Origin of the sequence: Hansschlegelia sp. KR7-227, from assembly GCF_049446035.1 — a bacterium.
In the GTDB taxonomy this organism is placed as follows: domain Bacteria; phylum Pseudomonadota; class Alphaproteobacteria; order Rhizobiales; family Methylopilaceae; genus Methylopila.
Genome location: NZ_JBMSEA010000001.1, coordinates 2024924 through 2137058, shown reverse-complemented (window position 1 = coordinate 2137058; position 112135 = coordinate 2024924). Strand labels below are relative to the sequence as shown.

101 protein-coding genes (2 of these 101 cut by a window edge) are annotated in these 112135 nt (G+C 69.7%); 58 read left to right on the top strand and 43 right to left on the bottom strand.

The features are described from left to right. Positions 1 to 1352: the 3' portion of an AMP-binding protein gene (locus ACO2RJ_RS10005; protein WP_423267856.1), read on the top strand. Its footprint begins 262 nt before the window's first position; 1352 of the gene's 1614 nt are visible here — the last part of the coding sequence; the start codon falls outside the window, past its left edge; it ends in the stop codon at positions 1350 to 1352. 143 nt (positions 1353 to 1495) lie between these two features. After that, positions 1496 to 1777 (top strand): GIY-YIG nuclease family protein, encoded by a 282-nt coding sequence (locus ACO2RJ_RS10000; RefSeq protein WP_423267855.1) that lies wholly within the window; start codon positions 1496 to 1498, stop codon positions 1775 to 1777. Between the two features lie 162 nt (positions 1778 to 1939). Here ACO2RJ_RS10000 and ACO2RJ_RS09995 read toward each other — a convergent pair whose 3' ends face one another. Together ACO2RJ_RS09995 and ACO2RJ_RS09990 are read right to left on the bottom strand one after the other, a co-directional pair. Then, positions 1940 to 2890 carry a cupin-like domain-containing protein gene (locus tag ACO2RJ_RS09995; RefSeq protein ID WP_423267854.1) on the bottom strand — a complete coding sequence of 317 codons (951 nt, stop codon included), beginning with the start codon at positions 2888 to 2890 and terminating at the stop codon, positions 1940 to 1942. Positions 2891 to 2892: 2 nt separating this feature from the next. Next, on the bottom strand, positions 2893 to 5517 hold the full coding sequence (locus ACO2RJ_RS09990) for a GNAT family N-acetyltransferase (protein WP_423267853.1): 2625 nt from the start codon (positions 5515 to 5517) through the stop codon (positions 2893 to 2895). Between the two features lie 209 nt (positions 5518 to 5726). Here ACO2RJ_RS09990 and ACO2RJ_RS09985 point away from each other — a divergent pair, with 209 nt between their 5' ends. Next, entirely contained in the window at positions 5727 to 7286 is a 1560-nt protein-coding gene (locus tag ACO2RJ_RS09985) for an alkaline phosphatase D family protein (RefSeq protein WP_423267852.1), read from the top strand. A 14-nt stretch (positions 7287 to 7300) separates the two neighbouring features. On the opposite strand, the gene ACO2RJ_RS09980 is transcribed toward ACO2RJ_RS09985, so the two are convergent. The 5 genes from ACO2RJ_RS09980 to ACO2RJ_RS09960 form a co-directional block, all read right to left on the bottom strand. Next, a complete protein-coding gene (locus ACO2RJ_RS09980) occupies positions 7301 to 7849 on the bottom strand; it encodes a DUF924 family protein (protein WP_423267851.1) in 549 nt (182 codons plus the stop codon). After that, the gene (locus ACO2RJ_RS09975) at positions 7846 to 9654 is read right to left on the bottom strand and encodes a long-chain-acyl-CoA synthetase (RefSeq protein ID WP_423267850.1); all 1809 of its coding nucleotides are present in this window, start codon (positions 9652 to 9654) and stop codon (positions 7846 to 7848) included. Before ACO2RJ_RS09975 ends, ACO2RJ_RS09980 begins: the two co-directional genes overlap by 4 nt. Positions 9655 to 9794: 140 nt before the next feature. Beyond that, positions 9795 to 10835 (bottom strand): CobW family GTP-binding protein, encoded by a 1041-nt coding sequence (locus tag ACO2RJ_RS09970; RefSeq protein WP_423267849.1) that lies wholly within the window; start codon positions 10833 to 10835, stop codon positions 9795 to 9797. Between the two features lie 106 nt (positions 10836 to 10941). Then, positions 10942 to 12255 (bottom strand): D-alanyl-D-alanine carboxypeptidase family protein, encoded by a 1314-nt coding sequence (locus ACO2RJ_RS09965; protein ID WP_423267848.1) that lies wholly within the window; start codon positions 12253 to 12255, stop codon positions 10942 to 10944. A 124-nt stretch (positions 12256 to 12379) separates the two neighbouring features. Then, positions 12380 to 14188: a glucan ABC transporter ATP-binding protein/ permease gene (locus tag ACO2RJ_RS09960; protein ID WP_423267847.1), complete on the bottom strand. Its 1809-nt coding sequence runs from the start codon at positions 14186 to 14188 to the stop codon at positions 12380 to 12382. Between the two features lie 216 nt (positions 14189 to 14404). On the opposite strand from ACO2RJ_RS09960, the gene ACO2RJ_RS09955 reads away from it, so the two are divergent. The 5 genes from ACO2RJ_RS09955 (at position 14405) to ACO2RJ_RS09935 (ending at position 21294) form a co-directional block, all read left to right on the top strand. After that, positions 14405 to 18175, top strand: a complete 3771-nt coding sequence (locus ACO2RJ_RS09955; protein WP_423267846.1) for a hypothetical protein — start codon at positions 14405 to 14407, stop codon at positions 18173 to 18175. 112 nt (positions 18176 to 18287) lie between these two features. Beyond that, complete coding sequence (locus ACO2RJ_RS09950; RefSeq protein WP_423267845.1) at positions 18288 to 19208, top strand: sulfite exporter TauE/SafE family protein; 921 nt, start codon at positions 18288 to 18290, stop codon at positions 19206 to 19208. Then, the gene (locus ACO2RJ_RS09945) at positions 19205 to 19984 is read left to right on the top strand and encodes a TIGR02186 family protein (protein WP_423267844.1); all 780 of its coding nucleotides are present in this window, start codon (positions 19205 to 19207) and stop codon (positions 19982 to 19984) included. The genes ACO2RJ_RS09950 and ACO2RJ_RS09945 overlap by 4 nt, the downstream gene beginning before the upstream one ends. Before the next feature lie 20 nt (positions 19985 to 20004). Beyond that, positions 20005 to 20484: a DUF3429 domain-containing protein gene (locus tag ACO2RJ_RS09940; RefSeq protein WP_423267843.1), complete on the top strand. Its 480-nt coding sequence runs from the start codon at positions 20005 to 20007 to the stop codon at positions 20482 to 20484. 57 nt (positions 20485 to 20541) lie between these two features. After that, on the top strand, positions 20542 to 21294 hold the full coding sequence (locus ACO2RJ_RS09935; protein ID WP_423267842.1) for a hypothetical protein: 753 nt from the start codon (positions 20542 to 20544) through the stop codon (positions 21292 to 21294). A 191-nt stretch (positions 21295 to 21485) separates the two neighbouring features. Here the strand turns inward: ACO2RJ_RS09935 and pdeM are convergent, their stop codons facing one another. Together pdeM and ACO2RJ_RS09925 are read right to left on the bottom strand one after the other, a co-directional pair. Next, entirely contained in the window at positions 21486 to 22202 is a 717-nt protein-coding gene (gene pdeM / locus ACO2RJ_RS09930) for a ligase-associated DNA damage response endonuclease PdeM (RefSeq protein ID WP_423267841.1), read from the bottom strand. 291 nt (positions 22203 to 22493) lie between these two features. After that, positions 22494 to 24965: a ligase-associated DNA damage response DEXH box helicase gene (locus ACO2RJ_RS09925; protein ID WP_423268951.1), complete on the bottom strand. Its 2472-nt coding sequence runs from the start codon at positions 24963 to 24965 to the stop codon at positions 22494 to 22496. 199 nt (positions 24966 to 25164) lie between these two features. Between ACO2RJ_RS09925 and hrcA the strand changes: the two genes are divergently transcribed. Together hrcA and ACO2RJ_RS09915 are read left to right on the top strand one after the other, a co-directional pair. After that, entirely contained in the window at positions 25165 to 26256 is a 1092-nt protein-coding gene (gene hrcA, locus ACO2RJ_RS09920) for a heat-inducible transcriptional repressor HrcA (protein ID WP_423267840.1), read from the top strand. A gap of 112 nt (positions 26257 to 26368) precedes the next feature. After that, positions 26369 to 27595 (top strand): GGDEF domain-containing protein, encoded by a 1227-nt coding sequence (locus ACO2RJ_RS09915; RefSeq protein WP_423267839.1) that lies wholly within the window; start codon positions 26369 to 26371, stop codon positions 27593 to 27595. A 15-nt stretch (positions 27596 to 27610) separates the two neighbouring features. Here ACO2RJ_RS09915 and ACO2RJ_RS09910 read toward each other — a convergent pair whose 3' ends face one another. Continuing rightward, a complete protein-coding gene (locus ACO2RJ_RS09910; RefSeq protein ID WP_423267838.1) occupies positions 27611 to 28444 on the bottom strand; it encodes a uracil-DNA glycosylase in 834 nt (277 codons plus the stop codon). A 294-nt stretch (positions 28445 to 28738) separates the two neighbouring features. On the opposite strand from ACO2RJ_RS09910, the gene aqpZ reads away from it, so the two are divergent. The 5 genes from aqpZ to ACO2RJ_RS09885 all read left to right on the top strand — a co-directional run bounded on the left by aqpZ (position 28739) and on the right by ACO2RJ_RS09885 (position 34681). Beyond that, a complete protein-coding gene (aqpZ, locus tag ACO2RJ_RS09905; RefSeq protein WP_423267837.1) occupies positions 28739 to 29479 on the top strand; it encodes an aquaporin Z in 741 nt (246 codons plus the stop codon). Between the two features lie 252 nt (positions 29480 to 29731). Then, entirely contained in the window at positions 29732 to 31351 is a 1620-nt protein-coding gene (locus ACO2RJ_RS09900) for an electron transfer flavoprotein-ubiquinone oxidoreductase (RefSeq protein WP_423268950.1), read from the top strand. A gap of 242 nt (positions 31352 to 31593) precedes the next feature. Next, a complete protein-coding gene (locus tag ACO2RJ_RS09895; protein WP_423267836.1) occupies positions 31594 to 32184 on the top strand; it encodes a hypothetical protein in 591 nt (196 codons plus the stop codon). A gap of 173 nt (positions 32185 to 32357) precedes the next feature. Further along, on the top strand, positions 32358 to 33176 hold the full coding sequence (locus ACO2RJ_RS09890) for a phosphoribosyltransferase-like protein (RefSeq protein ID WP_423267835.1): 819 nt from the start codon (positions 32358 to 32360) through the stop codon (positions 33174 to 33176). A gap of 389 nt (positions 33177 to 33565) precedes the next feature. Next, positions 33566 to 34681 carry a reverse transcriptase family protein gene (locus tag ACO2RJ_RS09885; protein WP_423267834.1) on the top strand — a complete coding sequence of 372 codons (1116 nt, stop codon included), beginning with the start codon at positions 33566 to 33568 and terminating at the stop codon, positions 34679 to 34681. 1084 nt (positions 34682 to 35765) lie between these two features. On the opposite strand, the gene ACO2RJ_RS09880 is transcribed toward ACO2RJ_RS09885, so the two are convergent. From ACO2RJ_RS09880 to ACO2RJ_RS09870, 3 genes are all read right to left on the bottom strand, one after another. After that, positions 35766 to 36386, bottom strand: coding sequence for a hypothetical protein (locus tag ACO2RJ_RS09880; RefSeq protein WP_423267833.1), 621 nt, complete (start codon positions 36384 to 36386; stop codon positions 35766 to 35768). 38 nt (positions 36387 to 36424) lie between these two features. Then, on the bottom strand, positions 36425 to 36793 hold the full coding sequence (locus ACO2RJ_RS09875) for a hypothetical protein (protein ID WP_423267832.1): 369 nt from the start codon (positions 36791 to 36793) through the stop codon (positions 36425 to 36427). A gap of 119 nt (positions 36794 to 36912) precedes the next feature. Then, positions 36913 to 37074, bottom strand: a complete 162-nt coding sequence (locus ACO2RJ_RS09870; RefSeq protein WP_423267831.1) for a hypothetical protein — start codon at positions 37072 to 37074, stop codon at positions 36913 to 36915. Positions 37075 to 37398: 324 nt separating this feature from the next. On the opposite strand from ACO2RJ_RS09870, the gene ACO2RJ_RS09865 reads away from it, so the two are divergent. Both ACO2RJ_RS09865 and ACO2RJ_RS09860 read left to right on the top strand, forming a co-directional pair. Next, a complete protein-coding gene (locus ACO2RJ_RS09865) occupies positions 37399 to 37899 on the top strand; it encodes a DUF3617 domain-containing protein (RefSeq protein ID WP_423267830.1) in 501 nt (166 codons plus the stop codon). A 157-nt stretch (positions 37900 to 38056) separates the two neighbouring features. Then, on the top strand, positions 38057 to 38473 hold the full coding sequence (locus ACO2RJ_RS09860) for an FKBP-type peptidyl-prolyl cis-trans isomerase (RefSeq protein WP_423267829.1): 417 nt from the start codon (positions 38057 to 38059) through the stop codon (positions 38471 to 38473). A 9-nt stretch (positions 38474 to 38482) separates the two neighbouring features. Here ACO2RJ_RS09860 and ACO2RJ_RS09855 read toward each other — a convergent pair whose 3' ends face one another. The 3 genes from ACO2RJ_RS09855 to ACO2RJ_RS09845 form a co-directional block, all read right to left on the bottom strand. Then, the gene (locus ACO2RJ_RS09855) at positions 38483 to 38881 is read right to left on the bottom strand and encodes a hypothetical protein (RefSeq protein ID WP_423267828.1); all 399 of its coding nucleotides are present in this window, start codon (positions 38879 to 38881) and stop codon (positions 38483 to 38485) included. A 162-nt stretch (positions 38882 to 39043) separates the two neighbouring features. After that, entirely contained in the window at positions 39044 to 40756 is a 1713-nt protein-coding gene (locus ACO2RJ_RS09850; RefSeq protein ID WP_423267827.1) for a hypothetical protein, read from the bottom strand. A gap of 147 nt (positions 40757 to 40903) precedes the next feature. Continuing rightward, a complete protein-coding gene (locus tag ACO2RJ_RS09845) occupies positions 40904 to 41662 on the bottom strand; it encodes a 3-oxoacyl-ACP reductase family protein (protein ID WP_423267826.1) in 759 nt (252 codons plus the stop codon). 102 nt (positions 41663 to 41764) lie between these two features. Here ACO2RJ_RS09845 and ACO2RJ_RS09840 point away from each other — a divergent pair, with 102 nt between their 5' ends. From ACO2RJ_RS09840 to ACO2RJ_RS09820, 5 genes are all read left to right on the top strand, one after another. Beyond that, a complete protein-coding gene (locus ACO2RJ_RS09840; RefSeq protein WP_423267825.1) occupies positions 41765 to 42421 on the top strand; it encodes a TetR/AcrR family transcriptional regulator in 657 nt (218 codons plus the stop codon). 104 nt (positions 42422 to 42525) lie between these two features. Next, positions 42526 to 44601: a tetratricopeptide repeat protein gene (locus ACO2RJ_RS09835; RefSeq protein WP_423267824.1), complete on the top strand. Its 2076-nt coding sequence runs from the start codon at positions 42526 to 42528 to the stop codon at positions 44599 to 44601. Positions 44602 to 44734: 133 nt separating this feature from the next. Further along, positions 44735 to 45592: a 4-(cytidine 5'-diphospho)-2-C-methyl-D-erythritol kinase gene (locus ACO2RJ_RS09830; protein WP_423267823.1), complete on the top strand. Its 858-nt coding sequence runs from the start codon at positions 44735 to 44737 to the stop codon at positions 45590 to 45592. A gap of 12 nt (positions 45593 to 45604) precedes the next feature. Beyond that, positions 45605 to 45925: a YnfA family protein gene (locus ACO2RJ_RS09825; RefSeq protein ID WP_423267822.1), complete on the top strand. Its 321-nt coding sequence runs from the start codon at positions 45605 to 45607 to the stop codon at positions 45923 to 45925. A gap of 30 nt (positions 45926 to 45955) precedes the next feature. Beyond that, positions 45956 to 46087, top strand: coding sequence for a hypothetical protein (locus ACO2RJ_RS09820; RefSeq protein WP_423267821.1), 132 nt, complete (start codon positions 45956 to 45958; stop codon positions 46085 to 46087). A 628-nt stretch (positions 46088 to 46715) separates the two neighbouring features. On the opposite strand, the gene ACO2RJ_RS09815 is transcribed toward ACO2RJ_RS09820, so the two are convergent. After that, positions 46716 to 47738, bottom strand: coding sequence for a polyprenyl synthetase family protein (locus ACO2RJ_RS09815; RefSeq protein ID WP_423267820.1), 1023 nt, complete (start codon positions 47736 to 47738; stop codon positions 46716 to 46718). A 368-nt stretch (positions 47739 to 48106) separates the two neighbouring features. On the opposite strand from ACO2RJ_RS09815, the gene ACO2RJ_RS09810 reads away from it, so the two are divergent. Together ACO2RJ_RS09810 and ACO2RJ_RS09805 are read left to right on the top strand one after the other, a co-directional pair. Then, a complete protein-coding gene (locus ACO2RJ_RS09810; RefSeq protein ID WP_423267819.1) occupies positions 48107 to 48337 on the top strand; it encodes a DUF2007 domain-containing protein in 231 nt (76 codons plus the stop codon). Next, entirely contained in the window at positions 48334 to 49083 is a 750-nt protein-coding gene (locus ACO2RJ_RS09805; RefSeq protein WP_423267818.1) for a tRNA1(Val) (adenine(37)-N6)-methyltransferase, read from the top strand. Before ACO2RJ_RS09810 ends, ACO2RJ_RS09805 begins: the two co-directional genes overlap by 4 nt. 99 nt (positions 49084 to 49182) lie before the next feature. Here the strand turns inward: ACO2RJ_RS09805 and ACO2RJ_RS09800 are convergent, their stop codons facing one another. After that, positions 49183 to 49500 (bottom strand): hypothetical protein, encoded by a 318-nt coding sequence (locus ACO2RJ_RS09800; protein ID WP_423267817.1) that lies wholly within the window; start codon positions 49498 to 49500, stop codon positions 49183 to 49185. Positions 49501 to 49713: 213 nt separating this feature from the next. On the opposite strand from ACO2RJ_RS09800, the gene ACO2RJ_RS09795 reads away from it, so the two are divergent. The 5 genes from ACO2RJ_RS09795 (at position 49714) to glyS (ending at position 55096) form a co-directional block, all read left to right on the top strand. Next, positions 49714 to 50571: a S49 family peptidase gene (locus tag ACO2RJ_RS09795; RefSeq protein ID WP_423267816.1), complete on the top strand. Its 858-nt coding sequence runs from the start codon at positions 49714 to 49716 to the stop codon at positions 50569 to 50571. 100 nt (positions 50572 to 50671) lie between these two features. Continuing rightward, on the top strand, positions 50672 to 50857 hold the full coding sequence (locus ACO2RJ_RS09790) for a hypothetical protein (protein WP_423267815.1): 186 nt from the start codon (positions 50672 to 50674) through the stop codon (positions 50855 to 50857). Between the two features lie 89 nt (positions 50858 to 50946). Beyond that, a complete protein-coding gene (locus ACO2RJ_RS09785) occupies positions 50947 to 51891 on the top strand; it encodes a glycine--tRNA ligase subunit alpha (RefSeq protein WP_423267814.1) in 945 nt (314 codons plus the stop codon). Between the two features lie 290 nt (positions 51892 to 52181). Further along, positions 52182 to 52586 (top strand): endonuclease domain-containing protein, encoded by a 405-nt coding sequence (locus ACO2RJ_RS09780; RefSeq protein WP_423267813.1) that lies wholly within the window; start codon positions 52182 to 52184, stop codon positions 52584 to 52586. Between the two features lie 8 nt (positions 52587 to 52594). Then, positions 52595 to 55096, top strand: coding sequence for a glycine--tRNA ligase subunit beta (glyS, locus tag ACO2RJ_RS09775; protein ID WP_423267812.1), 2502 nt, complete (start codon positions 52595 to 52597; stop codon positions 55094 to 55096). Between the two features lie 158 nt (positions 55097 to 55254). Here glyS and ACO2RJ_RS09770 read toward each other — a convergent pair whose 3' ends face one another. The 4 genes from ACO2RJ_RS09770 to ACO2RJ_RS09755 all read right to left on the bottom strand — a co-directional run bounded on the left by ACO2RJ_RS09770 (position 55255) and on the right by ACO2RJ_RS09755 (position 58713). Beyond that, positions 55255 to 55521: a hypothetical protein gene (locus tag ACO2RJ_RS09770; RefSeq protein WP_423267811.1), complete on the bottom strand. Its 267-nt coding sequence runs from the start codon at positions 55519 to 55521 to the stop codon at positions 55255 to 55257. Positions 55522 to 55750: 229 nt separating this feature from the next. Continuing rightward, the gene (locus tag ACO2RJ_RS09765) at positions 55751 to 57601 is read right to left on the bottom strand and encodes an ABC transporter ATP-binding protein (RefSeq protein ID WP_423267810.1); all 1851 of its coding nucleotides are present in this window, start codon (positions 57599 to 57601) and stop codon (positions 55751 to 55753) included. A gap of 98 nt (positions 57602 to 57699) precedes the next feature. Beyond that, positions 57700 to 58116, bottom strand: a complete 417-nt coding sequence (gene dksA / locus ACO2RJ_RS09760; protein ID WP_423267809.1) for an RNA polymerase-binding protein DksA — start codon at positions 58114 to 58116, stop codon at positions 57700 to 57702. Positions 58117 to 58278: 162 nt separating this feature from the next. Next, a complete protein-coding gene (locus ACO2RJ_RS09755; protein WP_423267808.1) occupies positions 58279 to 58713 on the bottom strand; it encodes a flagellar assembly protein FliX in 435 nt (144 codons plus the stop codon). Between the two features lie 210 nt (positions 58714 to 58923). Here ACO2RJ_RS09755 and ACO2RJ_RS09750 point away from each other — a divergent pair, with 210 nt between their 5' ends. The 4 genes from ACO2RJ_RS09750 to ACO2RJ_RS09735 all read left to right on the top strand — a co-directional run bounded on the left by ACO2RJ_RS09750 (position 58924) and on the right by ACO2RJ_RS09735 (position 61458). Continuing rightward, positions 58924 to 60177, top strand: coding sequence for a flagellar basal body P-ring protein FlgI (locus tag ACO2RJ_RS09750; protein WP_423267807.1), 1254 nt, complete (start codon positions 58924 to 58926; stop codon positions 60175 to 60177). After that, positions 60177 to 60494, top strand: coding sequence for a rod-binding protein (locus ACO2RJ_RS09745; RefSeq protein ID WP_423267806.1), 318 nt, complete (start codon positions 60177 to 60179; stop codon positions 60492 to 60494). The genes ACO2RJ_RS09750 and ACO2RJ_RS09745 overlap by 1 nt, the downstream gene beginning before the upstream one ends. A gap of 5 nt (positions 60495 to 60499) precedes the next feature. Continuing rightward, positions 60500 to 60982: a hypothetical protein gene (locus ACO2RJ_RS09740; protein ID WP_423267805.1), complete on the top strand. Its 483-nt coding sequence runs from the start codon at positions 60500 to 60502 to the stop codon at positions 60980 to 60982. 125 nt (positions 60983 to 61107) lie between these two features. Continuing rightward, entirely contained in the window at positions 61108 to 61458 is a 351-nt protein-coding gene (locus ACO2RJ_RS09735; protein WP_423267804.1) for a hypothetical protein, read from the top strand. A 6-nt stretch (positions 61459 to 61464) separates the two neighbouring features. On the opposite strand, the gene ACO2RJ_RS09730 is transcribed toward ACO2RJ_RS09735, so the two are convergent. After that, positions 61465 to 61794 carry a flagellar biosynthesis regulator FlaF gene (locus ACO2RJ_RS09730; RefSeq protein WP_423267803.1) on the bottom strand — a complete coding sequence of 110 codons (330 nt, stop codon included), beginning with the start codon at positions 61792 to 61794 and terminating at the stop codon, positions 61465 to 61467. Continuing rightward, positions 61766 to 62200 (bottom strand): flagellar biosynthesis repressor FlbT, encoded by a 435-nt coding sequence (locus tag ACO2RJ_RS09725; RefSeq protein WP_423267802.1) that lies wholly within the window; start codon positions 62198 to 62200, stop codon positions 61766 to 61768. Before ACO2RJ_RS09725 ends, ACO2RJ_RS09730 begins: the two co-directional genes overlap by 29 nt. Before the next feature lie 127 nt (positions 62201 to 62327). Between ACO2RJ_RS09725 and ACO2RJ_RS09720 the strand changes: the two genes are divergently transcribed. Then, a complete protein-coding gene (locus ACO2RJ_RS09720; protein ID WP_423267801.1) occupies positions 62328 to 63554 on the top strand; it encodes an acyl-CoA dehydrogenase family protein in 1227 nt (408 codons plus the stop codon). A gap of 72 nt (positions 63555 to 63626) precedes the next feature. Here the strand turns inward: ACO2RJ_RS09720 and ACO2RJ_RS09715 are convergent, their stop codons facing one another. The 6 genes from ACO2RJ_RS09715 to ACO2RJ_RS09690 all read right to left on the bottom strand — a co-directional run bounded on the left by ACO2RJ_RS09715 (position 63627) and on the right by ACO2RJ_RS09690 (position 71667). Continuing rightward, complete coding sequence (locus tag ACO2RJ_RS09715; protein ID WP_423267800.1) at positions 63627 to 64820, bottom strand: hypothetical protein; 1194 nt, start codon at positions 64818 to 64820, stop codon at positions 63627 to 63629. 181 nt (positions 64821 to 65001) lie between these two features. After that, complete coding sequence (locus tag ACO2RJ_RS09710; RefSeq protein WP_423267799.1) at positions 65002 to 66099, bottom strand: flagellin hook IN motif-containing protein; 1098 nt, start codon at positions 66097 to 66099, stop codon at positions 65002 to 65004. A gap of 163 nt (positions 66100 to 66262) precedes the next feature. Next, positions 66263 to 66742: a DUF1772 domain-containing protein gene (locus ACO2RJ_RS09705; protein WP_423267798.1), complete on the bottom strand. Its 480-nt coding sequence runs from the start codon at positions 66740 to 66742 to the stop codon at positions 66263 to 66265. A gap of 79 nt (positions 66743 to 66821) precedes the next feature. Then, a complete protein-coding gene (locus tag ACO2RJ_RS09700; protein WP_423267797.1) occupies positions 66822 to 68378 on the bottom strand; it encodes a hypothetical protein in 1557 nt (518 codons plus the stop codon). Between the two features lie 11 nt (positions 68379 to 68389). Continuing rightward, positions 68390 to 70231, bottom strand: coding sequence for a flagellar hook-associated protein FlgK (gene flgK / locus ACO2RJ_RS09695; RefSeq protein ID WP_423267795.1), 1842 nt, complete (start codon positions 70229 to 70231; stop codon positions 68390 to 68392). 47 nt (positions 70232 to 70278) lie between these two features. Then, entirely contained in the window at positions 70279 to 71667 is a 1389-nt protein-coding gene (locus tag ACO2RJ_RS09690) for a flagellar hook protein FlgE (protein WP_423267794.1), read from the bottom strand. Positions 71668 to 72196: 529 nt separating this feature from the next. Here ACO2RJ_RS09690 and pip point away from each other — a divergent pair. Beyond that, positions 72197 to 73183 (top strand): prolyl aminopeptidase, encoded by a 987-nt coding sequence (pip, locus tag ACO2RJ_RS09685; RefSeq protein WP_423267792.1) that lies wholly within the window; start codon positions 72197 to 72199, stop codon positions 73181 to 73183. A gap of 80 nt (positions 73184 to 73263) precedes the next feature. Continuing rightward, positions 73264 to 74442, top strand: coding sequence for a PQQ-dependent sugar dehydrogenase (locus tag ACO2RJ_RS09680; protein ID WP_423267791.1), 1179 nt, complete (start codon positions 73264 to 73266; stop codon positions 74440 to 74442). 224 nt (positions 74443 to 74666) lie between these two features. On the opposite strand, the gene flgH is transcribed toward ACO2RJ_RS09680, so the two are convergent. Genes flgH through flgF form a run of 4 tightly spaced genes read right to left on the bottom strand, consistent with a single transcriptional unit; the run spans position 74667 to position 77957 of the window. Next, positions 74667 to 75419 carry a flagellar basal body L-ring protein FlgH gene (flgH, locus tag ACO2RJ_RS09675; RefSeq protein ID WP_423267790.1) on the bottom strand — a complete coding sequence of 251 codons (753 nt, stop codon included), beginning with the start codon at positions 75417 to 75419 and terminating at the stop codon, positions 74667 to 74669. A gap of 19 nt (positions 75420 to 75438) precedes the next feature. Continuing rightward, entirely contained in the window at positions 75439 to 76392 is a 954-nt protein-coding gene (gene flgA / locus ACO2RJ_RS09670; protein WP_423267789.1) for a flagellar basal body P-ring formation chaperone FlgA, read from the bottom strand. A 5-nt stretch (positions 76393 to 76397) separates the two neighbouring features. After that, positions 76398 to 77186: a flagellar basal-body rod protein FlgG gene (gene flgG, locus ACO2RJ_RS09665; protein WP_423267787.1), complete on the bottom strand. Its 789-nt coding sequence runs from the start codon at positions 77184 to 77186 to the stop codon at positions 76398 to 76400. A gap of 27 nt (positions 77187 to 77213) precedes the next feature. Next, on the bottom strand, positions 77214 to 77957 hold the full coding sequence (gene flgF, locus ACO2RJ_RS09660) for a flagellar basal-body rod protein FlgF (RefSeq protein ID WP_423267786.1): 744 nt from the start codon (positions 77955 to 77957) through the stop codon (positions 77214 to 77216). A gap of 319 nt (positions 77958 to 78276) precedes the next feature. Here flgF and ACO2RJ_RS09655 point away from each other — a divergent pair, with 319 nt between their 5' ends. The 6 genes from ACO2RJ_RS09655 (at position 78277) to ACO2RJ_RS09630 (ending at position 85240) form a co-directional block, all read left to right on the top strand. After that, positions 78277 to 78798, top strand: coding sequence for a flagellar basal body-associated FliL family protein (locus ACO2RJ_RS09655; protein WP_423267785.1), 522 nt, complete (start codon positions 78277 to 78279; stop codon positions 78796 to 78798). 23 nt (positions 78799 to 78821) lie between these two features. Then, positions 78822 to 79925 (top strand): flagellar motor switch protein FliM, encoded by a 1104-nt coding sequence (fliM, locus tag ACO2RJ_RS09650; RefSeq protein ID WP_423267784.1) that lies wholly within the window; start codon positions 78822 to 78824, stop codon positions 79923 to 79925. Continuing rightward, positions 79925 to 80497, top strand: coding sequence for a DUF6468 domain-containing protein (locus ACO2RJ_RS09645; protein ID WP_423267782.1), 573 nt, complete (start codon positions 79925 to 79927; stop codon positions 80495 to 80497). The genes fliM and ACO2RJ_RS09645 overlap by 1 nt, the downstream gene beginning before the upstream one ends. Further along, complete coding sequence (locus tag ACO2RJ_RS09640; RefSeq protein WP_423267780.1) at positions 80494 to 81258, top strand: MotE family protein; 765 nt, start codon at positions 80494 to 80496, stop codon at positions 81256 to 81258. Before ACO2RJ_RS09645 ends, ACO2RJ_RS09640 begins: the two co-directional genes overlap by 4 nt. Before the next feature lie 90 nt (positions 81259 to 81348). After that, complete coding sequence (locus tag ACO2RJ_RS09635) at positions 81349 to 81576, top strand: hypothetical protein (RefSeq protein WP_423267778.1); 228 nt, start codon at positions 81349 to 81351, stop codon at positions 81574 to 81576. A 265-nt stretch (positions 81577 to 81841) separates the two neighbouring features. After that, positions 81842 to 85240, top strand: coding sequence for a tetratricopeptide repeat protein (locus ACO2RJ_RS09630; protein ID WP_423267777.1), 3399 nt, complete (start codon positions 81842 to 81844; stop codon positions 85238 to 85240). Between the two features lie 103 nt (positions 85241 to 85343). Here the strand turns inward: ACO2RJ_RS09630 and ACO2RJ_RS09625 are convergent, their stop codons facing one another. From ACO2RJ_RS09625 to ACO2RJ_RS09615, 3 genes are all read right to left on the bottom strand, one after another. Further along, positions 85344 to 85658, bottom strand: a complete 315-nt coding sequence (locus tag ACO2RJ_RS09625) for a hypothetical protein (protein ID WP_423267775.1) — start codon at positions 85656 to 85658, stop codon at positions 85344 to 85346. 220 nt (positions 85659 to 85878) lie between these two features. Then, positions 85879 to 86691, bottom strand: coding sequence for a flagellar type III secretion system pore protein FliP (fliP, locus tag ACO2RJ_RS09620; RefSeq protein WP_423267774.1), 813 nt, complete (start codon positions 86689 to 86691; stop codon positions 85879 to 85881). Further along, positions 86669 to 88033 carry a flagellar biosynthetic protein FliO gene (locus ACO2RJ_RS09615; RefSeq protein WP_423267773.1) on the bottom strand — a complete coding sequence of 455 codons (1365 nt, stop codon included), beginning with the start codon at positions 88031 to 88033 and terminating at the stop codon, positions 86669 to 86671. Before ACO2RJ_RS09615 ends, fliP begins: the two co-directional genes overlap by 23 nt. Positions 88034 to 88316: 283 nt before the next feature. On the opposite strand from ACO2RJ_RS09615, the gene ACO2RJ_RS09610 reads away from it, so the two are divergent. The 10 genes from ACO2RJ_RS09610 to alaS all read left to right on the top strand — a co-directional run bounded on the left by ACO2RJ_RS09610 (position 88317) and on the right by alaS (position 99481). Beyond that, positions 88317 to 88694 (top strand): flagellar basal-body rod protein FlgB, encoded by a 378-nt coding sequence (locus ACO2RJ_RS09610; RefSeq protein WP_423268949.1) that lies wholly within the window; start codon positions 88317 to 88319, stop codon positions 88692 to 88694. Between the two features lie 13 nt (positions 88695 to 88707). After that, complete coding sequence (gene flgC / locus ACO2RJ_RS09605; RefSeq protein WP_423267772.1) at positions 88708 to 89118, top strand: flagellar basal body rod protein FlgC; 411 nt, start codon at positions 88708 to 88710, stop codon at positions 89116 to 89118. A 24-nt stretch (positions 89119 to 89142) separates the two neighbouring features. Continuing rightward, the gene (locus tag ACO2RJ_RS09600) at positions 89143 to 89448 is read left to right on the top strand and encodes a flagellar hook-basal body complex protein FliE (RefSeq protein ID WP_423267771.1); all 306 of its coding nucleotides are present in this window, start codon (positions 89143 to 89145) and stop codon (positions 89446 to 89448) included. 12 nt (positions 89449 to 89460) lie between these two features. After that, positions 89461 to 89727, top strand: coding sequence for a flagellar biosynthesis protein FliQ (fliQ, locus tag ACO2RJ_RS09595; protein WP_423267769.1), 267 nt, complete (start codon positions 89461 to 89463; stop codon positions 89725 to 89727). Positions 89728 to 89755: 28 nt separating this feature from the next. Next, positions 89756 to 90517 carry a flagellar biosynthetic protein FliR gene (fliR, locus tag ACO2RJ_RS09590; RefSeq protein ID WP_423267768.1) on the top strand — a complete coding sequence of 254 codons (762 nt, stop codon included), beginning with the start codon at positions 89756 to 89758 and terminating at the stop codon, positions 90515 to 90517. 1 nt (position 90518) lies between these two features. Beyond that, positions 90519 to 91586: a flagellar biosynthesis protein FlhB gene (flhB, locus tag ACO2RJ_RS09585; protein ID WP_423267767.1), complete on the top strand. Its 1068-nt coding sequence runs from the start codon at positions 90519 to 90521 to the stop codon at positions 91584 to 91586. A gap of 279 nt (positions 91587 to 91865) precedes the next feature. Beyond that, positions 91866 to 92633: a right-handed parallel beta-helix repeat-containing protein gene (locus ACO2RJ_RS09580; protein WP_423267766.1), complete on the top strand. Its 768-nt coding sequence runs from the start codon at positions 91866 to 91868 to the stop codon at positions 92631 to 92633. Positions 92634 to 92828: 195 nt separating this feature from the next. Then, a complete protein-coding gene (gene cckA, locus ACO2RJ_RS09575) occupies positions 92829 to 95402 on the top strand; it encodes a cell cycle histidine kinase CckA (RefSeq protein ID WP_423267765.1) in 2574 nt (857 codons plus the stop codon). A gap of 128 nt (positions 95403 to 95530) precedes the next feature. Beyond that, positions 95531 to 96610 (top strand): recombinase RecA, encoded by a 1080-nt coding sequence (gene recA, locus ACO2RJ_RS09570; RefSeq protein WP_423267764.1) that lies wholly within the window; start codon positions 95531 to 95533, stop codon positions 96608 to 96610. Between the two features lie 216 nt (positions 96611 to 96826). Next, positions 96827 to 99481, top strand: a complete 2655-nt coding sequence (gene alaS, locus ACO2RJ_RS09565) for an alanine--tRNA ligase (RefSeq protein ID WP_423267763.1) — start codon at positions 96827 to 96829, stop codon at positions 99479 to 99481. A gap of 198 nt (positions 99482 to 99679) precedes the next feature. Here alaS and ACO2RJ_RS09560 read toward each other — a convergent pair whose 3' ends face one another. Together ACO2RJ_RS09560 and ACO2RJ_RS09555 are read right to left on the bottom strand one after the other, a co-directional pair. After that, the gene (locus ACO2RJ_RS09560; protein WP_423267762.1) at positions 99680 to 99898 is read right to left on the bottom strand and encodes a hypothetical protein; all 219 of its coding nucleotides are present in this window, start codon (positions 99896 to 99898) and stop codon (positions 99680 to 99682) included. Between the two features lie 413 nt (positions 99899 to 100311). Next, the gene (locus ACO2RJ_RS09555; RefSeq protein WP_423267761.1) at positions 100312 to 101523 is read right to left on the bottom strand and encodes an NADP-dependent isocitrate dehydrogenase; all 1212 of its coding nucleotides are present in this window, start codon (positions 101521 to 101523) and stop codon (positions 100312 to 100314) included. A 239-nt stretch (positions 101524 to 101762) separates the two neighbouring features. Between ACO2RJ_RS09555 and ACO2RJ_RS09550 the strand changes: the two genes are divergently transcribed. Both ACO2RJ_RS09550 and ACO2RJ_RS09545 read left to right on the top strand, forming a co-directional pair. Next, a complete protein-coding gene (locus ACO2RJ_RS09550) occupies positions 101763 to 102962 on the top strand; it encodes an MFS transporter (protein ID WP_423267760.1) in 1200 nt (399 codons plus the stop codon). A gap of 70 nt (positions 102963 to 103032) precedes the next feature. Next, positions 103033 to 103863 carry an RNA methyltransferase gene (locus tag ACO2RJ_RS09545; RefSeq protein ID WP_423267759.1) on the top strand — a complete coding sequence of 277 codons (831 nt, stop codon included), beginning with the start codon at positions 103033 to 103035 and terminating at the stop codon, positions 103861 to 103863. Here the strand turns inward: ACO2RJ_RS09545 and ACO2RJ_RS09540 are convergent. Continuing rightward, complete coding sequence (locus tag ACO2RJ_RS09540) at positions 103860 to 104336, bottom strand: hypothetical protein (protein WP_423267758.1); 477 nt, start codon at positions 104334 to 104336, stop codon at positions 103860 to 103862. The genes ACO2RJ_RS09545 and ACO2RJ_RS09540 overlap by 4 nt on opposite strands. A gap of 169 nt (positions 104337 to 104505) precedes the next feature. Here ACO2RJ_RS09540 and purB point away from each other — a divergent pair, with 169 nt between their 5' ends. Next, on the top strand, positions 104506 to 105813 hold the full coding sequence (gene purB / locus ACO2RJ_RS09535) for an adenylosuccinate lyase (protein WP_423267757.1): 1308 nt from the start codon (positions 104506 to 104508) through the stop codon (positions 105811 to 105813). Between the two features lie 250 nt (positions 105814 to 106063). Here the strand turns inward: purB and ACO2RJ_RS09530 are convergent, their stop codons facing one another. The 3 genes from ACO2RJ_RS09530 to ACO2RJ_RS09520 form a co-directional block, all read right to left on the bottom strand. Further along, positions 106064 to 106852: an SH3 domain-containing protein gene (locus ACO2RJ_RS09530; RefSeq protein ID WP_423267756.1), complete on the bottom strand. Its 789-nt coding sequence runs from the start codon at positions 106850 to 106852 to the stop codon at positions 106064 to 106066. A 179-nt stretch (positions 106853 to 107031) separates the two neighbouring features. Then, positions 107032 to 107874, bottom strand: coding sequence for an HpcH/HpaI aldolase family protein (locus ACO2RJ_RS09525; RefSeq protein WP_423267755.1), 843 nt, complete (start codon positions 107872 to 107874; stop codon positions 107032 to 107034). After that, positions 107871 to 108194, bottom strand: coding sequence for a DUF1476 domain-containing protein (locus ACO2RJ_RS09520; protein ID WP_423267754.1), 324 nt, complete (start codon positions 108192 to 108194; stop codon positions 107871 to 107873). Before ACO2RJ_RS09520 ends, ACO2RJ_RS09525 begins: the two co-directional genes overlap by 4 nt. Positions 108195 to 108436: 242 nt before the next feature. Here ACO2RJ_RS09520 and ftsH point away from each other — a divergent pair, with 242 nt between their 5' ends. The 3 genes from ftsH to ACO2RJ_RS09505 form a co-directional block, all read left to right on the top strand. Continuing rightward, positions 108437 to 110350 carry an ATP-dependent zinc metalloprotease FtsH gene (gene ftsH, locus ACO2RJ_RS09515; RefSeq protein WP_423267753.1) on the top strand — a complete coding sequence of 638 codons (1914 nt, stop codon included), beginning with the start codon at positions 108437 to 108439 and terminating at the stop codon, positions 110348 to 110350. A gap of 204 nt (positions 110351 to 110554) precedes the next feature. Then, positions 110555 to 111901, top strand: coding sequence for a phosphoglucosamine mutase (gene glmM, locus ACO2RJ_RS09510; protein WP_423267752.1), 1347 nt, complete (start codon positions 110555 to 110557; stop codon positions 111899 to 111901). A 224-nt stretch (positions 111902 to 112125) separates the two neighbouring features. Next, a protein-coding gene (locus ACO2RJ_RS09505; RefSeq protein ID WP_423267751.1) for an outer membrane protein crosses the window boundary here: on the top strand, positions 112126 to 112135 show its start. It continues 746 nt past the right edge of the window; the window shows 10 of its 756 coding nt (coding positions 1-10); it begins with the start codon at positions 112126 to 112128; its stop codon lies off the right edge, out of view.

Here is a 112135-nt window from a genome sequence, read left to right as displayed (position 1 = left end):
TGCCGCAGGGCGTCGAGGCGATCGTCGCCCATCTCGCGGTCTCCCGCCTCGGCGGCGTCGCGATGCCGCTCGCGCTCGCCTTCGGGCCCGACGCCGTGGCCTTCCGGCTGCGCGATTCAGGCGCGACCGCAGCCGTCACCTCGGCGGCGGGGCTCACGACGATCCGGGCGATCGAGGCGCCGCTGCCCGCGCTCGCCGTGATCGTCTCGGCCGACGGCGCGGACGGCGACGCGCTCGGGCTCGGCGCCCTGATCGCCGAAGGCGGATCGGTCGCGGCCGCCGACACCGGCCCCGACGACCCCGCGCTGATGATCTACACCTCCGGCACGACAGGCCCGCCCAAGGGCGCGCTGCATGGCGGCCGCGTGCTGCTCGGGCATCTGCCGGGCTTTCGCCTCACCCATGACGGCTTTCCGAAGGACGGCGATCTCGCCTGGACGCCGGCGGACTGGGCCTGGGCCGGCGGCCTGCTCAATTTGATGATGCCGGCGCTGCACGAAGGCGTTCCGGTGGTCGCCCAGCCGACGACCAAGTTCCATCCCGACGTCGCCTTCGCCTTGCTGGAGGAGGCCGGAATCCGCAACGCCTTCATCCCGCCGACCGCGCTCCGGCTGATGGCGCAGGTCGAGCGCCCGCGCGAGACTTACGGCCTGAAGCTGCGAACGCTGGTCTCCGCCGGCGAGGCGCTCGGCGAAGGCCCCTACGCCTGGTGCCGCGACGCGCTCGGCGTTTCCGTCAACGAGGTCTACGGCCAGACCGAGTGCAATTACGTGCTGGCGTCCTTCGCGGCGCTCGGCGTGTCGAAGCCGGGCTTCACAGGCAAGCCGGTTCCGGGCCACGACGTCGCGCTGCTCGACGGCGAGGGGAGGCCGGTTCCGACAGGCGAGCCCGGGCAGATCTGCGTGAAGCGACCGGATCCCGTGATGTTCCTCGGCTACTGGAACCAGCCGGGGGCGACGGCGGCGAAGTTTCTCGGCGACTGGATGACGACCGGCGACCAGGCCGTGATGGACGAGGACGGTTACTTCCGCTTCCTCGGCCGCGACGACGACGTCATCACCTCGTCCGGCTATCGCATCGGGCCGAGCGACATCGAGGACTGCCTCGCCCGCCACCCCGCCGTCGCGCTCGCAGCCGCCGTCGGCAAGCCCGACCCGACGCGCACCGAGATAGTGAAGGCCTTCGTCCAGCTGAAGCCCGGCGTGTCGCGGAGCGAGGCGCTCGCCGACGAGCTCAAGCGCTTCGTGCGCGAGCGGCTCTCCGCCCACGAATACCCGCGCGAGATCGCCTTCGTCGACGAACTTCCGCTGACGACGACGGGCAAGCTCATCCGCCGGCTCCTGAGGGAGTAGCGCGGGCGGCGCCAGGGATGTCTATGTCCCGGCCTCGAGCCGGGACCCATTCAGCGCTGCGGCGTCAGAAGATAGCCGCCTGGCCGTCGCTGCAATTGGCGGGGACCGGCCGTGGCGAGCGCTCGAAGCGGGAGGTTGTCGCGATGTTCTTCGTCTACATTCTCGCGAGCAAACCTTTCGGGACGCTGTATGTCGGCGTCATGACGAACCTCGCGCGCCGGATGGAGCAGCATCTGTCAGGCTCTGTCCCGGGCTTCACGCGCGCCTATGACGTCAAGCGGCTCGTCTACTACGAGATCCACGACACCCTGCTCGCAGCCCGCGAGCGGGAGCGTCGGTTGAAGCGTTGGCGCAGAGACTGGAAGATCGCGTTGATCGAGGAGCGCAACCTCCGGTGGGATGATCTGACGCCGACCTTGATCTGACCCATGACGCCGTCGTCTTGGAGCGGCGCGCGGATGAAGTGAGCGCGGCGGCAGGCGCACCCTCTTGGCTTGCGAATAATCCTCAAACAGGGCGGCGAATGGGTCCCGGCTCAAGGCCGGGACATGACCGTCGCGGGACTCCCCTTATGTCTCAGGCGGCCCTCACGCCGCCTTCTTCTGCTCCGCGGCCTTCTGCGCCTCGTAATAGTAGTTCGCCTTCTTGCCGAACACGATCGAGCGCAGCAGGCGGCGCATGGTCTCGTTCCTGCGCAGCGGCTCGAGCGCCGAGCGGGCGGCGGTGTAGGCCGCGACCTTCAGGCCGTCGAGCGCGGGCTTCGCGCCCGGAGCGGCCTGCGGCAGGCCCTTCTCGCGCAGCCAGGCGTTCATGAAGATCAGCTTGTTGCGCCGGACGACCTCGGCCGAGCGCCAGGTGATCGCCATCGAGATCGAATAGCTGTCGCCGGTGCGCACCCAATGCGGGACCTGGTAGGGCACGAACACGCCTTCGCCGGGCTTCAGGTCGTAGACCTTGGCGCGCTCCTCGAATTTCGGCTCGTAGGGCAGGTTGCGGTGCTTCGACGGCGCGCTCTCCAGCATCTCCTCGGAGACCAGCGACCGGTCGTCATTGTCGAACAGATGGAAGAACTTCGGTCCGTGGATCTGGACGAAGAAATTGTCCTCGTTGTCGCAATGGAACGGCGTCACCGAATTCGCCGAGGACACGAAGATGTAGCCCTCGATGTCCCGGAAGCTCGCGCCGTCGAGGCTCTGATGGCCAAGCTGCTTGGCGATCGAGAGCAGCGCCTCCTCGATCAGGGCGCGGTAGGCGGGGACGGTTTCGACGCGCTTCAGCACCATCCAGGCGCCGGCGGTCTCGATCTTCGCGACGACCTCCTCGGGCGGCATGTCGACCAGCGGGGTGTCCTCCGCCTTCTGGTTCGGCTGCAGCTTGCCGGAATTGTACTCGAACCGGTCCTTCTCGAGCTCCTTGGTGAGCTCGATCAGCCGCGGCAGCTGCAGCAGCGGGTGGCCGACGAGATCGTGCTGGATGCGGAAATGGCGGTTCGGGTAGTTCGCGGACAGCTCCGCGGCGGAGGCGGACAGGGCGGTCATGGTCAGCGGTCCTTCAGACGGCGGTACAGGTCGCGGATCTTCATCCGGAGGCGGCGGCGCGCGCGGTCGGCGCCGGCGACGAGCGGCAGCAGCGGCGCGCGGCCGGGGCGGAGCGCGATCAGCCAATCGCCGAGCTGCAGCCTTTCGCGCCAGATGTGGTCGATCATCGGATGATCGGCGACCGCGGTCGAGTCGACCCAGTCGAGCGTCTCGTCCTCGATCAGGCGTTTCGTCAGCTCGATCGTGAGCTGAACGCCCGGCGAGCAGCGGGCGAAGCGCTCATCATAGGCGATCTTGTAGAACCAGGCCTGCATCCCCCCGGTGAGCACCAGGCCGGCGGCCACGAGATCGTCGCCGACGGCGAGCTCGAGGATCCGCGCCTCGCCCTTGGCGGAGCGGTCGGCGAACAGGCCGCGGATGAACTCGATCTGGTCGGGATGGCGCCGCATCGCGGATCCGCCTGCGCCCTTCCAGCCCTTGGCTTCGAGGTCGAGGAACCGCTCGAGCGCGGCCGCGACGTCCGCCGGCGAGCGGGCCTCGCGGAACGCGACCGGTCCGTCGTCGCCGAGCCGCCGGAGCTGGCGGCGGAGCTCCTTCAGCTTCTTCGACGACAGCGAGTCGGTGAGATAGCTTTCCGCGGAGGCGGTCGTCTTCAGCAGCGCCCGCCGGTGGCTGTCGACAATCAGGATCTTGCGGTCCGACCAGTGGGCGGCGGCCCGGATCGCGTCGGCGACCGCGCCCTTCTCCGGCAGGAAGCGGAACATGAAATAGCCGTCGCCCTGCGCCGCGAGGCCGTCGAGCAGCGCCTCCACGGCCTCCGTCGGGCGGTCGAGATCGATCAGCGGCAGGCCGAGCGGCCCGAAGAACGCCCATTCGGTGCTGGCTCGGCACCGCGTCAGCGGGAGGATCGAGCGCCGCACGACCGGCGCCGCCGCGATCAGGCGCGGGGCGCCCGCCGGCGCGGCTTCGTCCCACACCACCGCCATGCGGACGCGGCGGACCGCCGTCAGCCTGACGGCGGCGAGCGCGAAGTCGGCCTCGCCATAGAGGTTGCGTTCGAGCGCGCGGGCCGCGAGGGCTTCCCAGGCGGCGCGGCGTTCGGCGAGCTGGCCGATCGTCATAAGCTCGAACCGGGTGGTCGCGACGGACGCCGTGCGCGGCGGGGTCAGCTCCTCTTCCGCCATCGGCTGGACGAGCGAATCCGTGACGGCGTCGCCGGTCGGCGAGCGGTAGGCGGGGGCGGGGCCCGACCCCCAGGGCAGGGCCCCAAGACCCAGCCTCTGCCGGGTGATGACGAAGAGCAGCACCGACTCGACGATCAGCGTGACCGAGGTCGCGGCGGCTGCGCCCATCCCGCCGAAACGCGGCACCAGCAGGAAGCACAGCGCGACATTGAGCAGGAACGCCCCGCCATAGACGGCCGCGCAGATGTTCTGCTGGTCGAGCATGTTGAGCAGCCGCTCGAGCGGGCCGACGGTGGCGCGGGCGAGCAGCCCGATCGCGATCACGAACAGCAGCGGATAACCCGCGGTGAACGCTTCGCCGAACAGCCACAGCACGGGCCAGCCGACGGCGAGCAGGATCACGCAGCCGACGAGCGACGGCCAGAACGTCCAGCGCGCGGCGTCGCGCACCATTACCGACAGCCGGACATGATCGCCGGACGCGGCGTATTCCGTGAAGCGATGGGCGACCGCCGCCGACACCGAGAAGGACACGAAGGCGACCAGCGACATCACCTTGACCGCGGCGTAGTAGACGCCGACCTCGTGCGGCGGCCGGAAGGCCGACAGCACCAGCACGTCGGTGTAGGCGAGCAGCAGGTAGAAGCCCTCGACCATGAAGATCGGCAGCGACACCTTCATCCAGGTCGCGGGCGCGTAGGCCCGCGGACCCGGCGGCACGCGGGCCTTCAGGCGCCGCTCCAGCATGACGAGCTGCGCGATCGCGGTCGCCCAGGTCGCGACGATGGTCGCGGCCATGGCCGTCGTCGCGGTCGCGTCGAAATGCTGCCAGCTGAGGACGCCAAGCAGCGCGAGGATCAGCAGCGGCCGGACGAAATAGGCCGGCGCCAGCGCGACGTCGATCCAGTTGTGCGTGCGCGAGATGCCGTCCTGGACGTCGGTCAGGACGTACATCGGCACGCAGAACAGAGCGAGGTAGAGCGGGACCACGGCCCAGCTGTCGAGCCGATCGGCGAACAGCCAGATGCCGAGCAGGCCGACCGCGGTGATCGCGGTCGACGTCGCCATCGCCATCACCCGGCTGCCGATCAGGAAGCCGCGGAGCAGGCTGACCTCGCCGCTCTCGGCGTATTCGGGGATGAAGCGCTGCGGCGCCGAGGCGAGGCCGAGGCTGGTCATGCCGCCGAGCAGCAGCACCCAGGTCCAGACATAGACGTAGACGCCGTATTCGGTCTCGCCCATCCAGCGCGCGAGCAGGATCTGGGACGCGAAGGCGATACAGGCGTTGACGACGCGGATCAGGAACGCGCCGCCGGCGACCTTCTGGGCGACTGCGGTGTCGGAGCGGTCGGCGAGCAGCTTCCGAACCCGGCCCGCGATCGCGCTCACGGCGCCCGGCCCGCCGGCGTCGCTTCGTGCGTGATAGGGCGTGCTGACGTCCATCCCGGGATCCGGCTTTCCGCTCATTCTTCCGGACACTCGACTAGCAGGCCGCGCTTAAGGATGGGTTCGGGAAGAGCGTAAACGATCCCTCTCCGCAACCTGTGAATCAGCCGCGCGACGAGGCTCGGAGGAAGCGTCGTCGAACGATCAATCCGCTGTCATGAGGCGCATCTAGTCTCGAACCGTTCAAGGCTTCGAGGAGCGCCATCATGAGCGGCAGCGGCTTCCTGCATCGTCCCTCCCGTCGAACCATCCTGACGGGCGCAGCCGTCGCGGCCGGCGGGGCCGCCTTCCCGTCCCCCCTCCTGGCTCTCGGCCGGCGTCGCCCGGAGACGCCCTCGGGCGTGCAGAGCGGCGACGTGGGCGCCGACCGCGCGATCGTCTGGAGCCGCACGGACCGGCCGGCCCGGATGGTCGTCGAGTGGTCGACAACCGAAAGTTTCAAGAAAACGACGCGGATCGTCGGGCCGGACGCGCTCGGCGACGCCGACTTCACGGCGCGGGTCGATCTCCGCCGGCTGCCCGCGGGCGAGGACATCTTCTACCGCGTGTCGTTCCAGGATCTGAGGGACGTCGCGGCGGTGAGCGAGCCCGTCGTCGGCCGCTTCCGCACCGCGCCGGCGAAGCGGCGGGACGTCAGCTTCGTGTGGACCGGCGACACCGCGGGTCAGGGCTGGGGCATCAATCCCGACTTCGGCGGCATGAAGGGCTACGAGGCGATGCGCCGGACGAAGCCGGACTTCTTCATCCATTCCGGCGACACGGTCTACGCCGACGGCCCGCTCTCGGAGACCGTCGACCTCGGCGACGGGCGGGTCTGGAAGAACCTCGTCACGGAGGCTAAGTCGAAGGTCGCGGAGACCCTCCGCGAGTACCGCGGCCAGCACAGCTACAATCTGATGGACGAGAACATCCGCCGGATGAACGCCGAAGTGCCGATGTTCGCCCAGTGGGACGACCACGAGACGACCAACAACTGGTATCCGCAGGAAATCCTCGATCTGCCGGCCTACCGGGAGAAGAGCGTCGCGCTGCTCGCCGCGCGGGCGCGCCGCGCCTTCTTCGACTACATGCCGATCCGGATCGAGCAGCGCGACCCGCAGCGGATCTACCGGCAGGCGAGCTACGGCCCGCATCTCGACGTGTTCTTTCTCGACATGCGCAGCTACCGGGGGCCGAATTCGGCGAACCTTCAGACCACGCGGTCCGACGCCGCCGCCATCCTCGGGGCCGAGCAGGTGCGCTGGCTGAAGCGCAAGCTTCTGGACAGCCGCGCGACGTGGAAGGTGATCGCCTCCGACATGCCGATCGGGCTCGAGGTCCCGGACGGGACCAACTGGGAGGCGGTCGCGAATGGCGAGGACGGCCGGGCCAAGGGACGTGAGATCGAAATCGCCGACCTGCTCCGCTTCATCAAGCGGCGCGAGATCAAGAACACGGTCTGGATCACGGCCGACGTTCATTACGCCGCCGCCCATCGCTACCACCCGAACCGGGCGAAGTTCCAGGATTTCGATCCGTTCTGGGAGTTCGTGGCGGGACCGATCAATTCAGGCACGTTCGGCCCGAACGCGCTCGACATGACCTTCGGCCCGAAGGTCATGTTCCAGAAGGCCGCTCTTGCCGGGAAGCCCAACGCCTCTCCGCTCGACGGACTTCAGTTCTTCGGACATGTCGCGATCGAGGGGCGGACCGGCGTAATGACGGTCTCGCTGAAGGATCTCGACGGCGCCGACATCTACAAAGTCGATCTGAACCCGAAGGCCTGAGCCTCGGCCGCGATTCAGCCGGCGAAGCCGCCCTCGGCCAGAAACCGCTCCTCCTCCGGCAGGGAGGGGCGGCCGAGGATCGCGTTGCGGTGCGGGAAGCGGCCGAAACGCTCGACCACGTCCCGGTGGATCTCGGCGTAGCGCAGTCCCTCGGCGTCGCCGAGCGCCCGGAACAGCGCCACGCAGCGCCGCTGGCAGGCGAGATCCTCGGCGTGCTCGAACGGCAGATAGAAGAACGAGCGCATCGGCGCGGCGACCCGCGCGTCGTGGCCGAGCGCGATCGCCTCCTCCGCCGCGGTCAGGGCGAGCGCGTCGGTGGCGAAGGCCTGCGGGGTTCCGCGGAACAAGTTGCGCGGCGCCTGGTCGAGCAGGATGATGAGCGCCAGCGCGCCCTGCGGGCTCGTGATCCAGCCGTCGAGCGCGCCGGCCGCGGCGCGGTCGCGGAGGCGTCCGAGCCGGAGCCGCACCAGGGAATCGAACCGCGGATCGCTCGAAAACCAGCGATCGTATCCGGCGGCGCGCCAGAAGCCGACGACGCCCAGCGCTGCGGGCGGGACGCTCACAGCCGCAGGCGCTTCGCGACGACCGCCTCGTAGAGCTCGACGTCGAAAGGCGCGAAGCGACGGTCGATCGGGTGGTTCAGCAGGATCGGGTCGGGCACGACCGTGGGGTCGCAACCCTCCTTCACGAGCTCGATCTTGCGCTGCTTGAACGTGCCCGTGACCTCGAGCTCGCGGCCGAGCCGCAGGAACACCGGCCGCGCGAAATGCGGGAGCTGGCGTTCGAGGAAGGCGTAGAGCGCCTCGAGGTCGACGCCCTCGGATTCCGCCACCACCACGGCCATGCCGGCGCGACCGTCATAGCCGGGCACGGCGACGCCATAGACGGTCACCTCCTTGACCCCGGGAAACACCGAGATCGTCTCGGAGACCTCGGAGGTCGCGACGTTCTCGCCGCGCCAGCGGAAGGTGTCGCCGATGCGGTCGATGAAGAAGAAATAGCCCGAGGCGTCCTTCTTCATGAGATCGCCGGTCCGGAACCAGCGGTCGCCCTTCTCGAAGGCGTCGGTCAGGATCTTCTTCTTCGTCGCCTCCGGGTCGGCGTAGCCCTCGAAGCGGGCGGAGGGCTTCGAAGGGTCGTTCAGGATGCGGCCGACCACCTCGCCGACCTCGTCCGGCCCGCATTCGACGCACAGCCCGTCCGGCCCGCGCACCGGCTCGCCGGCCTCGACGTCGAAGCGCACGATCTTGGTCGGGAACTTGTGCTTCATGTACCAGGGGATGCGGCCGACCGCGCCGGGCGTGCCGTCGAAATTGAACAGCGCCACGTTGCCCTCGGTCGCGGCGTACCATTCGAGGATGGTCGGCACCTTGAAGCGCTCGGCGAAGATCGGCCAGACGTCGGGCCTCAGCCCGTTGCCGCAGACCAGCCGCAGCTTGTGGCGCTTCTCGGCCTCGCATTCCGGGGTGTGGATGAGGTAGCGGCAAAGCTCGCCGATATATTCCGCCAGCGTGCATTCGGAGGCGACGACGTCGTCCCAGAACCGGGTGGCGTGGAACCTCTCGCGGATCACGACCGAGGCGCCGCCGATCAGCGGCGAGCAGGCCGCGATCACGCCGCCGACGGTGTGATACATCGGCAGGCAGTCGTACATCCGGTCCGTCGGCCGGACGCCCATCGCGCCGTAGAAGCCGTGGCTGATCGCCATCAGCCGGTAGTGGTTGATGTTCGCGGCCTTGGGGTGTCCCGTGGTCCCGCTGGTGTAGATGAAGAGCGCCTTGTCGTCGATGTCGAGCGCCGGCAGCTCGTCCGGGGGCAGCGCGGCGCCGGACAGCTCCGCTACCGCCTCGTCGATCCGCGGCCAGTCGCTGAAGCCGGATTCGTGCAGCCAGACGACGGGCTCGGGATCGACCGCCACGAGATGCCCGGCGGAAAGGTAGGCGGCCTCCAGGTCGGCCGAGACCACGACGTGCTTCGGCTTCACGATCGAGACGCAATGGGCGAGCGGCGCGCCCGTCAGATTGGTGTTGAGCAGCGCGACCACGCCGCCGACCCGCGTGACGCCGATCCAGAGCGCGAGATAGTCCGGGCGGTTCGGCATCAGCAGGGCGACGACGTCGCCCTTGGCCACGCCATGGGCTCTGGCCCAGCGCGCATAGGCATTGGCGCGGGCCTCGAGCTCGGCGTAGCTGTAGGTCTCGCGATGGGAGATCAGAGCGACGCGGTCGCCGTGGGCGGCGGCGAGCTCGGACACGACGTGGGGAAAGACGCGGGAGCGGTTGCGGCCGATATGGGTCGTCGCCCTGAGCGCCCTGAGCGCTCCCGACAGACAGGCGATCTCTCGTCCAAGCCGAGACTTAGCGACCATGGCGTTCCCTCGTCGCGCCGGCTGTTCGATGCCGCTCTTCGGCGGACCGGGCGTCTTGTATATGCACGTCCATCAAGCCCGTCGGCCTTAGGGCTGTCCAGCGGACTCGGCCGGCGGAGCGGGCGAAAGCGGGCCGCACTTTAGGCGAACAGCCCGCCGCCCACACGCGCGCTGAGCGGGTTGTCGACCAGCGCCGCAGGGTCCGGCCGGTCGGGCGCGAGCGCGCCGGCGAAGGCCGCATACAGGGTCGCGAGCAGATCGGGCTCGAGGTTCTCGCCGATCGCGACCAGCCGCGTGCGTCGATCCCCGTCCGGCCAGGCGTCGAGAAAGCGCGGCGCGGCGAAGACATGGCGCACGCCCTGGACCACGAGCGGACGGTCCGGCTCCTCGGCGATCCTGACGAGGCCCTTCAGCCGCAGCAGCTTCGGCGCATGCGCCGAGCGCAGCAGGTCGACGAACATGTCATAGGCCGCGCGGGTCAGCGGCGCCTCGCTTGCGAGCGAGATCGCGCGGATCGCGCCGTGACCGCTTTCTCCGGCCGGGATGAGGTGGCGCTCGGCGAGCGGGGCCGGGGCGAGCAGCGTCTCCGCGTCCACGCCGGACGCAAGCTCCACCGGCGCGGCGGGGGCGAGGCGCGCGATCAGCGCGCGGGCCTCCGCGATCTCGGCGTCCGTCGCGACGTCGGTCTTCGACAGCGCGATCCGGTCGGCCATGGCGACCTGCCGGCGCGCCTCGTCATGGGCGGCGACGGTCGCAGGACCCTGGACGGCGTCGACCACCGCGATCACGCCGGACAGCTGATAGCGCATCGCGAGATAGGGGTGGAGCGACAGCGTCTGCAGCACGGGCACGGGATCGGCGAGCCCGCTGGTCTCGATCACCAGCCGTCGGAACGGCGGGATCCGACCGTTGTCGCGGGCGCGCAGCAGATCCTCGAGCGTCGCGATCAGGTCCCCGCGCAGCGAGCAGCAGAGACATCCGCCCGCGAGCGCGACGATCCCGTCCGCGACGTGCTCGACCAGCAGATGGTCGACGCCGATCTCGCCCGCCTCATTGACGACCACGGCCGCGTCGGCGAGCGCCGGGTCGCGCAGCAGCCGGTTGAGCAGCGTGGTCTTGCCGGCGCCGAGAAAGCCGGTGAGCATGAAGACGGGAATGGGGTCGGGTCGCCGGGACGTCATCGGACAGATGTGGCGCGTGCGGCGCGACGTTGCAAAGGCGCCAGCCTGCCGATCGGAGCGGGACGCCTTTGGCGCCGCGCGCCAGCCGCCCGCGCCTGTCGCCCCGTCAGTTCGGCCGCCCGTCCGCCGGGGCGGCGTTGCGATACATCGCGCCGGAGGCGGGGGCCCCGGCGGCGGAGGCGTTCAAGGCCGGCTTGAGGTCGATCTTGACGCGGCCCTCCTTGGTCTTCGACGCGGAGGACGCGGTGGCCTTGCCCTTTTTCTTGCTCTTCGCCGCCTTCAGCGACTTCACCTTCGCCGAGCCGGGCTTGACGGCCTTGCCCGCGAGCGGCGAGCCGGCGTTCGGCTTTTGGGCGAAGGCCGGCGCGTCCTCGTCGACGCCGCTCGGCTTCGCCGCGACCTTTTCGGCGCCCGGCGCCGCCGTGGCGTAGACCATCACCGGCGACACCGGAATCTTCGCCATCAGCGTCTCGCGCCAGGGATGCCCCTTCGGGTCCAGCTTGCGGGCCGCGCGCATCTTGGCGGTCGACTTGCCGCACATCGTCTCGCGCAGGTCGACGGGGAAGGCGGAATCGCCGCCGGGCAGGCTCGCCAGGGTGCCCCGCGCCATGGTGGCCGCGAAGCCGCGCTCGAAGGCGTCGATCGCGGTCTCGGAGCGCTCGATCGGCGTCGGCGAACCCAGCACCACGGCCACGAGATGGCGGCCGCCGCGCGTCGCCGTCGCCACGACGTTGAAGCCGGACGAGCAGACGTAGCCGGTCTTCATGCCGTCCGCGCCGGGGTAGCGGCCGATCAGGCCGTTATGGTTGCGCAGGACGCGGTCGCCGATCTTGATCGCTTCGAGGTTGAACAGGCCGGCATAGCCGGGGTGGTCGCGGTAGAGCGCCATCGCGAGCACAGCCATGTCGCGCGCGGTCGTGCGCTGCAGATCCGGGCCGGGCTTCACGGGCAGGCCGTTCGGGTTGACGAAGTTCGAATTGGTCATGCCGATCTGGCGCGCCGTGCGGTTCATGTCGGCGACGAAGCCGTCGACCGAACCGGACACGCCTTCGGCCAGCAGGAAGGCGATGTCGTTCGCCGACTGCACCATCAGCATCTTGAGCGCGTCGTCGACGGTCACCGTCTGGCCGACCTGGAAGCCCATCTTGCTGGGCGGCTCGGCTTGCGCGCGCTCGGAATAGATCAACGGCGTCTGCGGGGTGATCCGGCCGGCCTTGATCGCGTTGAGCACGACATAGGTCGTCATCAGCTTGGTCAGCGAGGCCGGGTACCAGGCCGCCGTGGCCTCGTTGGCCTCGAGCACGGCGCCGGTGTTGACGTCGGCGACGAGAAGGGGGTTCGCGCTCAGCGTCGAAGGCGCGAAGGCGCACAGCAGGGCGAAGGCGGACGCCGCGAGGCGGCGGCGGATCGACGTCGTCATGGGCGGACTCAAAACCTGTGCTTGCGGTCGGCGGCGCGGCGTCATGCGCCTCGGCGCGGCCGGCGACCTCCCGGACACCCTCTTGGACGCCCCATGCTTACCGGCAGACGGCGCAAAAATCCAATCACCCCGCCTCGATCCTGTCCGTGAGCGGCGCCCTCGCGGCGGGCTTCTCCCGCGCCAGCGCCTGGGCCGCGACCAGCCGCGCGAACGGACCGCCGGCGCCGGCGAGCGCGTCGAAGGATCCGCGCTCGACGATCCGTCCGTGGTCGAACACGAGCACCAGATCGGCGCTCCGGACGGTGGCGAGGCGGTGCGCGATGACGAGCGTGGCGCGCCCCGCCCGCGCCGTGTCGAGCGCCGCCTGAACGCGCGCCTCGGTGCCGGCGTCGAGCGCGCTGGTCGCCTCGTCGAGCACCAGAATCGGCGGATCCTTCAACAGCACGCGGGCGATCGCGAGCCGCTGGCGCTCGCCGCCGGAGAGCGAGGCTCCGCGTTCGCCGAGCACGGTCGCGAACCCCTCCGGCAGGCGGCGGACGACGTCGAGCGCCTCGGCTTTCGCGCAGGCCGCCTCGAGCTCGGCCTCGGTCGCATCGGGCTTGCCGACCCTGAGATTGTCGGCGATCGAGCGCGCAAACAGCATCGGCTCCTGAAATACCACGCCGACGTTCCGCCTCAAGCCGTCGAGGGTCATGTCGCGGATGTCGACGCCGTCGATCGTCACGCGGCCGGCCTGCGGGTCGAAGGAGCGGGTGAGCAGAGCGAGCGCAGTCGACTTGCCGGAGCCCGTCGCGCCGACCAGCGCGACCATCCGGCCGGGCCGGGCCTCGAAGGCGACGTCGACCAGCGTGGGACGCGCGGGCTCGTAGGCGAAGGAGACGTTTTCGAAGGCGATGCGTCCCTGGAGCCGGCCGGGGTCGCGGGCGTCGGCGCGTTCCGCGACCTCCGGCGCGACGTCGACGAGGTCGAGCAGCTCGCCGATGCGCGGGGCGTTGAGCAGGAAGGCGTTGATCAGGCCGACCGCCTCGCCGAGACGGCTGACCACCAGCGTCGCGAGCGCGGCGAAGGTGACGATGTCGCCGACGCTCGCCAGGCCCTGGGCGTTGAGAGCGGCGCCGGCCAGCACCACGCCGAGCACGGTCAGCGTGCCGGCGGCGGGCGTCGCGGCGGCGGCGTAGGCCCACCAGGACAGCACCGGCATCTGGGCGTCGAGCAGCCGCTGCATGACGGAGCGCACCGCCTCCATCTCGGCCTTCGCCCGCGCGAAGCTCTGCACCACCGCCACCTGGGCGACGGCGTCGGCGGCGTGCTGGATCACGTCGGAATGGTGGCTTTCGACGTTCTCCTGCTGGGTCTGGGTGGCGCGCAGCAGCAGCGCGATCCCGATGCCGAACACGATCACGAGCGCGATCAGGATCACGCCGAGCCAGAGATTGAGAGCGAGACTGGCGGGCAGCAGCGCCACCAGCCCGATCAGCGTGGCGCAGCCCGAGCGGAAGAACGACAGCCAGACGTCGGCGAGCGCGTTGGCGCCGACCGTCAGCGCCTTGACGATGCGTCCCGAATGGGTGCGGCGATGAAAGCTCAGCGGCAGCGTCAGCACATGGCCGAAGGCGCTCGTCATCACCGCGAGGCGGCGGCGATGCGACATCCGATCGGCGTGCAGGCCGACCAGCACCCGGCCGCCGATCGCCGCGAGCGCGATCGCGGCCCACAGCGCTGCGATCTGCGGGATGCCGGCCCCGCCGCGCGTCAGCGCGTCGACGATGCGGCCGAACAGCACCGGCTCCGCGAAGGCCGCGAAGGCGAGCCCCACATTGCCGGCGACGAGCCAGGCTGCGAGCCGCTTCTCGTCTCCGAGCAGGGCGATGGTGCGGGCGTAGGTGGCGAACACGCTGCGCGGGGCGGCGCCTCTGGACTGCCGGGCCGTCATGATCGGAGAGGCGGCGCCGCGCGCGGCTCGGCGCTGGGAAGGGGAGAGATCGGTAACCTCCGCTAAGAAATCGTTACGCCCGGACGCATTGGTTAACGGCTTGTTTACCCTGTCGGTCAACAGTCCCCCCTGGGCGAAGCGACGCGCGTGGCGTCGTCAACGGCTCGTAAAGCTTTCGTCCGGAGACGGGACGCAAAGCGCTCGGGGTGGGGGCAGATGAGCGTGAGCGATTCGAGGGGCCGCCGTGGCTATCCGTCTGCGCCGGACGAGAGCGGCGAGCATCGGCTGGCGGAGCTGGCGCAGCGCCTGACCGACGCCCGCCGGAGCGGAGACCCGGCCCCGGAGGAGCTCGAGCGGCTTGTCGCGATGCTCGCCGAGCGTGACATCGAGCCGGGCGATCGACTGACCCGCGCTCTCGAAGGCCTGGCCCGGTGGGCCGACACCGCGAAGACCCAGACGGCCGCCCCACGTGCGCCGTCCGCGCCCGCGCGGCCCGCGGCCGAAGCCTACGACAAGCCGCGCCGGGAGACGGCGTCGCAGCCGATCGCGTCGCTCCGTTCGGCGCTCGCCGAGATCGCCGCGCGCCAGAAGGCGCTCGACCTCGACGAGGAGGAGCCGATCGCGGGCCGTCGCCCCGCGACGCGGCCGGGCGACGAGGACCTCTCCCCGCGCCTCACGCCCCACGCGAAGTGGGAGCCCGCGCCGCGCAACTCCCAGCCGCAGACCCGCTGGGACGAGCCGACGATCCGCTCGAGCCCTGTGACCGAGACGCCGAAGCGGGCCGCCCCGGAGGCCCCCGCCGCCGACGCGGCCGCCATCCGCGCGCTGCGCGACGAGATCGACCGCCTCGCGCATGCGGTCGACGAACTGCCGACCCGCATCGAGATCGACGCGCTGGTGCGTGAGATGTCGACCTTGGCCGGCCGCCTGACCGACGCCCGTCCCGCCCGCCTCGACGCCGATTCGCTGCATGCGATCGACGCGCTGGTCGCCGGCGTCGAGCGCATGCGCGGCGACGCCGCGAGCCCGCAGATGGTGGCGCGCCTCGGCGAGGAGCTCGCCGCGATCGCCGACCGGATCGACGCGCTCGGACCGAGCAACGCGACGGCCGTCGACGCGCTCGCGCGCCAGGTCGACGAGGTCCGCTCCGAGCTCGACCAGTTCCCGCGCAGTTCCGCGGTCGATCGCCTCGCCGAGGAGATTCACGCCGTCATCGGCCGTCTCGACGCCCAGGAGCGCTCCGCGGCGCCCGTCCGCGAGGCGGTCGCCGGACTGTCCGGCCAGGTCGAGGCGCTGCACGGCAAGATCGCCTCGATCGCCGACGCCGCGCGCGTCCGCGGCGACGAGATCGGCCGCGTCAACGAAGCCTTCCTCGCCGAGCTCGAGAGCCTGCCGCGCGCGGAGGCGGTGCAGAGCCTCGGCCGCCAGATCGACGAACTGACGAAGGACATGAAGACGCGCTCGTCCCAGGCGCCGGCGCTGCGCGCGGTCGAAGGGCTGGCCGGCAAGGTCGACGCGCTCGAAGGCAAGCTCGACGCTATCGCCGAGGAGACCCGCGCCCGCGGCGCGGACGCCGAGCGCATGGCGGAAGGCCGCGACGGCGAGGTCGAACGCCTCGTCGAGGTCGTGCGCTCCGAGATCGCCGCCGTCGCCCGGCCCGACGCCTTCGACACGCTCGGCCGCCAGATCGAACAGCTCACGGCGAGCCTCTCCGCCCGCCGCTCCGAGCCCGTTCCGGCCTTCGCCGCCGTGCTGTCGGGCAAGCTCGACGCCATCGCCGCGACCGTCGCCGAACGACCGCAGGCGGCTTCCGTCCCGGCCGAGCTCGCCGCGAAGCTCGACGCGATCGCCGTCAGCGTCGCGCGCCGCGAGCCGGCCCCGGTGTTCCCTCCGGAGGCCTCCGCCAAGCTTGACGCCATCGCGGCGGCCACGCAGGCGCGCGCGGGCTCCTTGGAGCGGGTCGAGGCCGCCGTGGCCTCGATCGCCGAGCAGCTCGTGCAGATCAGGCCCGCCGGCGGATCGGACGACGGCGTCGCCGCGATCGAGGCGCAGGTCGCCCGGATCGTGGACGGGCTCGAGCACAATGACGGCCGTCTCGACGATTTGCACGAGGCCTTCACCGGTCTGGCGGCGCGGATCGAGCACAGCTGCGCCGATCTCGGCGTCCACGCCGCAAACAGCGCCTCGGACGCCGTGCGCGCGGCGATCGGCGACGTGGCCGGCGGCGGCGACGTCGCCCGCGAGATTTCGCAGGCGCTCCAGGATCTCCGCCGCTCCGCCTCGCAGAGCGAACGCCGCACCGCCGAGACGCTCGAGACCGTGCGCGACACGCTCGAGCGCCTGATGGAGCGCATGGAGGAGGGCGGCCTCGGCCGTTCCGGCGCTGCGTTCGAAACACTCGCCTCCTTCACGGCCGAGCGGCCGGGCGCCTCCGAGCCGGCGGCCGCCGACGCCACCGAAGCGGCGCGCGCCGCCGCTCGCCGGGCGATGACCGACGCCGGCGACGGTGAATTCGCTTCCCTGGCGCGCAAGACCCGCCCGGCGCCCGAGCCGGAGCCCTTCCGTCCAATCGCCGACCTCGCGCCCGATTTCCCGCTGGAGCCCGGCTCGCAGCCTAAGATCGCGCGCGAGGCCGCGCGGATCGAAGGACGGGACGCTCCGCGGATCGAGACGGGCGAGGGGCCGCGGGTCGAGATCGAACCGGACCTGCGCGCCTCCGGCCAGTCGACCGCCGCGTCCTTCATCGCCGCCGCGCGCCGCGCCGCGATCCAGCCGAGCCCCGAAGAGCCGGAGCTCGCGGAGCCCAAGACCCGCAAGGCGCGTCGCGCGGCCAGGTCGTCGGCGAAGCTCGGCGGCGCGCTCGCCATGCTGAAGGCGCGCAAGCGGCCGGTGCTGCTCGGCGTCGCCGCCACCCTGATCGTGCTCGCAGCCCTCTATGTCGCGAGCGGCATCACGCGCGCGCCGGCGCCGCGGCTGCAGGGCGAGCCCGTTCCCCGCGCCGAGGAGCCGGCTCCTTCCGCCGAAGCGCCTGCGGCGGAGCCCGCCCGTCCGGCCCAGCCCGGCCTGTCCGCCCCGGCCGAGCCCGCTCCGACCGAGCCCGCGCCGACCGAGCCGGCGCAGCCTCCCGTCGACGCCGCGCCGCCTCCCGCCGAGCCCGCGCCCAAGCCGCGCGCCGAGCTCGCGCCGCCGCGCGCGGCGGCGGCCGACCTCACCCCTTACGCCTTCGCCGGCGCCGAGACCGCGCCGATGGCGCTCGCTCCGGCCAAGCCCGCCGAGCCGCTCGTCACCGGTTCGGTGGCGCGCGGCGGGGACGCGCTGCCGGACTCGATTGGCGGCTCCACCCTCCGCCTCCGGGCCGCCCAGGGCGACCCCTCCGCGCAGCTCGAGATCGCCGATCGTCTGCTGAACGGGCGCGGCGCTCCGGCGGACCCGGCCGCCGCCGCCCGCTGGCTCGAGAAGGCGGCGGTCCAGGGCCTGGCCCCCGCCCAGCACCGGCTGGGCAGCCTGTACGAGAAGGGCGTCGGCGTGCCGCGCGACCTCTCGACCGCCCGCCGCTGGTACGAACAGGCCGCGGCCTCCGGCAATGTCCGCGCCATGCACAATCTCGGCGTGGTGCACGCCGAAGGCGGGCTGGGCAAGCCGGATCTCGTCGCCGCCGCGACCTGGTTCCGCATGGCGGCCGAGCGCGGTCTGGTCGACAGCCAGTTCAATCTCGCGGTGCTCTCGGCGCGCGGCGTGGCCGGCAAGCGCAATCTGACGGACGCCTACAAATGGTTCGCGCTCGCCGCGGCCCAGGGCGACCAGGACGCCGTCCGCAAGCGCGACGAGGTCGGCAAGGCGCTGGGCGCCCAGCTTCCGGCGGCGCAGGCCGCGGTCGACGGCTTCCGGGCGCGCGAGGTCGACGCCGCCGCGAATGAGGCGCCGACGCCTCCCGGCGGCTGGGACCATGTCGCCGCCAAGCGCAAGGACAAGCCGTCGCAGCGGTGATCCCCGACCGCTCCGCCGGGCATTGACAAGCCGGCCTGCGCCGGGCGTAACGCCTTGAGGCGCCCCCGTCTTCGGGGATCGCGCCGAGGCGTTGCGCCCCGCGGCGGTCCGAATGCAGATCTACCTTCCGATCGCCGAACTGCCGGTCAACGTCCTGCTGGTGATCGGCATGGCGCTCGCGGTCGGCTTCATCTCCGGCATGTTCGGCATCGGCGGCGGCTTCCTCATGACGCCGCTGCTGATCTTCATCGGCATCCCCACCGCCGTCGCCGTCGCCTCGGAGGCGCCGCAGATCGCCGCCTCCGCCTTTTCCGGCATGCTGGCCTATTGGCGGCGCGGCGCGATCGACGTGAAGCTCGGCCTCGTGCTGCTGGTCGGCGGCGTCGCCGGCTCCGGGCTCGGCGTCTGGTTCTTCAACGCCATGCGCGACGCCGGCCAGCTCGAGGCGATCATCGCGGTCGCTTACGTCGTCGTGCTGGGCGCGATCGGCGGGCTGATGCTGGTCGAGTCCGTCCGCACGGTCTCGCGCCGCGGAGCCCCGCCTCCGCCGCGGCGCCGGGAGGGCCGCTCGGTCGTGGACCGTCTGCCGCTGAAGATGCGGTTCCGCCGCTCGATGATCGTCGTCAGCGTCATCCCGCTGCTGGCGCTCGGCCTGTTCATCGGCTTTGTCGGCGCCGTGCTCGGCATCGGCGGCGGCTTCCTGTTGGTGCCGGTGCTGGTCTACGTCTTCCGCGTGCCGACGGCGGTCGTCGTCGGCACCTCGCTGTTCCAGATCCTCGTGACCATGATCGCGGCGACCTTCCTGCACGCGACGACCAACGCCTCGGTCGACGCGGCGCTGGCCGTCCTGCTGATGCTCGGCGGGTCGATCGGCGCGCAGTTCGGCGTGCGGGCCGGCCAGAAGATGCGCGGCGAGCATCTGCGCCTGCTGCTCGCGCTGCTGCTGCTCGCGGTCGGCGCCCGGTTCCTCGCCGATCTCACCGTCCGGCCGGCGGATCCCTTCTCGGTCGTCGCCGCGGAGCCCCGCTCGTGATCCGCGGGCTCGTTCCGGTCGCGCTCGCGCTCTTCGCGACGATGACGCCCGCCCGCGCCGCGTCGGAGCGCCTGCTGCTGACGCTCTCCTCCGACCGCGTCGTGATCGCGTCGAACTACGCCGGCGCCGACATCACGCTGTTCGGCGCCGTGCGGCCGGAGGGCGCGGCCGCGGCGCGTCCCGGACCCTACGACCTCATCGTCACCACGCGCGGTCCCCTCGAAACCCTGACCGTGCGCGAGAAGGGCCGCGTCGCGGGCCTCTGGTTGAACCGCGACAGCCGCTCGTTCCTCCACGCGCCGTCCTATCTCAGCGTGCTGTCGAACCGCCCGCTGGAGGCCGTCGCCGACGCCAGCCTTCGCGCCCGCGAAGAGCTCGGCCTGGCTGAGACGCTCGCCGCCCCCGGGCGCGGGTCGGCCGAGATGCCCGCAGCCGAAGCCGCGCGCTTCGCCGCCGCCCTGCGGCGCCTGCAGACCGCGCGCGCGCTGTGGCGCGAGGATCCCGAAGGCGTGAGCTTTCTCGACCCCGCTCTGTTCCGCGCGACGCTGCGGCTTCCGCCCGACACGCCTCTCGGCGACTACCAGGTCGAGGCGAGGCTGTTTTCGGCCGGCGAGCCGATCGCCCGCGAGACCATCGCCTTCCATGTCGTCAAGGCCGGCTTCGAGGCGCGCGTCGCCGAGCTCGCGGAGACCCGGCGCGTCGCCTACGCCGCGGCGACCGCGACGCTCGCGCTCCTGTTCGGCTGGCTCGCGAGCGTTATGTTCCGGCGCGACTGAGGTTGAGGCCGGGGCCCGCCATGACGCTCATCGCCTCCGAACCGATTGCCGATGACCGCGAGGCGCCGACGGTTCCGCTCGCGCTCGGGCTCGGCGGGCTCGCGCCGTTCATCGGCCTCGCCTTGGCGATCGCGCTGGGCTACCGCGATCTCCTCGGCGTCGACGCCGCCTTCGCCCTCGTCGCCTATGGCGCGACGATTCTGTCGTTTCTGGGCGGCGTGCATTGGGGGCTCGCGCTCAGGCATCCGTCGGCGGAGATGCGCGTCGCGCTCTACGTCGCCGCCGTGGTTCCGCCGCTGTGGGCCTGGGTCGGGCTGCTCGCGGGCGGCGCCCCGGGTCTCGGCCTGCTCGCCGCGGGCCTCGCCGCGCACGGCGTCGTCGACGCGACCCGGGCCAACCGCTTCGCCGCGCCGCGCTGGTACCCGCGGCTTCGGCTGCTGCTCGCCATGCTGTCGACGATCGCGGTGACCGCAGCCGCCGTCGTCGTCGCCCATGCATAAGAATGTCACGGTCTCTGATGCAGGGATGGGCATCGGATTGAAACGGCGTGCGCGCTGATGATAGTTTCGAAGCGATCGGTTCTCGCCCTGGGGGCTTCGGGTCTGTTGGTTGTCAGCGTTTTTCGTCCTCGGGCGCGGCTCGCGTGGACCGCGTTCGTCGCGGCGGCGCTCGCGATCTCGGTTCAGCCGGCCTTCGCCGCGGATCCCGCTCCTGCGGCCTCCGAGCGCGTGGAGGCGGCCTGGACCGATCCGCTGACCTTCACGTCGCCGTTCTCGTCCTGCAACATGAACTGCGCGGTCCACGTCTTCGCCGGCGCCTATATGAAGTCGTCGATGACCTCGATCTTCCTGAAGGGCCGCTCCCCCTCGAGCTACTCGGTGGGAGGCTCGACATTCGTGGGCGCCGACTTCTCCCGCGAGGTGGTCCGCTACGGCGATCTCTGGGCGTTCGAGACCGAGATCGGCATGGGCAAGCGCTTCGGCGGGCAGACCGAGGTCGAAGCCTGGGCCGCGCTCTACTGGCGCTGGAAGGAGTTCCCCTGGAACGACGTCGTCCGCACGTCGGTCGCCGTGTCGACGGGACTGAACTACGCCTCCGACGTCTCCCGCGTCGAGCGCGAGAAGTCGCCGGACCATCAGTCCAGGCTGCTGCACTATCTGTCCCCCGAAATCACCTTCGGGCCGCCCAGCAATCCCAATCTCGACCTTGTCGTCCGATTCCATCACCGCTCGGGCGGCGAGCTCGGCGTGTTCGACAACACGGCGGGCGGCTCGCAATACATCACCGCGGGCATGCGCTACCACTGGTGAGCGAGGCGCCGGCCGGCCTGGTCGGCCCGCGAATGCACGCGCGCTTCGCCGTCGTCCCGGGCCTGTCCCGGGACCCATAACCACGACGGCGCTCGACTGGGCTCGACGCGGCGGCAATGGATTCCGGGACAGGCCCGGAATGACGGCCTTGGGTGGCGCGGCCCAAGTGTGAGGCCGTCCGGTCTAAAAACTCAGTCCGGCCTGAGGCCCCAGCCGGCGACGGCGTAGACGCCGGTCTCGCCCAGCATCCAGGCGGTGAGGGAGCCAGCCGCGAACAGGCCGCCGAAAGCGGCGTCGCGCACGTTCAGCCCGCCGGCATAAGCCCCGAACGCCGGCAGCACCACGCGCGCGCCGTCGGTCGCGAAGCAGCGCCGCCGCAGGGCCCGGCCGCGCACGGCCACCTTGGCCACGGGGTGCAGATGGCCGGCGAGCTCTCCGGGGCTGGCGCCGGCCTTCGGCTCGTGACGCAGCGTCAGCGTCCCGATCCCGGTCTCCGCGCAGGCCTCGCCGCCGCAGCCGACCGGCGGCTCGGGATCGTGGTTGCCGGCGACCCAGATCCAGTCGCGGCCGGACTGCAGCGCGGCGAGCGTCTCGCGATCGCCGTCCGCGAGCCGCTGCGGCCCGCCGCGGTCGTGAAAACTGTCGCCGAGCGCGATCACGGCCCGGGGACGATAGGTCTCGACGAGGCGCGCGAGCCGGGCGAGCGTCGTCGCCGTGTCGTAGGGCGGCAGGAACTGCCCGCGCCGCGCGAAGGACGAGCCTTTCTCGAGATGCAGGTCCGCGACGATCAGCGCGGCCGAGCCGGGCTCGTAGAGCGCGCCGGACGGGTGAGCGATCAGCGCGACGCCGGCGACGTCGATCGTGGGCTCGAGCGCGTCTTGGCGGGGAAGGGCGGCGGACAGAATCATCCGGCGGAACGTAGCAGGAACCCGGCGAGCCGGTCCATGCCACGACGGCAGCGACTCGGACGAGCCGGCGTTTCCTCAGCGCTTCGTAGCGTCCGGAACGGCGGTGTGCTGCGCCATCCCCCAGCCCAGCGCGGCGGCGAAGATTCCGAACATGGCGAGCACCCCCGCCACCACGATCACGGTCTCCAACGGCATCTGCGTGTCTCCTCTTCGACGAGAGGAGTTTCGTCGGGTTTCGCGACGGCGCTTTGATCCCGATCAAGACGGCCGCGCGAAGCGTCGCCGCGGCCGTCAGACCGGCCCCATGGCTTCCGCCACCAGCGTCTCGGCCGCCTCGCGCAGCAGCACGTCCTGCGCCGCGCCGTAGACCGGCTCCCGGCCCACCTCGAGCAGGATCGGGACCGCGAGCGGCGAGACCCGGTCCAGGGCGCGATGGGTGATCTTCGCCTTGGTTCGGGCCAGAAACTCCGACACCCGTTCGAGATCGATCAGGCCGCGCGAGGCGTCGGCCCAGGCCGCCCGCAGCAGCACGTGGTTCGGCTCGTGGCGGCGCAGCACGTCGTAGATCAGGTCGGTCGACATCGAGATCTGTCGGCCCATCTTGCGCGGCGCGCCGACCACGTTGCGCTCGATCAGCCCGCCGATGATCGCGCAGCTGCGGAAGGTCCGCTTCATCAGCGCGCTCTCTGCCATCCAGGCCTCGAGGTCGTCGCCCAGCATGTCCTCGTCGAACAGCTGGTCGAGCGACAGCAGGCCGCCGTCGATCATCGCGGAGAGGTCGTTCAGCCCCCAGATCGCAAGCGCATGGTCGCTCGCGACGAAGCCGAGCGGCCGGGCGTGCGCCCTCTCCAGCCGGCGCGTCAGCAGCATGCCGAGCGTCTGGTGCGCGAGCCGGCCCTCGAACGGGTAGGCGACGAGAAAGTGCTTTCCCGCCCGCGGGAAGGTTTCGACCAGGAGCTTGTCGCGGTCAGGAACGAGCGAGCGCTCCGCCTGATAGGCCAGCCATTCGCGCACCTGATCGGGAAGCGCGCACCAGCTCGCGGGATCGTCCAGCATCGCCCGCACGCGCGCCGCGACGCCGGTCGTGAGCGGCATGCGCCCGCCGACATAGGTCGGCACCTTCGGGTTCTCGGAGGCGGACCGCGAGACATAGATCTCGTTCTCGATCAGCGCCTCGTATTTCAGCACCTCGCCGGCGAACATGAAGGTGTCGCCGGGCGACATGCCGGCGACGAAATACTCCTCGATTTCGCCGAGCGTGCGCCCGCCGTAACTCGCCTTGCCGACCGCGCCCCCGGCGGCGCGGCGCACCTTGCCGAGCCGGACCTTGTAGGAGACGGCCTCGATGATGGTGCCGACGTTCATCCGCCAGCTTTGCGCGACCCGCGGGTTCGAGACGCGCCAGAGTCCGTCGCCGGTCTTGCGGATCTTGGCGAAGCGCTCATAGGAGCGCAGCGCGTAGCCGCCGGTCGCGACGAAGGCGACGACGTCGGCGAAGGTCGCGCGGTCCAGGGCTGCGTAAGGAGCCGCGGAGGTCACTTCGGCGAACAGCGCGTCCTCGTCGAAGGGCCCGCCGCAGGCGACGCCGAGCACGTGCTGGGCGAGGACGTCGAGCGAACCCTCCTTCGTCGCCTCCGCGTCCTGCTCGCCGTCGAGCGCCGCCGCCCGGACCGCCTCGCATTCGATGACCTCGAAGCGGTTGGCGGGCACGAGGATCGACTTCGAGGGCTCGTCGAGCCGGTGGTTCGCGCGCCCCGTCCGCTGCAGCAGGCGCGAGGAGCCCTTCGGCGAGCCGATCTGGACGACGAGATCGACGTCGCCCCAGTCGATCCCGAGGTCGAGGGTGGAGGTGCAGACCACCGCCTTGAGGCGGCCCTCGCCCATCGCCGCCTCGACCTTGCGGCGCTGGCCGACGTCGAGCGAGCCGTGGTGGAGCGCGATCGGCAGCGTGTCTTCGTTCAGCCGCCACAGCTCCTGGAACACGACCTCGGCCTGCGCCCGCGTGTTGGCGAAGACGAGCGTCACGCCGTGCGCCTTGATCGCCTCGTAGACCTCCGCCAGCGCATGGCGCGCCACATGGCCGGACCAGGGAAGCCGCCCGTCGGTCGCGTGGATCGAAATGTCCGGCGCCGCGCCGCCGCCGATCCGCACGAGATCGGCGAGCGGGGGTCCCCGCCGCGGGTCGACCAGCCAGCGGCGCAGCTCGTCCGGCGCCCTCACCGTCGCCGAAAGGCCGACCGTGACGGCCTCGGGCGCCAGCGCCCGGACACGGGCGAGCGCCAGCGCGAGCTGGTCGCCGCGCTTGGTCGGCGCGAGCGCGTGCAATTCGTCGACGACGATGCGGCGCACCGTCTCGAACAGCCGCCCGGCGCCGGGATCGCCGATCAGCAGCGCCATCTGCTCGGGCGTGGTCAGCAGGATGTCCGGCGGCCGCTCCTTCTGCCGCTTGCGGCGCGAGGCCGGCGTGTCGCCGGTGCGGCCCTCGATGGTGACGGCGAGCCCCATCTCGGCGACCGGCCGGTCGAGATTGCGCGCGACGTCGACCGCGAGCGCCTTCAGCGGCGAGACGTAGAGCGTGTGGACGCCGTCATTGCCGGCGCGCGGCGCCTGCGCGAGCTCGACAAGGCTCGGCAGGAAGCCCGCGAGCGTCTTGCCCGCGCCGGTCGGCGCGATCAGCAGCGCGTCGCGGCCCGCGCGGGCGAGGCCCATCAGTTCGAGCTGGTGCGGGCGGGGGGTCCAGCCGCGGCCGGCGAACCACCGCATGAAGCGGTCGGGCAGCACGTTCGCGGCGGCGGGGATGGGGCCAGGGACGGTCACGTCCCTCAGATAAGCGCGGCGCGCGGCGCGGGGAGGGCGCCGCCGGCCGACGCGCCGCTTGATTGCGCGGCGCGAACCCGAAAGAGTGAGCCGTCGCGCCGACGTCATTGACCGGCTGTCGGCCCCCAAAGGATCTCGTCCTCCAATGTCGTTCGAACGACGCACGCTTCTGGAATCGACCGCCAGCCTCGCCCAGCTCGACCGCCGCTCGCGCGAGATCTTCCGCTCGATCGTCGACAGCTACCTCACGACCGGCGAGCCGCTCGGCTCGCGCAACATTTCGCGCCTGCTGACCGTCGCGCTGTCGCCGGCCTCGGTGCGCAACGTCATGGCGGACCTCGAGGCGGCGGGGCTGATCTACGCGCCCCATGTCAGCGCGGGGCGGCTTCCGACCGAGCTCGGGCTGCGGTTCTTCGTCGACGCCATGATGGAGATCGGCGACGTCAGCCCGGAGGATCGCGGCGCCATCGAGCGGCAGGTCAGCGCCGCGCGCCGCGACAACTCCTTCGAGGACGTGCTGACCGAGGCCTCGACGCTGCTCTCCGGCCTGTCCCGCGGTGCGGGCGTCGTGGTCGCCACCAAGCAGGATCCCGCGATCAAGCACATCGAGTTCGTCGCGCTCGAGCCGACGCGGGCGCTCGTCGTGCTGGTCGGCGAGGACGGCTCGGTGGAGAACCGGGTTCTCGACCTGCCCAAGGGATTGCCGAGCTCCGCGCTGGTCGAGGCCTCGAACTTCCTCAATGCGCGGATGCGCGGACGCACGCTCGGCGAGGCGCGGCTCGAGATCGAGTCGGCGCTGACGGCCGCGCAGTCCGAGCTCGACGAGCTCACGGCGCGCGTGGTCGCCGCCGGCCTCGCGAGCTGGGGCGGCGGGCCGGCCGGTTCGCTGCGCCAGCTGATCGTGCGGGGCCAGGCCAACCTGCTCGAAGACCTGAAGGCGATCGAGGACCTTGAGCGCGTGCGCCTGCTGCTCGAGGATCTCGAGGGCAAGAAGGAGGTGATCGACCTGCTCGGCCGCGCCGAGGAGGGCGACGGGGTGCGCATCTTCATCGGCTCGGAGAACAAGCTGTTCTCGCTCTCCGGCTCGTCGATGATCGCGGCCCCGTTCCGCGACGGCGACAAGAAGATCGTCGGCGTGCTCGGCGTCATCGGTCCGACCCGTCTGAACTACGCCCGCATCGTCCCGATGGTCGACTACACCGCGCGGGTCGTCGGCAGCCTGCTCAGCCAGGGATGAGCCCGCGGCGGCGCCGCTTTGGTAACCACGGCGACGGTCCAGTCGGCCGCGAGGCTTTATTTAAAAATTCGGGATTACTCTTCTATCGGTTCGTTCGCAGGAGGTTCCGGCGATGAGCGCATACGAGGCCACGGCTGACGAAGATGGACGGCTCGCCGCCCTGGCGCGCTACGACATCCTCGACACGCCTCCCGAGGAAGCGTTCGACCGCATCACGCGTCTCGCGCAGAAGATCTTCCACGCGCCGATCGCGACCGTGTCGCTGCTCGACGGCCATCGGCAGTGGTTCAAATCCGCCCAAGGCCTGACGGCCTCCGAGACGCCCCGCGACATGGCCTTCTGCAATGTGCCGATCCAGCGGCGTGCGCCGCTCGTGGTGCACGACGCCGCGGCCCATCCCGAGTTCCGCGACAACCCGATGGTGGTGGGCGAGCCCCACATCCGCTTCTACGCCGGCGCGCCGCTGAAATCGCCGGACGGGCATGTCGTCGGCACGCTCTGCGTGATGGACCGGGAGCCGCGGACCTTCGACGACGCCGATCTCGCCGTGCTGATCGACCTCGCGCACATCGTGACCGACGAACTCGAACTCCGGCTGCTCGCCAATGTCGACTCCCTCACCGGCGCGCTGTCGCGGATCGCGTTCCGCGAGGAGGCCGGCCGCGCCGTGGCGCTCGCGAAGCGTCACAAGCATCCGTTCAGTCTTGTCGTGCTCGATCTCGACCACTTCAAGCAGATCAATGACGAGCATGGCCACGCCTTCGGCGACACCGTGCTCGCCCGGATGGCCGCCGCCTGCCTGCGCGAGCTGCGCACGTCGGACGCGATCGGCCGCATCGGCGGCGAGGAGTTCGCGATCCTGCTGCCGCATGCCGGCGCCAAAGCCGCGCAGGACGTCGCCGAGCGCCTGCGCCGCGCGGTCGCGGCGGAGCATGTCGTGGCGCAGGGCGTCGTCATCCCCGTCACGGCGAGCCTCGGCCTCGCCAGCGTCACGCGCGTCACGACCGATTTCGACGGCCTGCTCGCTCATGCCGAGGCCGCGCTGTCCGAGGCCAAGGCTGCCGGGCGGAACCGCGTCGTCGCGTCGCGAGTCTCGAACGACGCCGTGGAGGCGGTCGGACAGCGCGTTTTCAAGGGCGGCCGCATCCTGTTCAACCATGGCATGTCGAGCCGCGACTGCACGATCCGCACCCAGTCCGACGTCGGCGCAGGCATCGACGTCGCCGACGCCAGCGGGTTGCCGGAGCGCTTCGATCTGCAGATCGGGGCGGATCGCACGCTGATCAGCTGCCGCATCCTGAAGCTCACCAGCCGGCGGGTCGAGGTGGCGTTCGAATAGGGAGGCCCGCGGCCGCTATTCCCCCTCGAGCGCCCGCTTGATCGCCTTGAGGTCGCGCCAGGCGAGCTTCTTCTGGGCGGGGCTCCTCAGAAGATAGGCCGGGTGCAGCGTCGCCATCGCCTTGATGCGGCGGCCGGTCTCGTAGTCGAGCCAACGGCCGCGCAGCTTCAGGATGCCGTCTTTCGCCCGGAACAGGCTCGACGCCGCGGCGCCGCCGAGCGCGACCAGAACGTCGGGGTCGCAGAGCTCGATCTGGCGGCGGATGAAGGGCAGGCAGGTCTCGGTCTCCTGCGGCGTCGGCGTGCGGTTGCCGGGCGGCCGCCACGGAATGACGTTCGCGATGTAGACCGCCGACCGGTCGAGCCCGATCGCCGCGAGCATCTGGTCGAGCAGTTGGCCGGAGCGGCCGACGAAGGGCAGGCCGGAGAGGTCCTCCTCCCGCCCCGGCGCCTCGCCGACCAGCATCAGCTTCGCGCCCGGCGCGCCATCGGAAAAGACGGTGCGGCTCGCGGTCGCCTTCAGCGCGCAGCCCTCGAAGCGTTCGAGGATCGCGCGCAGCTCGTCGAGCGAGGCGGCGGAGGCCGCGGCCTCGCGCGCGGCGGCGGCGGTCTGGTCCGGCGAGGCGAGCCGCGCGGCAGGGTCGCCGGCCAGGCGGACGACGCTCGGCGCGACGGCCGTCGCAAATCCCGCCGGCGGCTCCGGCGCGCGCGCGATCGCCGGCGCCGCGCGCGCGGCGCTCTGGGCGTAGCGGTCCTGCGGCGTCTCCTCGATCGCGACGTCGACGCCCATGGCGACGTACCATTCGAGCAGAGCTCGGGCGTCGTGAGGCGTGGGCGGGGGAGCGGACATCGGCCGATCTTAGCCGCCGCCGATCGCGCCGTCGCGCGGCTTCGCGTCGTCGACCGCGCGCTCCAGCCCGCCGACGGCCTCGGGCGCCTCGTCGCGGAAGGCGATCCCGGGGCCAAGCGAAGGTCGCCGCGGCGGGGCGCTCCAGTATTCGCCGGCTCCATGTCCGGCGTATGCGTGTGAATATCGGACAATTCGACCAAAATTGTCATGGACGGTCGAGCTGAACAGGGGTTCACTGCGCGCCAGCTGGATGTCGTCGTTCGATGCGTCTAGCCATATCAGGGGGGTATTCAGGTGAGCGACGATCTTGTCCGGCGGGTGGTCGCCGAGTTCTTCGGCACGTTCTGGCTGACCTTCGGCGGCTGCGGCGCCGCCGTGCTGTCGGCGGCGTTTCCCGAGCTCGGCATCGGCTTTCTCGGCGTGTCCTTCGCCTTCGGCCTCACGGTGCTGTCGATGGCCTACGCCGTCGGCCACATCTCGGGCGGCCATTTCAACCCGGCGGTGACGCTCGGCCTCTGGTCGGCGGGGCGCTGCGCGAACCACCATGTGCTGCCTTATATCGTCGCCCAGGTGGCCGGCGCGATCATCGGCGCGGGGGCGCTCTACCTCATCGCCTCCGGCAAGGCCGGCTGGGTTCCCGCGGGCTTCGCCTCCAACGGCTATGGCGAGCTCAGCCCCGGAAAATACGCGCTCGGCGCCGGCTTCCTCACCGAGCTGCTCGCGACCTTCTTCTTCCTGTTCATCATCATCGGCACGACGTCGAAGGGCGCCGCCAGCGGCTTCGCCGGCATCCCGATCGGGCTTGCGCTGACGCTGATCCACCTCATCACCATTCCGGTCACGAACACCTCGGTCAATCCGGCGCGCTCGACCGGCCCCGCTTTGTTCGCCGGCGGCGAATACATCCTGCAGCTCTGGATGTTCTGGCTGGCGCCGATCGCGGGCGCCATGGTCGCGGGCCTGCTGGCGCGCTGGCTCTACGAGCCCTCGGGCATCGACGACACCACGGTGGTCGAGCAGCGGCACGTCTCCTGAAGCCTCGGGGGACGCGCGGGGCGACGGCCGGGCCGCCGCCCCCCTTCCGACGGTCATCTCGCCGCGGACTTTCGTCGCCCTAGCCTAGTCGTGCTGCGGATGCGAACGGTTCCAGACGCAGGGCGAAGCGCGTTGGGAGCGAGAGGCATGGCGGACGAGCCGGACGGGACGGAGACCAAGGCGGCCGCAGAGGCGCATGCCGGCGAGACGCCGAACCCGGCGCCGGAAGCCGATCTGCCCGAGCGCGAGTCGATGGATTTCGACGTCGTCGTGGTCGGCGCCGGCCCCGCCGGGCTCGCCGCCGCGATCCGGCTGAAGCAGCTCGACGAGAGCCTCTCGGTCGTCGTGCTGGAGAAGGGCTCCGAGGTCGGCGCCCACATCCTGTCCGGCGCGGTGATCGACCCCAAAGGCCTCGACGCCCTGCTGCCGGAGTGGCGCGACGCCTCGGACTTCGCGAAGTCCGAGGTCGTGGAGGACGTGTTCCTCTATCTCACCGAAAAGGGCTCAATCCGCCTGCCGACCTTCGCCATGCCGAAGATCATGTCGAACCACGGCGCCTATGTCGTCTCGCTCGGCGACGTCTGCCGCTGGCTCGGCGCCCAGGCCGAGGCGCTCGGCGTCGAGATCTATCCGGGCTTCGCCGCGAACGAGCTGCTGTTCGAGGGCGACGCGGTCGTCGGCGTCGCGACCGGCGACATGGGCGTCGGCCGCGACGGCAAGCCCGGCCCGAACTACACCCGCGGCATGGAGCTGCGCGGCAAGTACACCGTGTTCGCCGAAGGCGCCCGCGGCCAGCTCTCCAAGCAGCTGATCGCCAAATACCGCCTCGACGAGGGCCGCGAGCCGCAGAAGTTCGGCCTCGGGCTGAAGGAGCTGTGGCGCGTCGCGCCGGAGAAGCACCGGCCTGGCCGGGTGCAGCACTCCTTCGGCTGGCCGCTCGACGACCGGACCGGCGGCGGCTCCTTCCTCTATCATTTCGGCGAGAACCTCGTCGCCGTCGGCTTCGTGCTGCACCTCAACTACGAGAACCCATTTCTGTCGCCCTTCGACGAGTTCCAGCGCTTCAAGCAGCACCCCGCCATCCGCCCGGTCTTCGAGGGCGGCAAGCGGCTGTCCTACGGCGCGCGGGCGATCACCGAGGGCGGCTGGCAGTCGGCGCCGAAGCTCGCCTTCCCCGGCGGGGCGCTGGTCGGCTGCGCCGCGGGTTTCATCAACGTGCCGCGCATCAAGGGCAGCCACAACGCGGTGCTGACCGGCATGCTCGCCGCCGAACATCTCGCCGACGCGCTTAAAAGCGGCCGCGCCCATGACGAGCTCGCCTCCTACGAGGCCGCCTGGCGCGACGGGCCGGTGGGCGCCGACCTCAAGCCGGTGCGCAACGTCAAGCCGCTCTGGACGAAATACGGCACCCGGCTCGGCGTCATGCTGGGCGGCGCGGAGATGTGGGCGAACCAGTTCGGCTTCTCGCTGTTCGGCACGCTCTCGCACGAGAAGCCCGACTGGAAGGCCACGAAGCCGGCGAAGGAATTCCAGAAGATCGCCTATCCCAAGCCGGACGGCGAGATCTCCTTCGACAAGCTCTCCTCGGTGTTTCTGTCCAACACCAATCACGAGGAGCACCAGCCCGTGCATCTCAAGGTGAAGGACATGGGGCTGCAGAAGTCGTCGGAGCACGACGTCTTCGGCGGCCTCAGCGCGCGCTACTGCCCGGCCGGCGTCTATGAGTGGCTGGAAGAGCCCGACGGCCCGAAATACCAGATCAACGCGCAGAACTGCGTGCACTGCAAGACATGCGACATCAAGGACCCCAACCAGAACATCGTCTGGGTCGCGCCCGAGGGCGGCGGCGGGCCGAACTATTCGGGGATGTGAGGGCGCGCTCCGGGCGCCGGCGACCCGAGCGGCGTAAATGATCGAAAGACGATAACGCCGCATCGCCAAATAGCTTGGCCCAAGACCGGCGGACGCTCGTTTCTCGTCGAAGACCACGTCTTGCGGTCATCGTCTGACAACTGTCCGTCGTCTTTCGTCCTGCTTGCGCTGGGGCGGGAGCCGCGCCTAGGCTGACGCCTTCGCCCGCGCGCTCACGACGCGGGGACGCCGGGGAGGGCGCCATGACGGGACGCGCATTGATCGGTCTCATCGCCGCAGCGGCGCTCGCCGTCGCAGCGACCCCCGCCTCGAGCGCGACGCGCTTCGGCTCGAAGCTGACGCCGACCACGCAGCCGGCCAACGCCGGGCGCGGGATCCTCTGCCGGCAGAACAGCCCCTCCACGATGTGCACGGCGGTGATGACGATCGCCCGCAACCGCCCGCCGAGCGCGACCCAGGCGCCAAAGGACGGGACGATCGCCAAGCTCCGGCTGATCGCCTGCTACCCCGGGACCTTCGTGCTGCAGATCGCCCGCCTCAACCGCGTGCTGAAGCGGGCGCGGGTGACGCGCACCGGCCCGCTCATCAACTATCGCGGCGACCGCAAGCATTGCACGGGCGAGACCTTCGAGATCGAGGAGTTCCGGGTCAACGTGCCGGTCAAGAAGGGCGACGCGCTGGCGGTGCTCGCGACCAAGATCGGCTTCCTCTACAGCGCCGGCGACAATGGCAGCCTCGCCTTCGACCCCCCGCTCGCCGACGGCCAGCCGGTGCGCGAAGCCTTCGACGAGGGCACGGGGATCATCCTGCTGGAGGCGGAGTATGACGATTGAGGGGGGCGATCGTCGGCGAGATGGTAGGGAGGGCAACCGAAATTGCGGCTAGAACACCAGGACGCCCAGAGCTGAATCCGCTGCAAACCAGGAGACATTACGGACTCCAATCAGAACATCGTCTCGGCCCCCCCCGAGGGAGGCGGCAGGCGGAACTATTCGGGGATGTTGGGATGGATGAAAATGCTCGATACCTGTCTATTCTTGAAATTGCATCCCTTAACAAATGGCCGCGTCAATTCAATGCTACCGGCAGCGATATTGTTGATGATATAATAAGGTTTATAAATGAGATTGAAAACGCCGAGCAAGCATCTTTGGCTATAGACATACTTAGACAGTATATAATAATAAAAGACTATCACGAGCATACAATTTCCATTGTAAAAAAAGTATACGCAAAATTTTCCAAACAACAGGAACGCCTTATTTTAGCGCCTGTGCACGATGAAAAATCTAGTCTCATCAAAAGCTCTCCAAGTTTTTGCTACGACGTCATGACTCAACTTAATCCGAGAGATTTTGGTTCAGTAGAGATATTTCTTCCGCCCTACGAACGGATGGGCTCACTTGTGGGGCAGAATATCCTTGTCTTCGACGATTTTGTCGGGAGCGGAAGTCAATTCCGCAAATTCAGCCGGCACATACAAGCCTCATTTGGCGCAGAAAAGGGCCGGATTTATCTTTTTTGCATCGCATCTATGCCGCATCGGCATCCGCGGATTTTACAAGAGTGCCAAGAAGTCGAGACCGAATTAAGCTCTATCCAGATTCTTAAATACCTTGCCAAGATTGATCCTAGTCGAGATGTCTATGGATTATACGATGCGTTGGAAAGCACACTATCAATCCGCCCCTTCTATAAGCGAGGTTATGGTAGAAGCGAGGCCGCGATTTCCATGAAGCGCACCCCGAACAATACGTTACCGATTTTCTGGTCAACAATTAGGAAAGGGGGTAAATCATGGCCAGCTCCATTTCCAAGATATTAGAGGACAGCCCAATTTGCCGACGAATAATCCAAAACATCCTTGAGGGGCGATCGGTTTCGAACCTTACTTCCGAGGGATACGTCAATTCTCAACTAGCCGAAGCCACCGGCTTGCTCTTCCGAACTGGCATCATCGCGCGCACGGGGGGGACTGTTGTCGTACATGCGGATGCACTTGCCGAAGTCCGGGCAGCCCTCCGACGGCGTTGGCGACCAATTCAACCATTGCCTGATGCCGAACTTGACAAAGAGGTACGGGATCGTCCCTATCAGGTTGGGTTCCGAAGCTTACTTGAGGTTCATTCGCGCATTAGTACCTCGCGGTAAATTCCGCGAGAAGTGGCGAGTCGCCGCTCAGGAGGGAACTGCCTTTTAGGCCCATCGGCATCAATGATTTTCCGCAGCAGCGGAAAAGTTGTCATTGATGCCGAAGCTCCCTTCGGTCGCATCATGCTTCGCATGAAGGATGTCAGTATGCGTGGAGCTTCGGAACCTTTTTCTTACGTACTACCTAGTTTCGATGATCTATTCGCGCAGATATACGTAGAAAGCGCCAACGAATTTATTGAAAATCTAACGTCGCGAAATTTGCCGGTACTGTTTGACGTTAGTCATCTAGCTCACGGCCTAGGCTATCACGAGTATACCCTTTATTCTATAACGAACGATCCCTCAAAATTCTACAGGAAGTTCCTGGTCGCTAAGAAAAATGGCGGCAAACGAAAGATTGTAGAGCCTCTCCCAACGCTTAAAGATATTCAGCGTAAATTGTTACGGCACATCTTCCAAAGAATCCCCACGTCGCGGGCCGCAAGAGCTTATAAGTATGGTTTTGGAGTCAAGGGGAACGCTCAGCTTCATCGTGCTCAGAAGTACATTGTGCGCCTAGATTTTAGCGATTTCTTTGGTTCGATTCGTCGTGCTGAAGTCCGCAATGTTATCTTTGAACTTGGGTATACAGCCAGACTGGCGTCCTTTATTAGCCGGTTGGTGACGTTCGACGGCTCGTTACCGCAGGGGGCACCCACAAGCCCTGCCATATCTAACATCGTTATGCGAGAGTTCGACAGAGTGGCGCTGGATTACTGCAAGGATAGAAACCTACGTTACTCGCGTTACGCGGACGACATCGTCATCTCAGGAGAGACACTTCACTTTGTAGAAACAGTTCGGTATTTTAGGTCTCTAGCGCGGCGCCACGGGCGTGTCCTTAATGAGGACAAGACGATCATTATGCCTCCTGGCCGGCGTAAGGTAGTCACAGGGTTGGTCGTTAATGAGTTTGTTAATGTTCCGCGATCTTACAAGCGACTAATAAGGCAGGAAATGTATTACATTAGAAGGTTTGGGCTGGATGCACACCTTCTGAATCGGAAAGAGGCACGCAGGAACTACCTAAATCATCTACTTGGAAAAGTAAATTATGTTCAATTTGTCAGGCCGTCCGATGAATTTCAGTCCTATGGAGAGCAAATAAAAGCATTAATTGCTCTCCGAGCTACGTAAGTTTCGCGCCTGAAATTGAAGCGGGTCTTGCCATCTTCGTAGTGCGCCTTCAGCGGGGCGGCCGGGCCGCTTATCTCCGCGTCAGCCTCGCGCGGCCGGCGCCGCGTCGCTTTGCCCGACGTGTTCCGGGCGTCCATCGTCTCCGGCGCAGGCGCGCCGGGATGGGTCATTGCGCCGAGCCCGGCGGTAACGGCCGAGGAGGCGGCACGGCGATCACGAGGGCTGGTCGGCGTGCTTCGAGACGGCCGCTGTGCGGCCTCCTCAGCATGAGGAAGGGCGGGGTTCGGCGAAAGGGGCTGGATTTCCCTGGAGACGGCATCCCCCTCCTCATGCTGAGGAGCCGGCCGGAGGCCGGCGTCTCGAAGCACGCGCGGCGATCCGGTCCCGGCTGATGTGAATATAATCCTTGACATCTTGCCTCCCCCATGCTCCACTTCTCCCACTCTTCCCCGTCAGGAAGGCGTGTCCGGACCGGCCGGCCATGCGGGGGAGGGCGGCGCCTGCGGCGGGCATGACCGGATGTGTCCGCCCCGGGGCGTCGGCTGCGGCGCAGGCTTAAGCTCGGCCGATCCCTCGCCGAGGGCGGATCAGGCTTGGTCTGTGACGAGGACCGCCCGCATTACGACGGGCGTCCCTTTTGTGGGATAGGTTCGCGTGGCGGCGCGGCGTCGCGACACCGGCTCCAAAGGCCGGAGGAGCGAAGCCCCGCCCGAGGCGAGACCCCTCTTGGGCTCGCCGGGATCAGCCATGAGCGCCCGAGAGTTCGTCCGCAGCCGGACGCGAAAACGCCGCGCGTGGAGCGCCGGGCGACCGGCTCAAAGTTACGCGTAAAAGGACGGTGGCCCGGCGCTCCCGCGCTTCCCCCGACCGAATGCGACAGCATTCGGTCGAGCGCGGCAGACCGAACGCGCAAGCGTTCGTGTCGACCACGACCCAGCTGTTTGACCATCGCCGGCCTGCGTTCGTCCGTGTCCGCGGCCGATGACGCGCGTCCAAGCCGAACCTCCCCGCGCGGCGCCGGCGGCGGCTCAGTCAGAGGCAATCCCCGTCTGGCGGACGGCCCGTCACTGCGCTGGCCCCCGCCTCACCCCTTCGCACGTCCCGCCATCATCCCCGCATAGACCACCGCGGCGCAGCCCACCGGGAACGCCGCCTCGTTGACAGCCGTGGCGGCGAGTTCGGCGGCCGGGGCGCCGCCCCAGCGCAGCGCGAGGGCGGCGGCTGCGAAGGTCAGGCCGATGCCGGCGCCAGTTCCCAGAAACGCGCTCAGCCGCGCGCCTCGCGCCGCGAGCGTCGCGAGCAGGAAGCCGAGCAGGCCGTATTCGACCGCCTTCAGCGCCGCGAGGCCGACCAGCGAGGCGGCGTCGGGCTTGGTCGCCGCGCCGATCGCCGCCGACACGATCTGGTTCGCGGCCTTCGAGGCCGCGACCGCGAGCGGGGCGAACAAAGCGGCGATCAGCCCGGAGAGGCCCGCGCGTATGCGAAACAGCGCCGTCCCGATCCCGGCGCCGAGACAGACGATCCCCGACCACGCCACCCCGCCTGCGAGGTCGGCCGCGAAGGCGATCCCCGGAAACGGCCCGCCGGCGGCGAGCTTCGCCGCCAGCACCGCGAACTGCACGGCGAAGCCGAGCGCGACCGCGAGCACGGCGAGCGTCGCGAGCGGCCGGAGCGGGGAGGGGTCGGGCGGAGCGGGGATCGTCATCGCGGGAGGCTCACCGGGAGCGGCCGGGCGCTCGTCTCCTAGCGCGAGCGGCACATGCCGGTCTTAGTCTTCTCCGTGTCGCCGTCGTCATAGTCGACGCGCAGGTTCTCGGCGCCGAGCGACACGATGCGGCCCTTGTACCAGGTCCCGCCGCCCTTCCAGTTGCATTCGACGCGCGAGCCGGCCCGCCAGCTGTACGGCCGGACGTCGCGCGCCGGCATGGTGTCGACGTCGCCGTCGTCGAAGCGGACCTTCACCCTGCCGTCCGAGGAGCTGGCGACCACGCCGGGATACCAGTGATCGCCGCCCTTCCAGCGGGCGAGCACCCATTCGCCGTCGTCATAGGCGAGGGCAGGCGTGGCGACGAGAAGCGCGGCGGCGATCAGTCCGAAGGCGCGGATACGCATGGGGGTCCCCGAGTCGGGCCGCCGAAATGGCGACCGCCCCGCCTAACCATGGCGCCGCACGCGCGGCGTCAAGAGGCTCTAACGGTCGGGGGCGTAATCGGGCGCCAGGGGAAGGCGCGTCAGGCCGATCGGTTGGCCGGGTCGCGCTGCTCGGCCTCATAAACGTCGTCGGTGGCCTTCTCCGACAGGCGCTTCTCCGCGCCGGTCATCGAGCGGTTGCGCATCATTCCGTAGAGGATTGCCGCGCCGAGCACCGCCACGCCCGCGACCGTCATCAGCATCCAGAGGTCTCCGCCGCCATTCGCCATGTCGAGCCGTCCTTCATGTCTGGGGCGCCGGGCGCCCGCGTTGCGATTGCGCGCGGTCGTCCGCGCTTCTGTCACGAAGACAAAGCCTGAGCGGCCTCGAAGTTCCCGGGCCGGGCCGCGGGCGATGGGCGCTGGCATGACGAACGCGGGGCGTTCCGCTAGAAGAGGCGGCGGCGGCGGGCGAGGCGATCACGGATTGATGACGGGACCGATCGCCGGACGGCCGCGTGTCCGGCGCGCCGAGACGCGCTAGATTGCCTGCGGGGTCCAGCCCGGGGCGCGTGGGGAGAGTTCGAGATGCGGAAGACGATCGGTGTCGGAGCCGCGCTCGGCGCAGCCCTTGCCCTCGGCCTCGCGGCCGGGCCGGCCGCGGCGGGCTCGCCGCCGAAGCGGGCGGACGGGCTGTGGGAGATCACCACCAGCACCAACGCCGGCAAGAGCAGCGCGCGCGAATGCATCGACCGCTCGACCGACCGGCTGGTCAAGCAGGCGCTGACCGGCCAGACCTGCCGCAACGACGATTTCAAGCAGACGCCGGAAGGCTACGCCGCCGGCGCGATCTGCCGGACCGGCGGCATGACGGTCGACGGCCGGGTGGTGGTCACGGGCGATTTCGAGACCTGGGCCCGGGCGGAGGCCACCACCGTGATGACCGGCCTCGCCGGCGAGGCCGGCCCGCGCACCTTCCGCACCACGATCGACGTCCGCAGGCTGGGCGACTGCGAGCCCGGCCAGGTCCCCGGCGACGTCGTGCTGCCGAACGGCAAGACCATCCACGTCGCGCCCGGCGGCAGATGAGCCGACGCGGCCGCCCCGGGTGAGCGGCGCCCGGTGGCTCGGCCGGTTCGTCGTCGATCGAAAGCGTCGGCCGGCCATGAGGGGCGTTCCCTTGCGCGAGAGCGCCTCGCGGCCGTCCGCACGACGAAAACCCCGTCAAGACCTTGAGGAGACGTCCATGATCCGCTACGCGCTCGCGTTCTGCCTGGCCTTCGGGCTCGGCCTTCCCGCAACAGCCGCGGAGACCAAGACGATGTCGAACGGACTGAAAATCGTGGAAAGCGCGCCCGGAGCGGGCGCCGAGGCCGTCGCCGGCCAGCAGGTGTCGGTGCATTACACCGGCTGGCTCGACCAGGGCGGCCAGAAGGGCGCGAAGTTCGACTCCTCCGTCGATCGCGGCCAGCCCTTCTCGTTCCGTCTGGGCGCCGGCCAGGTGATCCAGGGCTGGGACGAGGGCGTCGCCGGCATGAAGGTGGGCGCGAAGCGCACGCTGATCATCCCGGCCGAGCTCGGCTACGGCGCGCGCGGCGCGGGCGGCGTCATTCCGCCGAACGCCACGCTGATCTTTGACGTCGAGCTGCTCGGCGTGAAGTAAAACCCTGCCTCAGCGGTCGTCGAGGGCGCGGGCGCAGAGAATGTCGAGGACAGTGGCCGCGGCGACGACCGCGACCGCCACGGCTGCGGCCTTCCGTTTCGGATTGTCGCGGGCGAGAGCTGCCGGCGCGAGCGTCCACAGGTCCATAGCGTCGCCCGCGACGCGCGCCCAGATCCAGAGCGAGCGGCCGCGCCCCCGCCGCCAGCCGAACAGGCCGGCGCCGGTCGCCATCTCCCGCGCGCCGAGGCCTTTCAGGAAGGTGTGGTTCTCACGCAGGCCGAGCGAGCGCGCGAGCGCCCCGGGCCGCGCCAGCTCGAACGCCGCGAGCGCGAGCTGGGCGAAACCGAGCCCGGTCGCGTAGCGCTCCGCCTGAAACTTGGACGGCGTTCGAAGGGCTGGCAGACGCATCGACTGATCTCGCGAAAGTCGGGGACGGAACAGACGGTTTGGCGCGCCCGGCGCCGCCGTCCAGTCCGCCGATCGGCTGAGAGCGCTCGCGAATGCGTGAGGACGCGGCGCCCGCGCGCTCTCGCCCGGGCCCCCAGAAGGCGCGTCGGCGGGGGCCTGGCGCTATTGAGCCCCGGCCGGGGACGCCGCACCGGCCTGCGCGGTCCGGTTGTCGAGCGCCTGCATGAGCGTGCGGATGAAGTCGCGCGGCTCGAGGTCCATGGTGAGGACGCCGCCGGTGTTGACCGTCGTCTGGTCCTTCGGGACCGACAGAGCGGTCTCCCAGCCATAGGTGTCGATCAGCGGATAGATCGTGTAGCCGAGCAGCGGCACGCCGTCGGCGATCGCCTGCGCGCATTCGAGCAGCAGCTCCTCGTGCCAGCGCGCGCCGTAGCCATAGAACGGCGTGCCGGTCTCGCCGATCATCATCGGCAGGCCGTAGCGGGCGTAATAGTCGGCGATCAGCGGAGACAGGCCGGCGCGCTCCCCGCTGGCGACCTGGGCGGCGTAAAGCTGCGGCTCCGGGTTCAGCCAGGCGCCGCTCGCGCCTTGCGCCTCGTTATGCGCGTAGTAGTCGGCGGCGAACACCGTGTCCGTCTTCATCGTCACTGCGAACTCCGCCTTGAGCGCCAGATGCAGGTCGCGCAAGGCGCGGAGCTTGCCGACCAGCCTCGCGCGCGCCGCGCGACGCTCCTCCAGGCCGGGGGGGCGCAGCACATAGGTCTCGACCAGCCAGTCGAGCGAAGTGCGCAATGCGTCCGGCCGGCTGCGCGTCGCCTTGGCGAGTCGCGCGATCGAGGTCTCTTCGAGAGCGTCGAGATCGGCGCGCATCAGCCACTCCTGGCCGAGGATCAGGTCGCTCGGAAAGAACCGCGCGAAGCGGTTGAAGTCCGGCCGTCCCGGTTTGATCACCGCCGCCTCGGTGTGCATGTAGAACGGCCGGCCGCCGCTCGCGCGCCGTTCGCGCTCGATCGCGGCGCGCGCCTTGACCGCGGCGCTCGCGATCGCGATCGCCCGGTCGACATAGACCCGCTGGTGGCGCGGATCGCCCCAGCCGGGAAAGCCGCCGTTCCACATCTCGCTGTTGAAGCCGACCGTCGTCTCCGGCTCGTTGACAAGCGTGATCGCCTTGATCGCGCCGCCATAGCGGGCGTAGGCCGCGGCGGCGAAACGCGCGAAATAGTCCGGCCAGTCCGGATGCAGATAGTAGCTCGCCTCGGGAACCGTGCCGCCGTCCTGGTCGCGCACGCGGAACCGGTCCTCGATCCCGAAATGGTGCAGGTCCAGGCTGAGATTGAGTCCGGCCGCGGCGAGATCGGCGACGAAGCGGTCGTGGTCCGCCCAGCTGTCGGGGCGGTCGAGGTCGATCTCGTGGTTGGCGAGGCCGATGCGGACGTTGGCGATGCCGAGCGACTGGAGCGCCGCGATCGCCTTGGCGCGGCGATCGGCGTCGAACAGGCCCTGATCCCTGAGCGCGTTCCAGCGGTAGGTCTCGCCGCGGGTGAGGGGGTTCGCGGTTTCGATCCCGGTCCACAGCAGGTTCGCCGGCGCGTCGCCGCCGATGTTGGCTTCGTAGAGCGCGGCGGTCGCGGCGTTGCGGGCGGCGGCCTCCGACGACAGCGGCGCGACGGCGCGCGGGGAGGGGGCGACGGCTTCGGGCGTGATGAAGGCGCTCGTCCCCGAGCTGTCCGCGTCGCCGGAGGCGCGAACCTCATCCTGCTTTTGCAGGGCCCAGCCGCCCAGCCAGGACTCGCGCGCGTGGGCCGGATCCGAAAGAAGCGCGCCGAGGACGCACAGGCTGAAGAAAACACGTCGTCCGGTCGTCGCGCGCGCCAACGGCCCCCCTTCTCGCATGACGCGAGCTGAATCAATTCGCAGTTGCGAACGGAGGATGGCAGGCCGGACTCGCGGGGAAAAGCCGCGGGCCCGCTGATTCACGCGCTTGTGCGCCCCCTGCGTCAGGCTGTAGCAGGATGTGGACGATCAGGCGTTCACGCCGCCGTCGAGCGTGAAGCCCGCGCCGGTGACGTAGCGGCCCTCGGGCCCCGCCAGCCAGGCGACGGCCCCCGCGATGTCCTCCGGCGCGCCGTATTTCTTGATCGCCATGCCCGCCAGCATGCTCGGCGCCTGCGGCCCGTCCGACGGGTTCATGTCGGTGTCGACCGGGCCGGGATGCACGATGTTGACGTTGATCGAGCGCGGGCCGAGGTCGCGGGCGAGCCCCTTGGTGAAGCCGATCAGCGCCGACTTGCTCATGGCGTAGACGCTGATGCCGTCGAAGGTCACCCGCTCGGCGAGGCAGGAGCCGATCGAGATGATGCGGCCGCCGTCTGGAAGATGCGTCGCGGCCGCCTGGCTCGCGATCACCACCGCGCGCACGTTGACCGCGAGCGTGGCGTCGATGTCCTCCAGAGTCATCTCGGAGATGTGGCCGCCGCGGGCGATGCCGGCGTTGTTCACGAGAATGTCGAGACCGCCGAGCCGCTCGACCGTCTCCTCGACCGAAGCCTTCACCTGCGCGGCGTCGGCGGCGTCGGCGCGGATCGCGACGCCGACGCGCCCGAGGCCGCGGATTTGTTCGGCGACGGCCTCGGCCTTGTCCGGCGAGGCGCTGTAGGTGATCGCGACGTCGGCGCCGTCGCGGGCGAGGCGAAGCGCGATCGCGGCCCCGATGCCGCGGCTCGCGCCGGTGACGAGGGCCCTCTTGCCCAAGAGCGGAAGGCTTGCGTCAGTGCCCGACATGGTCAGGATCCTATTTATGTGTTGATCGGTATAGAAATCTCTGACGCCGTTGCTCCGACCGGTCAAGTGATTTATATGTCGATCGACACAGAAAGGATGGGCATGACCGGCAGGGGACGTCCGCGGGCGTTCGACCGCGACGAGGCGCTGCGGCGCGCGATGGAGCTGTTCTGGGCGCAGGGTTACGAGGCGGCGTCCATGACCGAGCTCACCCGCGCGATGGGCATCGCCTCGCCCAGCCTCTATGCGGCGTTCGGCTCGAAGGAGGCGCTGTTTCGCGAGGCGATCGAGCTCTACGGACGCACGGTCGGCGCGGAGATCGCGTCCGCCGTCGCGGCGGCGGGGAGCGCCCGGGGCGCCGTCGAGGCGTTTCTGACGGCGTCCGCGGAGGCGACGACCCGCCCGGGGCGGCCGCCCGGCTGCATGGTCGTGCTGGCTGCGGTCCAGGGGGGCGGCGGCCCGTCGGACGACACCTGCCGGGAGCTGCGGGCGACGCGCCAGGGCGTCGCCGCCGCGCTGGAACGGCGCCTGGCGGAGGGCGTCGCGACCGGCGAATTGCCGGCCTGCCTGAATTTGTCCGCGATCGCGTCGTTCTATGCGACGGTGCAGCAGGGCATGTCGATCCAGGCGCGCGACGGGGCCTCCCGCGCGACGCTGGACGCGGTCGCGGCGAGCGCCATGGCCGCCTGGGACGCGCTCGTCGCCCCCGGCGGACAGGCGGCGCCGATACGTCCTGCGGAGCCGGCCGCGGCGTCGTGAACCCGGCTGGGCTTGTGGCGTCGGCGCGCGGGGTTCATCTTGCCGCCCCGAGTCGACGCGTCCGCGCGAAGCACGGACGCGCGCGTCTGGAGGATTCGATCCACGTGACTGTCCTGATCCGGCGCCTCGCGCCCTTCGCCGTCTGCGCCGCGCTCGTCGTCGCGGCGCCGGCTGTCGCTCTGTCCGACCAGGACGCTGAATTCGCCTCGTCCCGGACCTCGCTCGCGGGCAATTATCTGGCCGGCCGGGTCGCCGGCTCGCAGCGCGACGCCGGGTCCGCCGCCGCTTACTTTCGCGCCGCCCTGCGCGACGATCCGCGCAACCCCGAACTGCTCGAGCGCACCTTCCTGCTGACGCTCGCCGAAGGCGACGGTGACGCCGCGATGCGGCTCGCCGAGCGCGTCGTCGCGACCGACCCGAGCAACCAGGTCGCCCGTCTCGCGCTCGCCGCGCGCGCCATCAAGACCCACAATTACGCCGCCGCCCGCCATCAGCTCGCGCGCGGCTCGAAGGGCCAGCTCGCGGAGCTCACCGTCCACCTGCTCGAGGGCTGGGCGTGGCTCGGCTCCGACCAGCCGGGCAAGGCGATCGCGAGCGTCGAGAAGCTGCAGGGCGCGGATTTCTTCGGCGCCTTCCGCGACTACCACGCCGCCCTGATCGCCGATCTCGGCGGCCGCAAGGAGGAGGCGGCCAAGCGCTTCGCCGCGGCGCTCTCCGGCGACAACGGCGCGCTGCGCATCGTGCTGAGCGCGGCCGCATTCAAATCGCGGACCGGCGACACGGCCGGCGCCCTCGCGGCGCTCGCGGGCTTCGAGAAGGCGGCGCCCCGCCACCCGCTGGTGCGCGAAGCCAGGCTTCAGATCGAGCAGGGCGGCCAGATGCGCCGCCCCGTGGCCGACGTCAGCGACGGCGCGGCGGAAGTGCTCTACGGCATCGGCGGCGCGCTCGCCCGGCAGGGCGGCGAGGACCTGTCGCTGGTCTATCTGCAGCTTGCTCTCTACATCGAGCCGGACCACCCGATGGCGCTGGTCACGCTCGCCGACCTCTACGACCAGCTGAACCAGCACAAGGACGCGATCGAGGCCTATGGCCGCGTGCCCGCGACCTCGGCGCTGAAGCGCAACGCCGAGATCCAGACCGCGATCGACCTCGACCGCATCGACAAGACCGAAGAGGCCAAGAAGCGGCTCTCCAAGCTGATCGAAAGCGATCCGACAGACCAGGAGGCGATCGTCGCGCTCGGCAACATCGAGCGCTCCCGCGAGCAGTTCGCCGAGGCCGCGGCGACCTATTCGCGCGCCATCGCGCTGGTCGAGGCCCCGCCGCCGGCCGAGCCCGCGCCGTCCGCCGCTCCGGCGCCCGCCGCGGGCGCGAACCTGCATGTCGTCAAGCCCGGCGACTCGCTGTCCTCGATCGCGCGGGCCGCGCTCGGCGATCCCAGGCGTTGGCCGGAGCTCGCCAGGCTCAGCGCGACGCCTGCGGCCGCCGAAGCGGGCGCTGTCCGCATTTCGCCGCGCCGCGCGCTGCAGATCGGCGACAAAGTCCTGCTGCCGGGCCCCGTCGGCGCCGCCGCGAACGAGCCGCCGGCGAACCCGCTCGCCGCGCCGGAGAAGCCGAGCGAGCCCGCCCCGGTCGGCGTCGCCTCCGCGCCGTCCGCCCCGGACCGCAGCGTCTGGTCGCTCTATTACGTCCGGGGCATCGCCTATGAGCGCTCCAAGCAATGGGACAAGGCCGAGGCGGACCTCAAGAAGGCGCTCGAGCTCTCGCCCGAGCAGCCGCTGGTGATGAACTATCTCGGCTATTCCTGGATCGATCAGGGGATCAATCTCGAGGAGGGCATGAAGCTGATCCGGCGCGCGGTCGAGCTTCGGCCCGACGACGGCTACATCGTCGACAGCCTGGGATGGGCGCATTACCGCCTCGGCAAGTTCGAGGACGCCGTCCGCGAGCTCGAGCGCGCCGTCGAGCTCCGCCCGCAGGACCCGGTGATGAACGACCATCTCGGCGACGCCTATTGGCGCGTCGGCCGCAAGATCGAGGCCGGCTTCCAGTGGAGCCACGCCCGCGACCTCAAGCCCGAGCCGGAGGATCTCAAGAAGATCGAGGCCAAGCTGAAGGACGGCCTGCCCGAGGAGCCGAAGACCAACGCGGCTGACGCGAGCGGCAAGGACGGGGGCTGAGGCGGGCCGGTCCTCGTCGTCCTCCGGCTCGACCGGAGGACCCATGTTCCAGCGTCGGACTCCACGCCCGGCATGGGTGGTCCGGTCAAGGCGGCCCCTTCTTGCAGGCGCGCGGGGATGATACGTCGCCGCGATGACGCTGCGCCAACGCGCCCCCGCCAAGGTCAACCTGACGCTCCGCGTGCTCGGCCGGCGCGCGGACGGTTATCATGAGCTCGACAGTCTTGTCGCCTTCGCGGGCTGCGCCGCCGACGCGGTCTCGCTTGCGCCCGGTCCGCGGCTCGAACTGGCGCGCGTCGACGGGCCCTTCGCGGACGCGGCGGGTCCGCAACGCGACAATCTCGTCCTGAAGGCGGCGCGCGCCGCCGCCGAGCGCATCGAAGGGCTGACGCTCGGCGCCTTCACGCTCACGAAACGCATCCCGGTCGCGGCCGGGCTCGGCGGAGGGTCCGCCGACGCCGGCGCGGCGCTCCGGCTGATCGCCGAGGCGAACGGCCTGGCGCCGGACGATCCGCGGCTCGCTGAAGCCGCTGCGGCGACCGGCTCGGACGTCCCGGCCTGCCTCGTCTCGCGGGCCTGTCTCATGACGGGGAGGGGGGAGGGGATCGCGCCGTTCGACCTGCCGCCGCTCGCCGCCGTGCTGGCCAATCCAATGAAGGGCCTGTCGACGGCGGCGGTGTTTCGGGCGCTGGGCCTTGCTCCGGACGCGACGTTTCACGCCGAAGCGTTTCCCGGCGGCGCGAATGGCGCCGGCGGCGGAGTGTTCGACGGCCGCAACGACCTCGAGCCGCCCGCCCGGGCGCTGATGCCCGAGATCGCGGAGGGGATCGCCGCGCTGGCCGCGGCGGAGGGCTGTCGGCTGGCGCGCATGTCGGGATCGGGCGCGACCGTCTTCGGCCTGTTCGACGGGCAGCGCCAGGCGCGCGCCGCCGCCCGTGCGCTGAAGCGCGCCTTGCCCGGCTGGTGGCTGCGCGCGACGATGCTGCGCTGAACCGGAAACCCGATGACCGCTCTCATCTATCTCGGCGCGGCGCTCGCCGAGATCGCCGGCTGCTTCGCCTTCTGGTCCGTGCTTCGCCAGGGCGCGTCGCCGCTCTGGCTCGCGGCCGGCGCGCTGAGCCTGCTCGCCTTCGCCTGGCTGCTCACGCTGGTCGAGGTCGAGGCGGCCGGCCGCGCCTACGCGGCCTATGGCGGCGTCTATGTCGCGGCGTCGCTCGGCTGGCTCTGGGCGGTCGAAGGCGTCCGGCCCGACCGCTGGGACGTCATGGGCTCCGCGATCTGCGTCGCCGGCGCCGCAATTGTGCTGTTCGGGCCGAGAGGTTGAGACGTTGCCGACCGCACATGGAGACGCCGCGTGACCCACGCCCCTGACCCTGAGCGCCGCGTCCGGCGCAGCCTCGTCGCGCGCGTCGCGCTCGGTCTCGCGATCGCGGCGATCGCCGCGAGCGTCGTGGGCTCCGTGCTGATCGTCCTGCGGTCGATGTAGTCGAGTGACGGCTTAAGAGCGGAGCCCCTGCGGTTGCTACATCTTGCATGTAGCGCCGCGTTCGCAGCTTGCCGAAGATCAGGACTCAGCGAAAAATCCCTTCACGCTCGTTGGGGGAGGATCCAATGACTTCGCTTGCAGACCTCAGGCCTTATGATAAGCCGAGACTAATTGATCTCGTCGCTGCTGCGGGGGTCGACGTAAGTGATTGGGCAAGGCGTCCAAATGGAGCACCTGCATCCTCCAATCCAAAATACTGCTACAATTGGTGCTTTAGAGGAAAAGAAAATCTCGTTGCTGCCCTTTGGCACGACACTATGATGCAGAACGGTACGATAATTACTTATGAAATAGATTTCAATTCTTACGGACATTCGGGAAGCGCTGGACAGCGCGCGATATGGCTAAAGCGATCTAAAGAATTAGAGGCCGAACTTCAAGTAAATTTCTTAGATCGAAAGCCCTTCAATGTGATCATATCTCACAGAAGTAAGCTCGTAGTGCCAGAAACTACCAAAGAGGCCTCAAACACAACTGCAAGGTCGCTTGATAAAGCCCTATGGCAGGTTGAATATTATGACGCGAAAACGAGAAAGTGTCGATTAGTCAGGCAGGAATCCAAATAAAGTCAGTGCGCCCGTGCCGTGACGAACCCCACCACGTCGAGCAGCGCGCCGGCCTCCGGCTTGTCGCGGAACAGGCCGAGCGCGTCGCGGGCGATGGCGCCGTAGTGGCGGGCGCGGGCGATCGTGTCGTCGATCGCGCCGTGCTTCACGAGCAGGCGGATCGCCTCGGCGAGATCGGACTCCTCGACCCGGCCGTCCTCGAGCGTGCGCTTCCAGAACGCGCGCTCCTCCGCCGAGCCGCGTCGATAGGCGAGCACCACGGGCAGCGTGATCTTGCCCTCGCGGAAGTCGTCGCCGACCTTCTTGCCGAGCTTGGCCTCGCGGCCGCCATAATCGAGCGCGTCGTCCACGAGCTGGAAGGCGACGCCGAGATTCATGCCGTAGGAGCGCGCGGCGGCCTGCTCCGCCTTCGGGCGGTTGGCGAGGACCGGCCCGACCTCGCAGGCGGCGGCGAACAGGGCGGCGGTCTTGCCGCGGACCACCGCGAGATACTCGTCCTCGGTCGTCGCGGTGTTCTTGGCGGCGGCGAGCTGCATCACCTCGCCCTCCGCGATCACGGCGGCGGCGTCGGCGAGGATGCGCAGCGCCTCGAGCGAGCCGACCTCGACCATCATCTTGAAGGCCTGGCCGAGCAGGAAGTCGCCGACCAGTACGCTCGCCTCGTTGCCCCAGAGCATGCGGGCGGCGAGCTTGCCGCGGCGCATCTCCGAACCGTCGACGACGTCGTCATGCAGCAGCGTCGCGGTGTGCATGAACTCGACGGCCGCCGCGAGCTTCACGTCGCCGTCGCCGGAGTAGCCGGACAGCGCCGCGGTCGCGAGCGTCAGCATAGGCCTAAGCCGCTTGCCGCCGGAGGAGATCAGATGGGTCGCGACTTCGGGGATCATCGCGACGTCGGAGCCGGTGCGCGACAGGATGAACGCGTTGACGCGCTCCATGCCGGGGGCGACGAGCTCGATCAGCGCCGCTATGCCCGCCGGCTCAGCCGCGCTTGCGCGCTCCTCAAGTGGTACGACGACGCCCAAACTCCGCTCCGCTGCCGGTCCGTCCGTTCAAGGCGCGGACCGTAGCCACCGGCTCAAAGGCGGGCAAGCCGGAAATCCCGCTCCCGCCTCAGCCGCCGATCAGCGCGGCGCGGGCGGCGAGCAGCTTCTCGGAGGCGAAGGCCAGCATGGCCAGGACGACGATCAGAGCGGTGAGTTCGGCTCGCATGGCGGTGTTCTCCAGTGGCGCGTCCCGGCGTCGAAGACCTTGATGACCGAGCGGTTCGGCCGAAGTGGGGCTCGATCGTGGCGCGCTCCGCCCCACTCGTGAATCGCCGTTAGGCGCGCGCCGTTTGCCCGGACGCGCCGCGCGCGCCATTGTCGTGCCCGGCTGAACCCATGAGGCGAGATTGCGCGAGATCGTGCGGACCAACGACGCTGTGCTGCTGTCCTTCGTGCGCGCGACGCTCGCGGACGAAGGCGTCGAGTTCCTGGTCGCCGACGGCAATATGAGCGTGCTGGAAGGCTCGCTCGGCGTGCTGTCGAGCCGGGTGCTGGTGGCGGAGGACGACGTCGCCCGCGCCCGCCGCGTGCTCACCGAGATCGGCCTCGCGCAAGAGCTCCGCCCGGACGTCCCGTGACGTCGGAGGCCGGCGATCTCACCGACGACTTGTTCCTCGGCGGCCGACTTCGGCTGCTGCAGCCACGCCGCGGCCATCGCGCGGGTGGCGACGCGGCTTTGCTCGCGGCGGCCGGCCGGTCGCGGCTCGACGACGGCGCGACGGCCGTCGATCTGGGCGCTGGAACCGGCGCGGTCGGGCTAGCGATCGCAGCCTTCGGAGCCGCCCGCGTGACGCTGGTCGAGATCGATCCCGCGCTCGCGGCGCTCGCCGAGGAGAACGCCCGACGCAACGGCCTCGCCGACCGGGTCGCCGTGTTCGCGGAGGACGTCGTCCGGTTAGCCGCGCCGGCGGAGTGCGCCGATCTCGTCGTCGCCAATCCGCCCTTCGACGCCGCCGGCCGCTTCCGCGTCTCCCCGGACGCCGGCAAGGCGCTCGCCCACAGCGCGCCCGAGGAGCTCCTCGAAGACTGGGCGAGGGCCGCCGCGCGGCTGCTGCGTCCGGGCGGATCGCTCGTTCTCATCCATCGGCCGGAGGCCCTGAATGCGCTGCTTCGCGCGACGGAGCGCCGGTTCGGGGCGGTGAGGCTGCGCGCGATCCACCCGCGCGCCGACGCTCCGGCCGCCCGCATTCTCCTCGCGGCGCGCAAGGGCGGGCGCGGATCGCTCGCGCTGCTGCCGCCGCTCGTGATGCACGACGCCGGCGGCGGTTTCACGCCCGAGGTCGAGGCCGCGCAGCGCGGCGAGGCGACGCTCGACATGGGCTGACGCCCCGGACGAAAAAAGGAGCGCCCCTTGCGAGGGCGCTCCTGCTTCGCGTTCGCTTGGGACAGAACGCGCGCTCGCTCGTTTGGGACAGGCGAGGGATCAGTAGTAGCGGCGGCCGCAGACCTCGCGGGTGCGCACGACGTAGCGGTAGCCGTTCCAGTAGCGCGTGGTCGTCACGCGGCAGCGCGGTCGGGCGTAATAGGGCCGCGGCGCGTAGTAGCTGCGGTAGCCGTAGCGCCGCGGGCGCCAGGGACGGTAATAACCGTGGCGGTAGCCGCGGTGATAGACGGGCGTGTAGCCATACCCGTAACCGGGGCCGACCCCGACGCCGATCGCGATGTCCGCCGATGCGGGCGCGGGGGCGAAGGCGAATCCTCCGGCGGCGAGGGCCGCGGCGACGATGAACTTGCGAACCATGCTCTCCTCCTCGAAGGGTCACGTAGGTTGAACCCGGCGGCTTCGCCGTGGGTTCCGACCCTGCCTCGCACCGTTGCGAAGCCATACGGGGCCCGACTGACGCGAACTCTGAGCCGCCGACGCTGAACCGGCGCTGAGAGCGGCGTTCATGACGCATTCATAAGCGTAAAGAGGGCGTTGCGCCGGCCGCCAGACGCACTATGTCAGAGCGCGATGAGCACCTACCTCGACACCCTCAAAGCCCTGCTTCCCGAGCGCTTTCGCGCCGACCGGCCGGTGGTTCCCGTGGTGCGCCTAAAAGGCGCGATCGGCATGGGCTCGCCGCTCCGGCCGTCGCTGACCCTCGCCTCCGTGGCTCCGGTCCTCGAAAAGGCGTTCTCGACCAAGCGCGCCAAGGAAGTGGCGATCGTGGTCGACTCGCCTGGCGGATCGCCCGTCCAGGCGCATCTGATCTACAAGCGCATCAAGGCGCTGGCCGCGGAGAAGGAGCTCGGCGTCACCGTCTTCGTCGAGGACGTCGCGGCCTCCGGCGGCTACATGATCGCCTGCGCCGGCGACGAGATCGTCGCTGACCCTTCCTCGATCGTCGGTTCGATCGGCGTGGTCTCCGCCGGCTTCGGCTTCGACCGGGCGATCGAGCGGCTGAACGTCGACCGGCGCCTCTACACCTCGGGCGAGAACAAGGCGATCCTCGATCCCTTCAGTCCGGAGAAGCCCGAGGACGTCGCGCGGCTGAAGGAGCTTCAGCGCGAAATCCACGAAAGCTTCATCGCGCTCGTCAAGGAGAGCCGCGGCTCCTCGCTGTCGGACGACCCCGAGCTGTTCACCGGCGCGTTCTGGACCGGCGCGACGGGCGTCGGCCTGGGGCTCGTCGACCGAGTCGGCGAGGTCCGCGAGATCCTCCGCGAGCGCTGGGGCGCGAAGGTCGAGCTGCGCGCGATCACGCCCAGAACCTCGCTGCTGAAGCGGCTGACGGGTCGCGGCGGCGGCGAGGGCGCTGCGGCCGGCATCGCCGAGGGCGCGCTCGACGCGCTGGAGACGCGGTCGCTCTGGGCGCGCTACGGTCTGTGAGCGCCGCCGCGCCTGCGCTAAGATCGGCGGCGACGCTGAACGCCCCGGCGCTCAGCCGTCCTTCGCGCATGTTCGTCACGCCCGCCTTCGGGAGCGCCCGATGCCGCCCTTCCTGATTGTCGCCGCCGCCGTCGGCGCCCTGTTCGGCGTCAAGGCGCTGAAGCGCGAGTGGCGCCGGGTGAATGACGAGCTCGATTCGGCTGAGCGGGCCGAAGCGGTCGTGAACAAGGACAAGCGGCCGACATTGAAGCGCGACCCGTCGAGCGGCGAGTGGCGGCCGCATTAGAGACGAGCCTCCCGGCCCGGCTTGACCCCCCGCAGGGGCGCAACTAGCGTCCGCGCGCTCCTCCCCCGCGCCCCGGACCGCTTCGCCTCATGACCGCCGCCGACGCCTTGAGCCCCGCCCGCTCGTTCCAGGGGCTCATCCTCACGCTGCAGCGCTTCTGGGCGGAACAGGGCTGCGTTATCCTGCAGCCCTACGACATGGAGGTCGGCGCCGGCACCTTCCATCCCGCGACCACGCTGCGCGCGCTCGGTCCCCGGCCCTGGAAGGCCGCCTATGTCCAGCCCTCGCGCCGGCCGAAGGACGGCCGTTACGGCGAGAACCCCAACCGCTTTCAGCACTATTACCAGTTCCAGGTGATCCTGAAGCCGTCGCCGGAGAACCTCCAGGAGCTCTATCTCGACAGCCTGAAGGCGATCGGCCTCGACCCGACCGTGCACGACGTGCGCTTCGTCGAGGACGACTGGGAGAGCCCGACGTTGGGCGCCTGGGGCCTCGGCTGGGAGTGCTGGTGCGACGGCATGGAGGTATCGCAGTTCACCTACTTTCAACAGGTCGCGGGCGTCGACTGCGCGCCCGTGTCGGGGGAACTGACCTACGGCCTCGAACGGCTCGCGATGTATATCCAGGGCGTCGACCGCGGCTTCGACCTGAACTTCAACGGCGGCGAGGGGGCCGACAAGGTCACCTATGGCGACGTGTTCCGGCAGGCCGAGCAGGAATACTCCCGCTTCAATTTCGAGCACGCCGACGTCGAGCTGCTGAAGCGCCACTTTCGCGACGCCGAGCAGGAGTGCCAGGCGCTGCTCGCCGCCGGCCAGTCGGCGGGCCGCCATTTGATGGCGATGCCCGCCTACGACCAGGCGATCAAGGCGAGCCACGCCTTCAACCTGCTCGACGCCCGCGGGGTGATCTCCGTCACCGAGCGCCAGAGCTACATCCTGCGGGTCCGCGACCTCGCCAAGGCCTGCGGCGCCGCCTGGCTGAAGACGGAAGCCGGCGGAGCCGTTCCCCTCCCCCTTGAGGGGAGGGGCTAGGGGTGGGGGCGCGGGCGGCGCCCTGTCGGAACGAGGCGTTTTCGAGACGTTTGGAGAACGCGCCGCCGTCACCCCTCATCCTACCCTCTCCCTCAAGGGGAGAGGGCGCGCGCGGCGCGGCGCCGGCTGCGGTTCCCCTCCCCCTTGAGGGGAGGGGTTAGGGGTGGGGGTGCGGGCGGCGCCCTGTCCGAACGAGCCGTCTGCGCGATGTCTGGAGAACGCGCCGCCGCCACCCCTCTCCCTACCCTCTCCCTCAAGGGGAGAGGGGCCGCCTCGTTCTGGCGGGTGACGTGCCGGGGACGAAGAAGCCGCTGACCGGCGCCGCCCGCCGTCTTCGGCGGGACTCGACCGACGCCGAGAAGCGTTTATGGCGAGCCCTTCGCGAGGAACCCTTCAAAGGGGCTCATTTCCGTCGGCAGGTTCCGCTCGGCGCCTATGTCGCCGATTTCGCAGGCCATTCCGCCAGGCTGGTGATCGAACTCGACGGGGGCCAGCACGCCGAGGCCGAACAGGCGGCGAAGGACGACATTCGTTCGGCCGCTCTCGCTGAACGCGGCTATCGCGTGCTTCGGTTCTGGAACAATGACGTGCTTTCGAATATCGACGGCGTGCTGGCGACGATCGCCGACGCGCTGACCGAAGGTGGCCGCGCCGCCCCCACCCCCGACCCTTCCCCGCAAGGGGGAGGGGAGTAGAGCGTTTCATGCCCGACCTCCTTCTCGAACTGCTTTCCGAAGAGATCCCCGCCCGCATGCAGGCGAAGGCGGCGGACGATCTGAAGCGTCTCGTCACCGACGCGCTGGTCGAGCGGGGGCTCGTTTACGAGGGCGCCAAGGCCTTCGCCACGCCGCGGCGGCTCGCGCTAGTCGTCGGCGGATTGCCGGCGAAGCAGCCGGACCGGGTCGAGGAGCGGAAGGGACCGCGCGTCGGCGCCCCGGAGAAGGCGGTCGAGGGCTTCCTCAAGGCGGCCGGGCTGGCCTCGCTCGACGAGGCCGTCGTGCAGGCCGACCCGAAGGGCGACTTCTACGTCGCGAAGACCAAGAAGCCCGGCGGGGCGACGGTCGACGTCGTCGCCGAGATCATGCCGGGGATCGTGCGCGGCTTCCCCTGGCCGAAATCGATGCGCTGGGGTTCCGGCTCGCTGCGCTGGGTGCGGCCGCTGCACGCGATCGTCGCGACCTTTGGGGTTCCGCAGGAGGATCCGGAGGTCGTCCGCTTCGACATCGACGGGATCGTCTCCGGCGACGTCACCCGCGGGCACCGGGTGCACGCGCCCGAGCCGTTCCGCGTCCGGCGCTTCGAGGATTACGTCGCGAGCCTCGAGAAGGCCCATGTCGTGCTCGACCCCGAGCGTCGCCGCGACCTGATCCGCGCCGACGCCCGCACGCTCGCGGAAGCGCAGAATTTGGAGCTGGTCGAGGACGAGGGGCTGGTGGATGAGGTCGCGGGGCTCGTCGAGTGGCCGGTCGTGCTGATGGGAGCCTTCGACGAGGAGTTTCTGGCGGTCCCCGACGAGGTGATCCGCGCGACCATCCGCGCCAACCAGAAATGCTTCGTGCTGCGCCGTCCCGAGGCGGGAACCCGGCCCGCGGCCGGAGGCGGGCGCGTCGGCGTCGGCTTCGGCTCACTCACCAAGCAGCGCGCCGCGGCGCCCGATCCGCTCGCCGGCGGAACGGCTGGGAAAGCCGGACGACTCGCGAACCGCTTCATCCTGGTCGCCAATCTGGAGGCCGCCGACGGCGGCGCGGCGATCGTCCACGGCAATGAGCGCGTTGTGCGCGCCAGGCTCTCCGACGCCCGCTTCTTCTGGGAGACCGACAAGAAGACGAAACTCGAAGACCGGCTGGAGAAGCTGAAGGCGATCACCTTCCACGAGAAGCTCGGCACGCAATATGAGCGGGTGGAGCGCATCGCGAGGCTCGCGAGGGAGCTGGCGCCGGTGGTCGGCGCCGACCCGGACAAGGCCGAGACCGCGGCCCGCCTCGCTAAGGCCGACCTCGTCACCGAGATGGTCGGCGAGTTCCCGGAGCTGCAGGGCCTGATGGGCCGCTATTACGCGCTCGAGGAGGGGCTGGACCCCGAGATCGCCTGGGCGATCGAGGAGCACTACAAGCCGCAAGGTCCGTCCGACCGCGCGCCGACCGCCCCGGTCTCGATCGCGGTGGCGCTCGCCGACAAGATCGACACGCTGGTGGGGTTCTGGGCGATCGACGAGAAGCCGACGGGGAGCAAGGACCCCTATGCGCTTAGGCGGGCGGCGCTTGGGGTGGTACGGATCGTGCTGGAGAATGGGCTGCGGATACAGCTATCCAAGTTCTCACTCATCTCGTTGCCCGCGCTTATTGTCGCTCATCACTTCCGGATGCGTGACTTGAAGCATGAGCGGGCTCAAGCGTTGGCCAGTATGGGCGTCGACAAAGCGACTGTTGCTGCGTTGAATGCGGAGATTGCTTATGAAAGCTCAGATACCCGCAAGCTTCATCTAGTTGATGAAAGCCAACAGGCTGCATTACAGAAAAACGCGGACCTCCTCGCCTTCCTCGCCGACCGCCTAAAAGTCCAACTGCGCGAGCAGGGCGCGCGGCATGATCTGGTCGACGCCGTGTTCGGATCGAGCGCCCCCTCTCCCCTTGAGGGAGAGGGTAGGGTGAGGGGTGACGGCGGCGCGGCGTCCGGAGACGTAGGCGCGGCGTCCGCAGAGGGCGCGGCGCTTTCAGGAGACGTCGCCGCCCGCACCCCCGCCCCCGACCCCTCCCCTCAAGGGGGAGGGGGGAAGAACGACGATTTCGTACTGATCGTCCGGCGGGTCGAGGCGCTGGGAAAGCTGCTCGAGACCGCGGACGGCAAGAACCTGCTCGCCGGCTACCGCCGGGCCGCCAACATCCTGCGCGCCGAGGAGAAGAAGGACGGCGCCGGCGTCTTCGAGGGCGCGCCGGAGGCGGGCCTTCTCACCGACAAGGCCGAGATCGACCTCTCGGCGGCGCTGGACGCCGCGGAGCCTTCGGCGGCCCAAGCGTTGGCTGCGGAGGACTTCGCCGCCGCCACCACGGCGCTCGCCGGCCTGCGGCCGTTCGTCGACGCCTTCTTCGACGACGTCACCGTCAACGATTCCGATCCGGCGCTGCGCGCGAACCGGCTGAGGCTTCTCGCTCGACTGCGCCGCGCGACCCGTGCGGTCGCGGATTTCGATCGCATCGCGGGATAGGTCCGCGCCGCCGCCTTAGGGCGACCCGGCCGTTTTCGCGAGGCGAGCGGGCAGGACGCCGCCATCCGCGGCGCACAAAAAAGCCGGCGGCGCTGATCGGGCGCGGCCGGCTTGGTCGTTGCGGCGGATTGCGCGGACTTAACCCGCGCGTGCGCCCGTCATGCGCGGCGTCGCGCCCGTCGTGCGCTCCAGTCGGCGTCGGCCGCGAGAGCCGCCGCCGCTTCCACGGGCGGCACCGGCGCGAGCCGCTCCGCCATCATCCGCCCGCGCGCGAAGCCGCGATATGTGGCGTGCTCATGAGGCGAGGCGGAGCCGATGCGGTCCCCGCGGACTCCCATCGCGTTCCAGACGCGTTCGGGATGGTCGCGGCTGAACAGCTCGGCCGCAAGCTCGTCGATGACGTTCGTGATTACGGGATCTCCCATGGGCGTCCTCCCTGCTGAAGTCAGAAACGGCGCAGGCCGCGCGCGGTTGCAGGGCCTGCGACATTATTTCTGAAACGTACGCGGAACCGCGAGAGCTTCTAGGAAGCGTGAACGCCGCCTGGAACCGGGAACATCGCCGTCGTTCCAGCAGCGGCGTTTTATATACCCCGAATTAAGCCAAGCCGAAAGTGGCAAGCGCCGCTCGCGCGAATGCGCCGCAGCGCGGTCGTCACTCCGCAGCCTCGCTCTCCGGCCCGTCGTTGAGGAAGCCGCCGGACTGCCGCCGCCAGAGGTCGGCGTAAAGCCCGCCGCGGGCGATCAGTTCGGAATGGCCGCCTTCCTCGACGATCCGTCCGTGGTCCATCACGACCAGCCGGTCCATCCGCGCGATGGTGGAGAGCCGGTGCGCCACCGCGATCACCGTCTTGCCCTCCATCAGTGCGCTGAGACTGGTCTGGATGGCCGCCTCGACTTCGGAATCGAGCGCCGAGGTCGCCTCGTCGAGCACGAGGATCGGGGCGTCCTTGAGGATCACCCGGGCGATCGCGACACGCTGGCGCTGGCCGCCGGAGAGCTTTACGCCGCGCTCGCCGACATGGGCGTCGTAGCCCCGCCGTCCGTGAAGATCGACCAGGTTCTGAATGAACTCATGGGCTTCCGCCTTCCGGGCCGCGGCCTCGATCGCCGCGCCGTCGGCGCCGGGGCGGCCATAGGCGATGTTGTCGCGGATCGAGCGGTGCAGCAGCGAGGTGTCCTGCGTCACCACGGAGATCTGCGCGCGCAGGCTTTCCTGCGTGACGTGGAGGATGTCGACGCCGTCGACGACGATCCGGCCGCTTTCCGGATCGAAGAAGCGCAGCAGCAGGTTGACGAGCGTCGACTTGCCGGCCCCCGAGCGTCCGACCAGACCGATCTTCTCCCCCGACTTCACATGGAGGGAGAAGTCGCGGATGACGCTGCGCGGCGCGCCGTAGCCGAAGGTGACGTCCTCGAAACGGATGTCGCCGCGCGTCACCTCGATCGGCTCAGCCGCTCTCGCGTCGGTCAGCTGGAGCGGCCGCGCGATCGTGCCGATGCCCTCCTGCACGACGCCGACATTCTCGAAGATCGCCGAGATCTGGAACGCGACCCAGCCCGACATGGAGACGACCTGCCACGAGAGCGGAACCGCCATCGCGACCGTTCCGACGCCGATCGTCCCATGCGAGGCGAGCGTGACCGCAGAGATCGTGACCGCCGAGACGAGCAGCGCGTTCAGAATCTGCAGCGCCACCGCAAAGGTCGTGATCAGCCGCATCTGGCGCTGGAACAGGTCGTTCAGCGTGTCCATCGACTCGCGAACGTAGGAATCCTCGTCGCGCGCACGGGCGAAGAGCTTCACCGTCAACACGTTGGTGTAGCTGTCGACGATCCGACCGGTGAGCTGCGAGCGGCCTTCAGAGGCGGCGCGGGACCGGTCGCGCATCCGCGGCACGAACCAGGCGAGCAGGCCGGCATAGCCCAAGAACCAGATGCCGAGCGGCAGGGCGAGCAGGAGATCGGCGTTTGCGAGCAGGGCGAGCGCCGTCGTTCCATAGACGGCGATGTACCAGACCGCCTCGGACGTCTGGACCAGGCTTTCGCGCAAGGCCGGCCCCGTCTGCATCACCTTGGCGGCGATGCGGCCTGCGAAGTCGTTCTGGAAGAAGCCCCAGGACTGGCGGATGACGTGGTAGTGCGCCTGCCAGCGGATGAGATTGGAGAACCCCGGGCCGATCGCCTGGTTCGCGATCAGCCCGCGCAGAAACAACGTCGCCGGCCGCGCGGCGATGACAATCGCGACAAGCGCGGCGAGCAGCGGCCAGCCGTCGGCGATCAGCCGCTCGGGCGGGGTGGCGGTGACGAGCGTGACGATGCGGCCGATGAAATAGGGAATGGAGGCGTCGCACAGCGCGAGCATAAGGCCGACGGCGAGCAGTCCGCCGAACAGGCCCTTGGCCTGCCGCAGGAAGTGCCAGTAGAAGGCGAGCAGCCCCGGCGGCGGCTCCGGCCGCTCGGGGATCGCGGTCGGATCAATGAGTCGTTCGAACAGCCGGAACATGCGCCCCTATGTGGCGCGTCCGCGTGACGAACGGAAGGCGTCGGTTCGGTGGTTCAGTCAGCGACGCCGCCATTCGCCACGGCGGCGCGCGTCCTTCTTCAGTCGTCGCGGTAGACCTTTTCGCGGCGCTCATGGCGCTCCTGGGCCTCGATCGAGAGCGTCGCGATCGGGCGGGCGTCGAGCCGGCGCAGAGAGATCGGCTCGCCGGTCTCCTCGCAGTAGCCGTAGGTGCCGTCCTCGATCCGCGAGAGCGCTGCGTCGATCTTCGCGATCAGCTTGCGCTGCCGGTCGCGGGCGCGCAGTTCGATGGCGCGATCGGTCTCCGACGAGGCGCGGTCCACGAGGTCGGGGTGATTCTGGTTCTCGTCCTGTAGGTGCTCCAGGGTCTCCCGGCTCTCCCTCAGAATTTCGTCGCGCCATGTCAGCAGCTTGTCGCGGAAGTAGCGGCGCTGCCGCTCGTTCATGAAAGGTTCGGCCTCGGAGGGCCGGTAATCCTCTGCCAACTCGACGCTCATAGGTAAGCCTCTGGATACCGCACTGAGGTGTTCGGACGGCGCGGAATATAGCTTCGTACCGGTCACGCGACAATCATTCCCTCTTTTTGTAAACCTTTGAAGTCGCTTCGGTTTTAAAAACATACGTAGTTCTGCGTGCGTGGTCCCGCCGACGGGCCCCTTTTAGCGGCCCCGCTTGGCCAACTCCACGGCGACCCGCAATTCGATCGCGGCCAGCGTGTCGTCGAGGCCGACGTCGCCCGTCGGATCGCGTTGTCCGCCGAAGCTTTTCGAGAGCGCTGCGATCGGAACTCCGGCGGCTTCTCCAGAGATCAAAGCAAGTTTTAGGCCGTCCAAAGCCTCGAGCAGGCCGCGGCCGCGGCGGATCGCGCGCTTCCGGCGGGAGGTCGAATCCTCCGCCAAGGCCTGAAGCGCGATCAACGCATCGAGAGGCGGCGCCGCGCGCACCGACGAGGTGGTTCGCGCGGCGGTGGCGGAAGCGGAGTCGCTCAGCCGGAAGTCGCCGCCGCTCGTCATCGTCCTTGCGCCGCCGCCGGAGACGAAGACGGCGCGCCCAAGACCATCGACCCGCATGCGATTCCCCCGGACGTCCAGCATCTGCGGAGGCCACTCTCCGGCCATCGTGGTTAACCCGCCATTAACGGACCGGCAAATTCTGCCCGGTCTCGGCGGTCCTTGCCGGGCGCTGGGGCCGGCTTTCCGCCGCCGACAGCGACGCTTAGCTTCAATTTTGAGCGTTTCGCGTTTCGGCACGGGCTTCGCATGGATCATCTGGAACCTGTACTGCGTGAAGGTGGCCCACAGCCGATGCCTCGCCTCGCCTCCCGACTCATGGCCCTTGCGCTGGCCGCAGCCTCAGCGTGCGTAGCGGCGGCGCCGGCTCGTGCGGCCGATCCCGCCGCCGCGGTGCAGCGCCGCCTGTCGAACGGCCCGGTCGCGGGCGCGGCTCAAGCGGTTCGCGTCGTCGCGGCGCGCCGGGGCTATGGCGCGGACGACGGGGGCGCCGTGCGCGGCGGCGTCACGTCGCGCATCAAGGATCTGACCGACGTCGAGGGCGTGCGCGAGAACCAGCTGGTGGGCTACGGCCTTGCGGTCGGCCTGAACGGAACCGGCGACTCATTGAACGCCGCTCCGTTCACCAAGCAGTCCCTGCAATCGATGCTGGAGCGGCTCGGCGTCAACACCCGCGGCGCGACGCTGCGCACCAAGAACGTCGCCGCCGTCATGGTGACGGCGAATCTGCCCCCGTTCGGCACGCAGGGCACGCGAATCGACGTCACTGTCTCCGCGCTCGGCGACGCGACCAGCCTGCAGGGCGGCACGCTGATCGTCACCCCGCTGATGGGCGCCGACGGCGAAGTTTACGCCGTCGCGCAAGGGTCGGTCGCGGTTATCGGCTTCAACGCCCAGGGCGAGGCCGCCCAGGTCGTGCGCGGCGTGCCGACGACGGGGCGCATCTCGAACGGCGGCCTGATCGAACGCGAGATTCCCTTCGCCCTGAACAACCTCACCACGGTCCGGCTCGCCCTGCGCAACCCGGACCTGACGACAGGCCGCCGGATCGCCGCGGCCGTGAACAGCTTCATCGGCGCGGGCGTGGCCGAGCCGATGGACCCCTCGACGATCGCAGTCCAGGTTCCGAAATCCTATCAGGGCAACATCATCCGCCTGCTCACAGAAATCGAGCAGCTGCGCGTCGAGCCTGACCAGATCGCGAAGATCGTCATCGACGAACGCTCGGGCATCATCGTGATGGGGCAGGACGTCCGCGTCTCCACGGTGGCGGTCGCCCAGGGCAACCTCACCGTGACGATCACCGAGTCGCCGGTCGCAAGCCAACCGGAAGCCTTCTCGGAAGGCGAGACGGTGGTGACCCCGCGCACCGACATCACGGTCGACACGGACAAGGACCGCCGGCTCGCGGTTCTCAAGGAAGGCGTCAATCTCCGCCAGCTCGTCGAGGGGCTTAACGCCATCGGCGTCGGCCCGCGCGACCTGATCGCGATCCTCCAGGCCATCAAGGCGGCCGGCGCGCTTCAGGCTGAAATCGAGGTGATGTGATGGCCGACGCGTCCGCGCCGTCGCCCGCCGCCGCCGCTCTTGGCGCGGCCAAGGCCTACAACGCTCATCCCGCCGCCAAATCGGCGGCGACGGTCGACTCGTCGGCCGAGGACTTCGAGGCGGTGTTCCTGACCCAGATGATGGAGCAGATGTTCTCCGGTCTCGGCGAGGAGGGACCGCTGTCGGCCGGCCCCGCCGGCGGCGCCTACCGCTCCATGCTCGCCGACCAATATGGCAAGACGCTCGCAGCGTCGGGCGGGATCGGTCTCGCCGACCACGTCCGCCGCGAGCTTCTCGCGCTCCAGCAGGGAAGTTGACCGTCATGATCGGACGCCGCCGCGTCGTTCCCGCCGTTGCCGCCCCGGCGCTCAGCCCCGTGGAGGCCGCCGAACGCCTGGCGCGCGTGGCCGACACCGTGGAGCGGCTGACGCGCCTGATCCTTCAGGAGACCCGCCTGGTGCGCGCCGGCGCCTATGACGCCGCCGCGGCTCTCGCCGTCGCGAAGGGCGAGCTCTCCGGCCGCTACATGCTCGACGTCGACGGTCTTTCCTCGAACGCCGAAGCGGTCGCAGCACAGCCGCGCGTGGCGATCGACGGACTGGAGAACCTGCATGTCGCGTTCCGCGCCGCCCTCGACGAGAACCTGGCGGTGCTCGGCACCGCGCGCTCGGTCGCGGAAAGCCTGTTGCGCGGGGTCGCGGAAGAGGTGGGTCAGCGCTCCCAGCCCAAGACCTACGACGCGCGCGGCGGAGCCTACGACGGTCGGTCGACGGTCGCGCCAATCTCCCTGTCGCGGGGAGCATGACGTGGAGCTGATTCGGACAATCGCCCGTTAACCGCATCTCCTAACGCCGACTTAATGCGCCGTTCTTAACGTGGGTCTGCGCGCTCGTGTCTGGCGCGTTGGACTCCGAGGAGGAGGAGGAGGAGATGGACGCCTCGTTCGGCGCCTTTGTCCCAACAGCGCCCGCGCAGCCGCAGCAAAAGACCGCGGCGGCGATCGCCGTGCGCGTCGATCCGACGCCGCTGACGCCGGCGGCCGACGATCGGCCTCAGGCGTTCAGCTCCGCGATCGAAAGCGATCTGGACCGCACGCTGTCCTCGCAACGGGACGTCACGCTGGACGTCGCGACCGGAAGCCTCGTCTATCGTCTCATCGACGTCACTACCGGCGTGGTGAGCCGGCAGACGCCGAGCGAGGATCGTCTGAAGCTGCGGGCCTATATCGACGGGGTGATCGCCGCGAACGCCTCCCCGCCCTTGGTCGAACGCACGGCCTGAAAGAGCTCAGCCTCGCAGGCCCTCGGCGATATTGCGGTTGATGTTGATCAGCGCCGTCAGCTGCTCCGCCTTCGGCTCGATCTCGATCATCGAGCACCGCTTCAGAACGAAGAGTGCGATCTTCTTGAGGTTCGCCTTCGTCGCGGCGTCGAGCGGGTTCTCGGCCCGGCTCGCTGCGCTCAGGAACACCGTCCAGAGCTTGCGGTTGAAGGTCGCCGCGTCGCGCGCGGCGGAGCGGTCGAAGGGCTCTGCGGAAAGCGCCGCGGCGAACCGGGCCGCGGCTCTCAGGAGAAGCTGGGCATCCCGCTCACGCGGGCTCGCCGTCGTTTGCGCCATCCGTGCGTAGGCGCTCGCCCCGTGCTGCATGCTCGAAAATGCTCTTCTCATACGCGACAAGGGACCGCGCTTCCCTGAACGCTTTGTAGAGGGCGCCGGTTAAGACGCAGTTATTCATGCGCTCCACGATCTCGAGCATGCTCGGCGCCGCCCTCAGGGCGTCCCGCGTGAGCTTCGTGTAGATCGGCAGCACCGCATCCGCGGAGCCTGCGAGATACATCATCTGCACGGCGTAGCAGATGCGCTTCGCGGGGGTGTCGGCCTCGGACTCCTGAAGAATGTCCCGCTCCCGAAGCACAGGGTCCTGGCCGTCGATCAGCAGCGCGGTGCGCGTCGCGCCGTTCGTCACGACCGACCGGCCGATGACGATGCGTTCGCCAGGTTTGAGTTCGACCTTGAGCGTCATGAGTGACTCCAACCTCCGCGATTTGGATGCGATCTCGGCGTGCGCTCGCCCGCTCATCCGACGAGGGTCGCATGGCGCGCCTTCCCCGCTACGCCATACCAGCAAACGCGCTTTCCGCGGAGGATGCATGCCGAAGCCAGACCGATTCGCCTGCCGGCCCCCAGCGCTGCCGTCGCCCTGGGCGACCGACGCGCGGGTGGCGTTGATGGAGGAGGCGCGAGCCTTCGCCCGCGACGTCGTCCTGCCTATCGCCGACGAACTCGATCCGCAGAAGGCCGAGATGCCGCGCTCGCTGATCGAGGCCATGGCCGAGAAGGGCTGGTTCGGGATCACGATTCCCGCAGAGCACGGTGGCATGGGCCTCGGGGTCTTCGAATACTGCCTCGTCTCCGAGGAACTGGCGCGGTCGTGGCTGTCGGTCGGGAGCATTCTGGCGCGCGGACAGGGTCTCGGCACGCAGACGCTCGACGAGGACCGCCGGAAGGAGCTCCTGGCCCGATCGGCGAAGGGCCGGTGGATCGGAAGCATCTCGCTGTCCGAACCGGCGGCCGGCTCCGATCTCGCCGGCGTCCAGACCCGCGCACTGCGCGACGGCGACGATTGGGTGCTGACGGGGACCAAGCGCTGGGCGGGCTTCGCGCAGGCCGCGGATTTCATCGAGGTGCTTGCTCGCACCCGCGACCCCGAGCCGGGCGAGCCGCGCTCGGCGGGACTGGAGCCGTTCCTCGTGGTGAAGGAGCCCGGGACCTTTCCGGACGGAATCACGGGCCGGGTGATCGACAAGGTCGGCTATCACGGATTCCTCACCTTCGAGCTCGAGCTCGAAGGCGTTCGGGTGCCGGAAAGCGACCGGCTAACCGGCCTCTATGGCGACGAGGGGGCAGACGCGGATTCCGGCGGCTTCGCCGCCGTGCAGCGCGGTCTGAACATCGCGCGCGTGCACACCGCGGCGCGCGCCGTCGGCGTGGCGAGGGCCGCGGTCGAGGACTGCCAGCTCTATTTGCAGGAGCGCGAGCAGTTCGGCCATCCCATCGGCCATTTTCAGGCCCTGCGCTTCGCGCTCGCCGACATGGCGGCGGACGTCAGCCAGGCGCGGGCGTTCTGGCGGCAGGTCGCCCATCTGCTGGATCAGGGCGAGCCGGCGGAATCGGAGTCCGCCATGGTCAAGTTGGTCGCGACCGAAATGGCGGTTCGCGTGACCAATCAGGCGATGCAACTGCACGGCGGCAACGGATACACGACGGAACGCCGCGTCGAGCGGTACTGGCGCGACGCGCGGCTGACCACGATTTTCGAAGGCACGAGCGAGATCCAGCGCAGGATCATCAGCGATCGGATGCTGCCGAAGCCCTGAGGACTAGCGGAAGCGGCGAAGGGCGAGGATCATCCCCGCCCTTCGCCAAGCTGTCCAGCCGTTTCGATCGGCTCACCTCAAGAGTTGAAGCACCGCCGCTTCCTGCTGGGTCGAAATCGACAGCGAGGTTACGACCAGCGACTGCCGGGTCTGCAGGGTCGCGAGATTCGCCGCTTCCTCGTTGGTGTCGGCGGAGGTCAGCAGGCTCGAGCCGTCGTCAAGCGTCCCGATCATGTCCTTCGTGAAGACCTCCCGGGTCTGCACGATCTGCAACTGCGAGCCGAACTTCGCCGATTGCGCCTCGACCGTCTTGAAGGAGGCCTCGATCTGATCGAGCACCGCATTGATCGAGGCGGAATCGTAGAAATCGCTCTGGGCGATCTGGGAAAGGCCGATGCCGCTCGAATCGAACTGGACGCCCTTCACGTTGAGCTTGGACGAGCCGTCTTCGTTGAAGATGACGTCGAGCTCGTCGCCCATGAGAAGGTTCACGCCGTTGTAGTTCGCATCCTTGGCGAGCTTGTCGATCTCCTTCATCGACTCGTTGTAGTCGTCGGCGAAGTTCGCCCGCTTCAGCGCCGCGTCGGGATCGAGCACAGGCGCTGAGAATGTCCCGCTGACGAAGGCGTTCGCCGCGCCCGTCGCGGTGCCGGAGGCGACGGCGGGGGTGGAGTTCGCGATCGAGTTGTCGGCGGCGATCGTCAGCTTGCGGGTGGAAGCGTCGAAGGTCGCGTCGAGCAGGACGTTGTTGGCTTCGAAGAACGCGTTGAGCTCCTCCAGCGAGTTCACCTGCGGCGCCGTCGGGCCGAACGTCACCGTCTTGTTGACGCCGTCGGCGTCCTGAACGACCAGCGTGTCGCCTGAAGCGAGCGGCGAGCCCACGCCGCCCAGCAGGTTCGCCGTCGTCACGCCGTCGCCGAGGTCGGCCGAGACGATCGCGGCTTTTTCATCGACCGCGAGCGGCGACTGCAGCGCAGCGCGCGCCGTCGCCTTCAGGCCTTCCACGATCTCGGTGATCGCCTTGATGCCGTTGTCGGCCGCCTTCAGGGTCTGGATCGAATTGCCGACCTGATCGAGCAGGCTGGACAGATCGCTCGATCGCCGGTCAAGAGCCTGGCTGGTGAAGAAGCTTGCGGGATTGTCGAGAGCCGAGTTGACCTTCTTGCCCGTCGCGAGGCGCTCCTCGGTGCGATTGAGGAGGTCGGTCGTCGACTGAAGCGTCCGCAGGTTCGAGCGGACGGCAGAATTTAGGTTCACATCGGCCATCGCAAGGGCTCCAAAGAGGAGGACGCCTCTTGTGGGCGCAGCACCAAGCTAGATCGTTAACCTTAATGAGCGGTTAAGGTTAACGACGCCTTGCGGGAGCGACGGCGGAGCGTTCTAGGAAAAGAGAAGGGCGGAAGCCGCAGCTTCCGCCCTCTGAAATGCGGTGAGGAGGTTTCGCCGATCAGCGGAGAAGCTGAAGGACGTTCGACTCCTGCGAGGTCGAGATCGACAGCGAGGACACGATGAGCGCCTGGCGCGTCTGCAGTGTGGCCAGGTTCGCGGCTTCCTCATTGGTGTCCGCGCCGATCAAGGCGAGGGCGCCGTCGTCCAGGGTGCCGATCATGTCCTTCGTGAAGGTCTGACGGGTCTCGACGATCTGGAGCTGCGAACCGAACTTGGAGGCCTGCGACTCGAGGGTCGAGAACGCCGACTCAATGGTGTCGAGAACGTCCTCGATGCTCGACTTCGTGTTGAAGTCGCCGGTCGCGAGTTCCGAAAGGCCGAGGCCGGCGGCGTCGAAGTTGGTGCCCTTGACGTCGAGGGTGGAGTCGCCGTCCTCGTTGAAGGTGATCTCCAGGTCATCCGACTGCAGCAGGTTGACGCCGTTGAACGACGCGTCCTTCGCCAGGCTCGTGATCTGCTTCAGGGCTTCGTTGAAGTCGTCAAGGTAGGCGGCGCGCTTGTCGACGGCGTCCTGATCGATGACGTCGTCGGCGACCGTGGTCCCCGCGGTGAGGCCGGTGCCGGTGACAGTGCCAGCGATGACGATGTCGTCGCTTGACGTCAGCTTGATCTGGCCGCCCGAGACGGATGCGGTGACGCCCGAAATCTCGGCCGCGTTGATCTTTTCCACCACCGTCTCGACCGTGTCGTTGGCGGCCAGGGTGACCTCGACGTCGTTGATCTCGATCGGGGTGGCCGTGAGGTTGGCGGCGGTAAACGCCGCGCCCGTGACGGCGGCCTCGACGCCCTTCGGCGACTGCAGGGCGGAGCGGGCGCTGGCCTTGAGGCTCTCGACCACGCTCGTGATCGCCTTGATGCCGTTGTCGGCGGCTTCGAGCGTCTTGACCGAGTTGGAGACGTTGTCCATCAGGCTGTTGAGATCGCTGGAGCGGCGGTCAAGGGCCTGGGAGGTGAAGAAGCTGGAGGGATTGTCGAGGGCCGAGTTGACCTTCTTGCCGGTCGAAAGGCGCTCTTCGGTGCGGTTCATCAGGTCGGTCGTCGACTGCAGGGTGCGCAGGTTCGAGCGAACGGCGGAGTTGAGGGTGACGTCGGCCATTGGAGTTCTCCCATCCTAGGAGGTTGTCGTCGCCCCGTCCTGAGGCGTGGGGAGGACACTTGGCCGTCGCCCGCTAAGCGCGAGTTAATCGCAACGCTTGGCGCCGAAATCGTTCCACGCGATCATTCGGCATGGTTAGCGCTTCGCTAAGTCGGCCTGCAGGCTAGATCAACGCCGCGGCGAAACCGGCGGCGGCGAGCGCGCAGGCGATGGCCCGGACGTGGTTCCAGCGGACCCAGTCGCCGAGATAGGGGCCGCGCCACAGCGCTTCCGCCTCCGGCGCGTCGGCCGGGAGCGCGGCGAGCCGCTGGTTCAGCGGCACGTTCGACGCCATGGTCACGCCGACGGCTCCCACGACGTAGACCGTCGCCGCGCCGACGCAGGCGACCGCGTCGAAGCCGCTGAACGCGAAGAGCGAGACGGCGGCCGCCGCGACGCCGACCGCGGCCGTTCCGAAAAAGAGCGCGAAGAAGCCGGGATTGAGCACGACGACGTTGATCGTCTGCATCGTGGCCACGGCCTCCGCCCTCGGCCGCCGCGCGAGCGCCGGCATCACGAGGCCGGAAAAGGCGTAGAAGAAGCCGGCCATGACGCCCGCGCCCAGCGCGGCGAGGAAGGTCAGGGCGAGAGCTGCGGTCTCCATCGAACGGGCTCTAGCGATCCGGGCCCGTCAGGTTAGACTACGGCCGCGGAGCGCGGAACGGACACTCGCCCGTGCGCGGTCAGATGAAGTTGACGAGGCTCAGATCCTTCAGCGTCGCCGTCGCCTGGTAGCTTGCCTGCAAGCGGGTCTGGAGCTCCAGGATCTTGGCTGCGACGTCCTCCTTAGACACGTCCTCGACTTTGGCGATGGCGTCCTCCGCGATGCCTTTCGCAGCCGTATGCCGTTCGCCCGCCGCCTTGATCGAGGTCGAGGCGGAGGCGAGGTCGACGGTCATCGTGCGGATGTTTGCGCTGGTTTCAGTTGAACCGAGCGAGGAGATCGTGCGGTTGGCGAGCGCCGCGTAGCGCGCCTGCCCGTTGGCGTCGTCCTCGGAGAACGTCATGGCTGAGAACACAGCCAGGCTCTGGATGATTTGCCGCGGCCCTTTCTCGTCGGCGCGTGCGCCGTAGGCGACGGTGACGCCGTCGTCGATCCTGGCGACCGACGCCTTGCGCGGATCGTCAGCGCCGGTCTCGCCAACGTACCACTGGACGGTGCGGTCGGCGGTGTCCGCTGTGTCCAGCGCCGTCGCGTTCTGCAGCGCCGCGACGCGCGCCGCCTCATTGGCGTAGGACCCGTCGAATCCCGACACGCGGGCGGGCTCCGCGCCGGGGGCGACGTTGAAGAACTCCTCGCTGGCCTGAACTGCGGAGGCTGCGGTCAGCGCGGTGTCGGCCCGCGTCTTCAAGGCGAGGTCAAAGCTCGCCTGCATGTTGGAGGCGGTGTCCGCCGCCGTCGCGCCGACCCGGAACTCGCCGTCGCCCAGCGCGGAGGCGTCGCCTTCGGCCTTGACGGTGAGCGTGATCTCCTCGGTCGAGCCATCCGGCAAGGTCATCCCGACCCGAACGGTCTCGCCGGACCTAGGCTGGCCCGTGAGACCCAGCGTGACCGAGGGCGGCGTTCCGGTCGGCCCGCTCGCGACGCCGTTGGTCAGCGTCGAATTCAGCGACGTGATCTTGAAACCGAACGCGCCCGACGCCTCCTCGGTCACGGTGAACGACGAGCCTGACACAGCCGAGACGTCGATGCGGCCGCGGCCGTCGGCGCCGAGGTCGGCGAGTTTGCGGTCGGCGATCAGGGTGCGGAGCCCGTCCTTGTCGCCGTCGTCGGCGAGCATGGCGTCCGCGGAGATCACGGGCTTGACGTCGGTCGCGCGGCCCGAGAACACGAAGCGCCCGCCGACGTCGGTGTTGAGCTGTGCGATGGCGTCCCGGAGATCGACCGCGGCCTGCGACTGGGCGATGGTCACCGAACCGGTGGTCAGCGTGTACTCATTCGGATCGATCGTCTTGTATTCGGCCCCGATGTTCTCGAGCCGGGTTAAGGCCGTCGCCATCAACTTGACCCTGACGTCGACCGTCGCGGAGGTCGCGTGGTAGCTGTCGAGGGCTGCGAGCTTGGAGCGCATCGCGAGCGACACCGCCGCGCCGTCGCCAAGCCCCGCATAGGTGGAGGACGCCTTGCCGGACGCGAGCTGGCGCAGGAGGTCGTCCATCTGGCCGCGGCTGTCGGACAGGGCCTGAAGCAGGCTCGGTCGCCCGACGCCGGTCGCCGCATAGGGTCCGATGGAGGTCATGGGGTCAGCCCTCAGACGTTCAGCAGCATGTCCATCATCTCCTTGACCGCCGTCACGACGCGGGCGTTCGCGCCATAGGCGGTCTGGAGCTGGATCAGCCGGCTCATCTCCTCGTCGACGTCGACGCCGGAGGTTGCGGAGTAGCGGTCCTGCAGCGACGACATCACAAGGGACTGTCCGTCCGCCACCCGGGTGGCCGAGGCGCTGGCGCGCGCCTGCATAGCGACGATCCCGCTGGCGAATTCACCGACCGATCCGGAAAACGGCTGCGCCGAACCTCCCAGTCCGGTGTCGGACAGGTAGGTGCGATCGGCCGCGAGCGCGTCGCGCAGGAAGTCGGGCCTCGAACCGTCGCCTGCGGCCGTCCCTGGTGCGTAAATCGCGAGCTTCGACGGGTCGGCGAGAAGCGCCGGATTGATCGTAATGCGCGAGGCGAAGCCGGTCCGCTGATCGCCGCCGTCGAGATTGCCGGAATAGGGGCTGTTGCTCGCCCCGTCGACGAACACGGGGAGCGCGAGGCCGGAGCCTGACAGGCCGGTCGCCGTGATCGCCGAGGAGCCGCCAGAGATGGCCAGGCCGGGGGCGCTTGACGAGAGCGCGAAGCCGTCCGCGCTGGCGGTCGCGCCGATGGAGATCCCGGCGTTGGCGAGCGCCGCGTCGAGGTCCGCCGCAGCGGTCGCGGAGGCGAAGTCGACGCCGATCACCGTGTCGTTCGGATCGGCCGTCAGGCTGTCGTCGAGCGGCAGCCGCGACGCGTCCCCGACGTTTACGATGGTGACGGAGCGCGTCGTCCCGCCGCTCGTGTAGGACACCGTCAGCCGGTCGCCGCGCTGCGCCCCGCCGATCGCGAGGTCCACGCCGCCGGCGACCTCGGACCCCGCGACCTCGTTGGTCCCGAGCGCCTGCGCGAGGTTTGCCGCGAGTTCGTCGAGCTGGGTCTGGGCCTGCGGCAGGGTCTTGTCGCGCATGTCGGCGAGCGCGCGGATCTGGCCGGAGCGAAGCTGTCCCGGCGCGAGCAGATCCACGGAATAGCCGGAAGGGCGCGTCAGGCGGATTGTTCCAAGACCGCCGCCGGCGGGATCGTTGGGCGCATAGCTTGCGCCGGCGTCCACGGTCGCCGTCGGTTCGAACGTCAGCGTCGAGGCGGAGCCGTCGTAAAGCGCGAGCCCGGTGGGCGTCTTGATCCGGATTTCGCCGTCGCCCGCGTCCTCGACGCGGATGTCCATCAGCGAAGCGAGAGCGTCGATCGCGACGTCGCGCTGATCGAGCAGGCCGGCGACGCTTTCGCCGCGCGTTCGCGCCACGACGATCTGTTCGGTGAGGCTTTCGATCGACTGAAGAGCCTCGTTCGCAGTCTCGACGCCCGCGGCCAGTCCTTGGTCGGCCTGCGCGCGCAGCTCCTGCACGTCGCGGGAGGCGGCGTTGAGCTGCTGGGCGAAGATCTGCGCGCTCTGCAGCACGGCGGCTCGGGCGCTCTCGTCGTCCGGAGTCGTCGCCAGCGCGTCGAGCGAGCTGGAGAAATCGGCATAGAGCTTGTCGAGCGAGAGCCCGCCCTCCGGCGTGCCGAAGGAGAGCTGCAGCCGGTCGAGGTAATCGGCGCGGGTCGAGGCGTAGCTCGCGCCGGCGGACTCCGTGCGCAGCTGGCGCTGGAGGTAGACGTCGAGTTCGCGGCGGATGTCGTCGGTGCGGACGCCGACGATCTGGCCGCCGATGACCGACTGCTCGTTGACGAGCGTCTTCTTGACGTAGCCGGCCGTCCCCGCGTTCGCGACATTCGCCGCGACGAGATCGAGCCCGGCCTGGCTCGCCTTGAGACCGGAAAGGGCCGCGCTGAGCGCGGTGGAGAGAGCCATGGCTCGCCTTGTCTTGCGTCGCTTCGGACGTCAGATCGGAACGGCGCTCAGCGGATCATGCTGAGCGCTTCCTGCATCATCGAATCCGACGTCGTGACGACGCGCGTGTTCGCCGAATACGCCTGCTGGGTGACGATCATCTTCGTGAACTCATCAGCGATGTCGACGTTCGACTGTTCGAGCGCCTGGCCGACGATCTCGCCTTCCGTCCCCTCGATCGCGAGGCCGGAGCCGACGGTCTGGGCGTAGGCGCCGCCGTCGAGATGCGCGAGCCTGTTCTCGGCGTTGAACGTCACCAGCGGCACCTTGTAGAGCGGCCGCGACTTGCCGTTCGAGTAGGTGGCCTGGATCAGCCCGCCGTCGGCGATCTCAAAATTGACGAGCTTGCCGGAGGGCGCGCCGTCCTGGTCGAGCGCCTTGGTGGTCATCTGGCCTTCGCTGTCGGCGTATTGCGTCAGCCCCTGCCCGTGGTTGAGCGCAATGTCGCCCAGGTTCACGCCGTTGACGGTTAGGTTGGTGATCGTGGCCAGGCCGTCGGCAGGCGCTTTCAGATTCCCGTCGCTGTCGAACGCATAATTCTGGTCGCCGGCGGCGGAGGGATCCGCATCGACGCGCGTCCAGGCCGCGTCGGCGCCGGTCGCGGCGCCGTCGGACAGGTAGTAAAGCGACCAGACGTCGTCCGTCGCCGGCGTCGCCGTGGCGCTTTCATTGGAGACCTTGCCCCAGCGGAACTGGACGTCGTGCGATCCGCCCTTCTCGTCATAGACGGTGACGGCGTCGCCGCTGATCGTGCTGGCGATGAAGTCGTCGGACTGCGAGGCGGGAACCGTCGCGCCGAAGCCCGAGCCCAGCAGCCAGGAGCTGGCGTCCGACGAGTCGTAATTCGTGGTCTGCGGCACGACCGGCAGGTTGGCGCGGTAGTCGACCGACGTGGTCGCCGAAGCGGGGTAGAAGTCGTTGTCGAACTTCACGAGCTCGGGCACGGAGCCGACCGGGTTGCCGGTCGCGGCGTCGACGCGGACGCCCTTCAGGAAATAGCCGGAGCCGTTGACGAGATACCCGTTCTTGTCGACTTCGAAGTCGCCGCGGCGGGTGTAGAGGTCGTCACCTCCAAAGGTTGGTCGGCCATCGACTTCGCCGGTCTGGTCCTGAACGATCAGGAAGCCTTGACCCTTGATTGCGAGGGCGGTCGCCGACGAGGACGCCTGGACCGTGCCCTGGACGTCGTTGGTCGCGCGGGAGAAGCCCTGCACCGAACCGGCGACCTGTCGGCGGACGTTCATGTCGCCGCCGAGCACGAGGTCGGCGAACGACGTGTCGGTGCGCTTGTAGGCGGCGGTCTGCGAGTTCGCGATGTTGCCCGAGATGTTTTCGAGCGCGAAGGACTGAGCCTGAATGCCGCTGACCGCGGTGTTCAGAGCGCCATAGATACCCATACCGTCGTCTCCGAAGCCGAATCCACCAGCCGGGCCGCGTCAGGCGGCTCTCGCCCGCGGCGTCACCGCAGGGTTCGCAAGCCGCGGGCCAAACATTCGCGCCAAGAGCATCAAGCAATGGAGCAGCGTCTGGAACACCGGCGCACGGAGCACCGCCTGCCGGTCGGCACATTCTGCCGGGCGGCGAAGGGTCACGCGGGGAGGGAACGGCCACTGCATGCGCTGCGTTCGGTGATGCGGGAACGGCGACGGAGCGACCATGAAGAACCCCTGGATGAGCATGTGGCTGAGCGCGGCCAACAGCTGGTCGAACGCCGCCCGTGGTCAGTTCGCCGCGGAGGCCAGAAGAAATCAGGCGGCGATGCTCGACGATATGAATCGGCAGCTCGTCGCCTTCTGGATGCCGGGAGAGGCCGCGAAGCGCCCGCCCCGCAAACGGTCGCGGTCTCGCCGCTAACGCCGGACCGGCATTGACGGTCGGACCCGCTCAGGCGACCGTCGCTCGATTCGGATCTGGAGAAACTCAACGATGGCGGACGCCGGGGACCTCGGCGCGGAGCGGCGGACTCTATATCCGCCGATCGAGCCGTTCCGGCGCGGCGCGCTCGAGACCGGCGACGGTCACCGCGTCTACTGGGAGATGTGCGGAAACCCGGACGGGATCCCCGCGGTCTTTCTGCACGGCGGTCCGGGCGGCGGATGCGGGCCGGCGCATCGGCGGCTGTTCGATCCGAGCCGCTACAAAGTTCTGCTGTTCGATCAGCGCGGATGCGGGCGATCGACTCCGCACGCCGCCCTCGACCGGAACACCACCTGGGATCTCATCCTGGACATCGAGCGGCTGCGCGAGATCGCCGAGGCCGAATCATGGCTCGTCTTCGGCGGATCCTGGGGGTCGACGCTCGCGCTCGCCTACGCCGAGACGCATCCGCAAAGGGTCAGCGCCCTTGTCCTGCGCGGGATCTTCACGCTCCGTCGCTTCGAACTCGACTGGTACTATCAGCGGGGCGCGTCGCTGCTGTTTCCCGACAAGTGGGAAAGCTTCCTCGCCCCAATTCCCGAAGCCGAGCGCGGCGATCTGATCGCAGCCTACCAACGCCGCCTCACGGGCGACGATCCGAAGGTCCGGCTCGAGGCGGCGAAGGCGTGGAGCGTCTGGGAGGGCGAGACGATCACCCTCCGGCCGGATCCGGCGATCACCGGACAGCATGGCGGCGACGATTACGCGCTCGCCTTCGCGCGGATCGAGAACCACTACTTCACCCATGGCGGTTGGCTCGACGAGGGCCAACTCATTCGGGACGCCGGGAGGCTCGCGGGCATTCCGGGGGTGATCGTCCAAGGGCGCTACGACGTCGCGACGCCCGCCGTGACCGCATGGGATCTGCACCGCGCCTGGCGTGAGGCGGAACTCCACATCGTGGACGACGCCGGCCACGCCTTTTCCGAGCCCGGCATCCTCGATCGCCTGATCCGCGCGACGGACGACTTCGCCGACCGGCTGACGTCGGCGTGATCGAGCGTGATTTGAACCGTGGCTCGGGGGCCATATCTCTTGTGCGCCGTCCTGACCGTCCCATTGAAGGAGGACACGCGATGCGTCGCCGCCCGTCTGCCCGAACGCTCGCCGCCACGGCCGTCGCTGCGCTGCTCGCCTCCGCCGGGGCGGCGGCGGCGATCACGAAGGCGAAGCCGTCCGAGGTCATCGCGTCGGAGAAGCAGTCCTTCAGCATAGAGACTGTGGCCGAAGGGCTTGAGCGGCCCTGGGGCGTCGCCTTCTTGCCGGACGGCCGGATGCTGGTGACGGAGAAGGCCGGACGCATGCGCATCGTGCTCCCGGACGGCAAGCTGTCCGCGCCCGTGACCGGCCTACCGAAAGTCGACTCGCGGGGCCAGGGCGGCTTGCTCGACGTCGCGGTGGCGCCGGATTTCGCCGACACCAGGCTCGTCTACTTCACCTTCGCCGAAGCCGGCGAGGGCGGCGTGAACGGCACGGCGCTGGCGCGCGGCAGGCTCGTCGGCAACGCGCCGCGACTGGACGACGTCGAGGTGATCTGGCGGCAGGTTCCGAAATACGCCTCCACGCTCCATTTCGGCTCCCGGATCGTCTTCGCCGGCGACGGAACGATGTTCGTAACCACGGGCGAGCGCTCCAACGCCGAGTTCCGAGTCAAGGCGCAGGCGCTCGACGAGACTCTGGGCAAGGTCGTGCGGCTGACGCGCGACGGCAAGCCGGCCCCGGGAAACCCGTTCGAGGGCCGCGCCGACGCCCGGCCGGAGATCTGGTCCTACGGCCACCGCAACATCCAGGGCGCGGCGATAAATCCCGCCGACGGCAAGCTCTGGACAGTCGAGCATGGGCCGCGCGGCGGCGACGAGCTCAATCAGCCGGAGGCCGGAAAGAATTACGGCTGGCCGGTGATCACCTACGGCAAGGAATACTCCGGTGGAGACATCGGCCCTACGGAGAAGGCCGGCATGGAGCAGCCGGCGTTCTACTGGGTTCCTTCGATCGGGACCTCAGGGCTCGCCTTCTACTCCGGCGACGCCTATCCCGGCTGGAAGGGAAACGCCTTCGTCGGGGGCCTCGCGATCCCGACGCTCGCGCGTCTCGAGATCGCTGACGGCAAGGTTCTCAAGGAAGAGCGCCTGCTCGAATCCCTGGGCGAGCGCATCCGCGACGTGCGGCAGGGGCCGGACGGGATGCTCTACCTCCTGACCGACAGCGAGGAGGGCCGCCTGCTCAGGCTGAAGCCGGAGAAGGCGCGGTCCTAGACGCGCTCGTCACGATCGGCCGGAGCGGCAGGATGGTGAAACGCCCCCGCAATTCCGGGTCAAGTCGGCGCAATGACGTGGTCTGACGCGTCCGCGGCCGCCGGGGGGAGCCGGCGGCCGCGCGCATGTCCGGATCGGCGGGGTGGACGCCGCCCTCCGGACGCCTCGCGGGATCGAACAGGCCGGCGCCGGCCGTCTCCTCCCGCAAGCTCGGAAGCCCGTCCTCAGAATGGCAGCAGCACGTCCATCACCTGGGCGCCGTAGCGCGGCTGCTGCACGTCGGTGAGCTGGCCGCGACCGCCATAGGCGATGCGGGCCTGGGCGATCTTCTCGCTCGCGATCGTGTTGTCGGCGTCGATGTCCTCGGTGCGGACCACGCCGGCGACGATCAGCTCGCGCACTTCGAAATTGACGCGGATCTCCTGCTTGCCCTCGATCACCAGCGAGCCGTTAGGCAGCACCTGGGTCACGACGGCGGCGACGTTGGTCGTCAGCGTCTCCTTGCGGTCGACCGTGCCTTCGCCTTCCGTGGAGGAGGTCGAGCCCGCCTTGACCAGGTTCGACGGATCGACGCCGCCCGGAAGCACCTTGGCGAACTTCGTCTCGAATCCGAGGAAGTTGCTGATGCCCGACTGCTCGGAGGTGGTGCGCTCGCGCTTGGTCTTGTTCTCGAACTCCGCCTTGTCGGTGATGTCGACCTTCACCGTCAGCAGGTCGCCGACATTCTTGGCGCGCGGGTCCTTGAAGAAGCCGGTCGCGCCGGACTGCCACAGCGAGTTCGGCTGGTAGGACACCGGCACGGCTTCCGGCATCGGCATGCTGACACGCTTGTAGCCGGGCTGGGTGGTCGGGTTCTCGACCGCCGAGAGCGCCGGCGGCTGGCCGATGGTCGCGAGCCGGTCGGCGGCTCCGCAGCCCGCGAGCAGGGCCGCGGCCAGGGCGATCGCTGCGGCGCGAAGGGCAGGGGTGGGTCGCATGGTCAGCGCTCCTTCGACGTCAGCGGCGGGCGAGCGCGGTTGGCCCGGCGGTCACGGTCACCTCGGAGGGACCTGTCACGACGCCGTTCACGGTGCGCTTCGACTGGATGTTCTGGACGGCGATGAGGTCGCCCGCGGCGCCGGCCGCGAGCGCCTTCGCCTTGAGCGACAGCGAGATGCCGTCATTGAGATAGACGACCGTCACGAAGGACCCCCGCTCGACATGCTGGGGCCGCATCAGGTCGTTCGATCTGAGCGGCTGCCCCTCGCGGATCGCGCGACGCGCCGCGAGGCCGACGACCTCGTCGGGCGAAGCGGCGTCGCGGGCCTGGGATTTCGGCAGGCGGGCCGGCGCGACGTCGGCGCGGGCGACGAGATCGCCGCGGGCGAGCGAACGGTTCAGCGTCGCGACCGCGACGGTCTCGACAGCCGCTCCCGAGACCCGGATCGCGGCCGCGCCGGCGACCTCGATCGTCGCCTCGAAACGGCCCGAGGACCGGTCGGCGACGAAGCGCGCGACGTCGAGCGGGCCTTTGGCGGCGGCGTCGAGATGACGGGCGCCGGCGGGGTCGTCGAGCGTGACGTCGATGGCGTCGACGTCGACGCCGAAATCGGTCGAGGCCCGCGCCGTGATCGCGGCTTCGACCTCGGCGCGCGTCAGGATGCGGCTCGCCCGGGTCACCGTCACCTCGGAGACCCCGCCGGCCGCGAGGTCGAGCCCGGCCCGTCGGGCCGCGGCGATCACCGCGGCGGCGGGCACGTCTCCAGTCTGGCCGGGATCGGGCGCACGGAACACAGCGAGGTCGGCGCCGGTCTCGACGCCGTCGACGAGGTCGCCGAGGGTCACAAGCTCGCCCGAGACGAGGGCCGCGGACCGCAAAGTCGGCGCGGCCCAGGCCGGCGCGGCGAGCGCGACCCAGACCGGCGCCGCGAGCGCGACCGCAAGTCCGAGAGCGGAGAGGCGCTGGAACATCGTTCTCATCGCAGCATCGACGAGGTGTTCTGGAGCATCTGGTCCGCCGAGGAGACGACCTTCGAGTTCATCTCATAGGCGCGCTGCGCCGCGATCAGGTCGGAGATCTCCGTGACGGCGTTGACGTTCGACTGCTCGACATAGGCCTGCAGCAGCGTGCCGAAGCCCTCCGCGCCGGGATTGTCCTGCAGCGGCGTGCCGCTCGCTTCGGTCTCCAGGAACAGATTGTCGCCCTTGGCCTCGAGGCCGGACTTGTTGATGAAGCGCGCGAGCTGGACCGTGCCGAGCACCTGCGGCGCGGTCTGGCCCTGAAGGGTGGCCTGCACCTCGCCGACCTGGCTGATCGTCACGCTGAGGACGTTCGGCGGAATCGTGATCCCGGGCGACACCGTGTAGCCGTCGGCCGTGACGAGCTGCCCGTTCGGGTCGAGCTCGAAGGAGCCGTCGCGCGTGTAGGCCGTGGTCCCGTCGGGAAGGTCGACCTGGAAGAACCCCTCGCCGCGGATCGCGAGGTCGTAGGTCTTCTCCGTCGGCGTCACCGTGCCCTGGCTCATGACGCGCGGGGTCGCCACCACCTTGACGCCGGAGCCGATGTCGACGCCCGTCGGCAGCACCGTGCCGGCGTCGGACGTGGTCGAGCCCACCCGCCGCAGCGACTGGTAGAGCAGGTCCTGGAACTCCGCCCGCTGCCGTTTGAAGCCGGCGGTGCGCATGTTCGCGATGTTGTTCGAGATGAGCTCGACATTGAGCTCCTGAGCGGCCATGCCGGTCGAGGCGGTGTAGAGAGCGCGCATCGCTTGAAGTCTCCTGGTGCTCTCGGATTACGCCGGGACGTCGGCGAGGCGTTCGATCGCCGAGCGGCGCATCTCGTCCTGCTTCTGCAGCATGGAGGTCACGCTCTCGTAGGAGCGGGTGACCTCGACGAGGCGGCTCATCTCGTAGATCGGACGGACGTTGGACTTCTCGACCGCCCCCTGCACGACGCGGGTGCGGGCGGTCGCGTCGGTCGGAGTCTCGGTCGCGCGGAACAGGCTGGAGCCCTCCTTGGTCATGCCCTGGAGGCTCGCGAACACCGCGATCCGGAGTTTTCCGCGGACGCCCTCCGAGGTCGCGATCGTCCCATCGGGACCGATGGTGATCCCGGTCTCGGTCGGCGCGAACTGGATCGGGCCGGCGTTCGAGAGCACGCGCGCGCCCTCGTTGGTGACGAGCTCTCCGGCCGAATTGATCTGGAAGGCGCCGTTGCGGGTGTAGCGCACGCCGGCCTCGGTCTGGACCGCGAAGAAGCCCTCGCCGTCGATCGCGACGTCCGTCGGCGCTCCCGTCTGCTGCACCGCGCCGCCGGAGAAGTCGTGCCAGGTGGCGCGGTCCTCGACGAAGGAGAGGCTGCGGTCGGACCGCGGGAACGCGTCGTCGCGCGCCCTCGGCATCAGGAACTCGTCGAAGGTCATCTGCCCCGACTTGAAGCCGGAGGTGTTCATGTTCGCGACGTTGTTCGCGATGACGTCGAGCTCCCGCCGCAGGGCGACCTGCCGCGACAACCCGACAAGGGACGCGTTTTCCACCGCACGCTCCTCGAGGGCCGTTTTGAAATGTCCTGGCTGCGAATGGCCATCCTCCCCGACGGCCGCCGCTTCCGGGCAGACCGGTGCAGCGGCCGTGCCAAGCGGACAAAGCCCTCAGGATTGAGGAAAGGCGCGGTCGGAGACGTGCAGGGCGCTCGGCGCCGCGGGGCGTCCCCGGCGCAAAATGCCCGGCAGCTTTTGCCGGGCGGAGGGCCGATCGCAAGGCTTCGTTAACAAATCCGACCTATCCGTTAACCATCAGCCCGGCGATGTCGGCGGGCGGGACGGGGGGCGGCTTCGGCCGCCGGCGCAGGCGACGATGGCGGACGACACCGACGGCGTGGACAAGGCCAAGCCGAAGTCCAGGACGAAGCTGATCATCGTCGCGGCCGCCGCTGCGGCGCTTCTGCTCGGGGGCGGGGGCGGGGCCTATGTCATGCTGTCGGGCGGCGGCGATCACGGCGCCTCCGGCGATCATGCCGCCGCTGAAAGCGACGGCCACGGCGCCGAGACGACGGCCGAGGCAGGCCCGGCGGCCTTCTTCGTCGATCTGCCGGAGATGCTGGTCAACCTCGCCACCATCGACCGGGAAAAGCAGCGCTATCTGCGCCTCGCGGTCGCGCTCGAGGTGGGGAAGCCGGAGATGGCCGAGGCGATCAAGCCGATGATGCCGCGCGTGCTCGACAGCTTCCAGACGCATCTGCGCGAACTGCGACCCGACGACATCCGCGGCTCCTCCGGCGCCTACCGCCTGAAGGAGGAGCTCCTGCGCCGGGTCAACACGGCGATCGCGCCGGCCAAGGTCGACGCGGTGCTGTTCAAGGACATCGTCGTCCAGTAGCGGCGCGAGCGGAGCCTCAGGCCATGGCGGGCGAACAGGACAGGTCGGAGGTTACGGACTCCGAGTGGAAGGCGGCGATCGCCGAAGCGACCGACGCCGGCGAGACCGTGAAGCAGGCCGACCGCATGCTCAGTCAGGGCGAGGTCGACGATCTGCTCGGCTTCCACCCCGGCGAGCTCGGCCTCAGCGATTCCTCGGGCATTCGCGCGATCATCGATTCGGCTCTCGTGTCCTACGAGCGCCTGCCGATGCTCGAGATCGTGTTCGACCGGCTGGTCCGGCTGCTCACGACGTCGCTGCGCAACTTCACCTCCGACAATGTCGAGGTGTCGCTCGACGGCATGCGCGCCGTGCGCTTCGGCGAATATCTCAACTCCATTCCGCTGCCGACCATGCTGAGCGTGTTCAAGGCCGAGCAGTGGGACGGCCTCGGCCTGATGACGGTCGACAGCAACCTGATCTACTCGATCATCGACGTGCTGCTCGGCGGCCGACGCGGCGTCACCGAGATGAGGGCGGAGGGCCGCCCTTACACCACGATCGAGACCAGCCTGGTCCAGCGCATGCTGGAGGTGGTGCTGGCCGACGCCGAGCAGGCCTTCCGGCCGGTCACCCCGGTGAATTTCTCCTTCGAGCGGCTCGAGACCAATCCGCGCTTCGCCGCCATCACGCGTCCGGCCAACGCCGCGATCCTCGTGCGCCTCAAGATCGACATGGAGGACCGCGGCGGAGCGGTCGAGATGCTGTTGCCTTACGCGACCATCGAGCCGATCCGCGAGGTGCTGCTGCAGGGCTTCATGGGCGAGAAATTCGGCCGCGACGCGGCCTGGGAAGGCCATCTCGCGACCGAGATCTACGCCGCGCGCGCCGAGGTGCAGGCCGTGCTGTTCGAGAAGAAGCTGCCGCTGCGCGACATCCTCAATCTCGACGTCGGCGACACGCTGATGCTCGACGTCAAGCCCGACGCGCTGGTCGAGATCCGCTGCGGCGACGAATTCATCACATGCGGCCGCATGGGCCGGTCCGGCGATCACGTCGCCGTGCAGGTCGCGCAGCCGCTGCGCCGGTCCCGCACCACGCTCGCCGCCTTCGAGGCCGCGGGGCAGCTTCGCACGGAGGCGTCGTGATGGAGAACGTGATCGGCTTCGCGATCGAGTCGCTGGTCGCGATCCTGCTCGTCGCCACCATCGTCTACTGCGCCATGCTCGACCAGCGCCTCAGGCGGCTCCGGGCCGACGAGGGCGTGATGCGCCAGACGATCTCGGAGCTGATCGGCGCGACCCACGCCGCCGAGCGCGCGATCGTCGCGCTGCGGACGACGGTCAGCCAGAGCGAGGAGACGCTGGCCGACCGGCTCGGCCGGGCGGAGGCGATGTCGCTGCGGATGGCCGGCCAGCTCGGCGACGGCGAGGCGGTGATCGACCGCATCACGAAGATCGCCAAGGCCGCGCGCCATCACGCCGAGCGCGAAGCGTCGCAGGAGGAGATCGAGCGCATCAAGCAGGCGCGCGAGGCGATGCGGCTCGACGCGCGCCGCGAGGCCGAACGCGAGTCCGAGGCGCGGCGACCGGCCGACGCGGGCGCGCTTGCCCCGCCTCGCGCAGCGGAGCCGCCGCTCAGCGCGTCCGCCGCCACGGTGGCCGCGGCCGAGCTGTTCTCCGCCCGGATCCGCGCCCTCAGCCTCGGCGCCGCCTCGTGAGCGCGGCGGTCGGGGCTGCGCGCCTCAGGCTGATGCCCATGGTGATGATCGCGGCGGCGGCGCTGCTCGCGCTCAAGACGATCGGGCTCGCGACCCATTCGAGCTATCTCTTCGTGCAGCCGGCCGCGGCGAAATCGGCGGAGGCTCCGGCAGGCGCGGAGCCGCGCCCCGCCGACGGCGCTCCGGCTCTGCCCGACGACCACGGGACCAATGAGGGCTTCGGCGAGCAGCCCGGCGGCGCCGCCGGCGTCGCGCGCCGGAGCGCGCCGGCCGACGTCGGCCCCGCGAAGCCCGAGCCGTCGGACTCCGAGCGCGCTCTGCTCGAGGCGCTTCAGAAGCGGCGCCAGCAGATCGAGGCGCGCGCCGCCGACGTCGACCTGCGCGAAAACCTGCTCAAGGCCGCCGAGAAACGCATGGAGGAGCGTCTCGCCGAGCTGAAGCGCATGGAGCAGGCGATCGCCGAGGCCGATGAGCGTCGCGCGCGCGACGAAAGCGCCAAGCTCAAGGAGCTCGTCAAGATGTACGAGACCATGAAGGTGAAGGAGGCCGCGCGCATCTTCGACAAGCTTGAGTCCGGCGTGCTGCTCGACGTCGCCTCGCGCATCAAGCCCGCCGCCATGGCCGCGATCCTGGGGCAGATGTCGCCGGAGGTCGCCCAGAAGCTGACGGTCGCCATGGCCCGCCGGGACACCGGCGCGCCGAAGCCCGAAACCCTCGCCGCGACCGAGCTGCCGAAGATCGAGGGCCGCTCGACGCGGTGAGCCGCGCGCCGGCTCGCCTGTGCGCGGTTGACATTTCCGGGACATCCGCCAAGTGGCGCCTGGACCCCAACGAGGCCCCCGGACACGTCGATGACACCCTCAGAGTACCGCGCCGCGCTCGCCGAAGTGGGCCTCTCGCTGAACGGCGCCAGCAAGTTCTTCCAGACCGACGAGCGCACCACGCGCCGCTGGGCCGCCGACGATGGCGGCAAGGAGGTTCCTCACGCCGTCGCCATGACGCTGAGGCTCATGCAGCGCTACGAATTGAAGCCCGCCGACGTCACCACGCTCATGATCGAGGCCGAGGACGCGCACTGACGATTGCGTGCCGCCTCCGGAACGCAAAAGGCGGAGGGATCGGCCCGCGGCGCTCGTCTCGACCCATGGTCGTCGATCGCGGAACCGGCGATCGCCCCCGGGCGTTCGTGAACCAAGTGTTAATTCAGGTCATTAAGCCATTGTATTTGCTGTATTAACTCCTTGCGAACGGCTTACCCGCTAACGTCGCGCCGCCTGCGGCTCCTGAGCACGCGGCGTCTCGTGGGGGTGGGGGCCTGTGTCGGTCGGCGGGGTCAGGACGGCGATGTCGGGATTGGCGCTCGCGCTCGGCCTTCTGGCCGCGGCGCCCGCGCGCGCGGCCGACGCCGTGGCGACGGCCTCTCTCGAGCCGGAGGGCTACGCCCGGCTGGCGTTCGCCTTCGACCGGCTGCCCAAGGCCTCCGCGGAACTGCGGAACGGGGTGCTGGTCATCTCGTTCTCCGAACCGGTCGAGGTCGACATCGGCCCGGCCGTGCGCGCGCTTCGGGGCCTTGTCGGCGTCGCCCGCCTCGATCCCGATAGGACCGCGATCCGCATCGCGCTCGAAAAGCCCGTCACGCTGAACGCGACCGAGGCGGGCGAGAGCTTCTTCGTCGATCTCATGCCGAGCAGCTGGCGCGGGCTTCCGCCGCCTCTGCCGAAGGACGTGATCGCGGCCCTCAGCCGCGAGGCGCGTGAGGCCCGGGCGCTCAAGGCCGAGGACGTCCGGCGCCGAGCGCGCCCGCGCGACCCGCTGGTCGTCACCGGCGCCACCCATCCGACATTTCGCCGGCTGATCTTCACGCTTCCCGACGGGGTCGCTGTCGAGCACCGCCGGGTCGGCGATCGCGTCGAGGTCACGTTCGACGCGGCGCTGGCCTTCGACGTCGCCGCGGCGAAGGGCGGCCTTCCGCCGGATTTCCCGACGCTCGCCGCGACGCGCGGCGCGACCACGCTCACGGTCAGCGTCGCGGCGCCCGCCGACACGGACGTCCGCGGCTTCCGGGAGGAGGGCGGCTTCATCCTCGACATCGACCGAGCGGACGCACCGACGAGCGACGAGCATGCCGGCGCGGAGCCGCATGCGTCGACCGAGTCCGCCCACGCCTCCGCCTCCGACGCGCCGGCGGCGCCGGCGCCGGAGCCCGCGGAGCGCAGCCACGCGGGGACGTCGCCCGGGATCAATCCGCGCGCCGACGACGCCCACGCCGCCGCGCCCCCGGCGCCGGGCGCCTCCGCTCCCGCCCCGGGACCCGCTGCGCGGGCCGAGATCGCGACGTCCGGCCCGGTCGAGGCGCCGTCGATCCGCAAAGTCGGCGAGTCGTGGCGGCTGGCCTTTCCCTTCGCGCGGGCGACGCCCGCCGCGATCTTCGTGCGCGGCCGCACTTTGTGGGCGGTGTTCGACGACGCCAGCCCGCTCGCGGTCGCGCCGCTCGTCGGGCAGTCCGGCGGCGCGCTCAGATCCGCCGAACGGATCGCGCTCGAGAACGGGCAGGTTCTGCGCTTCGCGCTGGCCGAGCCCGGCCTCGTCACGGCGGCCCAGGAAGGCTCGGCCTGGATCGTCTCGCTCGGCGAGCCGACGATCGCGCGCAGCGACCCGGTGGCGCTGAAGCCGACCTTTTCGGCCGACGGCCGTTCCGCGATCGGCGCGGAGCTCGTTGGCCTCGGCTCGGTCCGCAAGCTCAAGGACCCCGAGATCGGCGACGAACTGGCGATCGCCACCCTGGCGGCCCCCACCCGCAGCCTGTCCCGGGCGCAGCAGTTCGTGGAGTTCTCCGCCCTCGCAACCGTTCAGGGCCTCGCTTTCGCGCTTCTCGCCGACGACGTCCGCGTCACGGCCGCCGCCGAGGGTCTGCTTGTCGAGCGCGACGCGGGACTGACGCTCTCCAGCGCCGCGCCGGAGCCGGCCGGCGCGCGCGCGCTGAAGGGCCGGCCGCTCGCGCTCGACGCCGCGACCTTCGCCGAAGAGGCCGCGCGGCCGTTCAACGCCCGGCAGAGCGAGCTGATGGGCGCCGCCGCGCTCGCGAGCCCCGAGGACCGGACCGCGGCCCGGCTCGCGCTCGCGACCTTCCTGCTCGCGCGCGACCGCGCCGCGGACGCCAAGGGGGTGCTCGACGCGGCGATCGAGGACGATCCGTCCGCGGTCCGGGACCGGCGCGTTCCGATCCTGCGCGCGGCGGCTGAGACCGCGCTCGACCACCCCCGCGCGACGCTCGCCCTTCTCGGCGGCGCCGAACTCGCCGCGAGCCCCGAGGCCGCGCTGTGGCGCGCCGAAGCCAATGCGCGGCTCGGCCGGCTCGGCGCGGCGCGCGAGGAGCTTCGCCGGGGCGAGCCGGCGCTCAGCCAGTCGCCGCCCGCCCTGCAGGCGCGCTTCGTCGCGCTCGGCGTCGAGCTCGCGCTCGAGGCCGGCGAGAACGGCGCCGCCGCGGCCCAGTTCGCGCGGCTGGAGACGCTGCCGGCCGTGCACGGCCAGGGCGAACGCGAGCTCATGCGCGCCCGGGTCGCCGAAGCGCTCGGCCAGACCGACCGGGCGCTCGCGCTCTATGGGTCACTGATCAAGAGGGGCGAACCGGCGGCCGTGGCCGCGGCCGACCTTCGCGACGTCGAGCTTCGCCTCAAGGCCGGCCGCATGGAGCCGCCGGAAGCGATCGAGCGGCTGGAGCGGCTGACCACCGGCTGGCGCGGCGACAGGGTCGAGGCCGAGGCGCTGGCCCGGCTCGCGGGTCTCTACGGCGACGCCAGCCGCTGGCGCGACGCCTTCGCGACGCTGCGCGACGCGGTCGAGGCGTTCCCGGACGGCGACGACACGCGCCGGCTCCAGGACACGATGCAGGAGCGCTTCGTCGACCTGTTCCTCGGCGGCGGCGCCGACAAGCTGCCGAAGCTCGACGCGCTGGCGCTGTTCTACGATTTCAAGGAGATGAGCCCGGGCGGCAAGCGCGGCGACGAACTGGTCCGGCGTCTCGCCGACAAGCTCGTCGAGGTCGACCTGCTCGACCAGGCCTACGAGCTGCTGCGCTACCAGGTCGACAACCGGCTGACCGGGGCCGCGCGCGCCCAGGTCGCGGCGCGGGCGGCGCTGGTCGCCCTCATGAACGACAAGGCCGGCGCGGCGATCGAGGTGCTTCGCCGCACGCGCCAGGCCGACCTGCCGGGCTCGCTCGCGCGCGCCCGCCTTGCGCTCGAGGCCCGCGCGCTCGCCGCCGCCGGCCGCACCGACCTCGCGCTCGAAATGGCCGAGGGGCTCGACGCTTCGGAGGCCAGGCGTCTCTCCGCCGACATCCTGTGGGGGGCGAGACGCTGGAACGAGGCCGGTGAGGCGCTGGAGGCGGCGCTCGGCTCGCGCTGGCGGGATGCGGCCCCGCTGGAGCCCGCGCAGCGCGTCGACGTGATGCGGGCGGCGATCGCGCTGTCGCTCGCCGGCGACGGTCTCGGCGTCGATCGCGTGCGCCAGAAGTTCGCCGCCCTGATGGCGCAGGGGCCGGACGCCAGCGCCTTCGAGGTCGTCACGGCGCCGATCGAACAGCGCGGCGACGCGTTCCGCGAGATCGCGCGCTCGGTCGCCGCCACCGCCTCCTTCGAAGGGTTTCTCGCGGAGTATCGCAAGCGTGCGGACGAGCCGCTGGCGCAGCCGGCGCCGGCCGGGCCCGGCGCCTCCGCTCCCGCGGCCTCCCGCGCCTCCTGACGCTCGGCGCGGCGGGCGAGGCCTCCTCCTCGCGACACGTCGAGCGGCTCGCCCCCGCCGCCGCTTCAGACGAGGCCGACCTCGCCAGCCGCTAACCCACGCTTCAGCGAACCGTCTTCGGGCCGGCCGGCAGCGAGGCCAGGTAGTCTTCGATGGCTTGAGACGTAGCCGCCGCGGCGGCTTCGTCCACATGCGAAAGCCCCATATGCTCGGACGCCGCTTCGATCAGGTAGGCCGTCGCTTGGTCCTTCGAACCGCCACGGCAGATCAGGCTCACGACGCGAAGCAGATATTGATCGTACTCGTCCGCGCACGCCGCGTCCCACGAGCCGTTCTGGTCCGCCAGGCCGATCGGGTCCCAGAGCGTCCATCCGATCTCACGCAGGCGGGACAGCTGAATCTTGGGATAGTGGGTCACGATTTGGCTCCGGACTCCCGTCCTTGGAGCGGGCTCGTCTGGCCTAGAATAGCGCCCTCCGCCCCGCGTCGTTCCGGGCATGTCCCGGAACCCATTTCCTCCTCGTTGGCTGTCCTGGCGCCGGCGGCGGGAATGGATCCCGGGACGAGCCCGGGATGACGGTCGAGGATATCTCGATTCAAGGCGAGCGGATCTCGCTCTCGGAACCCGGCATGCGGCGTCAGGTCCCGTAGCTCTGGACCAGGCTGCCGGCGACCAGCGTCCAGCCGTCGACCAGCACGAAGAAGATCAGCTTGAACGGCAGCGAGACGATCGCCGGCGGCAGCATCATCATGCCCATCGACATCAGCACCGAGGCGACGACGAGGTCGATCACGAGGAACGGCACGAACAGCAGGAAGCCGATCTCGAAGGCGCGCCGCAGCTCGGAGATCATGAAGGACGGCACCAGCACGCGGAGCGACACCTGATCCGGCGTCTCGGGCGCAGGTTCCCGCGACAGGCCCTGGAACAGCGCGAGGTCCTTCTCGCGGACATGGGCGAGCATGAAGGTCCGGAACGGCGCGACGCCGCGCTGGAAGGCCGTGGCGTCGTCGATCTGGCCGGCGAGCCGCGGAACGATCGCGTCGTCATAGGCGGTCTGGAAGGTCGGGGCCATCACGAAGGCGGTGAGGAACAGCGCGAGCGCCGTGATCACCGCGTTCGGCGGCGCGGTCTGCGTGCCGATCGCGGTCCGGAGCAGCGACAGCACCACGACGATGCGCGTGAAGCACGTGACCATCACGAGGATCGACGGCGCGAGGCTGAGCACCGTGATGAGCGCGACGATCTGGAGCGCGCGCTCGCTGACCCCGCCCTGGCCGAGGTCGAGCGTCATGGTCTGGGCGGCGGCCGGCTCGGCGAGCAGCGCGAACGCCGCCGCAAGGCCGACGCCGAGCGCAGGACCGAACCGTCTGATTCGCGGATCGCCGGACCGGGTCACGGGACGCGGCGGCGGCGCGTCGGCGGTCTCAGGTCTTCGACTTGCCCACATCCCGCCCGAGCAGGTTCGCCATCTCGGCCTCGAGCGAGGCGAGCGGATCGTCGTCCGCGGACGCCGGTTCGCCGGCCGGCGCCGGACGCGGCCCGGCGCGCAGTTCGGGCGCGGACTTCGCCTCGGGCTTGGGCTCAACCTTGACCTCGGGCGTCTTCGGCGCGTCTGGGCCGCCCATCGCCGGCATCGCGCGCGGCAGGTCCTCGACGGGCTTGTCCGCCGGCTTGGGCGCGGGAGGCGTCGGCGCGGCCGCTTGCGGCGCCGGCGCCTGAGGCATGGGCTGGGGAGGCGCAGCCGGCTGGGGGGCGGACGGCTGCTGGGCGGGCGCGATCGACTGCGCCGGCGCGGCCTGCGGCGCGGCGGCGGGCTTCGGACCGGGCTCGGCCGTCGCAGCGGCGTCCGGCCGAGCCGGCTTCGGCGCAGGCGGGGCTTCGGGAGGCGGCGGGGCCGCCGGCGCGGGGGCCGTCGCCGCGGGCGCGGGCGGCGTCTTCGGCGCGGCGTCGACCTGAGGCTCGGGAGCGGGCCGGGTCGCCGGCGCTTCCGGCCGCGCGGCGACGGTCACCGGGCGCCGCAGCGCCGCGGCGAGGCGGTCGGCGATCTCGCTGGAACGGCTCTCCGGCCCACGGGCGGCCGGGCCGGCGATGAGGGGGCGCGGAGCGGCCTCGGGGCGCCGCTGCGGAGCGGGCTGGGCCGGCACGGGCGGCTCCGGCGCGGCGTCGGGCGCCGCTGGACCGGCCGGCGTCGGGCGCGGCGGCTGGGCCGCGGGTCCGCCGGCGCGAGGTCCCGCGGCCGGGGCGGGACGCACGGCGGCTGGTCCCTGGGCTGCGGGGCGCTGCGGGGCGGACGGCGCCGGAACCATCGGCGGCGCCTCGACCGAGCGGGGCCGCCCGGCCGGACGATCCGGCTCGGCGCGCACCGGGGGCGCCGCGACCGGCGGCGCGGCGCGGGGCCCCGCAGGCGCGGCGAGGGGAGGGGCGGTGCGCGCGGGAGCGGGGTCGGGAACCGCGACAGCCGGCGCGTCGCGCTGGGCCGGCATGCCCGTCGGGACGCGCAGTATGCCGCTCTCGATCACCACGTCGTTCGGTCCGCCGATCATCACGAGATGCTCGACATTGTCGCGGCGCACGATCACCAGGCGACGGCGGCCGTCGACCGCGAGCACGTCGAGCACGCCGAGTCGCGGCTGGCGCGAGCGGCCCGCCGCGGTCGCGGCGCGTCCGAGACGGTTGCCGCCGAGCCGACGGATCAGCCAGGCGGCGACGACGATCAGCAGGATGACGACCGCGAAGGCCAGGACGAATTTGAGAGGCGTCGGAATGCCGCCAAGATACTGGTCGAACACGCGGTCTGTCCTCAATCTCGTGTCGCGTCGTCGGCGAAGGGCGCGCGAGGCGGGCGCGGTTCGCGCGACTCCCGGCGTCACGTCGCCGCGATCGGCGTCCCCGTCATAGCCAAAGTCACAGTGAAGGTGAATGGAAACTTAACGTTCTTAACCGCTCGTTAACCATGGGGCCGGCAGATTTTGCCGGGGCGTCGCGCAATCTGCGAGGAACAACGCGCCCCGATAGCGCGCCCGCGATCGCCGAATGTCCTTGTCGTCGCGCCGGAGAGAGCCCGTGGTCGGGATGGTCGAGCCGCCGCTGTTCGCGGCGCTGAAGACGAAGATGCGCTGGCACGAGGTCCGGCAGGGCGTGCTCGCGGAGAACGTGGCGAACGCGCAGACGCCGAACTTCCGGGCGAGCGACCTCAAGCCGCTCGAGGGCCCGGGCGCGACGGCCGCCGTCGCGACGACGGACGCCCGCCACATGACGCTCGCCTCCAATCCTGCACCGGGGCGTGCGCGGACGGTCGACGGCTTCGAGCGCACCCCCGACGGCAACACGGTGGTGCTCGAGGAGCAGATGATGAAGGCCGCCCAGAACCAGATGGATCACCAGATGGCGGCGATGCTCTACCAGAAGAGCGTCGGCCTTCTGCGCACCGCCCTCGGCAGGCGCGGCTGAAGAGGGCTGAACCATGGACCTCAACCGCGCGATCGGAGTCGCGGCCGCCGGCCTCAAGGCCCAGGCCGGCCGGATGCGGATCATCGCCGAGAACATCGCGAACGCCGATTCGACGGCGCGCACGCCCGGCGGCGAGCCCTACCGCCGCAAGGTGCCGACGCTGAAGGCGAGCTTCGACGACGCGCTGGCGGCGCAGGTCGTGACCCTCGGCCGCGTCGAGCGCGACCGGTCCGATTTCGGCGTCAAGCACGAGCCCGGCCATCCGCTCGCCGACGCGCGCGGCGACGTGCTCATGCCCAACGTCAATCCGCTGATCGAGCAGATGGACATGCGCGAGGCCCAGCGCTCCTACGAGGCCAATCTGAACATGGTCGGCGCGGCGCGGCGCATGATCTCCCGCACGCTCGACATCCTGCGCGCCTGACGCCTTTCCGGAGATCCCTGAGCCATGGCCAATCCCGCCGCCGTCGCAAACGCCTATGCCGCGATGTCCTCGCTCATCGGCGGCGCGGGCGACGCCGCGCCCGCCGCCCGCGGCTCGGGCTTCGGCGAGATGCTGGAGAAGTCGCTCGCGGGCCTCGCCGAACAGGGGCGCGCGAGCGACGAGACGGCCGTGCGGGCGCTCTCCGGCAAGGCCGACGTCGTCGACGTCGTGACCGCGGTCGCGGAAAGCGAACTCGCGCTCGACACCCTCGTCAGCGTCCGCGACAAGGTGATCGCGGCCTATGAGGAAATCATGCGCATGCCGATCTGAGGGGCCAAGGCCATGAATGGCGCGGAAGTGCTCGACGTCGCGCGCGACGCGCTGTGGACGATCCTCAAGGTGGGCGGCCCGCTGATGGCGGTGACGCTCGTCGTCGGCGTCGCCGTGTCGCTCATCCAGGCGCTCACCCAGATTCAGGAGATGACGCTGGTCTTCGTTCCGAAGATACTGGCTCTGTTCGCGGCCATGCTGATCGCGCTGCCCTTCATGGGCGACGCGCTCGCAGGCCACATGGCCCGCATCGCCGAGAAGATCGTCTCGGGCGGGTGAGGGGCCGGCCGGAGCCCGCGTCGCCGTCATGACCATCGACCTGCTGCCCGACGAGGTCGCGGCCTTCCTTCTCATTCTTGCGCGGGTCGGCGCGCTCGTCATGCTGCTGCCGGCGCTCGGCGAGGAGAACGTCTCGCCGCGCTTCCGGCTGACGATCGCGGTGCTATTCGCCTTCGTGTTCTGGCCGTTCGCCCGGCCGCTCTACGCGGTGGACGCCGACGATCCCGCGCGGCTGATCGGGCTCGCTGTGTCGGAGATCGCGGTCGGCCTCGCGCTCGGCCTCGTCGGGCGGTTCATCATGTCGGCGCTGTCGGTCGCGGGCAACGTGATCGCGAACCAGCTCGGCCTCGGCTTCGTCCAGACGCTCGACCCGACGCAAGGCCAGCAGGGCGCGATCATGGGCGCGTTCCTGACGCTGGTCGGCGTCGCGCTGATCTTCGCGACCGACCTGCATCATCTCTTCATCACCGCGGTCGCCGAGAGCTACGAGGCGTTCCGCCCGGGCGCCTTTCCCGAAGCCGGCGACGCGGCCAAGCTTGCGACCGGCGCGGTCGGCGACGCCTTCCGGATCGGTGTGCAGCTCTCGGCGCCGTTCCTGGTGTTCGGCCTGATCTTCAATCTCGGCCTCGGCGTGCTGTCGCGGCTGATGCCCCAGCTCCAGGTGTTCTTCATCGCCGCGCCGCTGTCGCTGATCGCGGGCTTCGCGCTGCTCGCGCTCGTCATCGGCGTGCTCATGAGCGTCTTTCTCGAGGGCGTCGGCGACACGCTGCGCCTGTTGACGGGACGCTGACATGGCCGCGAGCGACGAGGGCGGTGAAAAGACCGAAGAACCGACGCGCAAGAAGCTCGACGACGCCCTGAAACGCGGCGACGTCGCCAAGAGCCAGGAGCTCAACGTCTGGTTCGGCCTTGCGGCCGCGACGCTCGCGCTGTCGGCCTTCGGCGACCAGGCGACGGCCTCGCTCGCCATGATCTGCCGGAAATTCCTGGCGGAGCCGCATCTGTTCGTGGTCGATTCCGCGTCGCTCCGGGCCATGACCGCCGGGCTCGGCCTGAGCGTCGGCGCCGCGCTCGCGCTGCCGATGCTGCTGCTCGCGATCGCGGCCGTCGCGGGCAACCTGATCCAGCATCCGCCGATCGTGACGGCGGAGCCGATCACCCCCAAATTCTCCAAGGTGTCGCCGGCTGCGGGCTTCAAGCGCCTGTTCTCGCCGGAGAGCCTCGTCAACTTCCTCAAGGGCCTGCTCAAGCTCGGCGTCGTCGGCGCGGTGATCTTCACCGTGGCGTGGCCCGAACGCGCGCGGGTCGCGAATCTCACGGCCGCCGACGTCGCGGCGCTGCCGCCCGTCGTGAAGGAGCTCGCGCTGCGCGTGCTGGTCGCGGCGGTCGCCGTCTTCGCCGTGATCGCCGTCGCCGACGTCCTGTGGCAGCGCCACCGCTGGCGGACGCGGCTGATGATGTCGCTGCAGGAGGTGCGGGACGAGCACAAGCAGCAGGAGGGCGACCCGCATGTGAAGGCGCGCATCCGGCGCATCCGCCACGAACGCTCCGGCAAGCGCATGATGGCCGCCGTGCCGGCCGCGACCGTGGTGATCGCGAATCCGACCCATTTCGCCGTCGCGCTGAAATACGAGCCGGGAATGAACGCGCCGCTGTGCGTGGCCAAGGGCGTCGACGCGCTGGCGCTCCGCATTCGCAAGCTCGCCGAGGAGTCCGGCGTCGCGGTGATCGAAAACCCCCCGCTCGCGCGCTCGCTTCACGCGGCCCTCGACGTCGACAAGGAAATTCCGGCCGAGCACTACAAGGCGGTCGCCGAAGTCATCGGATTCGTGCTGAAGCGCAGAACAGGAGGACGCTGAGGCCGCGGGCCGGTTGGCGAGCGGCTGTCCCGCGACGGCAGGGAGCCGAGGCTTCTCTCTCTCTCTCTCTCTCTCTCTGTCTCTCGGCGACGAAGGTATCAGGATCGCGTCTTCGTCTTGCGTGACCTAAGTAAAAATACGTATTTTCTAATCCACGTCTTCATTTTGCGCCGGGCGTGGCGACGCTTGCTTTCGTCTCGCTGGAGAGTTGCGCGGTCAAGCGGTATAGCTGCTCGAACACATCAAGATGATCGCCGCAGCGGCGGCAGGGGGAGCGTCATGACGATACGTCTCTGGATCATTTTCGGGGCGCTCGCGCTTCTTCCCGCGCTGGCGTCGACCGAGGCTCGCGCCCAGGCCACCCGAACCTGGGTCTCCGGGGTGGGCGACGACGTCAACCCCTGCAGCCGCACCGCGCCCTGCAAGACCTTCGCCGGCGCCATCTCCAAGACCGCCGCCGGCGGCGAGATCAACGCGGTCGACAACGGCGCGTTCGGGGCCGTCACCATCACCAAGTCGATCACGATCAAGGTCGATCACGTCGAGGCCGGCGTCCTCGCGTCCGGCACGACGGGGGTCGTCGTCAATGCGCCCGCCAATTCGAAGGTGGTGCTTGAAGGCCTCGACATCGAGGGGGCGTCATTGGGCACGTTACCCGGCCTAAACGGCATACGCATGATCGGCCAGGGGTCGCTGACGGTCCTGAACTGTCGGATCAGGAACTTCAACACGACCGGAATCACCGTCGACGGCGCCGCCGATTACACCCGGCTGATCGTCAAGGACACCGTCATCCTGAACGCCGCCACAGGCATCCTCATCAAGGGAACGAAGATCAACACCGGGGTCATCGACAATGTGACCATCGACAACTCGTCGGTCGCGGCGCTCCAGGTCGATGCTCCGAGCAGCACGACCCTGAGCGGCTCGCTGCTCACCGGGAGCGCGCTCGGGCTGAAGCTGAATGCGGGCGCGGCCGTCATCTCCTACGGCGACAACATCATCCGCAACGGCGGGCTTCCCACCCAGACCGCGCCGCGCCTGTGACCGGTCTCGCCGCTTCAGGCTCGGCGCCTCCCGCAGGATCCGCCTGACGGCGACGGAGCGGGCGCGAGATCCAAGGCCCATCTTGCAAGCGAGGCGTTCGGACCGCATCGTCGCCCCTAGAGCCGCGAATCGGCGCGCCGGCATCCGCCGGCCAAGCGTGATCGGCCCGCGAAGTCAGGGCATCGCAAGGGCCTCATGAGCAGCGTCGCCGAACGATCCCGCCCCGCAACCGAGCCCGCGATCGACCGTTCCGGTCGATCGGGCTCCATCGGGCTCGTCGTGCTGCTCGCGGCCGGGCTGGTGGGCGCGGGTCTCGCGATCTCGTTCCTCAAGGGCGAGGCCGCCCAGCCCTGGATCCTCGGTCTGCTCGCCGTGCTGTCGATGGTCGGCGTGGTGGCGCTGTTCGCAGGCGCCGTCGGGCTGATCCAGATCGCGACCCGCGGCGCCAAGGACGATCTCACGCGCGCCATCGCCGCGACGGCCGAGGAGGGCATCCTCGTGACCGATTCCGGCGGCCGCATCGTGTTCGCGAACGAAGCCTATCTCGACCTGACCCGGGCGGAGGGGCCGGCGGCGGCGCGCACCGTGGAGCGGGTGTTCGCCGGCAACGCCGACGTGGCCGAGGCGATCTACCGCCTCTCGCAGGCGGCGCGGGACGGCAAGCGCGCCTTCGAGGAGGCGCGGGTCACCCTGCCCGACGGACGCGGCGCATGGTTCCGGATCGGGGTGCGCCAGGCCGCCCACGCCGGCGGCGCCGACACCGTCTGGACGCTCTCCGACGTCACCCGCGAGCGCGAGCGCCACGAGAGCGTCTTCCAGGAGCTTCAGCACGCGGTCGACTTTCTCGACCATGCGCCGGCCGGCTTTTTCGCCGCCAAAGGCGACGGCTCGATCGTCTATATGAACGCGACGCTCGCCGGATGGCTCGACCAGGACCTGACCCGGGTCGGCTCCGGCGGCTTCAAGCTCAACGACATTCTGGCCGGCGACGGCGCCTCGCTGGTCGAGGCGGTGTCGCCGAAGCCCGGCGCCGTCGCGACCGAGATCATCGACGTCGACCTCAAGACCCGCTCGGGCCGCTCGCAGCCCGCGCGGCTGCTGCACGCCGTCGCCTGGGCGCATGACGGCACCCCCGGCGCGTCTCGCACCCTGGTGCTCGACCGGGGGCCGGGCGCCGACGTCTCCGAGCCGCTGCGGGCCGCCGAAGTGCGGTTCGCGCGCTTCTTCAACAACACGCCGCTCGCGATCGCGACCGTCGACGCGAAAGGCCGAATCGCGCGCTCCAACGCGCCCTTCGCCAGGCTGTTCGGCGAACGGCTGAAGGGGGATCCGGCCGGCGAGCGGTCGATCCTGTCCGCCCTCGCCGAGCGCGACCGCGCGGCGCTCGAGGCCTCGATCGCCGCCGCTGCGGGCGGCGCGAGCGAGGTCGCGCCGGTCGACGCCAGCCTGCCGGGCGAGGGCGGCCGCTCGGCCCGCCTGTTCGTGACCCGCGTCGACGACGGCGACGGCGACGACGGCGAGGCCGCGGTGGTCTACGCGCTCGACGTCTCCGACCAGCGCGCGCTCGAGGCCCAGTTCGCGCAGAGCCAGAAGATGAACGCGGTCGGCCAGCTCGCCGGCGGCGTGGCGCACGACTTCAACAACGTGCTGACCGCGATCATCGGCTATTCCGACCTGCTGCTCGCGAACCACCGGCCGACCGACCCGTCCTTCCAGGACATCATGCAGATCAAGCAGAACGCGAACCGGGCCGCGAGCCTGGTGCGCCAGCTGCTCGCCTTCTCGCGCCGGCAGACGCTGCGGCCCCAGGTGATCGCGCTGGGCGACGTGCTCGCCGAGCTGCGCATGCTGCTCGCGCGCCTCGTCGGCGAGCAGGTGAAGCTCGAACTCGTCCACGGCCGCGACCTGTGGCTCGTCAAGGCCGACCTCAACCAGTTCGAGCAGGTGATCATCAACCTCGTCGTCAACGCCCGCGACGCCATGGTCGACGGCGGCCAGGTCACGATCCGCACGCGCAACGTGCCCGCGGCCGAAGTGGCCGCCTTCGGCCACGCCGGGCTGACCGTCGCCGATTACGTCCTGATCGACGTCGAGGACACCGGGCCGGGCATCCCCGAGGAGATCGCCGACAAGATCTTCGAGCCCTTCTTCTCGACCAAGGAGGTCGGCAAGGGCACCGGACTCGGCCTGTCGACCGTCTACGGCATCGTCAAGCAGACCGACGGCTACGTCTTCGCGCTGTCGCAGCCGGGCGCGGGCGCGACCTTCCGGATCTTCCTGCCGCGGCACATCGCGACGCAGGCCGAGGAGGAGGAGCCGAAGCCCTCGAGCGCGCCGTCGGCCGAGGGCGCCGCGCAGGACATGACGGGGCGCGGGACCGTGTTGCTGGTCGAGGACGAGGACGCGGTGCGCGCCTTCGCGGCGCGGGCGCTCGCCTCGCGCGGCTACACCGTCGTCGAGGCGCGCTCCGGCGTCGAGGCGCTGGAGAAGATGAAGGAGCACGGGCCCGCGATCGAACTCGTGGTGTCGGACGTCGTGATGCCCGAGATGGACGGTCCGTCGCTGCTGCGCGAGCTGCGAAAGACCCAGCCGAAGCTCAAGATCATCTTCGTCTCCGGCTATGCGGAGGACGCGTTCAAGAAGAACCTGCCGGAGGGCGAGGCCTTCGCCTTCCTGCCGAAGCCGTTCTCGCTCAAGCAGCTCGTCCAGGCGGTCAAGGACACGATGGGCTCGGGGAACGGCAAGGGCCTCGATCCCGCCGGATCATAACGCGAACGAATTCGAGAATCGCAAGGGTTTGCAGTTGGTTAGGCTGCTCTTGCGCAGAGAGAACAAAAAGCGTACATTCTGGCGCATTGAACGGCCGAAGCGGCCCGTGCCATAAGGAGCGCCTGACCATGCCCCAGCCCGCACTTCGCCTTGTGGAAGGAAGCTCCGTGGACAAGACCAAGGCGCTCGACGCTGCGCTGTCGCAGATCGAGCGCGCGTTCGGCAAAGGCTCGATCATGCGGCTCGCCGGCGGCCAGGCGATCACCGAGATCGAGGCTGTGTCGACCGGCTCGCTCGGCCTCGACATCGCGCTCGGCATCGGCGGCCTGCCGCGCGGCCGCGTCGTCGAGATCTACGGCCCCGAAAGTTCGGGCAAGACGACGCTCGCGCTGCACACCATCGCCGAGGCGCAGAAGAAGGGCGGGGTGTGCGCCTTCGTCGACGCCGAGCACGCGCTCGATCCGATCTACGCCCGCAAGCTCGGCGTCAATCTCGAGGACCTGCTGATCTCGCAGCCGGACACCGGCGAGCAGGCGCTCGAGATCGCCGACACGCTGGTGCGCTCCGGCGCGGTCGACGTGCTGGTGGTCGATTCGGTCGCCGCGCTGACGCCGCGCGCCGAGCTCGAGGGCGAGATGGGTGACGTGCAGCCGGGGCTGCAAGCCCGCCTGATGAGCCAGGCGCTGCGCAAGCTCACCGGCTCGATCTCCAAGTCGAAGACCATGGTGATCTTCATCAACCAGATCCGCATGAAGATCGGCGTGATGTACGGCTCGCCGGAGACCACGACGGGCGGCAACGCCCTTAAGTTCTACGCCTCCGTCCGGCTCGACATCCGCCGCATCGGCGCGATCAAGGACCGCGACGAGACCGTCGGCAACCAGACCCGCGTCAAGGTCGTCAAGAACAAGCTCGCCCCGCCCTTCAAGCAGGTCGAGTTCGACATCATGTATGGCGAAGGCGTGTCGAAGACCGGCGAGCTGATCGACCTCGGCGCCAAGGCCGGGATCGTCGAGAAGTCCGGCTCCTGGTACTCCTTCGACAGCCAGCGTCTCGGCCAGGGCCGCGAGAACGCGAAGGCCTTTCTCAAGCAGAACCCGGAGATCGCCGCTCGGATCGAAGCCGAGGTGCGGCAGGCCGCCGGCGTGATCTCCGAGAAGATCTTCGACGAGGTCGACCCGGCCGATCCCGAGATCGACGTCGACTGAGCGACGCCGCCCGCGTCCGGCTGGATCGGGGCCCGCAACGGGCGGACCGCGGATCGACGGGCGCGTCCAGCCTTCGCCGCGCGGGTTTCTGGACAGGCGTCGAGGCGCGCGGCTAATGTGCCGGCGCGCCCCGCCGCGCGTTCTCGCGAACGCGAGCGGGGCGCCGGCCGTTTTTGGCCGATCGTCTCCCTCGAGATCCCGGCAGCCCAGAGTCCAATGAGCGGCGTCAACGAAGTCCGTAAGACCTTCCTCGACTATTTTGCGGGGGAGGGACACGCGCCCGTGGCGTCCGGCCCGCTGGTGCCGCGCAATGACCCGACGCTGATGTTCACCAGCGCCGGCATGGTGCAGTTCAAGAACCTCTTCACCGGCGTCGAGCGCCGCGCCTACCGGACGGCGACCACCGCGCAGAAGTGCCTGCGCGCCGGCGGCAAGCACAACGATCTCGACAATGTCGGCTACACCGCCCGGCATCACACCTTCTTCGAGATGCTCGGGAATTTCTCGTTCGGCGACTATTTCAAGGATCGCGCGATCGAGCTCGCTTGGACGCTCGTCACCAAGCATTTCGACCTCCCGAAGGACCGGCTGCTGGTCACCGTCTACATCGACGACGACGAGGCCCACGCCCTTTGGAAGAAGATCGCGGGCCTTCCCGACGATCGCATCATCCGCATCGCGTCCTCCGACAATTTCTGGGCGGCGGGCGAGACCGGCCCGTGCGGGCCGTGCTCCGAGATCTTCTTCGACCAGGGCGACAGGCTCGCGGGCGGACCGCCCGGCAGCCCCGACGAGGACGGCGACCGGTTCCTGGAGTTCTGGAACCTCGTCTTCATGCAGTACGACCAGGTCGCGCCCGGCGACCGCCGCGACCTGCCGCGCCCGTCGATCGACACCGGTATGGGTCTCGAGCGCATCTCGGCGATTCTCCAGGGCGTGCCGTCGAATTACGAGATCGATCTGTTCCGCGCGCTCATCGGGGCGGCGGTCGAGGCGACCGGGGTGCCGGCCGAGGGGGCGGCGCAGGCGAGCCACCGCGTCATCGCCGATCATTTGCGGGCGTCGAGCTTCCTCGTCGCCGAGGGGGTGCTGCCGTCCAATGAGGGCCGCGGCTACGTGCTCCGCCGCATCATGCGCCGCGCGATGCGCCATGCGCAGCTGATCGGCGCGGAAGAGCCGCTGATGCACCGTCTGGTGCCCACGCTGGTCGGCGAGATGGGGGGCGCCTATCCCGAACTCGTGCGCGCCCAGGACCTGATCGCGGAGACGCTCGAGCTCGAGGAGAAGCGGTTCCGGGTCACGCTCGCGCGCGGCATCGGCCTGCTCGAGGAGGCCGCGGCCGATCTCGGCGAGGGCGACAGCCTGGCCGGCGAAACCGCCTTCAAGCTCTACGACACCTATGGCTTTCCGCTTGACCTGACGCAGGACGCGCTGCGCGCGCGCGGCGTCTCCGTCGATCTCGCCGGCTTCGACGCCGCGATGGAGCGGCAGAAGGCGGAGGCGCGCGCGGCCTGGTCGGGCTCGGGCGAGGCCGCGACCGAGACCGTCTGGTTCGGCCTGCGCGACCGTGTCGGCGCGACCGAGTTCCTGGGCTACGCCGAGGAGGAGGCGCAAGGCCGCGTGGTGGCGCTGGTGAAGGACGGAGCCGAGGTCGAGAGGCTTATGGCCGGCGAGAGTGGCGGCGTGATCGTCAACCAGACGCCGTTTTACGGCGAGTCCGGCGGCCAGGTCGGCGACGAGGGCGCGATGTCGGCCCAGGGCGTCGCGCTCGCCGTGACGGGCACGCAGAAGAAGCTCGGCGACCTCTTCGTCCACACGGTCGAGGTGCGCGAGGGGCAGGTCAAGGTCGGCGACGAGCTGACGCTTGCCGTCGACCACGCCCGCCGCCGCACGGTGCGCGCCAACCACTCCGCCACCCATCTGCTGCATGAGGCGCTGCGGCTGACGCTCGGCGACCACATCGCCCAGAAGGGCTCGCTCGTCGCGCCCGACCGGCTGCGCTTCGACTTCAGCCACCCCAAGCCGATTTCCGACGCGGAGCTCGCCCAGGTCGAGCGGATCGCGAACGCCATCGTGCTGCAGAACGATCCCGTCGCGACCCGGGTCATGCCGGTCGCCGACGCCATGACGTCGGGCGCGCGCGCCTTGTTCGGCGAGAAATATGGCGACGAGGTCCGCGTGGTCTCGATGGGGCGTTCGGCCGATCCCTCGAAAGCGTTCTCGATCGAGCTCTGCGGCGGCACCCATGTCCGCGCGACGGGCGAGGTCGGGCCGATCACCATTCTCGCCGAGAGCGGCGTCGCCGCCGGCGTTCGCCGGATCGAGGCGCTGACGGGCGAGGCCGCCCGGCTGCATCTCGAGGAGCAGAACGCCCGCGTGGCGGACCTCGCCGCCCTTCTGAAGGCGCCGGAATCCGAGATCGTGGCGCGGGTCGAGACCCTGGTCGAGGAGCGCCGCCGGCTCGAGCGCGAGCTCGTCGAGGCGCGCAAGAAGCTCGCCATGGGCGGAGGCGGGGCCGGCGCCGGCGACCCGATGCGCGAGGTCGGCGGCGTCAAGCTGTTCGCCCGCACCGTCGAAGGCATCGAGATGAAGGACCTCAAGGGCCTCGTCGACGAAGCGAAGAAGTCGATGGGCTCAGGGGTCGCCGCGATCGTCGGCGTGACGGCGGAAGGCAAGGCCGGCGTCGTGGTCGGCGTCACGCAGGACCTGACGCAGAAGTTCAACGCGGTGGATCTGGTGCGCGCCGCCTCCGCGGCGCTCGGCGGCTCCGGAGGCGGCGGCCGGCCGGACATGGCGCAGGCCGGCGGCCCGGACGGCGCCAAGGCGGCGGACGCGCTCGACGCGGTCGCCGCGCGGCTCGCGGCGGCCTGAATCGGAACGGGGTCGCCAAGGCGACCGTCATCCCGGGCTTGTCCCGGGATCCATTCCCGCCACCGGCGGCATATCATTTAAGACCCAGCGGCGATGGGTTCCGGGACAAGCCCGGAACGACGGCTGCGGGCCGAACGGGTCCGGGCGACGTGATCCCCCTCCCGGAGATGGGCGCCCCCGCGCGCCGGCGGCGCGCCGTTACGAGGCGCGTGGCGCAGGACGGCCGTGCGGGGCGACGGCGGCGGGCCCAAGGCGCGGGTCACGCGCCTCGCAGCCTTGAGCGCTGCGCTCGACCGACGCCGCCGCGCCGGTCCGTTCGGGCGGCGTGGGTCCGGCCTGCGCCGCGGTGTTCGCCGCCATCGCGGCGGCGAGAAAACCGAAGAAAAGAGCCGTCTGCTTGGTGGTCTGGTCCATCATAGCCATCCCGTTGCTGGTCGTTCGGATCGTCCCCTCGTGGAGTTGGGACGATCGCTGAACAAACCTGTAGGCCTGATGAACAGTTCCTCAGAGAGTTAAGGTCATTTCATGGCGATGCGCGGTCACAAAGATTAACGTCCGTTCAGGGGATGATGAACGGACATTCATCTGAAGTAATGCGGCGGGCGTCGGCGTCCTGAGAACCTGTTCGGAGGTCGATGGGCCGTCTTCCCGAACTCGGGCGTCCACGACCCGGAACGGCGAGCGTCCCCGACGTGAGACGTCGCGGTCATCCCGGCTTCCCGGGCAGGACGGCGCCTTGCACGGCGATCGTCCCGACGTCCCCCTCCGGCGCCGGTAATCTCCCGGAGCGTCGCGCGCCGTCGGACGCGCGTCGCTCCAGGCCGGTAAATTCAGGCCATCGCCGTCTGAAGGTTGGCGTCGACCTTGTCGAGGAAGCCCTCGGTGGTCAGCCAGGTCTGCCGGTCGCCCACGAGCAGCGCGAGGTCCTTGGTCATGAAACCGGCCTCCACCGTGTCGACGCAGACCTTCTCGAGGGTCTCGGCGAAGCGCTTGAGCTCGGCGTTGTCGTCGAGCTTGGCGCGATGGCCGAGGCCGCGGGTCCAGGCGAAGATCGAGGCGATCGAATTGGTCGAGGTCGCCTTGCCCTTCTGATGCTCGCGGTAGTGCCGGGTGACGGTGCCGTGGGCCGCCTCCGCCTCCATGATCTTGCCGTCCGGCGTCGTCAGCACCGAGGTCATCAGGCCGAGCGAGCCGAACCCCTGCGCCACCGTGTCGGACTGAACGTCGCCGTCGTAGTTCTTGCAGGCCCAGACATAGCCGCCGGACCATTTCAGCGCCGAGGCCACCATGTCGTCGATCAGCCGGTGCTCGTACCAGATCTTCTTGGCCGCGAACTGGTCCTTGAACTCCGCCTCGTAGACTTCGGCGAAGATGTCCTTGAATCGGCCGTCATAGGCCTTGAGAATGGTGTTCTTGGTCGAGAGATAGACCGGAAATCCGCGGTTCAGGCCGTAGTTCAGCGAGGCCCGGGCGAAGTCCCGGATCGAGTCGTCGAGGTTGTACATCGCCATCGCGACGCCCGCGCCCGGCGCGTCGAACACCTCGTGCTCGATCGTTTGGCCGTCCTCGCCGACGAACTTGATGGTCAGCTTGCCCTTGCCCGGAAACCGGAAGTCGGTCGCGCGGTATTGGTCGCCGAAGGCGTGACGGCCGACGACGATCGGCTGCGTCCAGCCCGGCACCAGCCGCGGCACGTTCTTGCAGATGATCGGCTCGCGGAAGATAACGCCGCCCAGGATGTTGCGGATCGTGCCGTTGGGCGACCTCCACATCTTCTTGAGCTTGAACTCTTCGACGCGCTGCTCGTCCGGCGTGATGGTCGCGCATTTGACGCCGACGCCGTGCCGCTTGATCGCCTCGGCGGCGTCCACGGTGACCTTGTCGTCGGTCGCGTCGCGGTGCTCGACGCCGAGGTCGTAATAGTCGAGGTCGAGATCGAGATAGGGGTGGATCAGCTTGTCCTTGATCTTGGCCCAGATGATCCGCGTCATCTCGTCTCCGTCGATCTCGACGACGGGGTTTGCGACCTTGATCTTGGGCATCGGGCGACATCCTCAGCTGAGGCGGGGACAGGGCTTGGTGCGGCGCACCCTCTAGCACGCGCGCGGGAGGCTCGTCACGGCGGGCCTCTTGGAAAATGAGCCCGCCGGTCTCGTCACCCGCCTGGCGCGGGCGCGAGGGCGCATGCGGCCGCTTGCGCTGCAGCATTTGGCGCCCGGCGGTCGAACGAATATGTGGGGCTCGACGCATCCCAGCCCCCGTTCGACATCCGGAGGACGCCATGTCCCGCACCGACGCGCTGCGCGGCGCCCCCGCGCCTGAAGCCGCCGTGGGCGGGCTGGTCGTCATGGCGGCCGCAATCGCCTGCGGCGCGATCGTCGCCAACCTCTATTACGGCCAGCCGCTGGTCGACCTGATCGCGCGCGATCTCGGGATCGCGCCGTCGGCTGCGAGCGCGGTGGTGGCGCTGACGCAGGTCGGCTACGCCGTGGGGCTCATCCTGGTCGCCCCGCTCGTCGACCTGTTCGAGAGCCGCCGGCTGATGACGATCACGCTCGGCTTCGCCGCCGCAGCCCTGCTCGCGGCCACCGCCGCGCCGACGGGGGGCGTGTTCCTCGCCGCCTCCTTCCTGATCGGCGTCGCCTCCGTCGCGGCGCAGATGCTGCTGCCGGTGGTGGCGGGGATGACGCCCGAGGCGACGCGCGGGCGCGTGGTCGGGACCATCATGAGCGGCCTGCTGTTCGGCATCCTGCTGGCGCGGCCCGTCGCCGGCGTGCTGGCCGACGCGCTGGGATGGCGGGCGGTGTTCGCCCTCTCCGCCGCGCTGATGGCGGCGACCGCGCTCGGCCTGCGCGCGCTGATCCCGTCGCGGCGGCCGGAGGGCGGCATGGCCTATGGAGCGTTCCTGCGCTCGATGACGGGCCTGCTCAGGACCTATCCGGAGCTGCGCCGGCGGGCGGCCTATCAGGCGACGATGTTCGCGGCGTTCTCGATCTTCTGGACCGCCTCCCCGATGCGGCTTGCGGACGCCTACGGCCTGTCGCACAGCCTGATCGGCCTGTTCGCGCTAGCGGGGGCCGGCGGCGCGCTGATCGCGCCGGTGGCGGGGCGGCTCGCCGACCGCGGCTACACCAGGCCCGGCACGCTGATCGCGATCGCCTGCGTCGTCCTGGGCTTCGGCGTCGCCGCCTTCGACGCCTGGCTCGCGATCGCAGCCCTGCTGTTCGGCGCGGTCGTGCTCGACATGGGAGTGCAGGCCAACATGATCTTCGGCCAGCGCACGATCTACGGCCTCGACCCGGCCGCGCGCGGCCGCATCAACGGAATCTACGTCGCGATCCTGTTCCTGGGCGGCGCTGTCGGCTCGGCGATCACGAGCCCGCTGATGACGCATTTCGGTTGGGAGACCACCGCCGCCGTCGGCGCCTCGATCCCCTTCGTCGCGCTGGTCTTCGCCTGCTTCGAGCGCCGCTCCGCCTGAACGGTCGCGGCCTGCCGCCGCCTCATGCTATCGGAGCCGCGCCCCCCACGACGAACGAGCCGCACCGCCGATGGCCGGAACCGACCGCACCAAAGCCGATCTCGCCGCCAGCCTCGGCGCGGGCCCGGCGATCATCCTCGTCGAGCCGCAGCTCGCCGAGAATGTCGGCTCGGTCGCCCGCGCCATGGCGAACTTCGCCCTCGCCGAGCTGCGCGTGGTCCGCGGCCGGGCGCAGGCCGACGGGGAGAAGGCGCGGGTGTTCGCGGCGGGCGCGCACCACGTCATCGACGCTGCCCGGCATTTCGAGCGGGTCGAGGACGCGCTGGCCGACCTGACGTTGGTGTTCGCGACCACGGCGCGCGAGCGCGGCCAGGCGAAGCCGGTCGACGCGCCGGCGGAGGCCGCCGCGCGCATGGTCGCCGAGCACGCCGCCGGCGGCCGGGTCGGGATCATGTTCGGGCGCGAGCGCACGGGGCTCGAAAACGACGAGATCTCGCTCAGCCAGCGTGTGGTCACTTTCCCGGTGAACCCGGCCTACGCCAGCCTGAACCTGGCTCAGGCGGTGCTGCTGGTCGGCTACGAGCATTTCAAGGCGGCGACCGGGGGAGCCGCCCCCTTCGAGATGCCGACGCGGGCGAGGCCCGGCACCCACGCCGAGCTCGTCGCGCTGTTCGCCCATCTCGAGGGCGAGCTCGAGGATGGCGGCTTCTTCCGCTCGCCCGACAAGCGCGCCTCCATGGTCCGCAACATCCGCAACATGATCCACCGCATGGAGCCGACGATCCAGGACCTCAGGACCCTGCACGGGATCGTCGCCGCGCTGGTCGAGGGACGGCCGGGGCCGGAGGGGAGGGGACGGACCGTGCTGAAGCCGGTGAAGGATGCGGGCGATCCGGTCTAGCGCCGCTGGCTGAGCGGGCCGAGCAGGCCGGCGAGAGCGCCGATCGCAGCCGAGCCGAGCGCGATCAGGCCGTCGGGGACGGAAAAGGAGACGCGGGCGGCGGTGAGCGCGGCGGCGTCGCCCTTGGCGCCGGCGATCATGGCGGCGATCAACGGCTCGATCTGTGGATAGGCGAGCAGGCCGATCGCCAGCACGACGCCGACGGACACCACGCTGAGAGCCGCCACCGCGAAAATATAGACCGCCTTGTCGGCGGAGGCCGCGGACCGGACTGTGTCCGCTTCGGCCTGTTTGACGGCGCCGGTCGCGACGGCGTCGACCTGACCCTTGGCCGAGCCCGCTAGCGCCTGCACCTCCGCGGCCGCGGCGCCCGGATCGTCGGCGACCTTCGCGCGGAAGATCGCGTCATTCTGGATCTTTTCTGAAACGTTGGTCGCCAGAAAGTCGGCCGAACGTTTGATGTCGTCAGTCATGGCGATCCCCTTCTCGAAAGGGAAATTTTGACGCAAGGCGTATAAAATTCAATCAGTAGTTGTACTTATCGATGTGAAACGCGGCGCTGAGCCGTCGCTGTCCGTGGCTTGCGTCGCGGCGCTCACGTGGTAGGACGCCCGCGCCCGTCCCAACGCCGAGCCCGCCCCCATGATCCCCCGTTACTCCCGTCCCGAGATGACCGACATCTGGTCGCCGGAGACGCGCTTCCGCATCTGGTTCGAGATCGAGGCGCATGCCTGCGACGCGCTGGCCGAGCTCGGCGTCATCCCGAAGGAGGCGGCGAAGACGATCTGGGAGAAGGGCGGAGCCGCGACGTTCGACGTCGACCGGATCGACGAGATCGAGCGCGAGACCAAGCACGACGTCATCGCCTTTCTCACCCATCTCGCCGAATTCGTCGGCCCGGACGCGCGCTTCGTCCATCAGGGCATGACGTCGTCCGACGTGCTCGACACCTGCCTCGCGGTGCAGCTCGCGCTCGCCTCCGACATCCTGATCGCCGACGTCGACCGGCTGCTGGCGGCGCTGAAGACGCGCGCGCTCGAGCACAAGCTGACGCCGACCATCGGCCGTAGCCACGGCATCCACGCCGAGCCCACGACCTTCGGCCTGAAGCTCGCCGGCTACTATGTCGAGTTCGAGCGCGCGCGGGAGCGGCTGGTCGCGGCGCGCAAGGAGATCGCGACCTGCGCGATCTCGGGCGCGGTCGGCACCTTCGCCAACATCGACATGGCGGTCGAAGCCCATGTCGCGGAGAAGCTGGGGCTCGCCGTCGAGCCGATCTCAACGCAGGTCATCCCGCGCGACCGGCACGCCATGTTCTTCGCCACGCTCGGCGTGGTGGCCTCCTCGGTCGAGCGGCTTGCGATCGAGATCCGCCATCTGCAGCGCACCGAGGTTCTGGAGGCGGAGGAGTTCTTCTCCCCCGGCCAGAAAGGCTCGTCGGCGATGCCCCACAAGCGCAATCCGGTGCTGACCGAGAACGTCACGGGCCTTGCGCGCATGGTGCGGTCCTACGCGCTGCCGGCGATGGAGAACGTCGCGCTCTGGCACGAGCGGGACATCTCGCACTCCTCGGTCGAGCGGATGATCGGGCCGGACGCCACCGTGACGCTCGATTTCGCGCTCAACCGCCTCGCCGGCGTCGTCGAGAAGCTGCTGATCTACCCCGAGCGCATGCAGGCCAATCTCGACCGGCTCGGCGGTCTCGTGCATTCGCAGCGCGTGCTGCTCGCGCTCACCCAGAAGGGCGCCTCGCGCGAGGAGGCCTACCGCCTGGTCCAGCGCAACGCGATGCCGGTGTGGCGCGGGGAGGGCGACTTCCTCACTCTGCTGAAGGCCGACGCCGACGTGAGCGCGAAGCTGTCCGACGCCGAGCTCGAGGACGCGTTCGACCTTGGCTATCACTTCAAGGCCGTCGACGCCGCCTTCGCCCGAGTGTTCGGCTCAAGCTGAGCCTTCCACGAAAACGGGCGGCTCGCGCCGCCCGTCATCCGTTTCGAAAGCCTCGGAGGTTTAAAGCGGCGGATCACGTCACGTCGCCCCGTATCGTTCGGCCTCTCACCGAAGCCGTCGTTCCGGGCGTGTCCCGGAACCCATTTCCGCTGCGTCCTCGATGAAATGAAGGCGGTGATGGGAATGGATCCCGGGACAAGCCCGGGATGACGGTCGAGGATGTCCCGCTTCGGATCGAGCCGATCACGCTCTAGCGTTCGCCGCGGCCGCCGCGGTCTCCGCCACGGCCGCCACCATCTCCGCCGCGACCTCCGCCGCCGCCGCCGCCGCGGGGCTCGAAGCGTTGCCCGCCGAACACGCCGCGCGCGCCGGCGCCGCGGTCGGATCGATCCAGACCGACGCGGTCTCCGCGATCACGGGTCTCGCTCCGGCGATCCTCGATCCTCTCGCGGCGGGCGTCGCCGCGATTGTCGATCCGTTCGCGGCGGACGTCGCGCCGCTCCTCGATCGCGCGGCCGCGGCGATTCTCGATGATTTCGCGCCGCGCGTCGCGCCGCTGGTCCTGACGCCGCTCGCGTCGGACCTCCGCGCGCTCGCGGTCGCGCCGCCAGGAGCGCTCCCAGCCCGAACGACCCGGCCGTTCGCCGTACCAGCGGCCGCCGTAGTAGTAGAAGCCGTCGCGATAGTAGTAGGGCCGGCTGTCCCAGTAGCCGCCGATCGAGAGACCCGTGATGATCTCGGGCTCCTCGTCCTCGATGATCACGCGCGAGCGCTCGATCACCGGCCCGCCGCCGATGTCGAGATAGCTGGCGCTGGCGAAGCCGCTGCCGCCGCCCATGCTGATCTCGCACCAGCCGGAGGAGCAGCCGATCACGTTCACGGTCTCGCCGGCGGGCATCGTGTCCACGACGGCGTAGTTCGTCCCCGGGCCGGAGCGCACGTTCAGGTCCGCAGTCGCGGTCGCCGTGGCCGCGAGGGCCGCGCCCGTGGAGGCGAGCAGCGCGCCGGTGGCGAGCAACGTCTTCAATCGAAAGGTCATGGTCGTCGAACTCCTGTCATTCAGCCATGTCGCCATGGAGTCCCAACCGCCCAGCGCGAACTCCGCCACGCGCGAGCCGACGGCTCGCGCGCTTCGCCACGGAAACGCGGAACCCCGCGACTCCGTTCAAAGAGGGTGCACGCGCCGCAGCTGAAATCCCTTCGGCGGTTGTCGAAATATCACCCGCCGGCCCCGGCGCCGGTCGCCGGAGCGTCGAAGACGTCGGCGAGCGCGCGCTCCGCCCCGGCGGCCAGGAACCCGAGATCGGGCCCGAGGGCGATCATCGGGAAGCCGCGCTGGACGTAGTCGGAGGCGAAAGCCGGCGTGTTGGCGAAGATCGCGACCGGCTTGCCGGCGCGGTCGGCGGCCGCCCTCACGGTCGCAAGCGCCTCCACCACGCGCGGATGGGCGGGGTCGACCGCTTCGCCTCGGCTGAGCGACACGCTGAGGTCGTTCGGCCCGATCAGCAGGCCGTCGATCCCCGGCGTCGCCACGATCGCGTCGACCTCGCTTAGGGCCTTCTCGGTCTCGATCATGGCGAGCGTCAGCGTCGCGCCGTTGGCGCCGGCGAGATAGGCGTCGCGGCCGAGGCCCGACAGGGTCATGGCGCGGCCGGGCCCCCAGCTGCGTCGGCCGACGGGCGGGAATTTGACGGCGTCGGCGAAGGCGCGCGCGTCGCCCGCATCGTCGATCATCGGGGCGATCAGGCCCGCGGCTCCGGCGTCGAGCGCCCGGGCGCCGAGTCCGTAGTCGCCGAGCGGCAGGCGGACGAGCGCGGGCTTTCCCGCGAGGGCCGCCGCCGCGACGCAGTCCACGATCGTCTCGAAGGTGGAAAAGCCGTGCTGGGCGTCGAGGGTGATCGAGTCGAAGCCGGTGCGCGCCACCGCCTCGACTGCGACCGGCGACGACAGAAACATCCAGGCGTTGAAGTGCGTGCCGCGGACGCCGAGGCCGGGCGGCCTGAGAACGCCGGGCCCGGCGACCCCAAGATCGACGGCCCGGGGCGCGCCGGGCGCGGTCACCGTTCGGCGGCGAGCTGTGCGACCGCCGTGGCGAACAGATCGTCCATCTGACGCCGGATCTGGTGATCGGACTGGTCGACGCCCGCGGCGTCGAAGTCGGTCCGGATCTTGCGGAACACGTCGTGGTCGCCCTCCTCCTCGAAGTCGGACATCACGACGGCCTTGGCGTAGGCCTCGGCGGCGTCGCCGGTCTTGCCCAGCCGTTCGGCCGCCCACAGGCCGAGCAGCTTGTTGCGGCGCGCGAAGGCGCAGAACTTCATTTCCTCGTCATGGGCGAACTTCGCCTCCATGGCGTGCTCGCGCTGGTCGAAGGTGGTCATTTCAGGCGTCCTCGCAGCCCCGCTGGCGGCCGGATCGACCGCGCCGCGCTCTCAACGGCAATACACCCCCCAAATGTGGCGAAGCAACGCAACCGGCGGATTCGGCCCTCAGCCCTTCGTCGCGTGTTCGCCATGCGCGGAGGCGCTTGCGTCGTCTTGGCATTCGGCCCGGCGACGCCTACATTCGAAGCCGACGCATCTGCGTACGACGCCGCCGTGGCGGCCGGTGCGAAAGGCTGGCAATGAACCCGAACTTCCGGAACTTCGCCCTCTGGGTGATCATCGTCCTGCTGTTGCTGGCGCTGTTCACCCTGTTCCAGAACCCAGGGCAGCGGGCGCAGACCAACGACATCTCCTTCTCGCAGCTCCTGACGGAGGTCGACAACGGCCGCGTTCGCGGGGTTTCGATCGAGGGGCAGAACATCACCGGCCAGTACACCGACGGCGCGCAGTTCCAGACCTACGCCCCGAACGACCCGACGCTGGTGCAGCGCCTCTACGGCAAGGGCGTCGCCATCACCGCCCGGCCGCCGGGCGAGAACATGCCCTGGTTCGTCGCGCTGCTGCTGCAATGGCTGCCCTTCATCGCCCTGATCGGCGTGTGGATCTTCCTGTCCCGCCAGATGCAGGGCGGGGCCGGCAAGGCCATGGGCTTCGGCAAGTCGAAGGCGAAACTGCTCACGGAGGCGCATGGCCGCGTCACCTTCGAGGACGTCGCCGGCGTCGACGAGGCGAAGGACGACCTGCAGGAGATCGTCGAGTTCCTGCGCGACCCGCAGAAGTATCAGCGTCTTGGCGGCCGGATTCCGCGCGGCGTGCTGCTCGTCGGGCCTCCCGGCACCGGCAAGACGCTGATCGCCCGCGCGGTCGCCGGCGAAGCCAACGTGCCGTTCTTCACGATCTCGGGCTCCGACTTCGTCGAGATGTTCGTCGGCGTCGGCGCGAGCCGCGTGCGCGACATGTTCGAGCAGGCGAAGAAGAACGCGCCCTGCATCATCTTCATCGACGAGATCGATGCGGTCGGCCGCCATCGCGGCGCCGGCCTCGGTGGCGGCAATGACGAGCGCGAGCAGACCCTGAACCAGCTGCTCGTCGAGATGGACGGCTTCGAGGCGAACGAAGGCATCATCCTGATCGCCGCGACCAACCGCCCGGACGTGCTCGACCCCGCTTTGATGCGCCCGGGCCGCTTCGACCGCCAGGTCGTGGTGTCGAACCCGGACATCATCGGCCGCGAGAAGATCCTGAAGGTCCATGTCCGCAAGGTGCCGCTGGCGCCGGACGTCGACCTCAAGACCGTCGCGCGCGGCACGCCGGGCTTCTCCGGCGCCGACCTGATGAACCTCGTCAACGAGGCGGCGCTGCTCGCCGCGCGTCGCTCGAAGCGCATGGTGACCTCGGCCGAGTTCGACGCCGCCAAGGACAAGATCATGATGGGCGCCGAGCGGCGCATGGTCATGACCGACGACGAGAAGAAGGTGACCGCCTATCACGAGGCCGGCCACGCCATCGTGGCGCTCAACACGCCGGCGAACGATCCGATCCACAAGGCGACGATCATTCCGCGCGGCCGGGCGCTGGGCATGGTGCAGTATTTGCCGGAGCGCGACCAGATCTCGATCTCCTACGAGCAGCTGACCTCGCGGCTCGCGATGGCGATGGGCGGCCGCGTCGCGGAGGAGGTGTTCTTCGGCGACGAGAAGGTGACGGCCGGCGCCCAGTCGGACATCCAGATGGCGACCAACATCGCCCGCGGGATGGTGACGCGCTGGGGCTTCTCCAAGGAGCTCGGCACCGTGGCCTATGGCGAGAACCAGGACGAGGTGTTCCTCGGCATGTCGGTCGCCCGCCAGCAGAACGTCTCGGGCACGACGATGCTGAAGATCGACAACGAGATCAAACGCTTCATCGACGAGGGCTACGAGACGGCGCGCCGGATCATCACCGAGAAGAAGGCCGAGATGGAGACGCTCGCCAAGGCGCTGCTCGAATACGAGACGCTGACGGGCGAGGAGATCCGGGAGCTTCTGGCCGGCCGTCCGCCGGTGCGCGACGCGACCGACGAGCCGCCCTCGCCGCGCGGGTCCGCGGTGCCGACGGCCGGACGGCCGCGGCCGCGCCCTGAAGGCGGGCTGGAGCCTCAGCCGCAGGCGTGACCGCGCCTGCCTCGACGCAGAACAAGAACGGGCCGGGCGGCGACGCCCGGCCCGTTCTTGTTCCGGCGGGTCGTGGTCCTGCGGGCCTTGGGGGCCGACGCCCGGCCCGCACACGCTTTTTGAACGTCCCCGGCGTATGATCGCCGGAATTGCGTCTCAGGGACGCTCGCAGACGAGCCGTCGCGATTCGGGGATCATCGGCAGATGACGCGCAAATATTTCGGCACCGACGGCATCCGCGGCCGCTCGAACAGGTTTCCGATCACGCCCGACTTCGCGCTGAAGGTCGGCATGGCGGCGGGCCTCGCCTTCCGGCGGGGCGACCATCGGCATCGCGTCGTCATCGGCAAGGACACCAGGCTCTCCGGCTACATGATCGAGAGCGCGCTGCAGGCCGGCTTCACCTCGGTCGGGGCGGACGTGCTGCTGGTCGGGCCGATGCCGACGCCGGCCGTCGCCCACATCACCCGCTCGATGCGCGCCGATCTCGGCGTGATGATCTCCGCCTCGCACAACCCGTTCGACGACAACGGCATCAAGCTGTTCGCGCCCGACGGCTACAAGCTCTCCGACGAGGTCGAGCTCGAGATCGAGCGCATGCTCGATTCCGACCTGTCGCCCCGGCTGGTGGAGTCGGCCTCGATCGGCCGGGCCAAGCGCATCGACGACGCGCAGGCGCGCTACATCGAATTCGCCAAGCGCACGGTTCCGCGCACCCTGTCGCTCGACGGATTGCGCGTGGTGATCGATTGCGCCAACGGCGCCGCCTACAAGGTGGCCCCGGAGGCGCTGTGGGAGCTCGGGGCCGAGGTCATCAGGATCGGCGTCGAGCCCAACGGCATGAACATCAACAAGGACGTCGGCTCGACCGCGCCCGCCGCCTTGATCGCCAAGGTGCGCGAGACCCGCGCCGACATAGGCGTCGCGCTCGACGGCGACGCGGACCGCGTGATCATCGTCGACGAGAAGGGGCAGGTCGTCGACGGCGACCAGCTGATGGCGGTGGTCGCCTCGTCCTGGTCCGAGGACGGCCGCCTGACGGCCCCCGGGCTGGTCTCGACGGTCATGTCCAATCTGGGCTTCGAGCGCTATCTCGCCTCGATCGGCCTGACGCTGGAGCGCACGCCGGTGGGCGACCGCTACGTCGTCGAGCGCATGCGCGCGCATGGCTACAATCTCGGCGGCGAACCCTCAGGCCACATCGTGCTGTCGGATTACGCGACGACGGGCGACGGCCTTGTCGCGGCGCTTCAGCTTCTCGCAGTGGTGCAGAAGGTCGAACGGCCGGTCTCCGAGATCTGCCATCGCTTCGAGCCGTTGCCGCAGATTATGAAGAACGTCCGCTACAAGACCGGCCGGCCGCTGGACGACGACAAGGTGCGCGCCGCGATCTCCGACGCCACGCGGCGTCTCGGGACGGAAGGCAGGCTCGTGATCCGTCCGTCCGGGACCGAACCCGTCATCCGCGTGATGGCCGAGGGCGACGACCGCGACCTTGTCGCCCATGTCGTCGACGACGTGGTCGACGTCATCACAAAAGCCGCGGCCTGACCGCCCGCCTGAGCCGCTTTTCTGCGGGTTCCGCCGACCTCGAGCGGGCGGGCGGCGGAGGCTTATGTTGCTGAAAAGCATCGCCAGGTTAATGCCTCTCCCGGCCGCGCGGTTAAAAGTTAAGGTTAAACGCTCATTAACCAACGCCTGCCAGATTGCCAGTCGTGACACGGACGGGACCCGCCGCTGCAAAGGAGAGCGGGGCCTCAGCTCAAGGACATGGCATGATGGCCA

Coding starts and splice junctions, on each gene's coding strand:
- ACO2RJ_RS10000 (WP_423267855.1), top strand. CDS start 1,496: ATGTTCTTCGTCTACATTCTCGCGAGCAAACCTTTCGGGACGCTGTAT.
- ACO2RJ_RS09995 (WP_423267854.1), bottom strand. CDS start 2,890: ATGACCGCCCTGTCCGCCTCCGCCGCGGAGCTGTCCGCGAACTACCCG.
- ACO2RJ_RS09990 (WP_423267853.1), bottom strand. CDS start 5,517: ATGGACGTCAGCACGCCCTATCACGCACGAAGCGACGCCGGCGGGCCG.
- ACO2RJ_RS09985 (WP_423267852.1), top strand. CDS start 5,727: ATGAGCGGCAGCGGCTTCCTGCATCGTCCCTCCCGTCGAACCATCCTG.
- ACO2RJ_RS09975 (WP_423267850.1), bottom strand. CDS start 9,654: ATGGTCGCTAAGTCTCGGCTTGGACGAGAGATCGCCTGTCTGTCGGGA.
- ACO2RJ_RS09970 (WP_423267849.1), bottom strand. CDS start 10,835: ATGACGTCCCGGCGACCCGACCCCATTCCCGTCTTCATGCTCACCGGC.
- ACO2RJ_RS09965 (WP_423267848.1), bottom strand. CDS start 12,255: ATGACGACGTCGATCCGCCGCCGCCTCGCGGCGTCCGCCTTCGCCCTG.
- ACO2RJ_RS09960 (WP_423267847.1), bottom strand. CDS start 14,188: ATGACGGCCCGGCAGTCCAGAGGCGCCGCCCCGCGCAGCGTGTTCGCC.
- ACO2RJ_RS09955 (WP_423267846.1), top strand. CDS start 14,405: ATGAGCGTGAGCGATTCGAGGGGCCGCCGTGGCTATCCGTCTGCGCCG.
- ACO2RJ_RS09950 (WP_423267845.1), top strand. CDS start 18,288: ATGCAGATCTACCTTCCGATCGCCGAACTGCCGGTCAACGTCCTGCTG.
- ACO2RJ_RS09940 (WP_423267843.1), top strand. CDS start 20,005: ATGACGCTCATCGCCTCCGAACCGATTGCCGATGACCGCGAGGCGCCG.
- ACO2RJ_RS09935 (WP_423267842.1), top strand. CDS start 20,542: ATGATAGTTTCGAAGCGATCGGTTCTCGCCCTGGGGGCTTCGGGTCTG.
- pdeM (WP_423267841.1), bottom strand. CDS start 22,202: ATGATTCTGTCCGCCGCCCTTCCCCGCCAAGACGCGCTCGAGCCCACG.
- ACO2RJ_RS09925 (WP_423268951.1), bottom strand. CDS start 24,965: ATGCGGTGGTTCGCCGGCCGCGGCTGGACCCCCCGCCCGCACCAGCTC.
- hrcA (WP_423267840.1), top strand. CDS start 25,165: ATGTCGTTCGAACGACGCACGCTTCTGGAATCGACCGCCAGCCTCGCC.
- ACO2RJ_RS09915 (WP_423267839.1), top strand. CDS start 26,369: ATGAGCGCATACGAGGCCACGGCTGACGAAGATGGACGGCTCGCCGCC.
- ACO2RJ_RS09910 (WP_423267838.1), bottom strand. CDS start 28,444: ATGTCCGCTCCCCCGCCCACGCCTCACGACGCCCGAGCTCTGCTCGAA.
- ACO2RJ_RS09900 (WP_423268950.1), top strand. CDS start 29,732: ATGGATTTCGACGTCGTCGTGGTCGGCGCCGGCCCCGCCGGGCTCGCC.
- ACO2RJ_RS09895 (WP_423267836.1), top strand. CDS start 31,594: ATGACGGGACGCGCATTGATCGGTCTCATCGCCGCAGCGGCGCTCGCC.
- ACO2RJ_RS09890 (WP_423267835.1), top strand. CDS start 32,358: ATGGATGAAAATGCTCGATACCTGTCTATTCTTGAAATTGCATCCCTT.
- ACO2RJ_RS09885 (WP_423267834.1), top strand. CDS start 33,566: ATGATTTTCCGCAGCAGCGGAAAAGTTGTCATTGATGCCGAAGCTCCC.
- ACO2RJ_RS09880 (WP_423267833.1), bottom strand. CDS start 36,386: ATGACGATCCCCGCTCCGCCCGACCCCTCCCCGCTCCGGCCGCTCGCG.
- ACO2RJ_RS09875 (WP_423267832.1), bottom strand. CDS start 36,793: ATGCGTATCCGCGCCTTCGGACTGATCGCCGCCGCGCTTCTCGTCGCC.
- ACO2RJ_RS09870 (WP_423267831.1), bottom strand. CDS start 37,074: ATGCTGATGACGGTCGCGGGCGTGGCGGTGCTCGGCGCGGCAATCCTC.
- ACO2RJ_RS09865 (WP_423267830.1), top strand. CDS start 37,399: ATGCGGAAGACGATCGGTGTCGGAGCCGCGCTCGGCGCAGCCCTTGCC.
- ACO2RJ_RS09860 (WP_423267829.1), top strand. CDS start 38,057: ATGATCCGCTACGCGCTCGCGTTCTGCCTGGCCTTCGGGCTCGGCCTT.
- ACO2RJ_RS09855 (WP_423267828.1), bottom strand. CDS start 38,881: ATGCGTCTGCCAGCCCTTCGAACGCCGTCCAAGTTTCAGGCGGAGCGC.
- ACO2RJ_RS09845 (WP_423267826.1), bottom strand. CDS start 41,662: ATGTCGGGCACTGACGCAAGCCTTCCGCTCTTGGGCAAGAGGGCCCTC.
- ACO2RJ_RS09840 (WP_423267825.1), top strand. CDS start 41,765: ATGACCGGCAGGGGACGTCCGCGGGCGTTCGACCGCGACGAGGCGCTG.
- ACO2RJ_RS09830 (WP_423267823.1), top strand. CDS start 44,735: ATGACGCTGCGCCAACGCGCCCCCGCCAAGGTCAACCTGACGCTCCGC.
- ACO2RJ_RS09825 (WP_423267822.1), top strand. CDS start 45,605: ATGACCGCTCTCATCTATCTCGGCGCGGCGCTCGCCGAGATCGCCGGC.
- ACO2RJ_RS09800 (WP_423267817.1), bottom strand. CDS start 49,500: ATGGTTCGCAAGTTCATCGTCGCCGCGGCCCTCGCCGCCGGAGGATTC.
- ACO2RJ_RS09795 (WP_423267816.1), top strand. CDS start 49,714: ATGAGCACCTACCTCGACACCCTCAAAGCCCTGCTTCCCGAGCGCTTT.
- ACO2RJ_RS09790 (WP_423267815.1), top strand. CDS start 50,672: ATGCCGCCCTTCCTGATTGTCGCCGCCGCCGTCGGCGCCCTGTTCGGC.
- ACO2RJ_RS09785 (WP_423267814.1), top strand. CDS start 50,947: ATGACCGCCGCCGACGCCTTGAGCCCCGCCCGCTCGTTCCAGGGGCTC.
- glyS (WP_423267812.1), top strand. CDS start 52,595: ATGCCCGACCTCCTTCTCGAACTGCTTTCCGAAGAGATCCCCGCCCGC.
- ACO2RJ_RS09770 (WP_423267811.1), bottom strand. CDS start 55,521: ATGGGAGATCCCGTAATCACGAACGTCATCGACGAGCTTGCGGCCGAG.
- ACO2RJ_RS09765 (WP_423267810.1), bottom strand. CDS start 57,601: ATGTTCCGGCTGTTCGAACGACTCATTGATCCGACCGCGATCCCCGAG.
- dksA (WP_423267809.1), bottom strand. CDS start 58,116: ATGAGCGTCGAGTTGGCAGAGGATTACCGGCCCTCCGAGGCCGAACCT.
- ACO2RJ_RS09755 (WP_423267808.1), bottom strand. CDS start 58,713: ATGCTGGACGTCCGGGGGAATCGCATGCGGGTCGATGGTCTTGGGCGC.
- ACO2RJ_RS09750 (WP_423267807.1), top strand. CDS start 58,924: ATGCCTCGCCTCGCCTCCCGACTCATGGCCCTTGCGCTGGCCGCAGCC.
- ACO2RJ_RS09745 (WP_423267806.1), top strand. CDS start 60,177: ATGGCCGACGCGTCCGCGCCGTCGCCCGCCGCCGCCGCTCTTGGCGCG.
- ACO2RJ_RS09740 (WP_423267805.1), top strand. CDS start 60,500: ATGATCGGACGCCGCCGCGTCGTTCCCGCCGTTGCCGCCCCGGCGCTC.
- ACO2RJ_RS09735 (WP_423267804.1), top strand. CDS start 61,108: ATGGACGCCTCGTTCGGCGCCTTTGTCCCAACAGCGCCCGCGCAGCCG.
- ACO2RJ_RS09730 (WP_423267803.1), bottom strand. CDS start 61,794: ATGGCGCAAACGACGGCGAGCCCGCGTGAGCGGGATGCCCAGCTTCTC.
- ACO2RJ_RS09725 (WP_423267802.1), bottom strand. CDS start 62,200: ATGACGCTCAAGGTCGAACTCAAACCTGGCGAACGCATCGTCATCGGC.
- ACO2RJ_RS09720 (WP_423267801.1), top strand. CDS start 62,328: ATGCCGAAGCCAGACCGATTCGCCTGCCGGCCCCCAGCGCTGCCGTCG.
- ACO2RJ_RS09715 (WP_423267800.1), bottom strand. CDS start 64,820: ATGGCCGATGTGAACCTAAATTCTGCCGTCCGCTCGAACCTGCGGACG.
- ACO2RJ_RS09710 (WP_423267799.1), bottom strand. CDS start 66,099: ATGGCCGACGTCACCCTCAACTCCGCCGTTCGCTCGAACCTGCGCACC.
- ACO2RJ_RS09705 (WP_423267798.1), bottom strand. CDS start 66,742: ATGGAGACCGCAGCTCTCGCCCTGACCTTCCTCGCCGCGCTGGGCGCG.
- ACO2RJ_RS09700 (WP_423267797.1), bottom strand. CDS start 68,378: ATGACCTCCATCGGACCCTATGCGGCGACCGGCGTCGGGCGACCGAGC.
- flgK (WP_423267795.1), bottom strand. CDS start 70,231: ATGGCTCTCTCCACCGCGCTCAGCGCGGCCCTTTCCGGTCTCAAGGCG.
- ACO2RJ_RS09690 (WP_423267794.1), bottom strand. CDS start 71,667: ATGGGTATCTATGGCGCTCTGAACACCGCGGTCAGCGGCATTCAGGCT.
- pip (WP_423267792.1), top strand. CDS start 72,197: ATGGCGGACGCCGGGGACCTCGGCGCGGAGCGGCGGACTCTATATCCG.
- ACO2RJ_RS09680 (WP_423267791.1), top strand. CDS start 73,264: ATGCGTCGCCGCCCGTCTGCCCGAACGCTCGCCGCCACGGCCGTCGCT.
- flgH (WP_423267790.1), bottom strand. CDS start 75,419: ATGCGACCCACCCCTGCCCTTCGCGCCGCAGCGATCGCCCTGGCCGCG.
- flgA (WP_423267789.1), bottom strand. CDS start 76,392: ATGTTCCAGCGCCTCTCCGCTCTCGGACTTGCGGTCGCGCTCGCGGCG.
- flgG (WP_423267787.1), bottom strand. CDS start 77,186: ATGCGCGCTCTCTACACCGCCTCGACCGGCATGGCCGCTCAGGAGCTC.
- ACO2RJ_RS09655 (WP_423267785.1), top strand. CDS start 78,277: ATGGCGGACGACACCGACGGCGTGGACAAGGCCAAGCCGAAGTCCAGG.
- fliM (WP_423267784.1), top strand. CDS start 78,822: ATGGCGGGCGAACAGGACAGGTCGGAGGTTACGGACTCCGAGTGGAAG.
- ACO2RJ_RS09645 (WP_423267782.1), top strand. CDS start 79,925: ATGGAGAACGTGATCGGCTTCGCGATCGAGTCGCTGGTCGCGATCCTG.
- ACO2RJ_RS09635 (WP_423267778.1), top strand. CDS start 81,349: ATGACACCCTCAGAGTACCGCGCCGCGCTCGCCGAAGTGGGCCTCTCG.
- ACO2RJ_RS09630 (WP_423267777.1), top strand. CDS start 81,842: ATGTCGGGATTGGCGCTCGCGCTCGGCCTTCTGGCCGCGGCGCCCGCG.
- fliP (WP_423267774.1), bottom strand. CDS start 86,691: ATGTGGGCAAGTCGAAGACCTGAGACCGCCGACGCGCCGCCGCCGCGT.
- ACO2RJ_RS09610 (WP_423268949.1), top strand. CDS start 88,317: ATGGTCGAGCCGCCGCTGTTCGCGGCGCTGAAGACGAAGATGCGCTGG.
- flgC (WP_423267772.1), top strand. CDS start 88,708: ATGGACCTCAACCGCGCGATCGGAGTCGCGGCCGCCGGCCTCAAGGCC.
- ACO2RJ_RS09600 (WP_423267771.1), top strand. CDS start 89,143: ATGGCCAATCCCGCCGCCGTCGCAAACGCCTATGCCGCGATGTCCTCG.
- fliQ (WP_423267769.1), top strand. CDS start 89,461: ATGAATGGCGCGGAAGTGCTCGACGTCGCGCGCGACGCGCTGTGGACG.
- fliR (WP_423267768.1), top strand. CDS start 89,756: ATGACCATCGACCTGCTGCCCGACGAGGTCGCGGCCTTCCTTCTCATT.
- flhB (WP_423267767.1), top strand. CDS start 90,519: ATGGCCGCGAGCGACGAGGGCGGTGAAAAGACCGAAGAACCGACGCGC.
- ACO2RJ_RS09580 (WP_423267766.1), top strand. CDS start 91,866: ATGACGATACGTCTCTGGATCATTTTCGGGGCGCTCGCGCTTCTTCCC.
- cckA (WP_423267765.1), top strand. CDS start 92,829: ATGAGCAGCGTCGCCGAACGATCCCGCCCCGCAACCGAGCCCGCGATC.
- recA (WP_423267764.1), top strand. CDS start 95,531: ATGCCCCAGCCCGCACTTCGCCTTGTGGAAGGAAGCTCCGTGGACAAG.
- alaS (WP_423267763.1), top strand. CDS start 96,827: ATGAGCGGCGTCAACGAAGTCCGTAAGACCTTCCTCGACTATTTTGCG.
- ACO2RJ_RS09560 (WP_423267762.1), bottom strand. CDS start 99,898: ATGATGGACCAGACCACCAAGCAGACGGCTCTTTTCTTCGGTTTTCTC.
- ACO2RJ_RS09555 (WP_423267761.1), bottom strand. CDS start 101,523: ATGCCCAAGATCAAGGTCGCAAACCCCGTCGTCGAGATCGACGGAGAC.
- ACO2RJ_RS09550 (WP_423267760.1), top strand. CDS start 101,763: ATGTCCCGCACCGACGCGCTGCGCGGCGCCCCCGCGCCTGAAGCCGCC.
- ACO2RJ_RS09545 (WP_423267759.1), top strand. CDS start 103,033: ATGGCCGGAACCGACCGCACCAAAGCCGATCTCGCCGCCAGCCTCGGC.
- ACO2RJ_RS09540 (WP_423267758.1), bottom strand. CDS start 104,336: ATGACTGACGACATCAAACGTTCGGCCGACTTTCTGGCGACCAACGTT.
- purB (WP_423267757.1), top strand. CDS start 104,506: ATGATCCCCCGTTACTCCCGTCCCGAGATGACCGACATCTGGTCGCCG.
- ACO2RJ_RS09530 (WP_423267756.1), bottom strand. CDS start 106,852: ATGACCTTTCGATTGAAGACGTTGCTCGCCACCGGCGCGCTGCTCGCC.
- ACO2RJ_RS09520 (WP_423267754.1), bottom strand. CDS start 108,194: ATGACCACCTTCGACCAGCGCGAGCACGCCATGGAGGCGAAGTTCGCC.
- ftsH (WP_423267753.1), top strand. CDS start 108,437: ATGAACCCGAACTTCCGGAACTTCGCCCTCTGGGTGATCATCGTCCTG.
- glmM (WP_423267752.1), top strand. CDS start 110,555: ATGACGCGCAAATATTTCGGCACCGACGGCATCCGCGGCCGCTCGAAC.